The 115343-nt window shown below is 63.6% G+C and carries 105 protein-coding genes (1 of these 105 running past the window's edge); 29 read left to right on the forward strand and 76 right to left on the reverse strand.

The features are described 5' to 3' along the window. Positions 1-972: tyrosine-protein phosphatase (locus ACFSNN_RS02070; RefSeq protein ID WP_377779159.1), on the forward strand; the 972-nt coding region annotated here is incomplete at its 5' end. Positions 973-1027: 55 nt separating this feature from the next. On the opposite strand, the gene ACFSNN_RS02075 is transcribed toward ACFSNN_RS02070, so the two are convergent. The 26 genes from ACFSNN_RS02075 to ACFSNN_RS02200 form a co-directional block, all read right to left on the reverse strand. Next, positions 1028-2104: a Rieske 2Fe-2S domain-containing protein gene (locus ACFSNN_RS02075; protein ID WP_134463397.1), complete on the reverse strand. Its 1077-nt coding sequence runs from the start codon at positions 2102-2104 to the stop codon at positions 1028-1030. Between the two features lie 163 nt (positions 2105-2267). After that, positions 2268-4760: an efflux RND transporter permease subunit gene (locus tag ACFSNN_RS02080; protein WP_134463395.1), complete on the reverse strand. Its 2493-nt coding sequence runs from the start codon at positions 4758-4760 to the stop codon at positions 2268-2270. A gap of 111 nt (positions 4761-4871) precedes the next feature. Further along, positions 4872-5870, reverse strand: a complete 999-nt coding sequence (locus tag ACFSNN_RS02085; RefSeq protein WP_134463393.1) for a WD40/YVTN/BNR-like repeat-containing protein — start codon at positions 5868-5870, stop codon at positions 4872-4874. A gap of 73 nt (positions 5871-5943) precedes the next feature. After that, complete coding sequence (locus ACFSNN_RS02090) at positions 5944-7149, reverse strand: acetyl-CoA C-acyltransferase (protein WP_134463391.1); 1206 nt, start codon at positions 7147-7149, stop codon at positions 5944-5946. Positions 7150-7180: 31 nt separating this feature from the next. Further along, the gene (locus tag ACFSNN_RS02095; RefSeq protein ID WP_377689459.1) at positions 7181-7645 is read right to left on the reverse strand and encodes a MaoC family dehydratase; all 465 of its coding nucleotides are present in this window, start codon (positions 7643-7645) and stop codon (positions 7181-7183) included. Positions 7646-7674: 29 nt separating this feature from the next. Beyond that, positions 7675-8478, reverse strand: a complete 804-nt coding sequence (locus ACFSNN_RS02100; protein WP_134463389.1) for an SDR family oxidoreductase — start codon at positions 8476-8478, stop codon at positions 7675-7677. Continuing rightward, positions 8475-9668, reverse strand: coding sequence for an acyl-CoA dehydrogenase family protein (locus ACFSNN_RS02105; protein WP_134463387.1), 1194 nt, complete (start codon positions 9666-9668; stop codon positions 8475-8477). Before ACFSNN_RS02105 ends, ACFSNN_RS02100 begins: the two co-directional genes overlap by 4 nt. Further along, positions 9668-10918 carry an acyl-CoA dehydrogenase family protein gene (locus ACFSNN_RS02110; protein ID WP_134463385.1) on the reverse strand — a complete coding sequence of 417 codons (1251 nt, stop codon included), beginning with the start codon at positions 10916-10918 and terminating at the stop codon, positions 9668-9670. The genes ACFSNN_RS02105 and ACFSNN_RS02110 overlap by 1 nt, the downstream gene beginning before the upstream one ends. 4 nt (positions 10919-10922) lie before the next feature. After that, complete coding sequence (locus tag ACFSNN_RS02115; protein WP_134463383.1) at positions 10923-11798, reverse strand: SDR family oxidoreductase; 876 nt, start codon at positions 11796-11798, stop codon at positions 10923-10925. 27 nt (positions 11799-11825) lie between these two features. Next, complete coding sequence (locus tag ACFSNN_RS02120; protein ID WP_134463381.1) at positions 11826-12977, reverse strand: acetyl-CoA C-acetyltransferase; 1152 nt, start codon at positions 12975-12977, stop codon at positions 11826-11828. Beyond that, positions 12974-14038, reverse strand: a complete 1065-nt coding sequence (locus ACFSNN_RS02125; protein ID WP_134463379.1) for an acyl-CoA dehydrogenase family protein — start codon at positions 14036-14038, stop codon at positions 12974-12976. Before ACFSNN_RS02125 ends, ACFSNN_RS02120 begins: the two co-directional genes overlap by 4 nt. An 87-nt stretch (positions 14039-14125) precedes the next feature. Continuing rightward, a complete protein-coding gene (locus ACFSNN_RS02130) occupies positions 14126-15307 on the reverse strand; it encodes an acyl-CoA dehydrogenase family protein (protein WP_134463377.1) in 1182 nt (393 codons plus the stop codon). After that, on the reverse strand, positions 15304-16113 hold the full coding sequence (locus ACFSNN_RS02135; RefSeq protein WP_134463375.1) for an enoyl-CoA hydratase family protein: 810 nt from the start codon (positions 16111-16113) through the stop codon (positions 15304-15306). Before ACFSNN_RS02135 ends, ACFSNN_RS02130 begins: the two co-directional genes overlap by 4 nt. 43 nt (positions 16114-16156) lie before the next feature. Continuing rightward, the gene (locus tag ACFSNN_RS02140) at positions 16157-17239 is read right to left on the reverse strand and encodes an NAD(P)H-dependent flavin oxidoreductase (protein WP_134463373.1); all 1083 of its coding nucleotides are present in this window, start codon (positions 17237-17239) and stop codon (positions 16157-16159) included. After that, the gene (locus ACFSNN_RS02145; protein WP_134463371.1) at positions 17236-18153 is read right to left on the reverse strand and encodes an enoyl-CoA hydratase; all 918 of its coding nucleotides are present in this window, start codon (positions 18151-18153) and stop codon (positions 17236-17238) included. The genes ACFSNN_RS02140 and ACFSNN_RS02145 overlap by 4 nt, the downstream gene beginning before the upstream one ends. A gap of 8 nt (positions 18154-18161) precedes the next feature. Beyond that, positions 18162-18959, reverse strand: coding sequence for a CoA-transferase subunit beta (locus tag ACFSNN_RS02150; RefSeq protein WP_134463369.1), 798 nt, complete (start codon positions 18957-18959; stop codon positions 18162-18164). 10 nt (positions 18960-18969) lie between these two features. Beyond that, positions 18970-19854 carry a CoA transferase subunit A gene (locus ACFSNN_RS02155; protein WP_134463367.1) on the reverse strand — a complete coding sequence of 295 codons (885 nt, stop codon included), beginning with the start codon at positions 19852-19854 and terminating at the stop codon, positions 18970-18972. Positions 19855-19860: 6 nt separating this feature from the next. Further along, on the reverse strand, positions 19861-20757 hold the full coding sequence (locus tag ACFSNN_RS02160; RefSeq protein WP_134463365.1) for a VOC family protein: 897 nt from the start codon (positions 20755-20757) through the stop codon (positions 19861-19863). A 76-nt stretch (positions 20758-20833) separates the two neighbouring features. After that, positions 20834-22471: a FadD3 family acyl-CoA ligase gene (locus ACFSNN_RS02165; protein WP_134463363.1), complete on the reverse strand. Its 1638-nt coding sequence runs from the start codon at positions 22469-22471 to the stop codon at positions 20834-20836. Between the two features lie 67 nt (positions 22472-22538). Next, positions 22539-23669, reverse strand: a complete 1131-nt coding sequence (locus tag ACFSNN_RS02170) for a ferredoxin--NADP reductase (RefSeq protein WP_134463361.1) — start codon at positions 23667-23669, stop codon at positions 22539-22541. A gap of 11 nt (positions 23670-23680) precedes the next feature. Then, entirely contained in the window at positions 23681-24445 is a 765-nt protein-coding gene (locus ACFSNN_RS02175) for a glucose 1-dehydrogenase (RefSeq protein ID WP_208949621.1), read from the reverse strand. A 21-nt stretch (positions 24446-24466) separates the two neighbouring features. After that, on the reverse strand, positions 24467-26164 hold the full coding sequence (locus ACFSNN_RS02180) for an FAD-binding protein (RefSeq protein WP_134463357.1): 1698 nt from the start codon (positions 26162-26164) through the stop codon (positions 24467-24469). A gap of 17 nt (positions 26165-26181) precedes the next feature. Beyond that, positions 26182-26700 carry a flavin reductase family protein gene (locus ACFSNN_RS02185; protein WP_134463355.1) on the reverse strand — a complete coding sequence of 173 codons (519 nt, stop codon included), beginning with the start codon at positions 26698-26700 and terminating at the stop codon, positions 26182-26184. Continuing rightward, entirely contained in the window at positions 26697-28475 is a 1779-nt protein-coding gene (locus tag ACFSNN_RS02190; protein WP_134463353.1) for an FAD-dependent oxidoreductase, read from the reverse strand. Before ACFSNN_RS02190 ends, ACFSNN_RS02185 begins: the two co-directional genes overlap by 4 nt. Positions 28476-28486: 11 nt before the next feature. Next, positions 28487-29680, reverse strand: coding sequence for a flavin-dependent monooxygenase (locus tag ACFSNN_RS02195; RefSeq protein WP_134463347.1), 1194 nt, complete (start codon positions 29678-29680; stop codon positions 28487-28489). A gap of 124 nt (positions 29681-29804) precedes the next feature. Next, a complete protein-coding gene (locus ACFSNN_RS02200) occupies positions 29805-30959 on the reverse strand; it encodes an LLM class flavin-dependent oxidoreductase (protein WP_134463345.1) in 1155 nt (384 codons plus the stop codon). Positions 30960-31266: 307 nt separating this feature from the next. Between ACFSNN_RS02200 and ACFSNN_RS02205 the strand changes: the two genes are divergently transcribed. Next, complete coding sequence (locus tag ACFSNN_RS02205) at positions 31267-31617, forward strand: VOC family protein (protein WP_134463343.1); 351 nt, start codon at positions 31267-31269, stop codon at positions 31615-31617. Positions 31618-31687: 70 nt separating this feature from the next. Here the strand turns inward: ACFSNN_RS02205 and ACFSNN_RS02210 are convergent, their stop codons facing one another. Continuing rightward, entirely contained in the window at positions 31688-32869 is a 1182-nt protein-coding gene (locus ACFSNN_RS02210) for a helix-turn-helix transcriptional regulator (protein WP_134463341.1), read from the reverse strand. 270 nt (positions 32870-33139) lie between these two features. Here ACFSNN_RS02210 and ACFSNN_RS02215 point away from each other — a divergent pair, with 270 nt between their 5' ends. The 4 genes from ACFSNN_RS02215 to ACFSNN_RS02230 are packed head-to-tail and all read left to right on the forward strand — an operon-like array spanning position 33140 to position 37037. After that, entirely contained in the window at positions 33140-34111 is a 972-nt protein-coding gene (locus tag ACFSNN_RS02215; RefSeq protein WP_134463339.1) for an alpha/beta hydrolase, read from the forward strand. Between the two features lie 11 nt (positions 34112-34122). Further along, positions 34123-34926: an enoyl-CoA hydratase/isomerase family protein gene (locus ACFSNN_RS02220; RefSeq protein ID WP_134463337.1), complete on the forward strand. Its 804-nt coding sequence runs from the start codon at positions 34123-34125 to the stop codon at positions 34924-34926. Positions 34927-34963: 37 nt separating this feature from the next. Further along, positions 34964-36163 (forward strand): bifunctional 3,4-dihydroxy-2-butanone-4-phosphate synthase/GTP cyclohydrolase II, encoded by a 1200-nt coding sequence (gene ribBA, locus ACFSNN_RS02225; RefSeq protein ID WP_134463335.1) that lies wholly within the window; start codon positions 34964-34966, stop codon positions 36161-36163. A gap of 7 nt (positions 36164-36170) precedes the next feature. Next, complete coding sequence (locus tag ACFSNN_RS02230) at positions 36171-37037, forward strand: SDR family NAD(P)-dependent oxidoreductase (protein ID WP_134463333.1); 867 nt, start codon at positions 36171-36173, stop codon at positions 37035-37037. 75 nt (positions 37038-37112) lie between these two features. On the opposite strand, the gene ACFSNN_RS02235 is transcribed toward ACFSNN_RS02230, so the two are convergent. From ACFSNN_RS02235 to ACFSNN_RS02250, 4 genes are all read right to left on the reverse strand, one after another. Beyond that, complete coding sequence (locus ACFSNN_RS02235) at positions 37113-37403, reverse strand: hypothetical protein (RefSeq protein ID WP_134463331.1); 291 nt, start codon at positions 37401-37403, stop codon at positions 37113-37115. Positions 37404-37675: 272 nt separating this feature from the next. Next, positions 37676-39091 carry an amidase gene (locus tag ACFSNN_RS02240; RefSeq protein ID WP_134463329.1) on the reverse strand — a complete coding sequence of 472 codons (1416 nt, stop codon included), beginning with the start codon at positions 39089-39091 and terminating at the stop codon, positions 37676-37678. A gap of 57 nt (positions 39092-39148) precedes the next feature. After that, positions 39149-39910 carry an ABC transporter permease gene (locus ACFSNN_RS02245; RefSeq protein ID WP_012427884.1) on the reverse strand — a complete coding sequence of 254 codons (762 nt, stop codon included), beginning with the start codon at positions 39908-39910 and terminating at the stop codon, positions 39149-39151. Then, positions 39907-40833 (reverse strand): ABC transporter ATP-binding protein, encoded by a 927-nt coding sequence (locus tag ACFSNN_RS02250; RefSeq protein WP_134465581.1) that lies wholly within the window; start codon positions 40831-40833, stop codon positions 39907-39909. Before ACFSNN_RS02250 ends, ACFSNN_RS02245 begins: the two co-directional genes overlap by 4 nt. A 390-nt stretch (positions 40834-41223) precedes the next feature. On the opposite strand from ACFSNN_RS02250, the gene ACFSNN_RS02255 reads away from it, so the two are divergent. Next, positions 41224-41640 (forward strand): hypothetical protein, encoded by a 417-nt coding sequence (locus ACFSNN_RS02255; RefSeq protein ID WP_166799358.1) that lies wholly within the window; start codon positions 41224-41226, stop codon positions 41638-41640. Between the two features lie 137 nt (positions 41641-41777). On the opposite strand, the gene ACFSNN_RS02260 is transcribed toward ACFSNN_RS02255, so the two are convergent. From ACFSNN_RS02260 to ACFSNN_RS02270, 3 genes are all read right to left on the reverse strand, one after another. After that, the gene (locus ACFSNN_RS02260; protein WP_134463325.1) at positions 41778-43448 is read right to left on the reverse strand and encodes a tannase/feruloyl esterase family alpha/beta hydrolase; all 1671 of its coding nucleotides are present in this window, start codon (positions 43446-43448) and stop codon (positions 41778-41780) included. Beyond that, on the reverse strand, positions 43445-44578 hold the full coding sequence (locus ACFSNN_RS02265) for an OpgC domain-containing protein (RefSeq protein WP_134463323.1): 1134 nt from the start codon (positions 44576-44578) through the stop codon (positions 43445-43447). Before ACFSNN_RS02265 ends, ACFSNN_RS02260 begins: the two co-directional genes overlap by 4 nt. 191 nt (positions 44579-44769) lie before the next feature. Then, the gene (locus ACFSNN_RS02270) at positions 44770-44898 is read right to left on the reverse strand and encodes a hypothetical protein (protein ID WP_279631173.1); all 129 of its coding nucleotides are present in this window, start codon (positions 44896-44898) and stop codon (positions 44770-44772) included. Between the two features lie 232 nt (positions 44899-45130). Between ACFSNN_RS02270 and ACFSNN_RS02275 the strand changes: the two genes are divergently transcribed. From ACFSNN_RS02275 to ACFSNN_RS02285, 3 genes are all read left to right on the forward strand, one after another. Beyond that, complete coding sequence (locus ACFSNN_RS02275; RefSeq protein ID WP_134463321.1) at positions 45131-46324, forward strand: acyltransferase family protein; 1194 nt, start codon at positions 45131-45133, stop codon at positions 46322-46324. 205 nt (positions 46325-46529) lie between these two features. Next, the gene (locus tag ACFSNN_RS02280; protein WP_012427890.1) at positions 46530-47324 is read left to right on the forward strand and encodes a sulfite exporter TauE/SafE family protein; all 795 of its coding nucleotides are present in this window, start codon (positions 46530-46532) and stop codon (positions 47322-47324) included. Between the two features lie 88 nt (positions 47325-47412). Continuing rightward, entirely contained in the window at positions 47413-47673 is a 261-nt protein-coding gene (locus tag ACFSNN_RS02285) for a hypothetical protein (protein WP_134463319.1), read from the forward strand. A gap of 78 nt (positions 47674-47751) precedes the next feature. Here ACFSNN_RS02285 and ACFSNN_RS02290 read toward each other — a convergent pair whose 3' ends face one another. Further along, positions 47752-49656 (reverse strand): AAA family ATPase, encoded by a 1905-nt coding sequence (locus ACFSNN_RS02290; RefSeq protein ID WP_134463317.1) that lies wholly within the window; start codon positions 49654-49656, stop codon positions 47752-47754. A 531-nt stretch (positions 49657-50187) separates the two neighbouring features. Between ACFSNN_RS02290 and ACFSNN_RS02295 the strand changes: the two genes are divergently transcribed. Next, positions 50188-51213, forward strand: a complete 1026-nt coding sequence (locus ACFSNN_RS02295) for an NAD(P)H-dependent flavin oxidoreductase (protein WP_134463315.1) — start codon at positions 50188-50190, stop codon at positions 51211-51213. Positions 51214-51394: 181 nt separating this feature from the next. Here the strand turns inward: ACFSNN_RS02295 and ACFSNN_RS02300 are convergent, their stop codons facing one another. Further along, positions 51395-51697: a hypothetical protein gene (locus ACFSNN_RS02300; protein ID WP_208949576.1), complete on the reverse strand. Its 303-nt coding sequence runs from the start codon at positions 51695-51697 to the stop codon at positions 51395-51397. Positions 51698-51987: 290 nt separating this feature from the next. Between ACFSNN_RS02300 and ACFSNN_RS02305 the strand changes: the two genes are divergently transcribed. Beyond that, positions 51988-53028, forward strand: coding sequence for a helix-turn-helix transcriptional regulator (locus ACFSNN_RS02305; protein WP_134463313.1), 1041 nt, complete (start codon positions 51988-51990; stop codon positions 53026-53028). 4 nt (positions 53029-53032) lie between these two features. On the opposite strand, the gene ACFSNN_RS02310 is transcribed toward ACFSNN_RS02305, so the two are convergent. The 9 genes from ACFSNN_RS02310 to ACFSNN_RS02350 all read right to left on the reverse strand — a co-directional run bounded on the left by ACFSNN_RS02310 (position 53033) and on the right by ACFSNN_RS02350 (position 63098). After that, complete coding sequence (locus tag ACFSNN_RS02310; RefSeq protein WP_134463311.1) at positions 53033-54346, reverse strand: MFS transporter; 1314 nt, start codon at positions 54344-54346, stop codon at positions 53033-53035. A 105-nt stretch (positions 54347-54451) separates the two neighbouring features. Next, on the reverse strand, positions 54452-54616 hold the full coding sequence (locus ACFSNN_RS02315) for a hypothetical protein (protein WP_166799307.1): 165 nt from the start codon (positions 54614-54616) through the stop codon (positions 54452-54454). A gap of 201 nt (positions 54617-54817) precedes the next feature. Then, the gene (locus tag ACFSNN_RS02320; RefSeq protein WP_134463309.1) at positions 54818-56089 is read right to left on the reverse strand and encodes an arsenic transporter; all 1272 of its coding nucleotides are present in this window, start codon (positions 56087-56089) and stop codon (positions 54818-54820) included. Between the two features lie 6 nt (positions 56090-56095). After that, on the reverse strand, positions 56096-57406 hold the full coding sequence (locus tag ACFSNN_RS02325) for an MFS transporter (protein ID WP_134463307.1): 1311 nt from the start codon (positions 57404-57406) through the stop codon (positions 56096-56098). Then, positions 57403-58503 (reverse strand): metallophosphoesterase, encoded by a 1101-nt coding sequence (locus ACFSNN_RS02330; RefSeq protein ID WP_208949575.1) that lies wholly within the window; start codon positions 58501-58503, stop codon positions 57403-57405. Before ACFSNN_RS02330 ends, ACFSNN_RS02325 begins: the two co-directional genes overlap by 4 nt. Before the next feature lie 116 nt (positions 58504-58619). Next, complete coding sequence (locus tag ACFSNN_RS02335) at positions 58620-59186, reverse strand: hypothetical protein (protein ID WP_134463303.1); 567 nt, start codon at positions 59184-59186, stop codon at positions 58620-58622. 27 nt (positions 59187-59213) lie between these two features. After that, positions 59214-59777, reverse strand: coding sequence for a hypothetical protein (locus ACFSNN_RS02340; RefSeq protein ID WP_134463301.1), 564 nt, complete (start codon positions 59775-59777; stop codon positions 59214-59216). A gap of 382 nt (positions 59778-60159) precedes the next feature. Further along, positions 60160-61536, reverse strand: a complete 1377-nt coding sequence (locus ACFSNN_RS02345) for a sigma-54-dependent transcriptional regulator (RefSeq protein WP_134463299.1) — start codon at positions 61534-61536, stop codon at positions 60160-60162. Further along, positions 61518-63098, reverse strand: coding sequence for a sensor histidine kinase (locus tag ACFSNN_RS02350; protein ID WP_134463297.1), 1581 nt, complete (start codon positions 63096-63098; stop codon positions 61518-61520). Before ACFSNN_RS02350 ends, ACFSNN_RS02345 begins: the two co-directional genes overlap by 19 nt. Before the next feature lie 740 nt (positions 63099-63838). Between ACFSNN_RS02350 and ACFSNN_RS02355 the strand changes: the two genes are divergently transcribed. The 3 genes from ACFSNN_RS02355 to ACFSNN_RS02365 all read left to right on the forward strand — a co-directional run bounded on the left by ACFSNN_RS02355 (position 63839) and on the right by ACFSNN_RS02365 (position 66314). Beyond that, entirely contained in the window at positions 63839-64531 is a 693-nt protein-coding gene (locus ACFSNN_RS02355; RefSeq protein ID WP_134465580.1) for a phosphatase PAP2 family protein, read from the forward strand. Positions 64532-64714: 183 nt separating this feature from the next. After that, positions 64715-65557 (forward strand): shikimate dehydrogenase family protein, encoded by an 843-nt coding sequence (locus tag ACFSNN_RS02360; RefSeq protein WP_134463295.1) that lies wholly within the window; start codon positions 64715-64717, stop codon positions 65555-65557. Between the two features lie 133 nt (positions 65558-65690). After that, complete coding sequence (locus ACFSNN_RS02365) at positions 65691-66314, forward strand: ABC transporter ATP-binding protein (protein WP_134463293.1); 624 nt, start codon at positions 65691-65693, stop codon at positions 66312-66314. Between the two features lie 40 nt (positions 66315-66354). Here the strand turns inward: ACFSNN_RS02365 and ACFSNN_RS02370 are convergent, their stop codons facing one another. From ACFSNN_RS02370 to ACFSNN_RS02410, 9 genes are all read right to left on the reverse strand, one after another. After that, positions 66355-67362: a zinc-dependent alcohol dehydrogenase family protein gene (locus tag ACFSNN_RS02370; protein WP_134463291.1), complete on the reverse strand. Its 1008-nt coding sequence runs from the start codon at positions 67360-67362 to the stop codon at positions 66355-66357. 203 nt (positions 67363-67565) lie between these two features. Beyond that, positions 67566-67880: an antibiotic biosynthesis monooxygenase family protein gene (gene hmuQ / locus ACFSNN_RS02375; RefSeq protein WP_134463289.1), complete on the reverse strand. Its 315-nt coding sequence runs from the start codon at positions 67878-67880 to the stop codon at positions 67566-67568. A 159-nt stretch (positions 67881-68039) separates the two neighbouring features. Beyond that, positions 68040-68999 carry an O-fucosyltransferase family protein gene (locus tag ACFSNN_RS02380; protein ID WP_134463287.1) on the reverse strand — a complete coding sequence of 320 codons (960 nt, stop codon included), beginning with the start codon at positions 68997-68999 and terminating at the stop codon, positions 68040-68042. Positions 69000-69124: 125 nt separating this feature from the next. Continuing rightward, positions 69125-70708, reverse strand: a complete 1584-nt coding sequence (locus ACFSNN_RS02385) for a tetratricopeptide repeat protein (protein ID WP_134463285.1) — start codon at positions 70706-70708, stop codon at positions 69125-69127. A 135-nt stretch (positions 70709-70843) separates the two neighbouring features. Beyond that, a complete protein-coding gene (locus tag ACFSNN_RS02390; RefSeq protein ID WP_134463283.1) occupies positions 70844-71179 on the reverse strand; it encodes a copper-binding protein in 336 nt (111 codons plus the stop codon). A gap of 55 nt (positions 71180-71234) precedes the next feature. After that, positions 71235-72530, reverse strand: a complete 1296-nt coding sequence (locus ACFSNN_RS02395) for a multicopper oxidase family protein (protein WP_134463281.1) — start codon at positions 72528-72530, stop codon at positions 71235-71237. A gap of 1 nt (position 72531) precedes the next feature. After that, complete coding sequence (locus ACFSNN_RS02400) at positions 72532-73974, reverse strand: TolC family protein (protein ID WP_134463279.1); 1443 nt, start codon at positions 73972-73974, stop codon at positions 72532-72534. Further along, entirely contained in the window at positions 73971-74276 is a 306-nt protein-coding gene (locus tag ACFSNN_RS02405; protein WP_134463277.1) for a hypothetical protein, read from the reverse strand. The genes ACFSNN_RS02400 and ACFSNN_RS02405 overlap by 4 nt, the downstream gene beginning before the upstream one ends. A gap of 97 nt (positions 74277-74373) precedes the next feature. Beyond that, positions 74374-74814: a hypothetical protein gene (locus ACFSNN_RS02410; protein WP_134463275.1), complete on the reverse strand. Its 441-nt coding sequence runs from the start codon at positions 74812-74814 to the stop codon at positions 74374-74376. A 151-nt stretch (positions 74815-74965) separates the two neighbouring features. Here ACFSNN_RS02410 and ACFSNN_RS02415 point away from each other — a divergent pair, with 151 nt between their 5' ends. Beyond that, entirely contained in the window at positions 74966-75163 is a 198-nt protein-coding gene (locus tag ACFSNN_RS02415; RefSeq protein WP_134463273.1) for a heavy-metal-associated domain-containing protein, read from the forward strand. Positions 75164-75192: 29 nt separating this feature from the next. Beyond that, positions 75193-75597 carry a CopM family metallochaperone gene (gene copM / locus ACFSNN_RS02420; protein ID WP_134463271.1) on the forward strand — a complete coding sequence of 135 codons (405 nt, stop codon included), beginning with the start codon at positions 75193-75195 and terminating at the stop codon, positions 75595-75597. Positions 75598-75628: 31 nt separating this feature from the next. On the opposite strand, the gene ACFSNN_RS02425 is transcribed toward copM, so the two are convergent. Further along, positions 75629-76678, reverse strand: a complete 1050-nt coding sequence (locus tag ACFSNN_RS02425) for an AraC family transcriptional regulator (RefSeq protein ID WP_134463269.1) — start codon at positions 76676-76678, stop codon at positions 75629-75631. A 230-nt stretch (positions 76679-76908) separates the two neighbouring features. On the opposite strand from ACFSNN_RS02425, the gene ACFSNN_RS02430 reads away from it, so the two are divergent. Beyond that, positions 76909-77742: a class I SAM-dependent methyltransferase gene (locus tag ACFSNN_RS02430; protein WP_134463267.1), complete on the forward strand. Its 834-nt coding sequence runs from the start codon at positions 76909-76911 to the stop codon at positions 77740-77742. A 257-nt stretch (positions 77743-77999) separates the two neighbouring features. Here ACFSNN_RS02430 and prpF read toward each other — a convergent pair whose 3' ends face one another. The 3 genes from prpF to prpC form a co-directional block, all read right to left on the reverse strand. Then, positions 78000-79187 carry a 2-methylaconitate cis-trans isomerase PrpF gene (prpF, locus tag ACFSNN_RS02435; protein WP_134463265.1) on the reverse strand — a complete coding sequence of 396 codons (1188 nt, stop codon included), beginning with the start codon at positions 79185-79187 and terminating at the stop codon, positions 78000-78002. Between the two features lie 78 nt (positions 79188-79265). Further along, positions 79266-81863, reverse strand: coding sequence for a Fe/S-dependent 2-methylisocitrate dehydratase AcnD (gene acnD / locus ACFSNN_RS02440; RefSeq protein WP_134463263.1), 2598 nt, complete (start codon positions 81861-81863; stop codon positions 79266-79268). A 328-nt stretch (positions 81864-82191) separates the two neighbouring features. Beyond that, positions 82192-83361 (reverse strand): bifunctional 2-methylcitrate synthase/citrate synthase, encoded by a 1170-nt coding sequence (gene prpC, locus ACFSNN_RS02445; protein ID WP_134463261.1) that lies wholly within the window; start codon positions 83359-83361, stop codon positions 82192-82194. 220 nt (positions 83362-83581) lie between these two features. Between prpC and prpR the strand changes: the two genes are divergently transcribed. Beyond that, the gene (gene prpR, locus ACFSNN_RS02450; RefSeq protein ID WP_134463259.1) at positions 83582-85573 is read left to right on the forward strand and encodes a propionate catabolism operon regulatory protein PrpR; all 1992 of its coding nucleotides are present in this window, start codon (positions 83582-83584) and stop codon (positions 85571-85573) included. Here prpR and ACFSNN_RS02455 read toward each other — a convergent pair. The 11 genes from ACFSNN_RS02455 to ACFSNN_RS02505 all read right to left on the reverse strand — a co-directional run bounded on the left by ACFSNN_RS02455 (position 85530) and on the right by ACFSNN_RS02505 (position 96662). Further along, complete coding sequence (locus ACFSNN_RS02455; protein ID WP_134463257.1) at positions 85530-85958, reverse strand: helix-turn-helix domain-containing protein; 429 nt, start codon at positions 85956-85958, stop codon at positions 85530-85532. The two genes, prpR and ACFSNN_RS02455, sit on opposite strands and share 44 nt — an antisense overlap. Then, on the reverse strand, positions 85955-87124 hold the full coding sequence (locus tag ACFSNN_RS02460; RefSeq protein ID WP_134463255.1) for an NAD(P)/FAD-dependent oxidoreductase: 1170 nt from the start codon (positions 87122-87124) through the stop codon (positions 85955-85957). The genes ACFSNN_RS02455 and ACFSNN_RS02460 overlap by 4 nt, the downstream gene beginning before the upstream one ends. Beyond that, a complete protein-coding gene (locus ACFSNN_RS02465; RefSeq protein WP_134463253.1) occupies positions 87121-88515 on the reverse strand; it encodes an FAD/NAD(P)-dependent oxidoreductase in 1395 nt (464 codons plus the stop codon). Before ACFSNN_RS02465 ends, ACFSNN_RS02460 begins: the two co-directional genes overlap by 4 nt. After that, entirely contained in the window at positions 88500-88814 is a 315-nt protein-coding gene (locus ACFSNN_RS02470; protein WP_134463251.1) for a (2Fe-2S)-binding protein, read from the reverse strand. Before ACFSNN_RS02470 ends, ACFSNN_RS02465 begins: the two co-directional genes overlap by 16 nt. Beyond that, on the reverse strand, positions 88811-90655 hold the full coding sequence (locus ACFSNN_RS02475) for an ABC transporter ATP-binding protein (protein WP_134463249.1): 1845 nt from the start codon (positions 90653-90655) through the stop codon (positions 88811-88813). Before ACFSNN_RS02475 ends, ACFSNN_RS02470 begins: the two co-directional genes overlap by 4 nt. Further along, complete coding sequence (locus ACFSNN_RS02480) at positions 90655-91605, reverse strand: ABC transporter permease (protein ID WP_134463247.1); 951 nt, start codon at positions 91603-91605, stop codon at positions 90655-90657. The genes ACFSNN_RS02475 and ACFSNN_RS02480 overlap by 1 nt, the downstream gene beginning before the upstream one ends. Beyond that, entirely contained in the window at positions 91602-92555 is a 954-nt protein-coding gene (locus tag ACFSNN_RS02485; RefSeq protein ID WP_012427929.1) for an ABC transporter permease, read from the reverse strand. Before ACFSNN_RS02485 ends, ACFSNN_RS02480 begins: the two co-directional genes overlap by 4 nt. Before the next feature lie 82 nt (positions 92556-92637). Then, positions 92638-94254, reverse strand: a complete 1617-nt coding sequence (locus ACFSNN_RS02490; protein ID WP_134463245.1) for an ABC transporter substrate-binding protein — start codon at positions 94252-94254, stop codon at positions 92638-92640. A gap of 79 nt (positions 94255-94333) precedes the next feature. Further along, positions 94334-95608 carry an NAD(P)/FAD-dependent oxidoreductase gene (locus ACFSNN_RS02495; protein WP_134463243.1) on the reverse strand — a complete coding sequence of 425 codons (1275 nt, stop codon included), beginning with the start codon at positions 95606-95608 and terminating at the stop codon, positions 94334-94336. A 43-nt stretch (positions 95609-95651) separates the two neighbouring features. Then, positions 95652-96320, reverse strand: coding sequence for a haloacid dehalogenase type II (locus tag ACFSNN_RS02500; RefSeq protein WP_134463241.1), 669 nt, complete (start codon positions 96318-96320; stop codon positions 95652-95654). A 39-nt stretch (positions 96321-96359) separates the two neighbouring features. Then, entirely contained in the window at positions 96360-96662 is a 303-nt protein-coding gene (locus tag ACFSNN_RS02505) for a hypothetical protein (RefSeq protein ID WP_134463239.1), read from the reverse strand. A gap of 290 nt (positions 96663-96952) precedes the next feature. On the opposite strand from ACFSNN_RS02505, the gene ACFSNN_RS02510 reads away from it, so the two are divergent. The 4 genes from ACFSNN_RS02510 to ACFSNN_RS02525 all read left to right on the forward strand — a co-directional run bounded on the left by ACFSNN_RS02510 (position 96953) and on the right by ACFSNN_RS02525 (position 100890). Next, positions 96953-97825, forward strand: a complete 873-nt coding sequence (locus ACFSNN_RS02510; protein ID WP_134465579.1) for a GNAT family N-acetyltransferase — start codon at positions 96953-96955, stop codon at positions 97823-97825. A gap of 6 nt (positions 97826-97831) precedes the next feature. After that, the gene (locus ACFSNN_RS02515; protein ID WP_134463237.1) at positions 97832-98758 is read left to right on the forward strand and encodes a 2-hydroxyacid dehydrogenase; all 927 of its coding nucleotides are present in this window, start codon (positions 97832-97834) and stop codon (positions 98756-98758) included. A 183-nt stretch (positions 98759-98941) separates the two neighbouring features. Next, positions 98942-100339, forward strand: a complete 1398-nt coding sequence (locus ACFSNN_RS02520) for an aspartate aminotransferase family protein (RefSeq protein WP_134463235.1) — start codon at positions 98942-98944, stop codon at positions 100337-100339. A 53-nt stretch (positions 100340-100392) separates the two neighbouring features. Beyond that, entirely contained in the window at positions 100393-100890 is a 498-nt protein-coding gene (locus tag ACFSNN_RS02525; protein WP_012427936.1) for an Lrp/AsnC family transcriptional regulator, read from the forward strand. Positions 100891-100998: 108 nt separating this feature from the next. Here ACFSNN_RS02525 and ACFSNN_RS02530 read toward each other — a convergent pair whose 3' ends face one another. Beyond that, positions 100999-101907 carry a LysR substrate-binding domain-containing protein gene (locus ACFSNN_RS02530; RefSeq protein ID WP_134463233.1) on the reverse strand — a complete coding sequence of 303 codons (909 nt, stop codon included), beginning with the start codon at positions 101905-101907 and terminating at the stop codon, positions 100999-101001. 146 nt (positions 101908-102053) lie between these two features. Here ACFSNN_RS02530 and ACFSNN_RS02535 point away from each other — a divergent pair, with 146 nt between their 5' ends. From ACFSNN_RS02535 to ACFSNN_RS02550, 4 genes are all read left to right on the forward strand, one after another. Beyond that, positions 102054-103136, forward strand: a complete 1083-nt coding sequence (locus tag ACFSNN_RS02535) for a tartrate dehydrogenase (protein ID WP_134463231.1) — start codon at positions 102054-102056, stop codon at positions 103134-103136. Between the two features lie 85 nt (positions 103137-103221). After that, positions 103222-103566, forward strand: a complete 345-nt coding sequence (locus ACFSNN_RS02540) for a cupin domain-containing protein (RefSeq protein WP_106282531.1) — start codon at positions 103222-103224, stop codon at positions 103564-103566. 349 nt (positions 103567-103915) lie between these two features. Then, complete coding sequence (locus ACFSNN_RS02545) at positions 103916-105136, forward strand: porin (RefSeq protein WP_134463229.1); 1221 nt, start codon at positions 103916-103918, stop codon at positions 105134-105136. Positions 105137-105211: 75 nt separating this feature from the next. Beyond that, positions 105212-106570: an MFS transporter gene (locus ACFSNN_RS02550; protein WP_134463227.1), complete on the forward strand. Its 1359-nt coding sequence runs from the start codon at positions 105212-105214 to the stop codon at positions 106568-106570. 79 nt (positions 106571-106649) lie between these two features. Here ACFSNN_RS02550 and ACFSNN_RS02555 read toward each other — a convergent pair whose 3' ends face one another. Next, the gene (locus ACFSNN_RS02555) at positions 106650-107867 is read right to left on the reverse strand and encodes a Fic family protein (RefSeq protein ID WP_134463225.1); all 1218 of its coding nucleotides are present in this window, start codon (positions 107865-107867) and stop codon (positions 106650-106652) included. Positions 107868-108091: 224 nt separating this feature from the next. Here ACFSNN_RS02555 and ACFSNN_RS02560 point away from each other — a divergent pair, with 224 nt between their 5' ends. After that, complete coding sequence (locus ACFSNN_RS02560) at positions 108092-108418, forward strand: hypothetical protein (protein ID WP_134463223.1); 327 nt, start codon at positions 108092-108094, stop codon at positions 108416-108418. Between the two features lie 124 nt (positions 108419-108542). On the opposite strand, the gene ACFSNN_RS02565 is transcribed toward ACFSNN_RS02560, so the two are convergent. From ACFSNN_RS02565 to ACFSNN_RS02585, 5 genes are all read right to left on the reverse strand, one after another. Continuing rightward, on the reverse strand, positions 108543-110507 hold the full coding sequence (locus tag ACFSNN_RS02565; RefSeq protein WP_134463221.1) for a beta-galactosidase: 1965 nt from the start codon (positions 110505-110507) through the stop codon (positions 108543-108545). Positions 110508-110544: 37 nt separating this feature from the next. Further along, the gene (locus tag ACFSNN_RS02570; RefSeq protein ID WP_134463219.1) at positions 110545-111396 is read right to left on the reverse strand and encodes a carbohydrate ABC transporter permease; all 852 of its coding nucleotides are present in this window, start codon (positions 111394-111396) and stop codon (positions 110545-110547) included. A 19-nt stretch (positions 111397-111415) separates the two neighbouring features. Continuing rightward, positions 111416-112321 (reverse strand): carbohydrate ABC transporter permease, encoded by a 906-nt coding sequence (locus ACFSNN_RS02575; RefSeq protein ID WP_134463217.1) that lies wholly within the window; start codon positions 112319-112321, stop codon positions 111416-111418. 85 nt (positions 112322-112406) lie between these two features. Next, a complete protein-coding gene (locus tag ACFSNN_RS02580; protein WP_134463215.1) occupies positions 112407-113660 on the reverse strand; it encodes an ABC transporter substrate-binding protein in 1254 nt (417 codons plus the stop codon). Positions 113661-113780: 120 nt separating this feature from the next. After that, positions 113781-114920 (reverse strand): ABC transporter ATP-binding protein, encoded by a 1140-nt coding sequence (locus ACFSNN_RS02585; protein ID WP_134463213.1) that lies wholly within the window; start codon positions 114918-114920, stop codon positions 113781-113783. A 203-nt stretch (positions 114921-115123) separates the two neighbouring features. Between ACFSNN_RS02585 and ACFSNN_RS02590 the strand changes: the two genes are divergently transcribed. Further along, a protein-coding gene (locus ACFSNN_RS02590; protein ID WP_134463211.1) for a LacI family DNA-binding transcriptional regulator crosses the window boundary here: on the forward strand, positions 115124-115343 show its start. The gene runs 797 nt beyond the window's last position; only the first 220 of its 1017 coding nucleotides appear in the window; its start codon is at positions 115124-115126; its stop codon lies beyond the right edge, outside the window.

A 115343-nucleotide genomic window follows, 5' to 3' on the forward strand; every position in this document is an offset into this window, starting at 1 on the left:
AGGATCGCTTCACCAGGCATCATTTGTAGAATGCAATTGACGACCTGTCAGACGGCAGGTTTTTATCTGCCTTGCACACAAAAATTCAGACACTCCCCGGAAAGGCCCTCACAATTAGCCAGACAATCAATTGTGAAAAAAATGCTCAAATCAATTACCGTAGCCGCGCTCCTAATGACCTCAACGCTCCCCGCGCAAGCGCAGACAATCTGGACAACAGACCACTACATCCCACTGGAAAGAATACAAAACACCCGGGACCTATCAGGAATAGAAACCCGCGATCACCGCCGTATCACCCCACATCGCCTCTACCGCAGCGGCAACCCCACCTCAGCCAGTCCAGCCGACATTGAAAAACTAAAATCAATGCATCTGGACGCAATAGTAGACTTTCGCGCCGCGAGCGAGAAGAAACCCACAGAACAAAGCTTCACAGAACAATTCCCCTACCAGCCCGACCCGGTACTAGCCGGCAACCTGGCACCGGATGCCATCATCCCAATGCTAAAGCGCTCGACCCCCGAGGATACGCATGACTTCATGATCTCTCTATACAAACAATTCCCAGAAAAATACCAACCCCAATTCACCCGCTTCCTGAAGCTGGCCGAAGACAACCGCACCATTCTCTACCACTGCACCGCAGGCAAAGACCGCACCGGCTTCGCCACTGTCCTGCTGTTGTCCGCGCTCGGCGTCGACCGCGCCACCACCATCGCGAATTATCTGGAATCGAATCGCTACAACGCCGCCGCCAACGCACAGGCCACCGTGCAATTGCAGAAGATCGGCGTGGCCCCCGACGTGTTGGCGCCGCTGCTCGCAGTCGATCCCGATTACATCGGCGCGGCCATGCAAGTCATCGACCAGCAATATGGCGGCATGCAGCGTTACCTCGTCGATGTCCTGCACATAAACGTCGACAAGATCCGCGCGAACTATCTCAGTGCGCCCGATCAGCCATCGTAATCAATCAGACCGCACCATAGAAAAAGCGGTGCATGCACCGCCCTCAAAACATCGATCAGCCTTCAAACACGTGCCGTAACGGCGGCGGCGTCCCGCCCTCGCGCACCTTGATCTCCACCACCTTTTTCGCAGTACTCGACGGACGCACGTCCGCTGCATCCAGATAGAACTGCGAGTACCAGTCGCGCATCTGATACAGCGGTCCGTCGCCTTCACACAGTAGCGGATTGTCGATCCGCGTCTTGGTGTCCCAGATCGCTACGTCCTCGTAGAACGCGGCCTGCGCCTGCTTCGAATAAGCGCGCGCAATCTCCATGTTCTGTTCGTCCGTCAAACCTGGCACCTTCTTCACCATCACGCCGTAACGCAACTCGAAGCTGTGCATGTCGATCGGCACGTGACAGTTCAGCAGAATCGAATGAATCGGATGCCCGCCGCTCTTTCCCGTCATTTCTGTAATGTGATACGCGGGGCCGAAATACGTGGACAGCGCGATCAGTTCATCGTCACCGAGGCGCTCGCTTCGACCAACCAGCAACTGAGTCGCCTTATGTCCTTCGAACAGATTCGCAAAGTAATCGACCGGCGCACCGTGCACGGTCGCGAAGTGCGCCATGTCGGAGATGTTGTCGACCAACTCGCGGCAATTGGTGCCGATCACCATGCGGTCGATCACCCAGTCCGACCACTCTTCGGAGAAGCAGGCTTCGATTCGCGGAATCGCCACTTCGTCGCCCGGCGGGTTGCCTTCAGGGTCGTGCCAGATAAACAGCAACTGGTTCTGCTCGCAGGTTTGCCAGGTGCCGATTCTGGCCTTCGGCGGGATCCTCTTGCAATAGGGAATCGACTGGCAACTGCCGTCGCCGCCCCACTGCCAGCCGTGAAACGGGCAGACCAGTGTATCGCCGTCGACGCGTCCGGTGCTCAGATCGGCGCCCATATGCGGACAATAGCCGTCGACCACATTGACGCGGCCATGCGAGTCCACGAATGCGGCAAGACGCTGGCCGAAAATATTCAGCGTGTGCGGCTGGCCGTCCTTGTATTCGCTTGCGAGACCGAGGCAATGCCAGCCGCGCGCATAGCGCTGCACGAGCGGTTGCGCCTCGATTTTGTAGGGACGTGCGGACATCTGTTATCTCCTCCGATGGAAAACGCGGCGCGGCCAGCCCGCCGCCGTCATAGGTATGGTGTTTGGAAAGCGCGCGGATTCGCGCGCTCACGCCTGACGATAGACGCGGCTCGAAGTTCGTTCATCGTCCCGACGGACTAGGCAGCCCGTAACTCAACTAGCCCTAGCGCGCCGAATTGCCATGCTCCAGCGTGGCCGGCTGCGCGGTTTTCGCGGACATGGCAGCGCCAGGGGCGGGTGCGGACGCGACAGTGGGCGGCGCAACCATGGCGCCACCCGCGCGCCGTTCCACGCGTTCGACACCGAGCCACGCCGCGAGCGCCGGCAGCAGAAACACCGCGCCGAACAGATTCACGAGGAACATGAAGGCGAGCAACACGCCCATATCCACCTGGAACTTCAGCGCGGAAAACGCCCATGTCCCCACGCCGATAAACATCGTCACCGCCGTGAACAATGCGGCAGTGCCGCGCTGACACATGGCGGCCGCGAACGCGTGGGGCAAGCTCGCCCCGCCGCGCAGTTCGTGCTGCAAGCGTTCGTACAGATAGATGCCGTAATCGACCCCGACACCGACGCCGAGCGTAATCACCGGCAAAGTCGCGACCTTCAGGCCGATGCCGAGCCACGCCATCACCGCATTGCACAGAATCGACACCACCGTGAGCGGCACGACGATGCATAACACCGCGCGCCATGAACGGAACGTCACCACGCACAACAATGCAATCGCACCAAAAATCGACAGCAGCATGGCGACTTCGGCATCGCCGACCGCCTCGTTGGTCGCCGCCATCACACCGACATTGCCGCCCGCGAGCCGGAACGCCACATTCGGCGTGTGATCCTGCGCGGCAACGCGTTTGATTTCATCGACGATGTGCGCGATGGTCCTGCCCTCGTGATTCGCCGTATAGATCAACACCTGAATCACCTGACAGTTTGCGGTGTTCATGCCGTTATCAGGATCGAAGGCATTGGCGCCTTGCGTGAGACCATCGCTGGACCGCGGCAGCGCGCCCCAGCGCGGATTGCCTTCGTTGAACGCGGCAATCGAAATCTTCGCGAGCGACGGCACGCTCACCACCGATTGCACGCCCGCCACACCACGCATTTCCATTTCGAAGCGCTCGATCGCGCTCATCACCGGATAGTGCAGACAGGCGTCGTCGAAACCGGTGGTCTCGACGATCACCGAGAGCGCATCGACGCCGATGTTGTATTCGCTCGTGATGCGCGCGTTGTCGAGGTTGTAGCGCGAGGTGGCGCGCAACTCGGGCGCACCGGAACCGATATCGCCGATCTGCAGATCGCGCGACGCCTTCGCGCCGAACGCGAGCAACACCAGCGCGGCCGCAAACACGCCGAGCGCAGGCGCGGGCCGCGCGAACACGGCAAAGCGCGTCCACAGCCGGCTGCCGCCCGCCGCCGCGCGGCGCTGCGCGCGCGCCAGCGTGGCCGTTTCGAGCCGCGTATACGACAGCAGAATCGGCAGAAATACCTTGTTGGTGACGATCATCAGCAGCACACCGAGACACGCCGTGACGCCCAGCTCGCGCACGATCTCGATCTGGATGCGCATGATCACCATGAAGCCCAGCGCGTTCGTCAGCAAGGCCACGGTGCCCGGCACAAACAGCTTTCGAAACGCGTCGCGCGCGGCGTCGACGGAAGACATGCCGGCTACCAGCGCCTGTTTCCACGCGTTCGTCATTTGCACCGCGTGCGAGACGCCGATCGAGAAGATCAGGAATGGCACGAGTATCGACATTGGATCGATGCCGAGCCCAAGAATCGGCAGCGCGCCGAGCAGCCACACCACCGGCAGCAACGCAACAAAGAGCGCGAGTGCCGTGGTTTTCGCGGAACGCGTGTAGAGCAGCAGCAACGCCGCAGTGATCAGAAACGCCAGCGCGAAAAACCCGATCACGCCGCTAATGCCCGCCTCCACATCGCCGACGAGTTTCGCGAAGCCGATGATGTCGACCTCGACATCCTGCTTCGAATACCGCGCGCGAATCTCTTCGAGTTGCCGCGCTACTGCGCTGTAGTCAAGATGCTTGCCGGTCGCTGGATCGGTCTCGCGCAACTCCGCGCGTATCAGCGCGGAATGCAGATCGTTGCCGACCAGCCGGCCGATCTGGCCGGAACGCGCGACGTTGCGGCGCACCGTGGCGAGATCGGCGGGATTCGCGCTGCTGAACTGACCGGGCACGACCACATCGCCACGAAAACCGGCTTCGGTCACCTCCGTGTAGCGCACGTTCGGCGTGAATAGCGAAAACACGCGCGAGCGGTTCACGCCGGGGATGAAGAACACGTCGTCGGTAGCGTGACGCAGATCGTCCATGAACGCCTGGTTGTAGATGTCGCCATGACCTTTCCAGCGCAGACTCACGAGAATCGTGTTCGCGCCGGGAAAGGCGCTCGCGTAGCGACTGAACACCTGCATGTACGGATGCTGCATCGGGATCATCTTGTTGAACCCGGGGTCGAGCCGCAAACGCGTCGCGGAGCAACCCAGCGCTACCGTCAGCGCGAGACAAAGCGTGAGAAGGATACGCCGGTGGCGCATGATGGCGTCGGCACAGCGCTCGACAAAGCGTGACAAACGCGACGGAGAGCGGGACACGGAAGAATGGGACGAAGCGTTCATGGTGCGTCTCACGGCAAGACTACGGAAAGCCCGCGCACGCGGCTGGATAACGACCGGCGAGCGCGCGGCAAAAGATCGGCAAACGATGAGCAGGTAGTTCGAGCCGCAGCGTCAGGAAGACGGCGCGCCGTTTGCGGCCCGACCGGCTCGCGGCGGCGCCGTGACCGGCAATAGCGCGACGCCCGCTTCACCGCCGAGCGCCAGTTCGCCATGTCCGGCATCGACCACCGCCGCAAGACTCTGCACGCCGCCGACCTTGCGCACCGTATAAGTCGAGCCGCCGTCCCGCGAGGTGACGATCGCGCCGCCCTGGCCGACCAGCACCAGTTCGCCGTCGGCGAGTTGCACCGCGCCGAAGTACGAGGTGCCGACGCCGCTGTCCACATGCGTCCACGTCTCGCCCTGATCGGTGCTGCGCAGCACGTTGCCGCGCATGCCGTACGCGAGCCAGTCGCCGTCGGCCAGATTCAGCACGCCGAATAGCGAGCCTTGATAGGGCACAGGACGCTTCTCCCAGGTCGCGCCGTAGTCTGTGGAACGCAGCAGCGTGCCGGTCTCGCCGGCGATCATCAGTCGCCCGCTGTTGTCGCCGGCAATCGCGTTCAGATGACGGTCGTCGGCGGGCGTCTTCTGCTGGGTCCAGGTCGCGCCTGCGTCGTGAGAGACGAACAACTGGCCGAAGCTGCCGGTCACGACTACGAGCCCGTCCGCATTGCCCCACACCGACAGCAGCGGATCCGAGTGTTTGTGATCGAAGCGCACTTCCCTCCAGTGCGCGCCGCCATCGACGGTGCGCACGATCCAGCCGTCGTGGCCGACCGCGATGCCGACGCGCGGTGAGATGAAGAACACCTGCGTGAGCGCCGAGGCTTCATTGGGCGTCACCGCCGCTTGCCGCCACGATGCGCCCTTGTCGCCGCTCAGCAGGATCACACCGCGCTCGCCCACCGCGACGAGTCCCGTACCCGCGTTGGCGAGCCCATTGATCTGCAGATGATTAGCTTCGATGGCCGTGGCCGCGAACGCGGGGACCGGCCGTGGCGAGAACGCGAATAGCGCTGCGCCCAGCACGGCTGCTGAGAGCAGCAACCCAGGTAGTGCCGATTTCATACTTTGTCTCCTGTCGACCAGAGTTGGCGCTTTAGCGCCTTACTCTGGTCCCATGCACAGCTCCGACCGCGATCTATGCCGCTGTATCAAAGAGCGCCGCCGCACCCATGCCGCCGCCGATGCACATGGTCACGACCACATAGCGCACGCCACGCCGCCGCGCTTCGAGCAGACCGTGCAGCGTCATGCGCGTACCCGACATGCCGAACGGATGGCCCACCGAGATCGCACCACCGTTCACGTTCAGCCGCTCAGCGGGAATGCGCAATTGATCGCGGCAGTAGATCACCTGGCACGCGAACGCCTCGTTCATCTCCCACAGGCCGATGTCGCTCACCGCCAGCCGATGCCGCGCCAACAGCTTCGGCACCGCGAGCGCCGGGCCGATGCCCATTTCGTCGGCGTCGCAACCGGCTACCGCCATGCCGCGATAGATGCCGAGCGGTGCGAGGCCGCGTCGCTTCGCTTCCGCCGCGCTCATCATGACCACGGCCGCCGCGCCGTCGGACAATTGCGACGCGTTGCCCGCCGTGATGAACTCGCCCTGTGCGACCGCTTCGCCGCCGCTCCAAACTGGCCTCAGCGCAGCGAGGCTCTCCGCTGTCGTGTCGGCGCGATTGCATTCGTCGCGTGTGGCGCGCACGGTCTCGCTGCCCGTTTGCTTGCCTTCCTTGTCGAACAGCGCGCGCTGCACTTCCAGTGGCACAATCTCTTCATCGAAGCGACCCGCCGCCTGCGCAGCCGCCGTGCGCTGCTGGCTCGTCAACGCGTACTCATCCTGAGCCTCGCGGGAAATCCGGTAGCGGCGCGAAACGACCTCCGCCGTTTCGATCATCGCCATATACGCCGAAGGCTGATTCGCCAACACCGCGTTCGAGCGAGCCCGGTACGCGTTCTTGTGTTTGTTCTGCGTGAGCGTGATCGATTCGACGCCGCCCGCGATCACGATCCGCGCGTCGCCACATACGATGTTCTGCGCTGCGGTCGCGATCGTCATCAGACCGGACGAGCACATGCGGTCCATCGCCATGCCCGGCACCGAAAGAGGCAAACCGGCCGCGGCAGCCGAAAGGCGGCCTATGTTGTAGCCCTGCGTGCCCTGCTGCGCGGCGCAGCCCATCAGCACATCGTCGATCTCGGCGCCTTCCAGTTGCGCGCGCTCCAGCGCCGCCCGCACTACGTGGCCGCCTAGCGTGGGCGCTTCGGTATCGTTGAACACGCCGCGATACGCTTTGCCGACCGGTGTGCGTGCAACCGACACGATGACCGCTTCGTTCATGAGCTCTTTCCTTTACGGGTTCTACAGGTTTCTACAGGTAGTAACGGCTGATGGTGTCGGCCACGCAACCGGGCTTGGGCTCGCCCTCGATCTCGACGCTCACGCGTATCCACGCCTGCACACCGCCCTCGAACGCTTCGGCGCGCAATACCTGGCCGACGCCGCGAACGCGCGCGCCCACTCGCACCGGCGCGGGAAAGCGGATCCGGTCGCAGCCGTAGTTGACGCCAAGCCGCGCGCCCTCGATGCAAACGATCTGCGGCAAAAAGAAATTGACCAGCGAGAGCGTGAGGAAACCGTGCGCGATACACGCGCCGAACGGACCGTCCTTTGCGCGTTCGGCATCGACGTGGACCCATTGATGATCCAGCGTCGCGTCGGCGAAACGGTCGATGCGCGTTTGATCGACCTCGAGCCACGCGCTCGTGCCGAGCTGTTCACCCGCTGCCGCGATCAACTCGCGCGGATGCGCGAATACGCGCGCGCTGCGTTGCAACGCATTTATTTCAGCCACGGCGCACTCCATCACGCATGCTGACTGCTGACCGACAACACTTCGCCGGTCATATACGACGCGTAGTCGCTTGCCAGAAAGACCATCACGTTCGCCACCTCCCACACTTCGGCGGCGCGTCCAAATGCTTCGCGCGACGCCAGTTGATCGAGCAGGTCGGCCGAAGCCGACTTCTTCAGAAAATCGTGCAGCGCGATACTCGGCGCCACGGCGTTGATGCGCACGCCGTAAGGCGCGGCTTCCAGCGCGGCACACCGTGTGAGCGCCATCACGCCGGCTTTCGCCGCGGCGTAGTGCGCCTGTTCCGCCTGCGCCCGCCAGCCGAGCACCGATGCGTTGTTGACGATCACGCCATGCCCACGTTGCTGCATGTGCGGCAACATCGCCCGCGTCATGCGGAAGGTGCCGGTGAGGCTAATGTCGATCACGCGCGACCATTGCGCATCGTCCATTTCGACGATGCGGCGCGCGCCGCCCAGTCCGGCGTTATTGATCAGCACGTCCACGCCTTGCAGTTTTTCCTCCGCGTCGGCCACCAGCGCGCGCACGTCGTCTTCCACCGAAACGTTGCACAGACGCCCGTGGATCGCGTGCAAGCCGGTTTCAGCGCGCAACGTTTCGACCGCTTGCGAAAGCCGCCTCTCGTGGATGTCGGAGATAAAGAGCGCGCGGCAGCCTTCTTCCGCGCATCGCTTCGCTGCGGCGAAACCGATCCCCACGCCGGCCGCGGCGGTGATCAGCACGGACTTGCCCGCCAGCAGTCCATGGCCGGGTACATACGCGGGCGCGCTGCGCACCGTTTGAGACTCGTTCATAGCGTTCCTCTGGGTTCTTTCGGCATGCCGAGCCCGCGCTCGGCCATGATGTTGAGCTGGATTTCGTTGGTGCCCGCGTAGATCGTGTCGGCGCGTGAGAACAGGAAGACGCCTTGCAGACGGGTGCGTTTGTCATCGTCGCCGGCGATCAGGTTGGCATCGAGTCCAAGTACGTCCATCGCGAGTTGGCCCAGCTCGCGATGCCAGTTCGACCAGTAATACTTGTAGATCAGCGCTTCGCGGCCCAATGCGCCGCCGGACGATTCATCGGCGCCGGCCAGCATGCGCAGCGCGTTGTAGCGCATCACACGCAAGCCGGCCCACGCGCGTGCAATGCGCTGCCGGATCACCGCGTCGCGCGCGACGCCCGCTTCGTGAGCCGCGTCGATCACCCATTCGAGTTCGCGGATGAACTGCATCTGCTGGCCGAGCGTGGACATGCCCCGTTCGAAGCCGAGCAAGGTCATCGCAATGCGCCAGCCGTCGCCCTGCGCACCGACCAGATCATCAGCGGCGGCGAGCGCGCCGTCGAAGAACACCTCGTTGAATTCGGCGCCGCCGTTCATCTGTCTGATCGGACGAATCTCGATGCCAGGTTGATCGAGCGGCAGGAGCAGGAACGAGAGTCCGCGATTGCCGCGCGACTCCGGATCGGTTCGCGCGACGACGAAGATCCAGTCGGAGTCGTGCGCGAGTGACGTCCACACTTTCTGTCCATGCACGCGCCAGTTGCCCTCGTCGTCGCGGACAGCGCGCGTGCGGATATTGGCAAGGTCGGAGCCCGCGCCTGGTTCCGAATAGCCCTGGCACCAGAACTGTTTGCCGTCGAGGATGCCGGGCAGGAAGCGCTTGCGCTGAGCTTCGGTGCCGCAGGCGATCAGGGTCGGTCCCAGCAAGCCTTCGCCGATATGACCCATTCGGCCCGGACCGCCGGCGCGTGCATATTCCTCGTGGAAGATCACCTGCTCGGCCACCGTGAAGCCGCGGCCACCTTCGCCGGCGGGCCAGCCGAGGCCGGTCCAGCCTGCCGCCGCGAGTTCGCGTTCCCATTGCTTGCGTAGCGCGGGATAAGCTTCTTCGTCGCCGGGACCGCCACGGTACTTGAGACAGGCGAACTCGCCGCTCAAATGCGTGCGCATCCAGTCCGCGACTTCGACGCGCAAGCGCCGATACTGCGTTTCGCTGTTCATCACAGGACTCCCGCGAGCACGTTTTGCGCGTGACCGGCATGCACAAGCGCCGCCGTGTTCGACGCCCGCTCGTCGCGAGCCATCACGTGTTGCGCGATGAACGACAGCATCTGCGATGTCGTGCCGAACATCGCGCCCGCTGCCTGCGCTCGCTTGAAATACAGTTGCGGGTCGTATTCCCATGTGAAGCCCACGCCGCCATGCAGTTGAATTGCTTCCTGCGCGCAGAAACGGAAGGCGTCGTTGGCGGCGGCTTTTGCGGCGGCAAGGTCGGCGAGCGTCTCATCTTCATCGGCACCGGCATCGGCCGCAACGGCAGCGGCACTGGCGCGATCCCACGCCTGCGCCGCGCCGAGCACCATCGAGCGGCTCGCCTCGATCTCGACCATCATCTGCGCGCAGCGGTGTTTGACGGCTTGGAACGAAGCGATCGCGCGGCCGAATTGCACGCGATCAGCCGTATAGGCAAGCGTGAGGTCGAGGCATTGCTGCGCGCCGCCGACCTGCTCGGCGGCAAGCGCCAGCGCGGCAAACCAGGCGGTATGCGAAAGCGCGCGCTCAGCCCGAAGGCCACGCGCAAGCAACGCCGAACGCGGCACCTCGACGGCACGCAGATCAAGCCTGGCCAACGGACGCGTTGCATCGAGCGTAACGAGCGGCGTGCGCGTGAGGCCTGCGATATCAACGCCCTGCAACTCGAATAGCGCAAGCGCCTGCGCTTCATTCGCGATGCGCGCGGGCACCAGCAGAAGCTCCGCGCTCACGCCGTCCACTACCTGAGCCAACGTGCCCGACAACCGATAGCCACTGGCGGTTTCTTCGGCGAACAGCGGCACGCTCCGTGCGCCCGTGAAATCGAAACTCGCGGAAAGCGGCAGCGCCAGCGTCGCACTCGATTCGCCACTCGCGATTCGCGCGAGCCGCTCGCGGGCCGCTTCGGTGTCGCAGTGCGCGAGCGCCGTCGCCGCGAGGCAGACCGTGCCGAAGTAAGGCACGCAGGCGAGCCGCCGCCCCATCTGCTCCATCATCAGCACCAGCTCGGTCGCGCCTAGACCCGCGCCACCCGACGCTTCCGGCACCGTCAGCGCGCACCAGCCAAGTTCTCCCGCGAGCGTGCGCCACAACGCATCGTCGCGACCGGCGCAGTGTTCGACCGCGTGCCGCACGGCCGCCGATGCGCTGCGCTCGGCCAGCACCTCGGCCGCCGCGTCGCGGATCATGACCTGTTCTTCGGAGAGAGCGAGGTTCATCGCATCAGCTTCCGTAGACACGTTGCGCCGGCTCGCGCCGCGCGACCAGCGCGGTGACCGCGCCGCCGATCTCGGTGACGTTCCAGCGCGCGCCATGATCGATTCGCGGTCCCGTGCGCCAGCCTTCGGCAACCGCGATCATGCCGCCGGCGGCCTCGAACACCTGGCCGGTGACTTCGCTTGACTGCTCGCTGCCGAGCCATACCACGAGCGGCGCGACGTTGGCGGGATCGAAGTAGTCGAAGCCGTCGGCGGGCTTTTTCATCATGTCGGCGAACACGCCTTCGGTCATCGAGGTGCGCGCGGCGGGCGCCAGCGCATTCACCCGGATGCCGTAACGCTGCAGCTCGACGGCCTGCATCAACGTGAGCGCCGCGATGGCCGCCTTCGCCGCGCCATAGTTCGCCTGGCCGATCGAGCCTTGCAGACCGGCGCCGGAACTGGTGTTGATAATGCGGGCATCCACGGCGGCGCCCGCCTTCGACGCCTCACGCCATTCACGCGCGAGCAATTGCGAAAGACAGAAGTGGCCACGCAGATGCACGCGCATCACGTCGTCCCAATCGTCTTCGGTCATGCTGGCGAACATCCGGTCGCGGCAGATGCCCGCGTTGTTCACCAGCGCGTGAATCTCACCGAACGCCTCATGCGCGGCATCGACGATGCGTTGCGCGGTGTCGATTCGCGTGATGTCGTCCGCGTTGGCGAGCGCCCGCCCGCCGGCCCGCGCGATCTCGTCGCACACGGCTTGCGCGGCGTCGCGGCGAATGTCGTTGACCACCACCGCCGCGCCTTCGGCGGCGTACGCTAGTGCATATTCGCGGCCCAGCCCGCCTCCCGCGCCGGTGATGATCACCGTGCGGCCATTGCAGATTCCCATGCTTGATCCTCGTGGACAGTGATGCGCTTACAGGCGCTCGATGATCGTGACGTTGGCGAGCCCGCCGCCCTCGCACATCGTCTGCAAGCCATAGCGGCCTCGCGTGCGCTCGAGTTCGTGCAGCAGGCTGGTCATCAGCCGCGCGCCAGTAGCGCCGAGCGGATGGCCGAGCGCGATCGCGCCGCCGTTCGGGTTGGTGCGTGCGTGCGGATAGCGCGTTTCGGCGAGCCACGCCAATGCGACCGAGGCGAACGCCTCGTTGAGTTCGACGACGTCGACGTCATCGAGCGTCAGGCCGGCTTTGCGCAACGCGTGACGCGTCGCGGGAATCGGCGCGGTGAGCATCCACAGTGGATCGTCGCCGAGCACGCTCAGATGATGGATGCGCGCACGCGGCGTGAGCCCGTAGCGTTTGAGCGCGTCTTCGGAGACGATCAGCAAGGCTGCTGCCGCATCGCAGGTCTGACTGGAGACGGCGGCTGTCAGCGCGCCGCCCGGCATCAACGGTTCGAGCGACGCCATTTTCGCGAGCGTGGTGTCTTTGCGCGGCGTTTCATCGTCGACGACGCCGGCGAACGGCACGATCTCACGCGCGAAGTAGCCGCTCTCGATCGCGGCCAGCGCGCGCCGGTGACTTTCGAGCGCGTACTGTTCCATCGTTTCGCGCGACAAATTCCAGTGATCCGCGATCCGTTGCGCCGCGTGAAACTGCGAGACCGGCGCATCGCCGAAACGCGCCCGCCACCCGATGCTGCCGGAAAACGGATCGGCAAAACCGAGCGGCACGGCCGCCGTCATCGCCGATGAAATCGGAATCTGCGTCATGGTCTGCACGCCACCCGCGACCACCACGTCCTGAGTGCCGCTCATCACCGCCTGAGCGGCGAAATGCACCGCCTGTTGCGATGAGCCGCACTGACGGTCCACGGTCACGCCGGGCACCGTCAGCGGCAAGCCCGCGGCAAGCCAGCAGGTGCGAGCGATATTGCCCGCCAGCGGGCCGATCGTATCGACGCAGCCGAACACCACGTCGTCGTACTCTTCTGCGGGAATCGCGTTGCGCGAGACCAGTTCCTTCAACACGAAGCCGCCCAGGTCAGCGGCGTGCACCTGCGCGAGTCCGCCTTTGCGGCGGCCGGTCGGCGTACGCAGCGCGTCGACGATATAAGCCTGTTTCATCGGGACTCCAGTTCAAAAGTATGGGCCGGTCCAATCGGCACGCGCGCATCGATCAGCGCTGCCGCGACGCGGGCCTTGTGAAACGTCGTATCGCCCCAACTGCTGGTGAGCGCCCAGATGCGTTTCATGAAAATCTGCAGATCCAGCTCCCACGTGTAGCCGATTGCGCCATGCACCTGCATCGCGTGGCGCGCGGCGAGTTGCGCCGCGGCGGTGGCGGCGAGCCTGGCGTGCGAGACGTACAGCGCGCGTTGCGGATCGTTGTCGGCGATTGCGCACGCGGCGCGATGCACCACCGGCCGCGCGAATTCATAGCGGATCGCGACATCGGCAAGCAGGTGTTTGAGCGCCTGATACGAGCCGATCGGTTTGCCGAACTGCTTGCGCTGCGCGCTGTAGTCGATCGCCATGTCCAGCACGCGCTGGGTCAGGCCGAGCAATTGTGCGGCGACAGCAAATGCGCCGCGATCCAGCGCGCCGGCAAGAATCGGCGCCGCTTCGTCGCGCGATGCCACGCGCGTGTCCGACGAAGATCGCCAATCGACTTCGAACAGACGCCGCGACGGATCGACGCTTTCCACCGCAGTCAGCCGGCACGCGTGCGGCGTGAGCCAGTGCAACTCGCCATCGCGCTCGGCCAGCAAAACCTGGGCAACATGCGCGTCGCTGACATATGGGTTCACCGGATGCGCGATCGACACGCGCGCCGAGCCCGCCGCGATGTCGCGCAATAGCGCGTCGCGCCGCTCGCTCGCGGGCAGCGCTTCGAGCATGCCCACGGACACCAGCGCGGTATCGAGCAACGGCTCGGGAGCGGCGAAGTAACCATAGGTCTGCGCAAGCAACGCCCACTCCACTTCGCCGAGACCCATGCCGTCGTGACTTTCCGGCACCGATAGCGCCGTCAGCCCTTGCGCGGCGAACAGGTTCCAGATGCTGTCCGAGCGCCCTGTCGGCGTGTTCCACAACTCGCGGATCAGCTCGGGCGTCATCTCCGTCATGAGAAAACGCCTGACGCTGCTGACCAGCGCTTCCTGATCCTCGTTGAATACGAAATCCATAGTTCCTCGCTCAATCCTTTAAGCGTCTGAATGCAGGCTCGATGCGGTGTGCCGCATCCGCAACGCACGCGGCAACAAGTGCGGCTTTCACGTGCGCGGCATTCCCAGCATCCGTTCCGCGACGATGTTGCGCTGGATCTCGTTGGTGCCCGCATAGATCGGCCCGGCCTGGGCGAACAGAAAACCGTCGAGCCAGTTGCCGAGCGCGGCGTGTTGCTCGTGCGTACGCGGCACCACCTCGCCGCGCGCGCCGAGAATGTCGAGTGCGGTCTGATGCATACGCAGATCGAGTTCGGACCAGAACACCTTGTTGGTGCTCGACTCCGCGCCGATATGGCCGCCCTTCTGCAAGCGGCTGGCGGTTGCATAGGTCGAGAGCGCGTAGGCTTGCGCATCCATCCATGCGTCGATCACGCGCTCGCGCAAGGCCGGATCGCGATCGGCTTCGGCGCGATGCGCCAGATAGAGCTCGCGCAACGCTTCGGCGGTGCGTTGAAAGCGTGCCGGCGAACGCAGCATCAGGCCGCGCTCGAAGCCGGCCGTCGCCATCGCGACCTGCCAGCCCATGCCTTCGCCGGCGAGACGATGATCGAGCGGCACGCGCACGTCGTCGAAGAAAATCTCCGCAAAGCCGGTGTGGCCGTTCAACTGGCGGATCGGCCGCACGGTGATGCCGGGTGCGTCGAGCGGCACCATCAGGAAAGTCAGCCCGTGATGGCGAGTGGATTGCGGATCGCTGCGAAACAGGCCGAACAGCCAGTCGGCCCAGACCGCGCGTGTCGACCAGATTTTCTGGCCGTTGAGGATGTACTCGCCGCCCATGCCGCCTTCGCTGCGAGTCGCGCTGGCGCGGATCGCGGCCATGTCCGAGCCCGCATTCGGCTCGGACCAGCCTTGCGCCCACACGTGTTCACCGGCCGCCATCGCGGGCAGAAAGCGGGCCTTCTGCTCCTCGGTGCCGAAGTCCATCAAGGTCGGCCCGAGCAGGAAGATGCCGTTCTGGTTCACCCGCATCGGCGCGTCGGCGTGCCAGTACTCTTCTTCGAAGATCAGCCACTCGATCAGATCGCAGCCGCGTCCGCCCAACTCGCGCGGCCACGTCACCATGCTCCAGCGGCCCGAATGCAGCGTGCGCTCCCAGGCGCGATGCGCGGCGAAGCCCGCTTCAGTATCGAAACTCGGCAGCGGTTCGCGCGGCACATGCTCGGCGAGCCAGCCGCGAATCTCGGCGCGAAAGACGCGCTGTTCCGGCGTGTAGTCGAGCTTCATACGCGCGCTCCGGCCTGGCGTTGGGCGGCGTCGAACTGCGCATCGCGTTTTTCGACGAACGCCGAGCGTGCTTCGGCCGAATCGTTCGTCATGTAGGCCTGCAACGTGAAGCCCTGTTCCCAGCGGTATTTGTCTTCGAGGTCGCCGTCTTCGACGCCGTTCAGCGATTCCTTGGCGAGTTGCAGCATCGCGGGACTTTTCGCCGCGATCTTGCGGGCCAGGTCCAACGCCGCGTCACGCAACTGTTCGAGCGGCACGACGCGTTCGACTGCGCCGAGACGATAGGCTTCGGCGGCGTCGACCATCTCGCCGGTGAAATACATCGCGCGCACTTTTTGCACGCCGAACATGCGCTGCAAATGCGCGCCGCCGCCCATCGCACCGCGGTCGATCTCGGGCACGCCGAAGCGCGCGCATTCCGACGCGACGATCACGTCCGCCGCGCCGCAGATGCCGATGCCGCCACCCAGCACGAAGCCGTGCACCGCGACGATCACCGGTTTCGGATTGCGGTGCACCGCGCGAAAAGTCGCATAGTTGCCGGCGTTGACCGCGACGATCCGCTCCGGATGCGCGGCCAGTTCCTTGATATCGACGCCCGCGCAAAAGCCGCGCCCCGCGCCGCGCAGCACGATTACGTGCACGCTGTCGTCACGGCCGAGCGCGTCGATCGCATCGGCGAGCGCCTGCCAGCCTTGCGAGTCGAGCGCATTGACCGGCGGCTGATCGATCACCAGCTCGCCGATGCCGCCTTCGCGTTCGATCCTGAACGGCAGCGAGCGGACGCTGTCGAGGGCTTGTGTCATGGTCTGTCGTCCCTGATGAATGGTGTGGATTTGCCGCGGCGCTTCAGGCGTGAACCGGGATGCCGCGCATCGCGGCAAGTGCGTCGAGTCGCGCTACTGCTTCGCCCACGATGCGGGCGATCAGGCTTTCGCACGATTCGAGCGCGCCGATTACCGCGGCCACCTGGCCGCTGGGCAACACGCCTTCGTCGGGCGCGCCGTCGACGATCGCGCGCTGGATCAGAAACGGCGCGTTGGCAGCCATCAGCGTCTGGCTCGCGGTGTAGTTGTGATCGCGTAACGCCTTGAGTCCGAGCGACGCCATTTGCGCCAAACTCATGCCGCTCTGGCGGCGCCATGCTTCGGCCGTCTTCAAGGCGAACAGCGTGCGGCGCAATGGACCGAAGGCTTCGAGCCGCAATAGATACGGGTTGTCGATCATGCGTTGCGGCAGGCCGTCGAGCGCGGCCGACACGCGAATGTGCGACGGGTCGTTCACCGCGACGTAACGTTCGAGCGTCGCGCGCGGCACCGGCGACTCTTCGGTCATCAGAAAGCGTGTGCCCATGGCGATACCGGATGCGCCGTAGCCGAGCGCGGCAGCGAGGCCGCGTCCGTCGAAGAAACCGCCTGCGGCGATCACCGGTACGTTCACCGCATCGAGCACGCGCGGCAGCACTAGCGTGGTCGGCATCGAGCCTGTGTGGCCGCCGCCTTCCGCGCCCTGCACCGTGACCGCGTCGGCGCCGAGTTCGACGGCCTTCTGCGCATGCTTCGGCGCGCCGACGGTGGGAATGCACATTACGCCCGCATCCTTGAAACGGCGGATCGTTTTCGCGTCGGGGCCGCGTCCGTAACTTACCGCGCGCAGCTTGTGACGAATCGCCAGATCGACGACCTGCGCCGCGTTCGGCTGGAACATATGGAAATTGATGCCGAAGGGCTGGCCGGTCAGTTCCTTCACGCGCAGAATCTCCGCTTCCACGCGGTCGGCTTCGAGCGTCGCGCCGGCGAGAAAACCGAAGCCGCCCGCATTGCAGGTGGCGGCCACGAGCCGCGCGTCGGCGACCCAACCCATCGCCGTTTGCACGATCGGATAGCGGCAGCCAAGCAGATCGCAGAGCGGCGTATGCAGGGCCGCGCTCATGCGGCTTCTCCATTTGCAGTGATATCCGCAGCGTTGGCGGGCGTTGAACGTTGCGAGTCCGCCATCTTGCGGGCGTCGTAGCCACCGAGCCGGTCGCCGCTGATCAGTTCGTTGTGTGCATGGGCAAAGTGATGCCATGCGAACGCGGCATCCATTGCGGCGCGCTTGCCTTGCAGCTCTTCGACGTGATTCACCGCCTGTTTGGTGAGCGCCAAGCCGAGCCTCGGCATGCGTGCGATCTTCGCGGCGATCTCCGTGACGGTGTCCTGCAAGCGCTCGCGCGGCACGACGCGGTTCACCATGCCCATCTGATAGGCGCGCGCCGCGTCCATCCGCTCGCCGAGAAACAGGAATTCCTTGGCGATGCGCGGATTCAGTTCATACGCATGCGCAAAATATTCGACGCCGGGAATACCCATGCGCACGACCGGATCGGAGAAGAAGGCGTCGTCGGACGCGACGATCAGATCGCAAACCCACGCCAGCATCAGCCCGCCGGCCACGCACGCGCCCTGCACCATCGCAATGGTCGGCTTGGGCAGATCGCGCCAGCGGCGGCACATGCCGAGATAGACCTCCTGCTCGCGGGCGTAGAGAAACTCGCCGCCGTCTTTGCCGACATGGTCGTACCAGAGCGATTGCCGCTCGAACGATCGATCGATGTCGCGGCCCGGCGTGCCAATGTCGTGGCCCGCCGAAAAATGCTTGCCGGCGCCGGCGAGCACGATGACTTTTACCGCGTCGTCGTTCGCTGCGCGTTTGAACGCCGCATCGAGCGCATACGTCATCTTCGAGTTCTGCGCGTTGTGGTACTCAGGGCGATTCATCATGATCGTCGCGATACCGTCGCTCACGCGATACTCGACGACCCGCTCTTCGGCTTTCGCTTCCGCCGTGGATACCTGGTTCGACATGACGTCCCTCACGCGCCGCGCGGCGCCGGATTGTTACGCACGACGCTCGCGCGCAGATTGTGCGGATCGAGCGCGCGTACGATGCGCAGATCGTTCTGGGCCGGCGGCGGCGTTACGTGCATGTCGGGATGCGCGAGCAGCGGAAAACCGGTCACGTCCTGCACTTCGTCGAAGCTCACGCCAGGATGCAGCGAGCGCACCCGCACCGCATGATCCGGGCCGCCAAAGTCCATCACGCACAGATCGGTGATGATGCTGCGCAGATCCGTGAACGCGCGCATGCCTGGAATTTCGCGCGCCGAGTTGTAGCCCACGCTGCATACCATGTCGACTTCACCAGCCACGAACGTCCGCTTGCCATGCCCGCTCACGAAAAACGAATTCGCGTGATTGATGCTGTTGCCCGGAAAACCACGCGCGCCGAGCAGTTGTGTTTTCGGCTTCGAATAGTCGTCACCGAGCCACGATATGTTGGCCTGGCCGAAGCGGTCGATCTGCGTGGGCATCACGAGTGCATGCCGTTTGCCATGCCACACGCAATCGAACACGCGCTCATAGGTCATCAGGCCCGATGCTTCGACGCGATAGCCCGCCTCGCGCTGCCCGAGCGGCACGGGGCTTTCGACCAGATAGGCTTCACCATCGGTGAGCATCAACCCGGCGTTGTACGCAAGGCGTGCAAGACCCGCTGCGAGGCGCGGACCGGTGCCGATGCCGGTCGCCAGCACTTCGCCGTCGTCGCGCCAGACGCGCGCCGCGGCCGTGATCATGAGTTCGGCGAGGGAATATTTCAGAGAGTCGCTCATCTGCGCTCCATTACAGAATCGGCAACGGCAGCGCCGCCACATGGGACCGGCCGCCCGCGCGTTGCAGATAGCCGGCTTCGTCGGTGCCTACCGTATCGTGCAGATAAGCCGTGGTTTGCGCTTCGCCTTCGGCGCTCGCGCAATACGTCTTCAGATACGGCAGATCCCAGCCATAAGCCGGCGCGCACGAGGTCGGGTGCGCGCCGCACGGCGCATGCACCACGCCAGTGACGAGCGAACGCTCGAAGGTGTTGCGGCGCGCAAGGTCGAGGTCGCTGCTCGCGAGCGAGTCCACGACCGTCTCACTGCTGACGAAACACTTCGCCGCAGCGCGAGCAAACCAGGCATCGAAAAACGGATCGGGGCCGTCGATGCGCGTATTGCCCATCCGGTCGGCCGCGTTCACGTGGAGCAGCGCGGCGTCGAGTTCAATGGCGGGCATCGCGAGCAGCGTCTCGCCGCCGTATGGCGATTCGACCGTGCGCAGATGCGGCGCATGCTTGAGCAGATCGGTACCGAGCCCGACGCGCGTGGGCAGAAACGGCAAGCGAGCGGCAGCGGCGCGCAGGCCGAGCTGCAACAGGCCTTCGTCGAGTTCCCATACATCGATTGCGCCGGTTTCGCGCGCCCGGCGGAAATGCGGCTCGAGCGGAATCACATCGAGCGACACGAAGCCGAACACTACCTTGCGCACTTTGCCCGCCGCGCAGAGCAGACCGACATCCGGGCCGCCATACGCGACCACCGTGAGGTCCTTCAGATCGGAGCGGACGATTTCGCGCACCAGCGCCATCGGTTTGCGCCGTGGACCCCAGCCGCCGATGCCGATCGTCATGCCGTCGGCGAGTTGCGCGACCACGTCGCGCGCGCTGAGTTGTTTATCGAGTGTTTTCATATCGGCCTAGCGAAACCCCACGCTAAAGTCATGTCCCCACAGGCTCACGCGCGTCGCTTCATAGACGCTGTGCTGCGCCCAGTCGACCGTCAGTCCGCCATAGCCGTATTCCATATCGAAGCCGCCCGGCGTCTTCATGTAAAACGACACCATGTGGTCGTTGCAATGGCGGCCGAGCGTCGCGGAGAGCTTCACGCCTTGTGCCGCGACACGGTCAAGCGCGCGGCCCACTTCGTCCATCGAGTCGACTTCGGCCATCACGTGAATGCAGCCGGACGGCACCGCCAGATCCATGATCGCGAGGCTGTGGTGACGCGCATTCTTGCAATGCAGAAAGTGAATGCGCTTTTCCGGCTCGGCGGGGTCGTCTGTAAAGCGGACGCGGAAGATGTCGGAAAGCTCGAAGCCCAGCACGTTGCGCAGGAACGCGTCGGTGGCGTCGAAGTGCGGCGCGGGCAGCACCGCGTGCCCGAGGCCCATTGCACCGGTCACGAAACCGGGCACGCCGAGCGGCGAAGCGAAGCGGCGGAAATCGGCGCGCACGCCCCAGAAAAACTCGTGACGGTTACCGGACGGATCGACGCACCACGCCATCGCCTGCACGCGGCGCAGTGCCGCTTCGTCGGCGCACGCGCGGACCGCTTCGACACCGTTCGCTTCGAGCGTGCGAATCGCGTGGTTGAACGCGTCAGCGTCGGCCAGTTCCCAGCCCGACGCGAAGTAGCGGTCGGTGTCGCCGGGCACGATCAGGTAGCGGAAATCGCGCTCATCCATCTTCAGATACAGCGCGCCGTTCGCTGCTTCCTGCGCCTGCATGCCCAGCACGTTTTCGGCGTAATCGCGCCATGTGTCGACCCTGGCCGACTGCACGACGACGTAGCCTAAAGCCCGCACCTCGATCATCTCCGACTCCTCCAGAAGCTGTTGTTGTCAGGCTTATTCTGGCGGTGCGCGACGCGCGCAACATCGTCTGTTGGGACTAGCTTGCAGCGGTGTTTTCGGCAGTTTTTTCGCTACCGTCGCCAGTGCTTGCGGCACCCTCGCGCAGGCGGTACTTGAGCACCTTGCCCGCCGCGCTGACAGGCAACTGATCGACCACCGTCAGATAGCGCGGCACCTTGTAGTTCGCCATGTTCTGGCGAGCCCACTCGGTCAATTCCCCGACGCTCGCGTGCGCGCCCGAGCGCAACACGATATAGGCGTGCCCCACTTCGCCGAGCCGCGCGTCCGGCACGCCGACCAGCGCCACCTGCGCGATCGACGGGTGCCCGCTGAAAAGCCGCTCGATCTCCGCCGGATAGCAATTGAATCCGCCGACGATGAACATGTCCTTGATACGATCGGTGATGCGCAGATAGCCGCGTTCGTCGAGCGTGCCGAGATCGCCGGTGTGCAGCCAGCCGTCGGCGTCGATCGTGTCGAGCGATGTTTCCGGCTGACCGAAGTAGCCCTGCATCACGTTGTAGCCGCGAACCAGCACTTCGCCGGTTTGGCCCGGCGCGAGCGCGCTGCCGTCGCTGTCCGCAATACGAATCTCGACACCCGGCATCGCGCGGCCCGAGGTGTGCGCGACAGTTTCGGCATCGTCGCCACGCCGGCACAGCGCGGCGAAGCCGCACGATTCCGTCAGACCGTAGCCGGTCAGCACCGTCTCGAAGCCGAGCTGCGCGCGCATGCGTTCGATGAGACTCGGCGCGATCGCCGCGGCCCCCGTCACCGCCACGCGCAGCGAGGACAGATCGCGCTCGGCGAGGCCCGGCATGTCGAGCAACGCGTGATACAGCGTCGGCGGCCCTGGCAACACGGAGACGCGGTCGCGTACGATGCGTTCGAGCACGCGTTCCGGGTTGAACACCAGATGCGGCAGCACGGTCGCGCCGCTCGCCAGCGCCGCGAGCCAGCCAGCCTTGTAGCCGAACGCATGGAAGAACGGATTGACGATCAGGTAGCGGTCGGCATCGCGCAGCGTCGCGATCTGCGCCCAGTCGTGGACCGCGCGCAGATTCTGGCCGTGCGTGGTCATGACGCCTTTCGGACGGCCCGTCGTGCCGGACGTGAACATGATGTCCATCAACGTGTCGGGACGCACTTGCGCTTCACGGCTGCGAAACGTCTCCATCGACGTGCCCGCTGCCCGCAGCAGGAACGCGTCCCACGTTTCGTCGCCACCCTGGGTCGTGCTTGCCGCCGGCAACGCCGCACCGTCGAACACGACAATGCGCGTGAGCGACGCCGGGCGATGCGCGGCCAGCATCGCCGGATACGATTCGCCAAGAAACGTGCCGCAGCAGAACAGCAGCCGCGCGCCGCTGTCCTCGAGAATCGCGCCGGCCTCCAGGCCTTTCATGCGCGTGTTGATCGGCACCAGTGCCGCGCCCGCGCTGTGAATCGCCAGCGCCGCGACGATCCACAGCGCGACATTCGGCGCCCAGATCGCGACGCGCTCGCCCGGCTCGATGCCGCACCCGATCAACGCGCGCGCCGCCGTGATCCGCGCGGCGTCAAGTTGCGCGTAGCTGAGATTGCCCTGTACCGTTTCGATCGCGATGCGCGTGCCGTAGCGCGCGGCGCCTCGCGCGATCAACGCGGGCGTCGTCAGAATGTGGTTCAGCGTCATGATGTATTCGATGAAGAGGGTTCGCGGCACGCGCAAGACGCGAAGGCCGCGCGTGCGCGCCGCGAACCTAGTCGGGGAAAGCCACGCGCAGCGTCGCGCTGGCGGCTGTGGCACTGCAGGCGAGCGTCCACCCCTCGGCGAGGTCGGCCTCGTCGAGCACGTGATTGGCGTTCAGCTTCACGCTGCCGTCGACGACCCGGCACATGCAGGCGCCGCATAAACCGTTGCGGCAGGAATTGGGCGCGGGGATATCGGCGCGCAGCATGGCGTCGAGCAGGGTTTCGCCGGGTTCGCTCACAACGTGGAAAGTCACGCCGTCGAGTACGGTTTCGATAGATGCGGAGGGGTCGGCTGGCGTGTCGGTTTCCGTACTGCTCTGCGCGCCGTGTCTGCTCCTGCCTTCAGGCTTTGTTTGGATATCGGCTTCACCAGTTTGCGTTGCCGCCGCGTTTTCTTGCGCGGCGGACTTCACCACGGCCGCCGGTAAATCAGGCAAGGAAGCAAACCTCTCCACATGTACTTTCGCGCGCGGCAAGCCCAACGCCAGCATCGCCGCCAACGCGTTCTCCATGAACAGCGCCGGTCCGCAGATAAAGCACTCCTGCATGCTCCAAGGCCGCGCCAGTTCTTCCAGATGACGCTGCTGCGGAATACCCTGCACGCTGTCGAGCCAGTGAATCACCCGCAAACGGCCCGCATGCCGCTGACCGAGTTGCCGCAATTCATCGGCGAAAATCACCGACTGTGCGTCGCGGTTCGCATAGATCAGCGTTAGCGTGCCGCGCCCGTTCACCAGCGCCGACTTCAGAATGGACAGCACCGGCGTGATGCCGCTGCCGCCCGCGAACAGGAGCAGATCGCCGTCGAGCGAGCGCGGCGTGAAAACGCCTGCCGGCGCCATCACGTCCAGTTCATCGCCAGGCTGGACGCTGTCGCACATCCAGTTCGACGCGCGTCCGTCGCGCACGCGCTTGATGGTGATCTTCGGCGCACGGTCGATACCCGGTGCGCTCGAAAGCGAATAGCAACGCTGCACGGTCGCGTCGGCGCACGGCACCTTGAGCGTGAGAAACTGCCCCGGGCGATAGCTGAACGCATCGCGCAATGTCTGCGGCAGATCGAACACGAACGAGCGCGCGTCGGCGCTCTCCGCGATCACGTCCGTCACTTTGAGCCGGTGAAAACGCGAATCGGCCATGGCGCGCGAACTCAGGCCACGCCCATGATCAACTGCGCGTTATCGATCCGGTACTCGCTGCCGTTGATAAAGCGCGATTCATCGGATGCAAGGAACAGCACCAGATTCGCAATGTCTTCCGGCAAGCACATGCGCGCATGCGGATCGACGGATTGCGTGAGCGCCTCGCGCGTTTCTTCGGCTGCGCCGAAGAACGGCGCGGTCATCGGCGTGAGAATGCCGTCGGGGTGGATCGTGTTGCATCGGACCTTGTACCCCTGCTGCTTGCAATGCGCGGCAATCGCGCGAGTGAGCGCCGTCACCGCGCCCTTGCTGGCCGAATACGCGCAGAACGCGCCGAGCCCGCCCAACGCCGCGACCGACGACATATTCACGATCGAGCCGCCTTTCTCCTTCATCGCCTTCACCGCCGCGCGGCAGCCGAGAAAATAGCCTTCGGCGTTGATGCGCAGTACGCGCTGCCATTGTTCGAGCGTGGTGTCCTCGATATTGCCGAGCAACAGCACGGCGGCATTGTTGACCAGCACGTCCGGGGTGCCGAAGCTGCTCTGCGCGGCGCCGAACACATCGTTCCAGCCCGCTTCAGATGTGATGTCATGACGCACGAAAAGCGCCGCATCGCCGATTTGCGCCGCTACTTCGCGGCCCGCTTCTTCGTTGACGTCGGTCAGCACGACACGTGCGCCTTCGCGAGCGAACAGCAGCGCATCCTGTTTGCCGACGCCGCTCGCGGCGCCCGTCACGATCACGATCTTGCCTTTGAGTCTGTCTCCCATCTTCATTCTCTCTCGTCAGTGTCAGTCAGTTTCAGTCAGGGAATGGGCGGCGTTCGCGAGAACCCCGCCCGCTGCGGCCCGGCCCGCCTGGCGGCCGGACCAGATACAGTCCGCAAGCGAAAGACCGCTCACGTAATGATTCGATGCGAGTCCGCACGCGGCGCGGCCGGCAGCGAACAAACCCTCGACCGGCTCGCCATCGGCGGACAGCACGGCGTTGCTTGTTTCCTCGACCCGCAAACCGCCGAGCGTGATGGACGGACACGGGAACACGCGGCTGTTGGCCGAGATATCGATTGCGTAATACGGGCCGTATGTGAGCGGCTGCAGCATCGCGGCGGATTTGCCGAACTCGCTGTCGCTGCCGTTCAGCGCGGCGGTGTTGTATCGGACGACGGTTCGCGCGAGCACTGCCGGATCGCAGCCGATGCGCGTAGCCAACTCCGCCAGCGAGTTGCCGCGCTTGCGGCCCGCCAGCATCAGCAGCAGCGCGGGCACGCTTTGAAATGCCCAGAGCCTGCCGCGCACGCACTCGTTGAGCGCCTGCTTGATGAGGCGCGCGTCCAGGATCAGCCAGGCGCGTCCTTCGCGGGTTTCGCACATCGCGTGGCCGAGTGCCGCGCCGTACACTTCCTCGTTGCAAAAGCGCTCGCCGTGGCGGTCCACGACGCAGCCTTGCGCCCATGCATAGGGCGGATTGATGAAGCGCCACGCGGACACGCGTTCGAGCCGCGTGGCCACACCGCCCGCCGACAGGCCGAGCCGGATGCCGCTGCCATCGCAGCCAGTGGTGCCGAGCCGCCAGTTCGGCAGATAACGCGGCGCGTGCTGCGCCAGCATCGGACGGTTGAAGATGAAGCCGCCTGTGCTCAGCACGACCGCATCGGCCTTGATCGTGATGAGGCGGCTCTCGCGCATTTCGATGCGATGCAGCGCGGCGCGCAAGCGGTCCGCCCACGCGGGCATGCCGTTGTGCAGACGTTCGGCCCAACGCGCGAGCCGCCGATGCGCACGTTGCGCGCGACCCGGCGCCACCTGCCAGACCTGCGCGCCGATCACGCGCCCTCCGCGATCGGTGACGAGCCGCCGGATGCTTGCGTGGCACAAGGTGTCGATGAACGGCTGCGCTTCAACGGCACGGCGCAGCGTGTCGTACAGCACACGTCCCGACATGCCGTCGCCGACTACACGGTGTCCGCGCGGCGCGGGCGTGTGTTCGCGCACGGCGTCGCCCACGGCCTCGTTGCCGGAGTAGTAGAGGTAGTAGCGATTCTGCGGATACGAGGTCTTGCGCGGTGGCACTGACGCGGCGAAGCGCACGCCGAACCGTTCGAGCCAGCGCAGCATATCGACGCTACCTTCGCAAAAGCGCGCGAGCGTCGCGGCGGATACCGCGTCGCCGATCTCCTGCTGCAGGTACGCGAACATCGCCTCCGGTGTGTCGTCGTAGCCTGCTTCGGTCTGATAGCGCGTGCCGCCGCCCGCATAAACCACGCCGCCGCTTTTGGCGCTCGCGCCGCCGCCCTCGAAGCGCTCGACGATACGCACCTTCGCGCCCGCAGCCGCTGCTTCCAGCGCGGCGCACGCACCCGCCGCGCCGAAGCCCGCGACCAGCACGCCGCAGACATCATCCCAGCGCATGCGCGCGGGATCGTCGACGACGAGCGGCGCATCCACCGGCGTCGCGAAGTCCTGTTGTGCGGACGATGAGTCGTGCATGTCGCGGCGCGCCTCGCTCAAGCCGTCACGCAGCGCGCGGGCGCCGTGGCGGTCGTGTAAACACCATCCACGTACACGAGCGGATCGACCTCGCCGCTGATCAGCACCTGTTCGACGCGGCCGATAAAGATCGCGTGCGTGCCATAGTCGAAGCGGCCATCCTGCGTGCAGATCAGACTGGCCTGCGCATCGAGCAGAAACGGCACGCCCTGCGCCGAGCTTTGCCAGTTGCCGGTGGTGAAGCGCTCCTCACCCTTCAGGCGGCCGCTGCAATCGATCGCGATATGCTGATGCTGCGCCGACAGCACGTTCACGCAGAATGGCATGCCCTGATCGAGCGGCGGAAAGATCGACGAGTTGCGGTTGATGCAGATCAGCAGCGAAGGCGGCTCGGTCGACAGCGAATCGACCGCGGTGGCCGACATCGAATAGCGCCGCTCGCCGTCGCTGCAACTGATGATGGCGACCGAGCGCGCGAGACGGCGCATCGCCAGCAACATGTCCGCGCGCAGCGGGTGAGAGTTGAGATCGGTCATGGTGTGACTCCGCGAAATTCGCTGGTTGAAGCACGGGCGCTGTCCGATGCAACGGGCTTGGCGTCGGCGAGATGATTGGCGTCGGCGAGATGATTGGCGGCGATGTAGCCGAAGGTCATCGCCGGGCCGAGTGTCGAGCCCGCGCCCGGATAGCTCACGCCCATCATCGAGGCGCTGGTGTTGCCGATCGCGTAGAGGCCGGCAATCGGCGAGCCGTCCTCGCGCAGCACGCGGGCCGACGCGTCAGTCAACAGCCCGCCCTTCGTTCCGATGTCGCCCGCGTCGATCCGCACCGCGTAGAACGGGCCGGTTTCGAGTGGCGCGAGACACGGGTTCGGTTTGACGCCCGGGTCGCCGTAGTAGATGTCGAACGCGTTGCCGCCTTTGCCGAATTCTTCGTCCACGCCACTCGCGGCATAGCGGTTCATCTTCGCCACTGTGTCGCGCAGGCCTTGCGCATCCACGCCGATTTGCGCGGCCAATGCATCTAGCGACTCTGCCTTGTAAAGCAGCGGACGAAACGGCGCGGGAATGCGCGAGTCGGGCATCATCGCGCCGGGCATAATCGGTCCGCACGGATACTGATGACGGAACCGCGCGTCGAACACCATCCACGCCGGCACGCTGGCGCCCGTCTGCGCATGGTCGCGGTACATCGCCGGGACGAACTCCGAATATGGCGCCGCTTCGTTGACGAAGCGCTTGCCGAGTCCGTTGACGACCACGCATCCGGGCAGATTGCGCTCCACGAACAGCGCGCGCTGCTTTTCCTCATGATCGACGTGCACGGTCGGCGCGCCCCAGACGTGCTCCATCAACGCGACACGGGCGCCAAGTTGCATGCCGGCGGCGATCGCGTCGCCCGTATTGTGCGGCGGCGTCGCGCTCCATTGCGCTTGCGTTGGACGCGGCAGAAAGCGCTCGCGCATCGCCTGATTCCGTTCGAAGCCGCCGGCCGCGAGGATCACGCCGCGCTTGGCTAGCACGCGCACGCGCTGGCCGCCGTATTCAACCTGCACGCCCGTCACGCGGCCGTCGGTTTCAAGCAGTTCACGCATGGGCGAGTTCAGCCACAACGGCACGTCGCGATCGAGCAAGGCGCGGCGCAAACCGCCCGCGAGCGCATTGCCGAGCGTAAGCCGCCGATCGCGCCGCGAGTGAAAACGCGCACGCCAATCGAACCAGTAGCGGCCGAATTGCCTCAACGCGAGGCCCATATAACCGGGCGCTTTCGACAACAGCACATGCGCTTCTTTCGACGTCACCGCCACGCGGCCGCCGATCAGCGTGCCCGGTGAAGGCAAGCGCAGCCGCGCGAATTCCGCGCCGAGCGACGCGCCATCCACCGGCAATGGATCGAGCGCGCGATAGCCCGGCATCGAGCCCGGCAGATGCTGAAAGTAGTCTGCGTATTTCGGCAACGACTCATAACGCACCGGCGTATTCGCTTCGACATAGCGCAGCATTTCCGGCGCGACGTCGAGGTACGCGTCCAGTCTGTCCGTTGCGGTCACGCCTTTCGTGCAGGCATCGAGATAGGTGCGCGCCGCTTCACGCGTGTCGGTTGCGCCGAGTTCGTCGATATGGTGATTGCACGGAATCCAGATACCCCCGCCCGACACCGCCGATGTACCGCCGTACACCTCGCTCTTTTCGATCACCACCGCGCTGAGGCCACGGTCAGCCGCGCGGCATGCGGCCAGCATGCCACCCGCGCCGGAGCCGACCACCACCACGTCGAACACCCGCGTCTGCTGCGATTGCTGTTCGCTCATGAGCGCATCCGTCAGATGAAGAAATCGGTGTTCGGACGTCCCAGCATCACGGCGCCGAGATTCTGACCAAAGCGGTCGACGTTGTTCGCGTAGTGCGCGCGCGCCGCATGCAGATCGAGAAAACGCCGCACCAGCGGATTGCGGTTGTAGATGCCGTTGCCGCCCGCGTAGCGCAACAGCGCGTTGGCCGCCTGCGCGCAACGCTCCGCGACCTGCGCCGATTGATAGCGAAACAGCACGCGTCGTTCGATCGACACTTCAGGGCCGCCGTTAGCGGCTGTCATCAGTTCGGCGAAATTACGCTTGAGCAATAGCTTCATTTCGTCGAGCGCAACCGACGCGTTGGCGCAGGCCGTTTGCGCGCCTGTATCGTCGGCCGTCTTCGCGCCGCTGTTGGCGCTCACGCGCGTGGCGGCGTACGCGGTGAAATCGTCGAGCGCGCCTTGCAATGCGCCGATGCAAGCCGTGCACACCGCGCGCACGAATATCTGTGCAAACGGCAGATGAAACAGCGGTGCGTCGTTGAGCGCGAGGCCGGGGCTCGTGCCCATCATCCCGTCGATGGCTTTATGCGTGCGGTAGTCCGGCACGAATGCGTCGTTCACCACGATGTCGTGGCTGCCGGTCGCGCGCAAGCCGAGCACGTCCCAATCCTGCTGGATCGTGTAGCTGCTCTTCGGCAGCAGAAAGGTGCGATATTCCGGCGGCTCGCCGTCTTTGGCCGGTGGCACCAGCGCGCCGAGAAAAACCCAGTCGCACAGTTCGCTGCCGCTCGAAAACTTCCAATGGCCCGACAGGCGGAAGCCGCCTGAAACCGGCGTCACACGTCCCACTGGCATATAGGTGGATGCAATCAGCGTGCTTTGATCCTTGCCCCACACATCTTCTTGCGCGCGTTCGTCGAACAACGCGAGCTGCCAGTTGTGCACACCGACCACGCCGTACACCCAGGCGCTCGACATGCAACCGCGCGCCACCGCCATCTGAATCTCGAAGAAAGTTTGCGGGTCGAGTTCGTAGCCGCCATAGCGTTTCGGCTGCAATACCTTGAACAGTCCGGCTGCCTGAAAATCGGCCACTGTTTCGGCGGGAATGCGCCCGTTAGCCTCGGCTTGCGCGGCGCGGCCGGCCAACACCGGCGCGAGCGCTTCGGCGCGGGCGATCAGTTCGGCGGCAAGGGCGTTCGAGTCGTTGTCGCGATGCACGGCTGTCTCCTAGGTCGACGCGAGAGGTTTCGCGCTTGTTCTGTTGGGTTCATCTTCGAGGCGCAGCGGCCGCGTCGCATCGTCTGAAGGGACTAGCGACGCGCCGGTTCAGACGTCAGCGCCGTTACGCCACGGCTTGCGCCTTCTGCTTGCCCGCCTTCACGCGGTTGAAATATGGAATCACGTGCTCGCCGATATTGCGGATCGTTTCGAGCTGCGCTTCCTGCGGCACAGTGCCCATCTGGCAAAGGAACAACACTTCGTCCACGCCCGCTTCCATCAAGCGGCCCACGTAGCCGATGCAGTCGTCCACCGTGCCGTACGCGTGGTTGGGGTTCATCATCGAAAGGGCCGGGTCGCTGAAATCCACCATCACCTCTTCCGAAGCGAAGCGCGAACGGATCACCATTTCGCCGGTATTGCCCTTCACGAGATCGTCGCCCCAACTCGACGGATCAGGACGCTCGCCGCCCGTGTACCAATACGCGAGCGACTCCATGAAATAGCGCTGCCCACGAATGCCGATCTTGCGCGCCTGCTGGCCATCGCTCATCACCACGGTCGGGCACAGCGCGGCCAGATGTTGGGTCGGACGAAAGCCGACCTGGTCCTCGGGCTTGCGCGTTGCCCAGGCTTCGCGATAGATCGCGTTCTTCTTCGCCACTTCATCCGGGCCGCCGAAACCGAGCACCAGTGCGCCGAGGCCGCGTTGTCCGGCGCGCAGCAGGCCGTCGTTGTTGGTGCACGCCATGTACATCGGCGGATGCGGGTCCTGGAACGGCTTTGGGTGAATCGGTCGCTTAGGAATCTTGATGTATTTGCCGTCGTGCTCGATCTCGTCCTGCACGAACATCTTCGGCACCAGGTACATGGATTCGTCGATCATCGGCTGCAGCTCGGCGAGGTCGTAGCCAAACGCGCCGGCTTCCTGCTGGCTGCCGCCCTTGCCGACGCCGAAATGCACGCGGCCGCCGGACAGGATGTCGAGCAGCGCGACGCGCTCCGCCACCTTGATCGGATGGTTCATCGCGGGCGGCAGGCAGATCACGCCGTGGCCGAGACCGATGCGGGTCGTGCGTCCCGCCAGATACGCGAGAAAGGTTTCCGGCGCGCTCATGTGCGCGTAGTTGGTCAGCGACGTGTGTTCGACGCACCATACGGTATCGAAACCCATCTGCTCGGCGAGGAGCGCCTGCTCGACGGTCTCCTTGAATACCCGGTGATCGCCTTCCCGCGAAGCGTCCGTGGTCTGGGCTTCGTAGATCAGAGAAAACTTCATTGCGTGCGTCTCCATGAATTTTGGACTGTGCTGAAACGGGCGGTCCGCCCGCGATCCGGCGATGAACCTCGCCAGGATCGTGACGGTCCACGCAATGGAGTTTCAGATCGCGCGTGCTTGCCGGCATCGTCTATTTGGATTAACGGCGTGTGCTTTGACGTAGACGCTTTGGTCGAAAGCGTTTCGCGCCGGTTTTTCGCATCCGGGCTAGTCCAATTGGACCTCGTGCGGCGCGCGTGCGTAGCGCACGATCGAATCGCTATGCAACGACGATGCAACGATGCTCAACCGATGGGAGTGCAATGCAATGAAGGCTTCGATGATGCTGTACCCGGTCGATACGATCGACGCGGCGCTGCCGCTCTTTGTCGACGGGTTGGGACTGGCGGTGCGATTCCGCGACGGCGAGCGCTATTGCGCGCTCGATGGCGGCGCACTGACGGTGGCGCTGGTGGCGGGCGAGGAAAGGATCGTCGAACGCGCGGCGCTGGTGTTTCGCGTGGACGAAAACGACGACCTGTATGCGGCAATGGCGCGCGTCGTGGCGGCCGGCGCTTCAGTGCGGGTGCCGGTGCAGCAAGGTCCGCACGAATGGCGCGCGGTGCTGGAGGACAGACACGGCGCGTTGCTGGTGTTGTCGCAGAAGCGCGTGGATTGATACGCGCTTGAGACATTGGAGCGCCCGTCGCGCGTGAGAGAAGCGCAGCGGGCTTCCAATCGCTAAAGCACTAACCGAGCGGCACCACGCTGCCCAGCAGAATCCGCACCAGCGTCGCCTGACGCGTCACACCTGTCTTCGAAAAAATCGCCCGCAAATGCGCGCGCGCGGTGTTCTTGCTGATGCCCAGTTCGTCGGCGGCTTCTTCCAGCGTCAAGCCGTTGGTCAGGAGCAACGCAAGCGACGTCTCCGCCGGCGTGAGATCGAACAGCTTGCGCACGATCTCCTGCGAACCCTGCGACTTGCGATCCGGATCGCGCAGAAACAGCACGGTCGCCGGGCGGCGCTTGTTGTCCTCCGACCAGTCCGAGAGCGGAATCGTGCGCACCAGCACGCCGAGTCTCGGCTTGTCGCAACCGCGTGTGATCGGCATGGCTTCGACGATCGGCGCGGCGGTGCCGAAATGGCCCATCAAGGCATGACGCACGAGGCGCTGCAGATTGCGGTTCTCCTGAGCGTCGGTGGCCTCGACATGGCCATGCACGATACGCAACCCGTTGGCCTGCGCGAGAATTTCATCGGCCACGCTGTTGGTGCGCATGATGGCCCCACTCTCGTCGAGCGTGACCGTGCCCACCAGCATCCGGTCGATTGCGCTCGCATACAGCGTGCGTTCCGATTCGACGATATCCAGCCGCGAGTGCAGCTCGACCGCGCGCCGCAAATGCGGCAGCAGGAGCGCGCAAAAAGCCTTGTCGCGTGCGGAAAAATGCGTCGCGTCATGACTGCGGCACACGCGAAAACGGCATTCCACGCCGGACTCCGTGCGCAGATCCGCGCCCATGATGTAGCGGATATCGGCTGGTTTCAGGAACTGCTTGTACAGCTCGCTGGTGAGCCAGCCGGTGTCGCCGAAAACTTCGTCGACCGTGACCACGCGATCGGCGGGCAAGCCGACGAACGGGTCGAGCGAATAGTAGTAGTTGTTGTACGACGCTTCGCCCGGCACGCCCGGCCCGGTTTCCGAAGCATGCACCATCAGGCCGCGCCGGTCGCTCGAAGGCGAACGCAGAATCAGCGTCGCGTAGCTCGCGCCGAGCGAGGTGCGGATCAGCTCGAGCGCACTGGCCCACGGCGTGGCTTCGAGCGGGCCCTGATAAATACGCGCGGCAAGTTCACTGAACTGCGCCACGCTCATGTCCGCGAGTTCGCCCGCGGACTGGCCCTCTTCAGGGGCCCATTTTGTCTCCATCAACACGCTCCGTCCTCCATGCGACTTTGCATCGCGACGCCAAGCTTACGGGGCGCTCCGGCTGTCGGCATCGGTGGAACTACTTAGCTGAGGGAAGTTTCGCTGAGCGTGCAAATGAACTCTCGTCCAATCGGACGATGTCCTTGTCACGGCGCCGCGCTTCAATGCAACCAGTGCTTACAGGCGTGGCCGTTCGCTCGCCGCGTGGCCCGCGCTCGCTGTGCAGTACCCGGTATTGCCGCTTTCATAACAGCCCTCTCAGGAGACCCGATGGCGCTCGATCCCCAGGCGCAGGCCGTGCTTGCCGCCTTCGCCGACATGCCCGCGCTCGACTTCACACAACTCAGCGCGCCCGCTTACCGCGCGATGATCGCTGCGGGCGGCGCTTTTGCACCTGGCGATAAGGTCGCGGTGGAAGAAGACTTGCTGATTCCCACGGCGAACGGTTCGATTGCCGCGCGTCTTTATCGGCCTCTACAGGCGGCCGCAAATGGCGGCGTCGATCGCGACGTATTGTTGCCGCTCACCGTGTTTTTTCACGGCGGCGGCTTCGTAGCCTGCGGGCTCGATACGCACGCGAACCTGTGCCGATGCCTCGCGCAACGGGCGCAAACCGTGGTGCTCTCGGTCGATTACCGGCTCGCGCCCGAAGCGCGCTTCCCGGCAGCCGCGCACGATGCGCTCGACGCCGTGCGCTGGGCCGCCGCCAATGCAGCCGATCTGCGCGTGCGCGCTGGTACGCTGGCTGTCGCCGGCGACAGCGCGGGCGGTAATCTCGCCGCGGTGGCAGCGCAACAGTTGCGTCATAGCGGAGTGAATATCGCGCACCAGTTGCTGCTTTATCCGGTGGTGGACTGCGCAACGGAACATCCGTCATATGAATCGATGGGTATTGGCTACTTCCTGGGCGCGGATCAGATGCGCTGGTTCAAGGACCAGTATTTCGACAACGGCGCCGATCGCGCGAATTCGCTCGCCAGTCCGCTCGCCGCAGCCGATCTGAGCGGCGTGGCGAGCGCCACCATTATCAGCGCCGAGTACGACCCGCTACGCGACGAAGCCGAACACTACGCGCAACGGCTCGCACAAGCCGGCGTGCTGACCACTCACATGCGCTGGCCTGGCCAGATGCATGGGTTTGCCAGCCTGCTCGGCGTGCTCGACGCCGCCGATCACGCAATCACTGCAGCCGCGCGCGCGTTGTATTACGCGCTGCATGTCGAGCCTTTCGTACTTCGTTGATCCGACCTGACATGACAGCATTGATTCGCCTCGCGGCCGAAGACGGCATCGCGACGCTCACGTTCGACCGCCCCGACGCCTTGAACGCTCTGAATGAAGCAATGGCGGCCGAACTGAACGCCAAGCTCACGCGCCTCGCCCATCACGACGAAATCCGCGCCATCGTCCTCACCGGCACCGGCAACGCCTTCATGGCGGGCGGCGATCTACAGGCCATGCGCGCCGCCCTCGATGCCCAACCGGCGGCCCGCGACCGCGCGATCGGCAAACTGGTGCGGCTCGCGCAAACCGTGGTCGAGACCATCACGAGTTCGCGCAAGCCCGTGATTGCCAGCATCAACGGCGCGGTCGCGGGCTTTGGTTTGAGCCTCGTGGCGGCCTGCGATCTGGCAATCGCGGCGCAACGCGCTACGTTCAAGTCGGCTTATGGCCGCATCGGCACCTCCCCGGACGGCGGCGCCACGTATATGCTGCCTCGCGCGCTCGGCGCGAGGCAAGCCGCACAGTGGCTGTATCTCGACGAACCTCACACAGCCGATGAAGCGCTGCGTGCCGGGCTCGTCAACTGGGTCGTAGCGGACGACGAACTCGTCACGGCCACACGCTCGCTGCTCAAACGCATGGGCGCGCTCGCGCCGGATGCCTTCGCACACACCAAAGATCTGTTGCTGCACGCGCCGCAGCGTAGCCTCGGCGAGCACCTGTACGCGGAACAGCGCAGCTTCCTGCACTGCACGGCCGGCGACGACTTCCGCGAAGGCATCGACGCGTTTTTCGGCAGACGCCCCCCCGTTTTCGGCTCCGGCGCACGCTGATGCCGTTTGTGTTCTTCACCCCGCACGGATCACCACGATGAAACTCGCCACCACCGACGAAATCGTCGCCGAACTGAAAGCCGGCCGCATGATCATTCTGGTCGACGAGGAAGATCGCGAGAACGAAGGCGATCTGCTGATCGCCGCCGATCACGTCACGCCCGAGGCGATCAATTTCATGGCGCGCTTCGGACGCGGCCTCGTGTGCCTGACGTTGAGCGCCGAACATTGCGAGCGGCTCAAGCTCACGCCGATGGCGCAACGGAACGGCACGCAATACGGCACCGCGTTCACCGTCAGCATCGAGGCCGCGCAAGGTGTGACCACCGGCATCTCCGCCGCCGACCGCGCGCACACGATTCGCACCGCGATTCACGCCGACGTGCGCGCCGAGCATCTGGTGCAGCCCGGTCATGTGTTCCCGATTGCCGCGCGCGCGGGCGGCGTGCTCGTGCGAGCCGGACACACCGAGGCGGGGTGCGATCTCACCGCGCTCGCCGGCCTCACGCCCGCCGCCGTGATCTGCGAGATCATGAACGACGACGGCACCATGGCGCGCCTGCCGCAACTGATCGAATTCGCCGAACTCCACAAACTGAAGATCGGCACCATCGCCGATCTGATCCACTATCGCAGCATCAACGAATCGCTCGTGGAGCGTGTTGGCGAGCGGCCGCTGCACACGCCGTGGGGACCGTTCCGCGCGATCCAGTATCGCGACACCGTGCGCGCTTCCACGCATCTCGCGCTGGTGCGCGGCAACCCGCTGCCCGAAGTGCCTGTGTTGACCCGCGTGCATGAATGTTTCTCGTTGCTCGATCTGCTCGATGCCGAGCCGTCCGCGCATTCGTGGCCGCTGCACGCGGCATTGCAAAAAATCGACGCGGCCGGATGCGGCGTGGCGGTGCTGCTCGATTGCGACATGCTTACCGACGCGAGCCGCAGTGCGCCGGGCGCAACCACTCGCAAAGATGGCCGCCTGTCGGGCATCGGCTCGCAGATTCTGCGCGACCTCGGCGTGCGCAGACTGAACGTGCTGTCGAGTCCATTCAGACTGCCGGCGCTTTCGGGCCACGACCTGGAAATCATGGCGTTCATTCCGCTGGGCGAAGCAGATCTCGACAATCCGCATGCGTTCGAATCCACGCCACGAAAGGTCGGCGTTCGTCACTCTTTCGCGCCGACAGAGGCAGGCACTCGCAACGCTTCGTCCGAACTCCACCCTACTTCCTGCTGACTCCACCATGACTGCACGGATACAACCCTACGTCGCCCTCGTCACCGGCGCGTCGCGCGGCGCGGGCAAAGGCATCGCCCTCGCGCTCGCGGCAACCGGCGCAACCGTCTACGTGACCGGGCGCACCCAACGCGAAGGCGACGCGCCGTTGCCCGGCACGGTGCACGCGACGGCAATCGAAATCGACAAACTGGGCGGCAAAGGCATCGCCCTGACCTGTGATCATGCCGACGACCAGCAAGTCGCCGAAGTCTTCGAACACATTCGCCATGCCAGCGGGCAGTTGGATGTTCTCGTCAACAACGCCACCACGTTGCACGATGAGCTGATCCGCCCCGCGCCGTTCTGGGAGAAGCCGCTCGAACTCGTCGACATTCTCGACGTCGGCTTGCGATCCGCTTATGTGGCGAGCTGGCATGCCGCGCAAATGATGGCCGCGCAGGGCAGCGGCTTGATCGCATTCACGTCGTCGTTCGGCGCGAGTTGCTATATGCACGGCGCGGCCTATGGCGCTCAGAAAGCGGGCGTCGATAAATTCGCCAAGGATATGGCCGTCGATCTGAAACCGTATGGCGTAGCCGCGGTATCGATCTGGATGGGCATGTTGCAAACGGAGCGCACCGCACGCGTGATCGCCGCGCATCCCGAGCAATATGCCGGGTTCAGCGAACTGGCGGAGACGCCGCAATTCACCGGGCGTCTGATCGACGCACTGTATCGCGATCCGCAACGGATGCAGAGGTCGGGCATGGTGCTGGTCGGCGCTGAGCTGGCTCACGAGTACGCCATCACCGAACTCGATGGACGGCAGCCGCCGTCGCATCGTGAAGCATTGGGCGGCCCGGTGCAGGCGCATCCGGCTATCGTTGCGTGATACATTGCCTTGGGCATATGCAGCGAGGTTCGATAGTGTCCATGCAAGCGCGGCATCGAACCAGGCCTCGTTGCGCTAGACACCGCTCACCACCATCGCGAACACGACCGCCGCGCCGCCTACCGCGCCGAGGAAGGTGAAGCATTGCTCGTCCGCGCCTGAATGGCGCGCCCACACCCGGCCTGCCAGCGCGGCCAGTCCGGTGATGCCGAGAAACAACGACAACGACGAGCCCGCCGTGCAAACCATGCCGGGAAATTCGTCGCTCCATGCGCACGCGTATAACTGCCGCACCGACACGCCAATCACGCCGATCGCCACCAGCAAACCGGCTACCAATCCATCGCGCTGAATTCTCGCTTTCATTTTGCCGCCCTCCTGCCTCATGCCTGTCTCCGTGCCTGTCCATGCTCGCGGCCTGAACGCCTGCCGCACGGCGCTTTTTCCGCAATACGGCGCGCCACGTTCGAGGCTGCGCCGCTTGCCGGCTCATACGGACATTGACGGTGATTCGGCGCGCGCGGGCATCGTCCGGACGGACTAAGGGGGATTGCGGAGGAAGTAAAACGAGGTTGCGCACGTGACGGCGCGCGCCGTCACGTCGGATCAACGCAGTAAGATCGACGTGGTGACGACTTTCACAAGACTTGTGGCTTACCCGTGGCCCAGGTGCCGATGATCTCTTCGATTGCGCGGGCCGCGCAAAGCAACGCCGCCTCGCCACGCGGCTTGCCGACGATCTGAATACCGACAGGCAGCCCGCTCGCGCTCATGCCGCACGGAATCGCGATGACCGGCATGCCGGTGAGCGTCAGCGCATAGGTGATGGCGAGCCAGTCGATGTAGGTCTCGAAGTGCTGGCCGACCGCGTCGCGGATATCGCGGGCTTCGACCGGGAATGGCAGCACGATCGAGGCCGGACAGATCAGCACGTCGTGGCGTTGCAACAGCGCATTCAGCTTGTAGAAGAGTTCCGCGCGCGTGCGCTGCGCCGAGCGCATCGCGCGGTTCTCCAACTGCAGACCGAACTCGATATTCCAGATCACGTTGGGATTCAGCACGTCGCGGTGCTGCGCCAGCACGTCTTCGTAGTTCGTCGCGTAGGCAATGCCGCGCAGTGTGTGGAACGCCTGCGTCGCCGCGCTCAGGTCGAGATCGCTTTCCTCGACGCTGACGCCATCCGTCGACAGCCGTTCCATTGTCTTGCGGCAGATCGCCAGAATTTCCGGCTCGACGGTGGCGATGCCGAGCCCTTTGCTGAACGCGACGCGCGCTGGGCGCTGTGGCCGGCGCGCATGGTCGAGGAACGAGGTCGCCGGCTCACGCAGCGACAACGGCGCGCCGTCGACTTCGCCGCACATCGCGTCGAGCAGCAGCGCCGCGTCGGTGACGTTGCGCGCCATCGGGCCGTGAATGCCGAGCGTGTCGTAGGGATTGGCGAGCGGTCCGTACGAGACGCGGCCCGGCGACGGGCGCATGCCGACCACGCCGCAGAACGCGGAAGGCGTACGCAGCGAACCCGCCAGATCGGAGCCCTGCGCGACCCACGCGGTGCCCGACGCGAGCGCGGCCGCCGCGCCGCCGGACGAACCGCCCGCTGAAAGCGCCGGGTTCCACGGATTGCGCGTCACGCCGAACACGCTGTTATACGTATGTCCGCCGGAGCCGAACTCCGGCGTGTTGGATTTTGCGTAGACCACGCCGCCGCGTGCTTCGAGCAAGGTCACGCCGGCGTCCGACGTTGCCGGCACGCGGTCGCGATAGACCAGCGAACCGCGCGTGGTGCGCACGCCCGCCACGTCGGTCAGATCCTTGATCGGCACGGGCAAGCCGCACAACAGGCCGCGCTCGGCCACGGGCTTTTTCAGCAGCGCATCGGCATGAGCGTGGGCGCGCTCGAAACACAGCGTGGGCAGCGCGTTGACCTGCGGCTCGACGCGCGCCACCTGCGCGGCGAGCGTGTCGAGCAGGTCGTGCGGACTCACCGCTTCCTCGCGCAACAGATCGACGACTTCGCACGCGCTACGCTCAATCAGACTGAGATCGACGGACATAATGGCTATCGGCTCCATGTTAGTGGTGTCCGAGAGTTTCGCATGACGAGCAGGCTATCAGGACTTGAGCCGATAACCCGTCTTGAAGATCCATGCAACGATCAACAGAAACACCGCCAGAAAAAGCGCGGTCATACCGAGGCTCACCTCGACATTCACGTCGGCGAGACCATAGAAGCTCCAGCGAAAGCCGCTAACCAGATAGACGATCGGATTGAACAGCGTCACGACCTTCCAGAACGGCGGCAACATATTGACCGCATAGAAACTGCCGCCCAGAAAAGTCAGCGGCGTGATGATCAGGAGCGGCACGAGCTGCAACTTCTCGAAGCTATCCGCCCAGATGCCGATAATGAAACCGAGCAGACTGAATGTGACCGCCGTGAGCACGAGAAACAGGATCATCCAGAACGGATGCTGCACTTGCAGCGGCACGAACAGGCCCGCGGTCGCGAGAATGATCAGCCCGAGCAGAATCGATTTGGTGGCCGCCGCGCCCACATAACTCACGACGATTTCCAGATACGACACCGGCGCCGAGAGCAACTCGTAAATCGTGCCGGTAAAGCGCGGAAAGTAAATCCCGAACGACGCATTCGAAATGCTTTGCGACAACAGCGACAGCATGATCAAACCCGGCACGATGAACGCGCCGTAACTGATGCCGTCGACTTCCTTGATGCGCGAACCGATCGCCGCGCCGAACACGACGAAGTAAAGCGAAGTCGAAATCACCGGCGCGATGATACTTTGCATCAGCGTGCGCCAGGTGCGCGCCATCTCGAACTTGTAGATCGCGCGAATCGCGTAGATGTTCATTGGTTACCTCGGAGCAGACTGACGAAGATGTCTTCGAGCGAACTTTGCGTGGTGTGCAGGTCCTTGAAGCGGATGCCGGCGTCATCGAGCGCCTTGAGCAGCGCGATGATGTCGGTGCGTCCGCCCTCGCCTTCGTAGGTGTAGATCAGCTCGTTGCCGCCCTTCGCGACGTCGAGCCCGTAGCCCGCGAGCGAGGCCGGCACTTGCGCGAGCGGGCTTTCCAGTTGCAGCGTCAACTGCTTCTTGCCGAGCTTGCGCATCAACTCCGTTTTCTCTTCGACCAGCATGATTTCACCGCCGCTGATCACGCCGATGCGGTCGGCCATTTCCTCCGCCTCGTCGATATAGTGCGTGGTGAGGATGATCGTCACACCGCTTGCGGCGAGCGAGCGCACCAGCTTCCACATATCGCGGCGCAATTCCACGTCCACACCGGCGGTCGGTTCGTCGAGGAACAGCACACGCGGTTCGTGCGAGAGCGCCTTGGCGATCAGCACGCGCCGTTTCATGCCGCCCGAGAGCGTGATGATCTTGCTGTCGCGCTTTTCCCACAGCGACAGGTCGCGCAACACCTTTTCGACGTAGGCCGGGTTTTTCGGCTTGCCGAACAGGCCACGGCTGAACGAGACGGTCGCCCAAACGGTTTCGAAGGAGTCGGTGGTCAACTCCTGCGGCACGAGGCCGATCAGCGAACGCGCGCCGCGATAGTCGGTCGCGATGTCGCGCCCGTCCACCGTCACGCTGCCGGCGCTAGCGTTGACAATGCCGCAGATGATGCTGATGAGCGTGGTTTTGCCCGCGCCGTTCGGCCCGAGCAAAGCGAAGATTTCCCCGCGGTTGATCGCCAGATTGATGTTTTTAAGGGCATGAAAACCAGTGGCATAGGTTTTCGACAAGTTCGTGACCGAGACGATTGGCTGCATGGAATCGACGATGGCAGACACCGTTGTTTGATTAGAGGGAGCGATGTTAAAGCGCAATCGCACCCGCAATGTAAAGGAAAGTGGGAAAGCGTGCAGCGTATCGCGGCAGTGCGCCGGGAAAGCGTAGGGCCGGGTCTGGGCACGAGGCGCGCCGTGGCGGCGTGGCGAAGCGCGCAAGCCGCCAGCTTTCGCTGCAGTGCAAAATAGTTCGGCTTCCAAATCGGTTTGGTCACGCGACGCCGGGAACGCCTCATGCTCGATGCCCAGCATGCTGCCGCGTCCGTCCCGGTCGAGCGAAAGGCTTACGCGAGGCACACCGCTTGCGCGGTCCATTACATGTGAGCGACAAGCGCTTGCGTAACATCAAACCGGCTCTATGGAGGTTGAACCATGAAACGCATTACCAGGACTATTTTTGCTTCGGCGCTCGTGATGGCTTTGTCGGGCGGCGCGTATGCGCAAGCCGGCGGTGGCGCCGGCGGTGCGGGTGGTGGCGCCGGCGGTGGCGGCACCGGTGTCGGTGCGGGCGGCGGCACGACCGGCGGCGCGGGTGGGACTGCCACACCGGGCGTGGGCGGCGGGTCGATGAAGAACCCGGGCGAGTCGGGCTACGGCTCGCCGGGTGTGACCGGCACCGGCGGCGGTATGGGCACCGGCACTGGGGCAACACCCAATAGCCCGTCGATGAACCGCTCGAACAGCGGCATGAGCAATGGCCTGAATAAAGGCACGAACAAAGGCATGAGCAACGGGACCGGCAATGGCATGAACAACGGTGCCGGCGGTACGATGCAGAACGGCCAGTAAAACAGGCTTTATTGGATTGACTGGTTCAGTTTCGACCGGGGCGGCGGCTTATGCAAGGCATCGCCGCCCTCTTTTTGAAGCGCAGATCACGCACGCGAGTCATTCCCCTCGCGAGGCATTTTTTCAAGAAGTGCCGCTCACGGCTCCGCGCAAACAAAACTACTGGCCTGATTCACATTGCCCTTGCCGATGTAGCGCGGAAACAGCGGATAGCGGCACAGCGGACGTGAGCGCCCGTTGGTCGCCGCCGCAATATCGGTTGCCGTCAAGGTCTCGGGCGATGTCCCCCGCGTCACCCAGTTATCGAGCGCACCCAGCAGATCGACCGACGGAATGAACACGCCGCTGCCGTGCTGAAATCCCGGCACCATGTACAAGCGCATGAAACTATTGACCTGGTCGATGCCGAACCGGTCGACCAGTTTGTCGTAATAGGCGATGGTCTGGTTCGGGCTGATGACTTCGTCGGCGAGGCCTTGCAGCGTGATGAGCTTGCCGCCGCGCGCGATATAGCGTGTGAGGTCGGGGTTCATCGCACCGATCGTCTGCGACAGCGCGATGAGTTGCGCGCGATATTTGCCGGGGTGTTGCGGGTCGAACCTGAGCGAGTCGAAGCCGGCGTCCCGTGCGACGAAGTAGCGGATATAGCCGTCGCCTTGCGCGAACAGGTAGCCATTGGCGAAGAAAGTCGGCACCTGCAGGCGCTCCGGCTGATGCGCAAGGCCGAGCAACCCGGTCAGATGCGTGCCCTGAAAAACGTTGTAGCCGCGGTAGCCGTCGACATCCCATGCCAGACGGTAGGGCAACGAGAGCCCGTCGCGCATTACGAGCAAGGTGGAAAGCTGCGCGTTCGTCAGGCATTCATCGTGCGACGGCGTGCGTCCGCCGCAGCGCAGCGAATCGATGATCTCGGCCTCGCGCTCACGGCACGCGGCGACATCGCTGACAATGCCGTCCGCCGCGCCGTCGAGCCGGTCGCACGCGGCGAGCGTGCGTTGATAGACGTGTTCGAGCAGCATCGGTGGAATGTAGCCGCCGGGCGTGCCGTATTCCGCTTGCCCGAGTTTCACGCCCAGCAGGCGCACGCCCGTAAAATTGAGCGCGGGCGAATTGGCGATCACACCGTCGTAGTCGTCGGGATAGCGCTGCATCACCGTGTAGCCTTCGCGGCCGCCGGTCGAGCCGCCTGCAAAATACATGCGCTGCGGCGGCCGGCCGTACGCACGGACAATCAGCGCAAGCGCGGCATCGTGCGTTTTCTTCAAATGCGCAAAGCCGAAGTTGGTGACCGCCTCGTCGACGAGGCCGAACACCGCGACCGATGAATCGCCGACATGCCCCGAGTCGTCGCCGAACGTCGCGTAGCCTTGCGCGAGCGGCGCGCGGTTCGGCGAGAACGGCATCACGCCTGTGCCGCTCACCACCACGCCGTTATATCCGCCGCCGCCGATCTGCAGCGCGCGGCCGTTCCAGCGGCGCGGCAGATTCAGATCGAAACGGATATCGGGCGTGGTGGCGTTGAACCCTTTGATGCGGCCGGTGATGCGGCAATACTCGCCGCCTTGCTGATTGCCGGGCGCGGTGGCGCTCACCATCGCCGCGCTCTCGATCTGCACGCCGGCGGTCGGCAACGCGATGAGTTCCGGCTGCAGAACGGCGCCCGCCAATTCCGCGCAGCGCATGGCGAGGGGCGCTTCCTTGAGCGCGGCGAGCGCCGGGTGAGCGGCAAGCCACAATATCGCGCCAACAACGTGGATGACCGCGCGCGAATCTCGCGCGAGACGCGCACGGCGCCGGCGCGACCTCATCCGTAACCCGCGCCATTGGCGACCGCCGCCGACTTCTGCACTTTCCAGCCGTTCCAGCCGCGCGCGATCATCAGCACGGCGCCGATCGCGACGAGATCGCCGCCCAGTCCGATCAGCACGCCGCGAAAGCCATGAAACATATGCGGCGTCGCCGTATCGACGATCAGCGAAACCAGTGTGCCCGCAACAAAACACACGAGTCCCGTGCGACCGACGGTGACCACGGCAGGCAGCCGCCGCGCGAGCCACGCGATGCTGCCCATGCGCACGAACTGCGCGGCGAGCCAGGCGATGACGATGAAGTTGATCACGCGGTCAGGAGACAGATTCTGTTTAAACGCGCCGGGCAAAGGTTGCGTCAGCACGAAAAGTTTGACGACAGCGAACGCCAGCACGGCGACCACGGCGACTCGCGTGAACCAGCGCGCGGTACGGGTTGCGTGAAAGCGCTCGCTGATGGGCTGCACCCGGCAAACAATTCCGAGTACGAACATCAGTTGCCATGCAAACGGATTAAAAGCCCAGTCGGCCACGTCGTCAATGCTGAATAATTCGGCCAACGGCCGGGCCAGCGCCCAGATCAGCAAGCTCAGGCTTACCGCCGTGAGCGACGAACGCCGCGCCAGCGGCACCGCGAACGGCACGCTGAGCGCGAAGATCACGTACATGGGCAACACGCTCGACAGATAAGGCTGGCGCCGCAGCAGCATGATATCGAACGCTTCGCGTAGCGGTTGAACCGCGAAAGGCTGCCAGCCGGTCAGGTCGACCATGGGACGGTTCAGATTCAGCGTGGCGAGAATGGCGCCGGACAGCAGCGTCAATACCGCCGTCAACAGATAGGCACGGTAGATTTCCCAGCAGCGCCGCACGAAGCGCATCTTCGCCGCGGTCTCGCCGCGGCCCGCGAGCACCGCCGTGTACGCCGCCGCCGACGCATAGCCGCCGAGAAACACGAACACTTCCGCTGAATCGCACAACGCGTAGGCATGCAGCATCAGATGCGACAGCGCGCTGCCCGGAATGTGATCCAGCACGATGACGATCAGCACGACGCCGCGGAAGAAGTCCACTTCGATCGAACGCCCTCCAGGGGGACTTCCACCGGGGCGGCCGCGAAGGGTTTCCATTCAGGTTCTCGCAGGAGAGACGCACGCATGCAGCGCGTCGTGTTTCGTAGGAACACCGTGACAATAAAACGTTCCCAGCGAGCCTGCGCGGTCCGGCCGCGCGCGCTGACAACCCGCCTCTAATTTCAAATCGCGTGGCGGCGATTTGAAATTCCGTTGTCGGCATGCGGTAATACTGAGTCATCACGTCTTCAGTTCGCGGCAAGATTTGCGGCATTAATTCGCCCTCTGGGCATGCGCTCGGTAATCCGCGCGGAAAATAAATCGCTGGATGCGCTACGAGATTTTTTTTGCTTTTTTTCATCGTAGGATGGTTTCATGCACGCCCGCCGGAGCGCACGCGTTTCGCGCGATGCCACCTTTCGACGGCGGCCACTCATGTGGACCGGACACGCGGCCGGCCGATCCGCGATCGGCCGGCACGCCAAGCGTCATTGCGACGCCTTCTACTCGCCACGGCCGACCCGAGCGTCACCGATGCGCGCCGGTCCTTCCACTACCGCCCAGAACGGCTGCGCCGCGCGCGCCGCCTTCGCACTGGAAGACGACCACATGAACCACAGAATTGCCGGCTTCGACGGATTGCGCGCGATCGCAGTCCTGATGGTATTTTTTCAGCACCGCCTGTTCGGCGACATCGGCGAGATCGGTCATCTCGGCGTGTGGATCTTTTTCGCGCTGAGCGGTTTTCTGATCATCGGCATTCTTGCCGCGCAACGCACGCGCATTGAAAGCGGCGCCAGTCGATTCGGCGCTGAATTGAAGCGCTTTCTGTTTCGCCGCACCCTGCGCATTTTTCCGATTTACTACCTGATGCTGGTCGTGATGTGCGTGCTGATGCCATTCGGCATCGCGAGTCCCGAACTGGCGAGCGGCATGCCGTTTCATTTCGCCTATCTGTCGAATATCTGGATCGGCTCCGTGCTGCACTATTGGCCAGGGCGCTACTCGCATTTGTGGAGCCTTGCGATCGAAGAGCAGTTTTATCTCCTGTTCGCGCCGCTCCTGCTGCTGCTTGCCACACGCCGGCATCGCGCGGTGTGTCTCGCGATCGTCGCGGCCGGGCTCGGTTCGCTGCTCGCCATGCGCGCGGCGCACTGGCAGGAAATCACCATCTACACGCACCCGCTGACGAACTTCTGGTTGCTGGCGTTGGGCGGCATTGGCGGCTTGATGATCGCGGGGCAAACGAGCTGCTTGCGAGGCTGGCTCGGGCACGGAGTAACGCTCTTCGCGCTGAGTCTCGCGCTGGTGGGCTTCTGCGCGACCGAACCGATGTGGAGCGAGGTGGACAGCTCGCTGCTGTTCACCCTGGTCAGTGCTTCGTACGGCGTGTGCATCGCGGCGTTGGTGTGCTCGATTGCCTGCTGCCGCAACGCCGTCGTGATCGGCCTGCTGGAAACGGGCTGGCTGGTGAGCTTCGGGCGAATCAGCTATGGCTTTTACCTCTATCACAACCTGATCCCCGACCTGACTCGCAACCATCACGCCGCGGCGCTCTTCGGCGGCACGATGCCTGTGTGGGCGCACGTCGTTGGCATCGCCGGGTCGTTCGTCATTTCGCTCGGCATGGCGATGCTGTCGTGGCGCTTGATCGAAGAGCCGATCCTTCGTTTGAAGACGCGGCCTGCGCCGGCGGCGGCCACGACGCCCGCTTCCGCGTACACGCCGGCGCCAGCGCCCTCGCGGCGTGAGCGGGCGGAGCATTCGTCGAGGAACGAGAGCGCCGCATCGGACGCGGTCTGACGCCACCCGCGCATTACGTTTTGCCTGCATACGGCTCAAGCGAGAGCACGGTATCATGCGGCCTCACTGAGCCGGCTGCTTCGATCTTGCGTGACCCGCGGACACCGAACTGGCCGAACGATAACAACAAGCCACCGCCCGTGCGCTGTCCGGTCGATCCGACCCGCGCGGCCGGCTCGCGGTTTCCAACACGCGCTGTCCAACCATGTCTCATTTCACTTTTGCCGGCGGCGTGCTTGGCGCGGGCCTGCAGGCGCTCAACCTCTACGCGTTGCTCGGCATCGTTGCCGCGCTCCTGCTGGGCGGCATGGTCAAGGGCGTGGTCAGCATCGGCGTGCCGCTCGTGGCCATGCCGATCCTGAGCCACTTCCTGCCGATCAAGGAAGCCGTTCTTCTGCTGTCGATGCCGATCATCCTCGGCAATATCCCGCAGGCGCTGGAAGGCGGCGAACTCCTGCCGACCGTCAGGCGCATCGCCGCGCCGCTGATCGGCACGGTGATCGGCAACATCGTCGGCGTGACCGTATTGATTTCGCTGGCGCCGCATCGCGCGCAAGCGGCCGCCGGCGCCTTGCTGATGATCGCGGCCTTGCTGTTGCTCGCCTCGCCGCGGCTGACGCTCTCGCCGACCTGGGCCAAGCCGGCTGGGTTCGTACTGGGATTCGGCGCGGCGCTGATGGAAAGCATTGCTTCGGTGCCGGGCCCCTTGCTCGCGATGTATCTGATCGCCACGGGCGCGACGGGCAAAGCATTCACGAAGCAGATTGCCATCATTCTGGTGGTGTCGATCATCACGCTCGTCGCGACGTTCAGCGGCGGAGCGCATGCCAGTTGGACGGACCTGGCCATCTCCGCCTGCGCGAGCGTGCCGGTGATCGCGGGCATGCTGCTGGTGCGCCCCTTGCGCGATCGCTTGCCGCCCTCCGCATTCCGGATTCTGGTGCTGGTGTTCGTGGTGGCCGCCGCCGCGCAGATGATCTGGAAATCCGGCGTCCTATAAGGATTGGGCCGTTAGCGCGCGTTCGAAATGGGCCGTGGTACGCGCATTGCTGCGCAACGGTGTACCCCAATCAACCGGAGAGCCCGTCGTGGCAACCATGGCCAATTCCCCGAACGAGCAAGAGCACGAGCCCGCGCGCCAGCCCGAGGAAGACCCCGGCAGGCCGCCCACCGAGGTTTCCAAACCGATCGGCGATGCAATCCCCACGCCGGTCGAACCGGGTCTCGATCAACCGCTGCCGAAAAAAGGCGAAACGCCGCCGCCCAGTGACGAAGACGACGGCGAGGCACTGGGCGACACCGACACGCCTCCGGGTGTGCCAGAGCCCGGCCCATCGGATTTCGCGTAGCTAGTGCGGCCAAAAAAAGCGGCGCCATGACTGGCGCCGCCCATTGTTCGCGATCGACGCAATCCGTCGATCATCCGTTCAGGCCGCTTCCGGCTCGTGAACGATCTTCAGCGCGCTCTTGTGCTCCTTGATCAACCGGTACACGGTTTCGCCGGGCACGGTTTCCTGCTCGAGCAATTCGTCCGCAATTGCGCGCAGCACCGGCTCGTACGCATGCAGCAAGCCGTAACACAGTTCGTTCAATTCCTTGAGCAGCACATTCGCGTGCTCGATGGCGCTCTTCATTTGCAGACCCGCGTACTGCGACGGCAGCGCCGCAAGGCTGAACAGATCGCCGTCGCTGTTGAAACCGAATTTCGACACCATGTCGAGGCTGATACGCGACGCTTCCTGCAGATCAGAAGCGGCGCCGCTCGATGCTTCGGAGAACGTCAGAATTTCCGCGTTGCGGCCGCCGAGCAAAACCTGGATTTCGTTGCGGATCTCGGTCTCGCGATACAGGTGCTTGTCCTGCGCTTTCGTGATCAGCGCCACACCGAGTGCGCCGCCGCGCGGCAAAATCGTGACCTCTTCCAGCACGCCCGTGCCGAGTAGCGCGGCGACGAGACCATGCCCCGCTTCATGCACCGCGATACGCGTGCGTTCGTCTTCGCTCAATGCACGCTCGGCGCCGCTCACGTCGCCGATCCGCGCAATCTTGATCGCCTCCATGAAATGCTTCGAGGTGATTTCGGTGTCGCCCGCCTTACGCGCGACGAGCCCCGCCTGATTCACCACCATCGCGACCGTTGCCGGCGACAAACCCGTGGTCAGCCGCGCCAGTTGATCGTAGTCGATGTCGGCGGCTTTCGACTTCAGTTTCTCCGCGTAGAAACGGAAAATCTTCGCGCGGTCTTCGCGATCGGGCAAACGGACCTGCACGGTGCGATCGAAGCGGCCCGGCCGGCGCAATGCCTCGTCCAGATTGTCGGGGTGATTGGTCGCCGCGACAATGATCACGCCTTCGTTCGAAGCGAAGCCATCCATTTCCGCCAGCAGTTGATTGATGATGCGATTGCTCTCGGCTTCGACCGGACCGCTGCCCGTATCCGTGCGCTTGGCGAGCCCGTCGGCTTCGTCGATGAAGATCACGGTGGGCGCATTCTTGCGCGCCAGTTCGAACAGATGCTTGACCTTCTGGATGCCAACGCCGTAATACTTCGCGCTGAAATAGCTGCCCGTGATCGAGATGAAGTTCGCGCCGCACTCGCCGGCCAGCGCCTGCGCAAGCCGCGTCTTGCCGACGCCCGGACCGCCCACCATCAGAATGCCGCACGGCGCGCGCACGCCCATCGAGGTGAATTGTTTCGGGTCGGACAGATAGCCGCGAATGTCCGCGAGCGCCGCCTTCGCTTCGCCCGCGCCGATCACGTCGTCGAAACGCAGTACGGGCGCCCTCGCGAGCAGCGTGGCGCCACCGCGCATTTCGCGGCGCATGAACCACACCATGCCGCCAACCAGCAGCAGCGGCAGCAGCACGCTGACGGCGTCGCGCACCTGGTCGAACACCTGCACCCAGCGCGAGCCACCGGTTGGAATGTCCGCATCGGGAAGCCAGACGAGTTGGTAGGCGGCGGCTTCGTCGGCCTTCGGCTCGCCGAGCAGCAGCGCATGCGAGAACGTCGCGTTGTGGTCGGTGACGAAGTACTTCGTGCCGTCGCGCTTCGAGATCAGTATCGCGTTGGGACTGACGCCGATCGCGGCAACCTTCGCGTCGTGAATATCGCGCAGCATTTGCGAGGCGTCTTTTTCTTCGTGCGTCCATGCCGAGGAATCGTGGCGCATCTGGCTCGCGACACCGGTCAGCGCAGGCGCGACCTGCGCCGCGCGCTGCTGGTAATGCCACACGCCGAACGCGAGCAGCACTGCGATTAGCGCGGCCGCCACCGAGATGGCGATCTTGCGCGTGCGTCTTTTACCAAGCGAATTGTTTCCCGGCTTCATGAGTCACTTCCAAAAACGGGCTCAAAGCGAGCCCCGATACTTATCAAAGTTCAGATGGGCAGAGGTTGGCGGAGGGGAATCGACTGATGCGACACCAATGCATAACCGGAAGACAGGACAGCCAACCATACGTCCCTTTTAGCAACGTGCACACGGCCAGTATGCCGTGCCGCCGCTTCTTCCAAATCGCAGAAAAGGCCTAGTTCTACCGTCTATCCGGCGTTTTCGAGCCGCCGGATTTTGGGGAGCGAGCGCTGAGTGCAGCGCGCTACAACAGTGCTCCGGCGCACAGTTTATCAGCGCTAAATTCATTGCGTATTCAACATATCTACTATTAACCGCTCCCTATTTAAAAGCGGTCAGAATTACTGAATATCAGCTTGTCGCGCGAGACTATCCTCCGACAAAAAATAGCCGCTGCGACAACGCTCATCTCCATCTACTCTGAAAAGACCGCTGCGGATGTAGGTTCGATGCGGCGGGTCGCACAATCTTGTGCACACCGCCGCGCGACACGATGGGAGGACCGCCATGCACGACAACACGCCGGTATTCGATACAGCGCTGACCCGTTTGCTCGGTTGTCGGCATCCCGTCATTTCAGCCGGCATGGGCGGCCCGGCGCGCGCCGAGTTGGCGGTCGCCGTTTCTGAAGCCGGCGGCTTCGGCCTGCTCGGCATGGTTGGAGAAGCGCCGGAGGTGATCGAGTGCGAAATCGCCGCCGTGCGCGCGACAACGAGCCGGCCGTTCGGCGTCAACCTCATTCCTTTCCGGACGGACCCCGCGCTGCTCGATGCGCAACTCGACGTGTGCCGCGCGGCGCAGGTGCCGGCCATGTGCTTCTTCTGGAACGTCATGCCGGACGTGGTGAAACGCGCTAAAGACGCCGGCGCGCTCGTCCTCTGGCAGGTCGGCTCGCTCGACGAGGCGCTCGCCGCGCAGCAGGCCGGCGTGGACGCAATCATCGCGCAAGGCGTGGAAGCCGGCGGCCATGTGCGCGGGCGCATCGGCATCATGGCGCTGCTGCCGGAACTCACGCAGCGTTTGCATGTGCCGGTGGTGGCCTCCGGCGGCTTCGCAACCGGTGGCGGACTGATTGCCGCGCTCGCGCTCGGCGCGGCGGGCATTCACTGCGGCACGCTATTCGTCGCGACGCATGAGTCTTTCGCGCACGACTATCACAAGCAACGGATCGTCGATGCCCGCGCGGGCGACACCGTGCATACCGACATCTACGCGATCAACTGGCCGCCGGGCTCGCCGGTGCGCGTGCTGGCGAACAGCGTGACGCGCGAGGCCGGCGACCATCTGTTCGGCAATCATCCGCACATGTTGCCGCGCGAAGAAATCGCGCACGACGACCAGGGGCCAATCTACAAATTCAGCACGATCTCCCCACTACGCGATACGGTGGGCGATATGGAAAAAATGGCGTTGTTCGCGGGGGAATCGTCGGCGCTGGTCGAGCGGTGCGCGCCGGTGGCGGAAGTTATCGCCCGGCTCATGAACGAGGCGGCGGACGCGGCGGCGCGGGTCCGCGCCGCAAGTGCGCACTGACAGTCAAGCATTGGGGAGGTGCGACGGGCCTCTTCGGGCCCGTTCGCATCGTCACCGCCTGCTCTCTCAGGTTCTGCTGCTTTTAATAGCTTTTAATAGCTTTTATTAGCGATGCCGGCCCGCATCGCTCTGGTTCTCCCCGCCTAAAATCCGGTTCTCGTATTTCTGTCCTCCGACAAACTCAAGCGGCCGTGCGCGGCTTCAGCGCCAACCGCGCCATCTGCGCCATCCGCGCTTCGCTTGCGAGTCTTTCGGAGAGTCTCGTCAGACGGTGGCGCTGGCTGGCAATCAGTTCGTAAGTCTCTTCCAGCGCCCTGATACGGTTTTCCCAATATTCGTGGTCGAGCGGATAAAGTCCGCCTGACGCGTCCCCACGCGTCAGGTACTCCACCACGTTCTCAAGATGTTGCAACTGGCTGTCCGCCAGACTTGCCGGACGCCGAGCGCCGCGTTGCGCGGTCGGTTGCATGTTCGTGCCGCTCATCGTCGATACCCCGTGAATTGCCTGCCGCAAAGCGTCAACCTCGCATCCTTGCAGCGCGCGTAACGGCTCGGCGCTGTTTCTGCGCGCAGTAGCGATTTCCCTCGACCGATGGCGGTTGACTGCCTGCCACGTCGTCGGCGAAAACGATCTGCATCTAATCACGCAACATTAATGCAGCTTTTTTGTTAGGCTTGACCGTCCGTCTCAATATTCGGAAGGCGGCGCGTGAGATAGCCGTATGCACGCCGCAGCCACGCCGAAACACATTTCTCGCTTGCAGCAACCGATTAATGAACCAGCGTACCTTGCCGCCCCATCAGCCCGCGGTCGCCGCGACCCCGTCGCGCTCCGCCATGTCGACGAGCCGTTTCAGCACGCACGGACTGGCGCCTGACGAACAATTTCTTGCCTGGCGCCGGCGCGTGGGGCATGTGGTCGACGCGCCGCCGTCGAAAGCGCAGATTGCCGGGGGTTTTCGCGGCGAAATCGATTTATACGCGGTCGACGGCATGATTTTTACCGACTGCCGCACCGATTCGATGCTGCTGGAGCGCTCGGTAGCCCGCGTATCCACCGACTCGCGCCGCGATTACGTGTTTCAACTGTTCGTGGAAGGGGAAGTCGGCCACGTCACCGGCATGCACAAAAAACGCAGCGCGCCGGGCTCGGTGCAAGGCATTGTCGCGTTCGATCTAAACCAGCCGTTTCGCGCCGAGCGCCCCGAATGCCGCCTTCTGAGCCTGTTCGTGCCGGCCGCGGTGGTCGACGAAGAGTTGCGCGACGGCGCGGCGATCCACGGCCGCATCGTCCCGCAAGGCTCGCCGTTGACCGGCGTCGTGCTGGATCACATGACGGCGCTCGCCCGCGACATTGCGCGGCTCGATCCGGCCAGCGCCATCCATGCCCTGCAGACAGGCACGCAGTTGCTGGTGGCCGCGTTTCGCAAGGAAGCGCGCCTGAGCGGCGCCGGCCGCGCCGCCCTGCAGGCCGCCGTCATGGGCCGGGTGCGCCGCTATATCGAGGCCAACCTGCACCAGGGCGAACTCACGCCGACCAGCGTGGTTCAGGCGCTGCAGTTGAAGCGCGCGACGATCTATCGATGGTTCGAGCACGAAGGCGGTCTAGGCGCCTATATCCGCAACCGCCGTTTGCGCGAGGCAGCGGACGAACTAGTCCGTTATCGGCATCTGCAGGTCGCGGAAATCGCATTTGGCCTCGGCTTTCAGAGCGCGTCCGATTTCACCCGTGCGTTTCGCCGCGCCTTCGACATGAGCCCGCAGGACATGCGCGCTCGCGCCTTCGATCTGCAGCAGTCGCGCAACGCGGCCTAGCGCTTCAGGCAGGCGATTGCAACGCGCTTGCAGCGCGCGCTTCCGCCTCTGGCTCCGCTTCCGGGAACACCTTCAGCGCGACCAGCGTAAGCGCGGTGGCGCCCATCAGATACCACGCCGGAATCATCGGATCGCCTGTCCGGTTGATGAGCCACGTCACGAGAAACGGCGAAAAGCCGCCGAACAGGACCACGCCGAAGCTGTAGATCACCGACAGTCCGGCCGCGCGCCGGTGAATTGGGAACGCTTCCATCATCAGCACGGAAGCGGCGCCGGCATTGTTCACCGCGAGCGCCACATAAGCCGTGATGATGACGAGCGCCGCGAGATCGCCGGCACCGTGAGTCAGCGCCCAGAAAGCGGGCCATGCCGCGGCCAGCGAGGCGAGAAGCGACGCGTACTGCAGCGTCTTGCGGCTCGCGAGCTGGTCGGCGGCGCGCGCGATCAGCGGCGTCACGAGCAGAATCACGACGCCCGAGAGGCACGCCGTCAACAGACTGATGGTCGGCGGCCGGTGCAAGGTACGCACCAGATAGGCCGGCATGTAGAACACGGTGACGTAGATGCTCACCGAAGGCGCCGCCATCATCAGAATGCCGCAGACGAGCGGGCGCGTATGCTCCGCGAACAACCGCCGCGGGCTGAGCCGGGCGCGCTCCCGCGGCGCGGCCGCCGGCATGCGGCGGCGCAGATACCAGCCGACCGGGCCGATCAATCCGCCGAGCACGAACGGAATCCGCCAGCCCCAGTCATGCATGGCGCCGGGCGATAGCAGCGCCGTGGTGGCTGCCCCGACCAGCGCGGCGGCGAAAGCGGCCGCGCCCTGACTGGCGCCGCGCCAGCTCACCATGAAACAGCGGTGCCGGTAGCCGGCCGATTCCATCAGCGAAGCCGACGCCGGGCCGATCTCGCCGCCCGCCGCCAGCCCTTGCATCAAGCGCGCGAGCACCATCAGCACGGTCGCCGCCGGACCGATCGACGCATAGCCCGGCAAGCAGGCGATCAGCCACGTGCCGAGCGTCATCAACGCAAGCGATACGGTGAGGCCGGCTTTACGGCCACGGCTGTCGGCAATGTGGCCGATCATGATCGCGCCGAGCGGGCGCATCACGAACCCCGCGCCGAAGGTGGCGAGCGACAGCAACAGCGACGACGCGGGGTTGTGCGACGGAAAGAAGAGATTGCCGATCACGACGGCCGAGAAGCTGTAGACAGTGAAGTCGTAAGCGACAAAACCATTGCCGATCACGATGGCGGCGACGATACGCCTGAGTTCGGCGCGGGACAGCGGGGCCGCATTGCCGGCAGCAGTGTGCATGAGTGGTTATCGACGAATTCGTCGAGGCATTCAGGAAGGTGATGGAAGAAACGCGGGCCTTTGCGCAGACTCACGCGCGCCAGCAAGCAGCAAGCATCTCGAAGCTCAAGCAGCCCGCAGCCGATGCGCGGCAATATTCAGCATGTCGGCGATAGCGGTCAGTTGCATGCCGACGCCCTGCTTCGCCGGCAATTCGATGATGGCCAACGCCCGCTGGAGATTCCCGCCATGATGCACGCTCAATTCGATTTCGACGCCGAATGAGAACACGATTCCATATTGGAATTCAAGAGCGCCCTCGTTTGGCGCCAATGAAAATCCGCTGACCTCGATATTGTGAAACGACGAGGGAAGGCCCGCGCGCGCCGAGCCTTTGTCGATGCCTCTGAATGCTCCGCTTCACGCATTCGCCCGGCGGAATACGTCTTTCGCGTTCCTGGCGCCGCGTCAGGCTGCCTGGGGACAACACGGCTACCAGGTCGCTCCCAGGGCAACAGCGCCTAATGCAGTCACCAAGGCAGGCAGCGTCACGACGACACCCAGCTTGAGAAAAGACCACGCAGTCACCTCGATACCGTCCCGGCGCAAGGCCGTCAGCCAGAGAATGGTGGCGAGTGAACCCGTGACCGAGAAGTTGGGACCAAGGTCCACGCCTATCAGCACCGCACTCGCGACAGGCGTGGGTGCATGAGCGGCCGTGAGCGCCGAGCCGGCTATCAGGCCGGCCGGCAGGTTATTGATGAGATTGCAGGCGACAGCCATGACGGCACCGGAAATCCAGCCCGCGTGAGTGGGCATGGTTGTCGAAGCGGTCCTGACGACAGCGGCCAGATTTGCTATCACGCCTGTGCGCTGAAGACCCTCGACCAGCACGAAAAGTCCGGCGACCAGCGGAAGGACCGCCCAGGAAATCTCGCCGAGATGCGCACCGAGAAATTTCCCCTTAAGGATGCAGATGGCGAAAAAGAGAACCAGGCCCGCGCAGAAAGTCGGCAGGCCAAGGGATACATCAAGCGCCGACGCGCCCAGCATCACGATGGCCATCACAGCGATGCCGAGGCCCGTCGCTTTGCCGGCGGCCGACAGCCTGGGAACCTCGACCTCGGACTCGATCTGCTGCGTGAGTTCCTGCCGCTGCATGAACCGCAGCGCCAGATAGGTGGCGACAATACTCAACACGGACGGTACGGCGAAACGACCGAGCCAGTTCAGCAGTGTTGGCATACGGTCCTGAAAGATGACCAGATTCGCAGGGTTTGAGATGGGCAAGACGAAACTCGCGGCGTTCGCAATGAAGGCGCAAATGTAGAGATACGGCAGAGGCTTCTCTGCCTTGACGAAGTGGGCAACCGCGAGCACCGCGGGTGTCAGCACGACTGCGGTCGCGTCGTTGGACATGAAGACGGTCACGATCGTACCGACGCAGTACATCAGAAAGAACAGCTTCTTCGCCGAGCCTGCAGCGCGTTTCGCAGCAAGTGCAGCCAGGTAGTCGAACAGCCCCTCCTTGCGGGCCAGCTCGGAGGCCACCATCATGCCGGTCAGAAACAGGTAGACGTCGAGGCCCTTGCCGACCGCCGCAAGTGCGTCGGACCATGACAACATCCCGAGCGCGCATAGGGCAAGCGCCCCGAGCACCGCCCACACTGCTTCAGGAAACCTGAATGGCCGGGTGATGACGCCGAGCGTCGAGAGCGCGGCGATAGCCCAGACAGACACAGGGGAACTCAGCAATGCATTCATTTTTAGTCAGTTCGATGTTGGAATGAAATCTCGGCGCTGCCCGCCAGGCACCGCCTTACCCTCTTCGTCCGGTCGCGTTTCCGGCATGAACACCACGAAGAATATGAGCGCCAGCGCGCTGATGGCAGCCAGGGTCAGAAATCCTGCCGTAAAACCAAATTTCTCGACGACATATCCCCCGGTGACGTTACTGAGCGCAGCGCCGATTCCCACCGCAAGCGCCATGAGGCCCTGCGCGAGATTGAACCTTCCGGTGCCGCGCATCAGGTCAGACGCCATGACGACCCCGATAACACCAAAAATGCCGGCAGCGACCCCGTCGAGCAACTGAATCGCGACCACGGCATAGGGACTGCTCGTCATCGAGAACAGCACACCCCGGACCGGCAGCACAGCCAGTGCGACCAGGAAAATCTTCTTGCGCCCAACCCCTTTGTGCAGGGCATGGCCCACGGTGGCGGCAACCGCGACCATCACGAGTTGTGCAGCGATAACGCAGGCGCTTAGCGCGATGACGTCCATTCCTGGATGGACCTTTGCAATGACCTGGCCTGCGAGCGGCAGCATCGCGGCATTGCCAAAGTGAAACAGGACGACCGAGATGATGAATACCTTGAGGTCGCGCTTTTTCCAGAGCGCCGAAAATGTCATGGGGCTAGTGCGCCCCTTCGTCTCCGACGGCTTCTCAGCGCCACGGGCTAGCTCGTGATCGATTTCCTTCGGCTTGATCAGCAGAACCACGAGCGCGCTTGCCACTGCAAATCCGCAGATAAGATAGAACAGCCAGATAACCCCGACGTACTGTCCCAGAGCGCCCGCCAGAACAGCTGCCGTGAAATTTCCTGCGTGATTGAACCCTTCGTTGCGGCTTATCCGGGCGGGCAGCAACCGGTGTCCCACCACGCCGAGGCTCAACGCCGCGAGACAAGGTGGAATGATGGCCGAGGCTGCGCCGAGCGTAATTTGCGCGGCGAGCACGGTCGGCAGTTTCGGGAAGAAGGCAATCAGAAGACATCCCGCGCCGACCAGCAGACCTGAAATTGCAATAAGCAGGCGCTTGACTCGAACCGCATCCACCAGCAATCCCGCCGGAATCTGGCAGATAGCCGCTGCAACACCGCTGGCCGCCATGACCAGACCGATGTTGCCCGAGCCCCAGTGTTGGGTGCCTTTCAGATAGACGGACAGGAACGGGCCGAGGCCGTCCCGCACGTCGGCCATCAGGAAATTCAACCCGTCGAGCCCGCGCAGGCTCCGTGAAGATGGGGACTTCGGCGCTTCGTCGTCAGCCGGCGGCTGCTCTGACCGCGGGCTCACCACTTTCTCCCGTTACGGTTCGGTCCGAGTTGCGTGCCCATGAGGTGTTTCTCTTCCCACGCGCCGATCGTGTCGCGATCGCTTCCATCCGCGTGCCGCTCCCGGCCTTCGTCGAATGTCGAGGTGGCTTCGATGCTGTCGAAGCCGGTTGACCCGGCATGGTCCGTCGCACGTACAACAATCGGACATGCTCCGTCGGGGATTGCACAATTGAGCGTCCAGAGCCGCTCGGATGCGGCGAACACCATGGACTGCCATTCGCCGTCGCCGATCCGGCAGTCCACGCGTGTTATGCCTTTCGCGCTCCACGCTTTCACTCTGATGGAGGCTTGACCGGAGGGCACCTGATTGAGCAGATACGGTCGCGTAACCAGTCGCCTGTCCGCCGGCGAGGTAATCATCGCTACCGGCCATGCTTCATCGAGAGGTTTGAAACGCCAGCTCACCACACCACTATCCACCGCCAGAAGAGAGAAGCCCGCCGCCCCCTCCTCTATCTGACCGGTTGAGCGTGTCGATGCATAGATGGTCCTGCCGTCGTTCGCGAGTTCGTTGTAGTGGGTATGCCCCATGTCGACGGCCGCGACGCGGAACCCCCGGAGCAAACGATGGAACGCAACGGCTTCTTCAGCGTCCGCAAGGTCTGCCGGATAACCATGGGCGAAAACCACCGTTTCTTTACCTGCTGCAGCGGCATTTTGAAGCTCTGCCTTTAGCCAATCCATTTGAGCCTGCCCTAGTCTGAAATCCGTACCACCCGTTCCGGCAGAGACGTAGTCCAGAAAGAAGCAGCGATAGTCTCTAACCGAGATGGCTTTCGGAAGATGTTCAGCGCGAAGCACAGTGTGAAATGCGTCCAGATCTCGAGACTTGAAGTCGTGGTCACCGGGGATGATGTGAACCGGGAGTTCGAGATCGTCAAGCTCGGCGCGAAGAATCTGGTACTGCGCAGGCGTACCGTCGTCGGCATTGTCGCCGGGTAGCACGGCAAAGTCGATTTGCCCCGCGAGATGCGCATTCGCCTGCCCGATGATGTCGCGTAGCGCGAGATGGTTGGGCAGTTCGGCCTCAGTCAGATGGAGGTCGCCGATATGCATCCATACAAGCGGCTCGCCGCAGTGCGAAAGCCTCGATGGCGGAAACGTGTTTTGCCTTTGTACCATTTCGCATTCTTCTTCAATGAAAGTGGCTGGATAAGGTTCGGCTCGTGTAACTACTCCGCCTTCGCCGGGAGATCCTGCGCATCGACCAGTTCGGCGATGTCGTCGACGTCGATGGTTTTGCCGTGCCGGTTTTTCACGCCATGGCCCCAGACCTGGATGTGGGCACCGGGTTCGAGGTAACTGGACAGACTCTCCGCGGCATGAGGAGGCATGCGAATCGAGGTTCCATCGGTGAACACGGCGCCGCGCAGTTCGCCCTTGGGCCCATACAGTGAGAGCTCCACTTCGCCCGTGGCCTCCATTGCGCGCTTGTCGGCATGAGGCTTCTCATGCCTCTCACCATGGTGATGCGGACCTTCGTCGAGAATCACGACACCGGTTGCCGATGTCAGCTGCACGGCTGCGACGATATCGGCAGCACGTGGTTTGACGCCTCTCACGCGAACCTTGTCGCCAACGCTGACATGTTTCGCGACCTGTCTGGAAAGATGCGGCGGGAAATGCACCTGTTTGTCGTTGTCGAGAATCAAACCGTCCAGTTCTCCGTGGGGATTCAGAAGGAAGCGGGTAACGGTGCCGCGCGTTTCCTGCAAGCACGCCGGGTCGATCCAATGCATGGTGTCACTCCAGTAAGAAAGAAAAAGTTAGTTGGGCATATCGTTGTACAACTGCGTGACATTGCCTGGCGTGCCGAATGCTGTTGCCTGCAGTGCCTCGCCGAATTGATTGCGCGTTCCGTATCCGCTGGCGGCCACCACTGCATCCGGCCGCATCAGGTTGGCAAACTGCTGTGCTTGCGGCGGCGGCATCTTGATGACCGTTCCATTGCTGAGCATCACGCCATCGGGCTCTCCGCCCGGTGCCGTCGTGACACGCGCCACCGTGCCCTTGACACTGAGTTTGACGAGACCGGCTCCGCGCAAGGCCGGCGGAAGACGCATTGTGTTGACTGGCGGGGGTTGGTCGACGACCTGCTGGGACGTTCGTTGATTGGTGATTTGCTGCGCGGTGACGTTGCCCGCGCCGCCACGAAACCCTGCGATTTGCACCGGGTCGCCAGCATGGACAACGCTGACCAGTTGGGCGCTCATATGCGGCGGAAAGTGGACCAGCGAACCGTCACCCAGAAGGAAGCCGTCGACATCGCCTTCCGGGTTGATGACGAAGCGGCTCACCGTCCCGGTTGCGACAACCGGCTGCTGCTGCATCGCCAACGGGGCGGGCGGCGGCGGAGGCGGCGGGGCCACGGCCTGCATCGCGCCAGCGGGTGCACCGGCGAGCGGTGGAGGAACAGGCGTGCCGGGGCCCTGAAGAGGCGGGGTTTGCGCGGCGCACGCGAGTGTGACAAGGCACAGTGCCAGGGCTGCAGCGCGGGCAACCTTTGTGGTTGGAGCGGTACGGCTCGCCAGCGAGTGCTGGCCGCCCGTCGGGTTGAAATGATCTGAGGCCATGATGCTCTCCGTTAAACGACACGGAGCTAATTGCAAGGCCTATGCCATAACGAATGTCCCTTCTCCGCAGGGCTTTGCGGGCGATTGAGCCAGACCAGTGTCAGGCAACCCGACAGAGCGCGTCGGATTGCTTTACACCTTATTCGAGCTTGAGCGCCGCCAGCTTCGCGTAAAGCGTCTGGCGGCTAATGCCCAACCGGCGCGCCGCGTCGGCGCGGTTGTTGTCAGCGAGTCTCAGCGCGTGGCTAATCATCGCCCGCTCGACTGCTTCCACGGCGCCCGGCAATGACATGTCGAAGAAGCTTGCGTTCAGGAGCGGCTGGCCGCCGTTCGGTTTCGCGTTCAGAAACCCGAGGTCCTCTGCCGTAATGGAAGGTCCCGGAGCCAGTGCGCTCGCGCGCTCGATTGCGTTTCTGAGTTCACGGACATTTCCCGGCCATGCGTAACCGAGCAGCAGGCGTTGCGCCGGCGAGGACAGCCGCATGCCGCGAGACCGGCGAATGGCGGCTTCGGCGAGAAAGTGTTCGGCGAGCGGAAGAACGTCGGCCAGTCGCTCGCGCAGAGGCGGTAATTCGATGGGGATAATGTTGAGCCGGTAAAGCAGGTCCTCACGGAACTCGCCTGCTTCGACCATCGCCTTCAGGTCGCGATGGGTTGCCGCGACGAGCCTGATATCGACAGGAATCACGCGACTCGCGCCTAGCGGAGTAATTTGCCGTTCCTGGATGACCCTCAACAACTTGGCCTGCATCGGCAGCGGCATGTCGCCGACCTCGTCGAGCAGCAGCGTGCCGCCGTCGGCAGCGGCGAAACATCCGGCGCGGTCTGCCGAGGCCCCTGTGAAGGCGCCTTTAACATGCCCGAACAGTTCGCTCTCGAGCAGCTCAGATGGAATGGCAGCGCAGTTCACCGCGACGAACGGCTTATCCCGGCGCTTCGACGCATCGTGAAGCACGTGTGCCGCCACCTCTTTTCCTGTACCCGTTTCGCCGCTCAAGAGGACCGTTGCATCGGATGATGCCGCGCGCCCGATCTGCTTCTGCACCTCACGCAACGTTTCGCTGACACCCAGCAACCGGGGCTTGGTACTCGCCGGCTCGACGGTGAACCGAGGCAGCGGCTCGTCGGACGTCGCGCCTGCCGCTGTCGAGGAGACGATACGCTCGAGCAACGACTGTATCGCCTGTCTTCCGACCGGCTTCGTCAGATGGTCGAAGGCCCCTAACGTCATCGCGCCTATCGTGTTGTCGCTCGATGCAAAGCCGGTCAGCATGACAACCGGCAGCATCGGCCCGTGGACGGTTGTCTGCAATGCTTCGAGTACAGCGAGCCCGTCCATGCCGGGCAAGCGGAAGTCGAGAAACATGCAGGTGAATGGAACGGCGGCATTCGTCAGGATTCCCAGCGCCTGTTCGCCGGAGCTCGCCTCATCGACCGAGTGCCCAAGGTCGACCAGCGTTTCGACGAGCCCCTCACGAAAGCCATCGTCATCGTCGACTACGAGTATGTGTGCCATGGAATCTCAATGACAAAACAAGCGCCGCTGTCAGTGTCGGCCACGTGCGCGCGGCCACCATGCGCCGCCGCGACTTCGCGGACAACGGCTAGGCCCAGCCCCGAGCCATCTGGCCGTCCGGTGACGAACGGCTCGAAAATACGTTCGCGGTCGGCGACCGGTATCCCGGGTCCATTATCCACGACAGCAATACGCAACATGTCGCCGGTGCCGGTGCTGCTGCCGACGTGCTGTGCGCGCACCGCGACTGCGCCCCCGGGCGGGGCATGCCTGATTGCATTGAGTATGAGATTGTCGAGCGCCCTTGCCATCTGTATCGGGTCGAACCTCGCCGCTTGGCCGTCGACCGCCGGTTGCGCCGGCTTCAGATGGTCGACATCGACTGTCAGATTGACAGCCTTCTGCGCCGCCCGTTCCTGATGCGTACCCGCGCTCGCCGCGACCCATTGCGCCACATCAACTGTATTCATGACGAGTGTCACGGGCTGCGTCAACGCGAGCAGACTCGTTACCTGCGTCTCGATACGTTCCACCTGGCCGAGAGCCGACTTGAGCGATTGATTCGGCGCGTCGCCGTCATGCGCGAGAACATTCTCCAGTTTCAACCTGACGGCCCCCAATGGATTTCGGATTTCATGTGCTACCTGTGCAGCGAGCTTGCCAAGCGAGGCGAAGCGCTCGGCTTGCAGTAATTTCTCGCTTAAAGCGGCGGCCCGTGCTTGCGAAGCCTTGGACCGCGCGGCAAAGGCGTTCACGGCGTTGATGATTTTGTCGAGGTCGGCTTCCCCGACCAGTGGAAGCTCGGTCAGGGAGTCCGCCGTTTCTGGCGATAGGCCCCGCTCGAGTGCCGACAGGTTTTTCCTCCACCGTCGCAGCGCCATGCCAAGAATCAGGGCGATGACCAGAATACCCGTCAGGATGACGGCGAGAGACAGCACGAGGAGATGGCCATATTGCCCAAGGGGAGCTTGGGCCCTGGTGAGCGTCCATGCATAAAGCGTTGTACTTCCGGCGACAGGGCAGGCAGCGGCAACCGTAGCGCCGTCTCCGCCGGGCACCGAGTCATAAACCGAAGCGCGTCCGGACACTGCGAGGCGCAGCGTGCGGAGTATCAGGGGCGTCTCTGCCTGAGGAATGTCCCGTTTGACACCGCTACCTTCATACGTCGGGAATGAATACGCGAGAAATCCATCAGGCGCCCTCGGCGGGGCGGCGCTGCCGGCCGGACCGGGCATAGGACGAGGCGCTGGAGCGCGGTTGCTCGGCGTGTCGTCACTGCTTCCCCAGAAGCCACCTTCGATTTTCGGTGTCTGGATCAGGACCGTATCGAGGACCGCATGCATCAGGTCGGTGGCAGGCGGGTCGGTGGCAAGCTGCCTGGAAAGCGCATAGCGTGCAGCCACGTGTTGGCACGCGGCGATGGACTGTTGGCTGGCGGTGGAAATCTGCCGGCTCTGGTCTGTCTGGAATAGCAGCCAGATAATTCCAGCGAGCAGCATGCAGACGACTGCAACAAGCGCCCACAGCAAAGCCAGCTGCGTTGCGAAGGAGATTCGCTTCATTGTCGTGACAGTCCGCAGCGTAAAGTCGAAGTGGTCCAGAAAGTTGCGCGAGGTGGTTTCGGCGATCGAAACACATTATCCGGATGGGCGATGAGTGTAATGCAGCACTCCGAGAACGCATGCGGCCAGCACGATAGTTTTTGAATTCATCCGGAGTTCTCCTCGCGACCCAACGCGCGACCCAACAAAAAGCACGTTTTGTTCCACTCGTAGTTCACCGCCGGCTAGCGATCAGGTCGTGGTGAACCTCGCTGTTTGGCCGTACCCGCCGATATGAACACCGAGCCACCTTGCAGTCGGGCACGACGCTTGCTGCAGCAGCTTTTTTAGCGGCCGGATTACGCCGGCCCTCCACAGACTCGGCTCGGGGCACATAACAATGAACCATCGATACATCGAAGGCGAACTTTTACATCTCGAACAGGTGTTCCCTTACATTGCGAAAGGCCCCCTTCCCGTTTCCTACTGGTTCGCCCGACTTGAGGTGCTTAAGTTACTCCCCGCGATGCGCGATCAGCGTCGAAGATTGGCGGTGCTGCAAGCCCGGTTGGACACCATTGCAAGATTTCCTACAGCTGCATAAGCACTCGAGTCGCACGGCATTCTCTCGCGATGGGATCGCCGGAAGATTCCCGGCCGAAGTGCGAGTGGCTCACCCAACAAAGTAAGCACCAAAAAATGCGGCGCATTCGGTCGGCTATGCTAACCTCCGGCGACTAGCTCAACTTCATTTCAAAATGATGAATAGCTTCGATCTGGTTATCGAAACATACCTGTCCAACGTACACCTAGGCTTTTTCGCGACCCGATCCATTGAACGTATCACCGACCTCTACACGTTCAAAGGTCTTGTACTCGTTCCCGTGCTTTGGTGGATGTGGTTTCAGCAGGACGAGCGCAGCGAATGGCGGCGAGAAATGGTTCTCGCGACTCTTCTCAGTGGCCTCGTGGCGCTCCTGGTCGGAAGACTGCTGACTCACTTGCTGCCGTTCAGGGTGCGCCCCGTCTATAGCGCCGAACTGCATCTGCACTTTGCGGGTAACGATATCAAGGACGCACTGCTGACAAATTGGAGCTCCTTCCCAAGCGATCACGCGATGCTATGGATGGCGGTCGCCACCGGCATCTTTCTCGTGTGGCGTAGCATCGGCGTGCTGGCGATTCTCTATACCGTACTGGTTATTTGCATACCGCGCGCCTATCTCGGCTTTCACTACCCAACCGATTTGCTGGTGGGCGCCGCCGTGGGAATCGGAATTACCTATGTCATGACTCGAGATGCCATCCGCGTACGTTACGCAACGCCGGCGCTGCGATGGATCGATCGCTACCCGGGGCCGTCAGCGATGCTGGCCTTTCTTCTGTGCCTCGAACTCGTTACGCAGTTCGACGAACTGCGCACGCTGGCGAGCAGTGTGCTCAAAAATTTATGAGCCACGCGTGGCGGCGCAAAGCGTGTCGGTGATGGCGCAGCCCGAGCGAGTGATTTTGTCGAAGCCAGGTTGCTCGCAGTGGGCGGTGCCATTTCGCGCAGATGCTCCGGCGCCGCGCACATTCAAGCAAGATGGCCCGGCATCGCACAAGATGAAAGGCAGGCAAGATTGGAGACACTCGACGTGACGCAACCCGACGCCTCTTCTTTTTCCACCTCGCTGGATGACGGCCTCAGCGGCGCTACGCGAGTGGTTTTCATCGTCGGCGATCCAATTGCGCAGGTCCGCTCGCCGTCCGGCGTGACCGCGGCTTTGCGCGCAGCCGGACGCGATGCGCTGGTGGTCCCCGCGCACGTGGCGCCCGCCGATCTGCCCGCGTTCTTTGCAGGCGTGACGCCCATGCGCAATGTCGACGGCGTAATCATCACCGTGCCCCACAAGTTCAGCGCCATCAAGTATTGCAGCTCGCTCACCGAGCAGGCGAGCTTTCTCGGCGCGGTCAACACCTTGCGTCGCATGGCGGACGGCAGCTGGCACGGTGGCATGTTCGACGGCACCGGTTTCGTCGCGGCGCTCGTCGATGCAGGTTGCGATCTGCGCGGCAAACGTGCGCTGCTGGTCGGCGCGGGCGGCGCCGGTTCCGCGATCGGACATGCGCTGGTGCAAGGCGGCGTGGCGTCGCTCGACGTGCGCGATAACGATGCCGAACGCACGGCGTCGCTGATCGGCAGCCTGAATGCGCTCGGACAAGGTGAAGTGCGCGGCGCGGCTGCTTCCGTGGACGCCAGTGCTTACGACGTCGTCGTCAATGCATCACCGCTCGGCATGCGTGCGGGCGACCCGCTGCCTATCGACGTATCGCGTTTACCGGCCACGACGTTCGTCGGCGATGTGGTGACGAAACCGCCGCTCACGCCGTTGATCGAAGCCGCCCGCGTACGCGGATGCCCGACGGTGACGGGCACGCAAATGTTCGGCCGCGTGTGCGACCGAATGGTGGCGTTCCTGCTGGACGCCGAGCGGTAAGTGAAGCGTGGGACGCGAGAGCGTCCACGGCTCGCGCTGCTACACTTGCGCGACGCCAACCGACGCCAGCCCGTAGAAGACACGTGCCCCGCAATTCGACGCGGCGGGTCTTCTCCCGACTCACACTCCAACCATGCTTCGATTCGAAAACCTCAGCAAGCGCTACGGCGAACGCCTCATCTTTCAGGCACTGCATTACGACACGGCATCAGGATGCGTCGCGCTGAACGACGAATCCGGCAGCGGCAAGTCGACGTTGCTCGGCATCCTCGCGGGCACGATCGAGCCCGATACCGGCGAGGTGTGGCTCGGCGGCCATTCGCTGCGCACTGCGCCGCTGGTCGCGCAATCCTTGCTCACGTACGTCCCCGAAGACTGCATGCCTTATTCCGATCAGACCGGTCGCGAGTATCTGAACACGGTGGCATCGGCGAGAAACACCGCAGTCACCGCCGACACGCTGGCGCTCGCGGACCGCTTCGGCCTCACGCCGCATCTCGACAAACGTTTCGAGCAGATGTCGTTCGGTACGCGCAAGAAGTTTTTTCTGACGTCGGCCGTGCTCGGTGACACTCAGGTGCTGATCGCGGATGAACCCGTTGGCGGCCTCGACGCCGCCGCACGCGCCGTGCTGGTCGATCTGTTCAAGACGCTGGCGCAAACACGCACGGTGTTTTTCTCGAGCTACGACGAGGTCTTTACGAATGCGTGCGAGGCGCGCAGCGTCAACTTCGCCGACTTGGGAAAGCGCGAGTGAAACCGGCAAGCCGCCGTTCACTCGCGCACGCGAGCGGCGCTTAAACCGCCACGCAAATCTTCCCGAAGTGAGCGCCGGATTCCTCGTGCGCGAACGCGTCGGCGAGTTTCGCCAGTTCGAACGTGCTGTCGATCACCGGCTTGATACCGGTCACTTCAAGTGCACGGATCATCTCACGCTGATCCTGACGGCTGCCGACGATCAAGCCTTGCAAGCGCTGCTGCCTCGCCATTAGCGCCGCGGTCGGCACGGGCCCTGCCCGTCCGGTCAACACGCCGATCAGCGCGATATGACCGCCGATCCGGCCTGCGATGATCGACTGCGGCAAAGTCCCCGGCCCGCCCACTTCGATCACATGATCGACACCGCGCCCGCCGGTCAACGAGCGGACCTGCTTGCCCCATTCCGGATTCTCGCGATAGTTGATCGTATGGTCGGCTCCGAGTTCGCGAAGCCTGGCGAGCTTCGCGTCCGATGAAGATGTCGCGATCACCGAAGCACCCATCGCTTTAGCGATCTGCAAGGCGAAAATAGACACGCCGCCGGTGCCGAGCACGAGCACCGTATTGCCGGCCTTCAGCTGGCCGTCCACGACGAGCGCGCGCCATGCGGTCAGCCCGGCTGTAGTCAGCGTTGCGGACTCGGCATGGCTATAGCCGCGCGGCGCATGCGTGAAGTAGTGGCTCGGCAGCACGACCGCTTCGCGTGCGTAGCCGTCGACACCGTCGCCGGGCGTGGTCGTGAAATCGGCGATGACGGGCGGCCCGTTTTCCCAGAACGGGAAGAAGCACGACACCACGTGATCGCCCACTTTGAATTCCGACACGCCCGCGCCGACCGCCTCCACGACACCCGCCCCGTCCGCCATCGGAATCCGCCCGGGTTCGGCAGGCAGATTGCCGCTCACGACGCCATAGTCGTGAAAGTTCAAGGAGTTCGCGTGAATGCGCACGCGAATCTGGCCCGCCGCGGGCTGACCGGGATCGGCAATGTCGACGACCTGGAGATTGGCGACGGTGGCGGGCGAACCGATTTTGACGGCTTTCATTTTTTCGTTCCTCTGTGAGTTGCGCCGGCGCGTGACGCGCCGCGGCGAAATGCTCGCAAGAGAATACCGCAAGCCTGCTCAGCGCGTGGTCGTCGCGCGCGCGGGCCGATGTAGGCGAAATGCTCGCTGAAAGCGCCTTGTCACTTGGGGAAGTCCCTTGGCGACGCCCGGGAATGACGCGGGCCGTCGCGAGGGTCATGCATTCACTTGACGGTCTGAATGACTTCGAAGCCTTCGAATTCCGGATGCCCGAGATAGAGCACGCGATTGTCACCGCCTGCGTTGCGATGTGCGGCGCGAAAGGCGTCGGACTTCGTCCACGCCTCGAAGGACGCGTAGTCCTTCCAGATCGTATGGCTGGAATAGAGAACGTGATCGTCCTTCTGCGGACCCTTCAGCAGATGAAATTCCACGAAGCCCGGCACCTCTTTCAAATGCGTATCGCGCGTGCTCCACAGATGTTCGAAAGCAGCTTCGGATCCGGGCGTCACTTTGAAACGGTTCATGGCAATGTACATGCTGAAGGTCTCTTCGCAGTCACGATGTATCTGGCGGATTGCCGGACTCGAACGACTCGTTCCGGCCAACCGGTCAGGCGGCCTTTCATTATAGGCGTGCCACTCTTCCTGCTGATGCCGTGACCGCGATACACCCTGGCGACACGAACGCGCTTGCGTTCAGGCCGCTTTGTCCTGCGCCTCCTGTTCGAGCCATAGCCGGCTGTCGGGAAACCAGAATGCGTCCGGCCGCGGCGGCGACACGAGTTTCACCGGCAGCGACGGATTGAATATTCTCGACCATGCCGACAGGTATGACGGCGTCTTCACCAGATAGCCGCAACGGGACAACAGCAGACTGGACACCAGCGCTTCACGGCCGATTTCGAGTCCCGGATAACCGCTGAAATGGATGGGCGTATTGCCGTACGCGAGGAGTTTCGCGGGCGCCACGTTGACCGGCCTGGAAAACGGCCACGCGACGAAGAAGTCGAGAAATGCCTGTTCGTCGCTTGAAACGAAAACGTTGCTCAGGTGCGGGTTTTCCGCAAGTGTCGTTTCTATGCGTCGACAGAAATCGCCCCATGAAACCGGGATGGCTTCCAGCGATTTGTCCGTGCCTCTGAAATGCGCACCGAGCGTGGACGCGCCGATCTCGAGCTTGCCACATATCGTATCGACTTCATCGACGATATGGCCGGCTGGCCGGTAATGTGCGAAGAATAGTTTGCTGGCGCTCTTGAGTTGAAGCTGCGCCTCGTAGCGTTGACGAAACCCTAGCTGGACCAGGTCGCGAACCGTCGACTTTCTCACCTTGTGCGTGAGTGGTGCCGTGGCCTTGCCATTCACGTGCTCGAAGAAGGACGAGAACCAGTCGATCGTTCCCGCAGAGTCTCCGTAGAGTCCGCCGCGCGCGCTGATGGACGGCGTCAGGCACTTCTCGTCGCAATACATCAGAATAAACAGGACCATTTGCATCACGGAGAAGAAACCCGAGTTCTCCTGAATTTCAATGGCGAAGATTCCCCTGTTTAATCGCTGTGTGGCATGAAGCGAGATGCGACGTGGCGTGGCAACGGAATGCTTGAACCCCTCACTGCGTCGGAACTGTTTTGCCCGATCGACTACTTTTCTCAGCATGCCCGGCTCCTAATGGAATCTAGGTATTTTTAAATTCGCACGCGTCTATGCATGAAGAAGTTCACGACGACCGAGCATAACATCGAAAAAGCGCGGGGCGAGTAAGATCCTCTGGTCTTCGTGAGCTAACGCACAAAAGATCGGTAAGACTTCCTATAGGTTGCACCGGTCGCGTGGAGCAAAGCCTCGGCGACTCGCTCGAGCACGCCGTCCCAGTCACCGCGTTGCGATTGCGTGAAGAGCCGCACGCTGGGATACCAGGGGCTGTCGTCGCGATCGCGCAGCCAGCGCCAGCAACCGGCGAAGCGGTTGAGCAGCCACACCGGCTTGCCCATTGCCGCGGCTAGATGTGCAACCGACGTGTCGACGGAAACCACGAGATCGAGGTTGTCGATCAGCGCGGCGGTATCCGCGAAGTCCGTCGCGTCGTCCATCCAGTCCGTCAAACGCGCGTTCGATGCAGCATCGGCGCGCTTCGCCGGGTCATCCGTCTTTTGCAGACTGATCCAGCGCACATTGGGTAACGCGAGCAACGGCGCGATTTGCGCGGGGATCAAGCTGCGTGCCCGGTCTTCGGTCAGACCTGAATGGCCACCGGCCCACACCAGACCGACACGCGGCTCGCCGGCATCGGGCAACATGACAAGCCGCGCGCGCCATGAGGCGGAGCGGGCGGCATCCGCATGCAGGTAGGTGGCGGCGGGAATGTTGTCGAGCCGCGTGCCGAACGCCATCGGCAGTGACATCAAAGGGCAGTGCCAGTCCCAGTCGCTCAGGTCGGATAAGCCGTCGTCGAGCATCACGAGGCCCGGCAAATGCGCGAAAGATTCTTCGTACAAGCGCCGCAGCGATGGCGGGCATATATAGCCGACGCGCGCAAAACGTTCGAGCGCCATCGGCAGATAGCGCACGAACTGCAGGCTGTCGCCATGACCCTGCTCTGGAATGACAAGCAGACGCGCGCCGTATTCGGGCATTCCCTGGCCGGCGCTCGCAATGTCGGGACGCTCGCCTTTCCATTGAGGCAGCGGCAATGTTGGGCGCACTGATGCGGGCCGCCCGTCGGCATCCACGAAATTGGCCCAACGGTCTTCGAAATACGGCCAGGCTTCTTCATAACGGCCGGCGGCCAACAGGACCTGACTGAGGCTTGCGCGCGCGCCGAGGTAAGTCGGCGCGAGCGCGACTGCTTGCCTGAGATGCCGCTCGGCCTCGCTCAGCGAGCCGAGGTCCTTCACAACCACGCCCAGATTAACAAGCGCTTGTGGATGGTCCGGCCGGAGTTCGAGCAAGCGACGGTAGACGACGGCGGCATCCTCGGAACGTCCCTGCACTTGCAGGATGACGGCCATGAAGAAGTTAAGCGGCAGTGACGCCGGTTCGAGCGCAAGCCCCCATTCGGCCGTTTGCAAAGCGCTTGCGTACGCACGCAGTTTGATCTGGATAATACATAACGTGCCGTAATACGCCGGATCCGCGCGCACTCCGAGCGCGCGCTCGACCCAGCTTCGTGCCGACTCGAGTTGATTCGATGCGAGCGCAACGAGCCCATGCGTGTACAACGCGTCCGCATGTCCGGGGTCTTGCCCAATGACTCGGTCGAGGAGCGTTCGGGCTATGTCGAACTCGCCTGCGAGGCGCGCCTCCTCGGCTTGATTGAACCAGGCATTAAGGGTTTCTTCGAATGGCAAAGCAGAATCGGTCGGCATAGTCGGCGCAATGAGGGGACGCGGTGACGTGTCGCGGGCGATACTGCCTGCCCGCGAACGGTGTGCGCGGATTATCCTTGCCGCTCATCGGCCAGTCTGTAGGACCGCTCCGAATCGCCCCTCTCGCCAAACGCGCTAGCGCTTCTCCAGTTTGACCACTGTCAGCGCTCCGGCCACCTCGTCGGCGATGAAGTCGATCGTGTCGCCGGGCTTGACCTGCGCGAGCATCGCCGGGTCCTTGACCTTGAACACCATCGTCATGGCATCCATGCCGAGATTGTCCAGCGGACCATGTTTGATGGTCAGCTTGCCGGCAGCCACATCCACTTTTCTGACTTCGCCATGCGACATCGCCGCTTGCGCATTGACGCTCGCATTCGCCTGCACTTCACTCGCCTCACCCGCCGCGTACGCCGGCGCGGAAATCATCGCCATGCAACCCATCGCCATTGAAATTAATCCGTTCTTCATCTCATACGCTCCCACGTTAAATACGATCCACACGGCCAACCCGCGACCGCCGACGTCAACCATCCGGCAACTCGCCGGTATATTCATAAGCCACCGTTCCCTTCGGATGCCTGAACCAGCCCGGGTCGCGGTAGTCGTTGCGACCCAGCCCTTCGCGCACTTTGACCACCGAAAACATGCCGCCCATTTCGAGCGCGCCGAATGGGCCGGTGCCGGTCATCATCGGCAGCGTGTTGTCGGGCAGCGGCATCTCCATCGCCCCCATCGAGCCACCCGCGCTGCCCATCGCCATATAGTCGGGCACCAGCCGGTTGATGCGTTTGGCGAGGTCTTTTTGCGGCACGCCGATCATGTTCGGAACCTGATGCCCCATCGCGTTCATCGTGTGATGAGACTTGTGGCAATGGAATGCCCAGTCGCCGGGACGATTCGCGGTGAACTCGATGGCGCGCATCTGCCCGACCGAGATATCGGCGGTCACCTCGGGCCAGCGCGCGGACGGCGGAATCCAGCCGCCGTCTGTGCCCGCCACTTCGAAGTGGTAGCCGTGCAGGTGAATCGGATGATTGGTCATGGTCAGATTGCCGACGCGGATCCGCACGCGATCGCCCGCGCGCGCCGGCAATGAATCGATGCCCGGAAACACGCGCGCATTCCACGTCCACATATTGAAGTCGGTCATCTCGTTGACACGCGGTGTGAAGCTGCCCGGGTCGATGTCGTACGCGGACATGATGAACACGTAGTCGCGGTCCACCTGCATCACGCCCGGATCTTTTGGATGGACGATGAACGTGCCCATCATGCCCATCGCCATCTGCACCATCTCGTCGGCGTGCGGGTGATACATAAAGGTGCCGTGCTTTTCGAGCTGGAATTCGTAGACGAAGGTCTTGCCCGGCGGAATGTGCGGCTGCGTGAGACCGCCCACGCCGTCCATGCCGCACGGCAGCAGCATGCCGTGCCAGTGGACCGTGGTGTGCTCCGGCAACCGGTTGGTCACGAAGATGCGCACCTTGTCGCCTTCAACGGCCTCGATGGTCGGCCCCGGCGCCTGGCCGTTGTAGCCCCACAGATTCGCGCGCATGCCCGGCGCGAGTTCACGCACCACCGGTTCGGCGATCAGATGAAATTCCTTCCACCCGTTCTTCATGCGCCACGGCAACGACCATCCGTTGAGCGTGGCGACCGGCGTGTACGGCCGGCCGTTCGACGGCGCGCGTGGCGGCTGCATCGAGGCCGCGGTCATCGTGGGCGCTTCGGGCAGCGACGCGGCGCCGGCCTTGCTCACCAGTGCGGCTCCCAGCAAAGCGGCGCCCGAACCGCTCATAAAATGTCGACGTGACACCATGTCATTGACCTTCGGTTTCTTTGGATTCAGTGGACGACAGCGCTTGCGTGGTCGTGGATGTGAGCGGTGTCGCGTCGGCGCCGGCAGGCAGACGGCCGCCGAGCGCCTGTTGCAAATCGGTCTGCGCGAGCCAGTAGTCCTTCAGCGCGTCGATGGCGCTATTCACCGCGCCGATCTGGTCGCGTGAATCCGCGAGCAGTTCGAACACGCTCGCGAGCATGCCGTTATAGCGAAGCAGCAGTTCATCGGAGATGGTTTTGCGCAGCGGCACGACTTCGTCGCGATAGTGCTTCGCGAGGTCGTAGCCGGACAGGTAGGTCGAATACGCTTCGCGCACTTCAGAGCGTGCGTTGACCGCGGTCCCGGCGACGCGATTCGCCGACTGCATGTAGATCGCTTCGGCGCGCGAGACTTTGCCGCTGCCCCAGTCGAAAAGCGGAATCTCCACGCTGATTTCATAGCCCTGCTCGCGTCCATCGGAATTCGTGAAATTGTTCTGATAGCCGACGTCCAGCACGTTGATGAAACGCGTTGCTTTGCTCAAGCCCAGCGAATCGGCGACGCTTTGCGTTTGCAATTTCGCGGCCTGGATATCGAGCCTGTTTTGCATCGCGAAGGTTTCCAGATCGTGCAGCTCGGGACGTGTGGCAGGCAGATCCGGCAGACGCTCGGGCAATGCGTATTGCGTCTGCGAACCCCAGAGACCCATCGCGCGAGTGAGCTTTTCCCGCGCGGACACCAACTGTTGACGCGCTCTTGCCAGTTGCGCCATCGCATCCGCGTAGAAGGCCTGCTCTCGTGCGTAATCGAGCTTGCTGAAATTGCCGGCCTGCTGCATGCGCCATGCGAGTTCGGCGCCGGCCTCGGCCGAGTCCTTCACCTGCTCCGCGTAGGCGGCCGATTGCTTTGCAGCGACTGCGCGGATGTAGGCGCGCCGCGCATCGGCGGCGATTTCGAGCATGGTGTTGGCGGCCAGCAAGCGGGTCTGCTCGAAGCGACGGCTTTCGATGCGCGTCGTCAACGGCATCGTCAATACGCGCAACATGCCGAGCGTGAACGTGCGGCTGATGCTCAGGTCATCGCCGCCGTGCGCGCGGCTAAACGAGAAGCCGGGATTCGGCAAACGCCCCGCCTGAACGAGGTCCGCTTCGGCAATGCCCAGCTCGTTGTAAGAGGCCTGCAGACCGCGATTGTTCAGGAGCGCGATCTGGACGGCGCCGTCCATACCGAGTGGCGCGGAAAGCAGTTCCTGCGTGCGTTTGGCGATGTCGCTCCGGTCGTCGTCGGTCCCGATCAGCACGGCGTCTTTACCGAGTCGTTCGGATGCGGCGCTCGACACGGTGCCGAACCCGCCGTCCTTCGAAAACGTCGTGCAGCCGGCGAGTAGAGTCACCGCGGTGGCAATTGCCATGATGCGGCTGGCAGGAAACACGCACGGCCTCATTTCGCCGCCCCTTCGCGATGGGAATTGTGGGCGTCTTCTTTGACGTCGTCAGTGCTGCTCGAATGCAGCGAGCCGTGGCTCGCTCCAGCGCGGCCCGCTGGATGCGTCACCGCGCGATTGAGCGACGGCCAGCTCGGCGCTTGCTGATCACGGTATGGCCGATAGTCGGCCAGGACGGACGGCGTATCGAGCACCGGCACGGATGCCGCCGGATCGGCCGGGTCAGGAAGTTGGGATGTGGCGTGCGCGAGCGCCGGCAGACATGCCGTCGCGCCGAGCAGCGCCGCAATGAACGTTCGCATGAATCTTCTCGTCATGTGCGGCCACGACGGAGGGCGCGCGGCCGTCCATCGAGGCGGAATGGAAACAGGAACAACGCAGCGCGAGGCTGCGAAAGAACTAGACGAGAGTGATGCGGGGAGGCCGTTCGACGCCGCCGGTCAGAAACGACGCTACGCGGACAGCGGGAGGCAGGGGAACAGCGAAATGAGCCGCGTTGGCGGACAGGGACGCGAGCGGCGAGACCGGCAGCGCGCCGCCGAAACAGCAGGACGCGCAAGTGGAGCACGCGTGCGCATGGTGCTCGCCGCCTGCCGGGCTGTCATGCCGAAGATGGGCACTGGTGTCATTGCCGGCTGAGTTGGCCATCATCGCGGCATGGTCGTGATGATGGGCCATTGCACGAGCAGCCTCCTCATGCGCGGCCGGCGCAGCGCCCACGGAATGCGAGGACCCGCATTTCATGGAGACGGCCGCGAACGACTGAACCGGAAGGCTCAGCACGAGCAGCACGACGATGAAGAGTTTGCGCCAGTAAGACATGGGTACGAAGTCTAGCATGCAGGTTTGCAAAATCGTGTTACTGGGATGATGCCGCGCTTGATGGCTTGGACTGCGCCGACACGATTTCAGCCACCGACGAAAACCTGCTTGACCTTACCGCCGTGGGAAGGTCCATGCTTGAACCATGATTTCTCACTGGAGGTAGGAAATGGAATTCGACGTCCCGGATATGTCCTGCGGCGGCTGCGCTAACGCCATCACCCGTGCGGTCACGAGTCTCGACCCTGCGGCGAAGCTCGAAGTCGATGTCCCCGTTAAAATCGTCAAGGTTACGTCGACGCTAGCGGCCGGACAACTCATCGAGGCCATCGAGACGGCGGGCTTTCATCCGTCGCTGAGAGCCTGACGGACACATCTTCACAACGGACATTCACTATGAAAAAAATTCGCGCCTTTCGTGTCTTTCGTGACCTTTGCCTGTTCAGCGGCTTTGCGTTTGCTGTTGCGACCGTGCCCGTCCACGCCCAGCAACCGGCCGCCATGCCTGGCATGGACATGTCGAAGTCGGCGGATACCGGCGCCGGCGATGCGACGCAAGCCTTCAAGGCCGCCGACGACAAAATGATGCAAGACATGAGCGCCGACTATACCGGCAACGCCGACAAGGACTTCGTCGCGCACATGATTCCGCATCATCAAGGGGCGATCGAAATGGCGCAGGTCGAGCTGAAGTACGGCAAAGATCCGGAGTTGAAGCGGCTGGCCAGAAACATCATCAAGGCGCAGCACGACGAAATCGCTTTCATGAAGAACTGGCAGGCGAAGCACGGGGTGAAGTGACGGCGTCGCACGGGTTCCCCCGGCCAGCGGTCTAGGCGCCTCGATCGTCGAACGATCCATCTATGGCGGCGGCCGCCGCGCCGGCAGAGCCCGCGGCAATACCCGTCATCTCGCCGCGGCTCCGCCGCCACCCCGCCGGCGGCATGCCGAACTCGCGCTTGAAAGCCCGATTGAATGCCGCCTCCGACTCATATCCCACCTGATCCGCCACCGCCGCCAGCGACTTCGTGCCGCCACGCAACTCCTGCGCGGCGATCTGCAAACGCCAATGCGCGAGATACTGCATAGGCGGCTGACCGAGCAACTGCGTAAATCGCTGCGCCAGCGCCGAGCGGGACAAGCCGGCTTTGCGCGCCAGTTCGTCGACCGTCCAGCCGTGCGCAGGCTGCGCATGCATCAACGCAAGCGCTCGACCGACGAAGCGATCGCCCACGCCCGCGAGCCAGCCCTTCCGGTCGGACGGCAGCGCATCGATACAACGCCGCACCGCCTCCACGAAAAGCAGCTCCGATAGCCGCGCAAGAACGATCGCGCTGCCCACGCGCCATTCCGCCGCCTCCGCCGCCGCGAACCGCAGCGACGATTCAAGCCACGCGGACTGCGGATCGTTGCGCATGTCGACCTTGAAGATGCGAGGCAGCGCGGACAGCACCGGGTTGCTCAACGTGTCGTCGCACGCGAGAAAGCCACACACCAGACGCGTACGGTCTCCACCGCCGCCGTAGCAAAGCGCCATCACCTGACCCGGCGCATTGCGCAACTGACTCTCGAGCAGTTCGCCAGTGGGTCCGGGTGTGACGTCGAGCGAACTGCCAAGCAGATGCGCCTCGCCTTGCGGCACGACGAGCAGCTCGCCGGCAGCGACGTAAATAGCGGACTGGGGGTCGCCCGGGAGCGAAGCCCAGCAGCCGCCCTCGGTGATCAGATGGTAGGAGACGATGCGTTCGGCCGGAGGAAGAAAGCTGCCGCACAACCCCGCGTCGGCCTGGCCGTACAAACACCAGGGTGCGGTGAAGTCGCCATTTAAATACACCGCGCCACCAAGGCGAACCAGGCGAAGCACGTCGGAGAGAGCGTCCATCGTTGTCCAGGAACTTCGGCGTCCTGCGCAAAAGATCTGGACGCCTGGTCATTCATCGATTTAACAGTCGCACTGATACTAGCATCCATGCGAATCCCTTACAACAATGTTAAGGATTCTTGAATGAATCGAATACTTAACCGTAATTAAGGAGGCACCACATGAATTCATAAAGCCCTGGCGCACTAACACTGGCGTGCATCGCACAACTTTTTCTCTGGAGCATCTCCATGTCTGAAGTCCATTTTTCTTCACAAACCTCCGAATTCGCTGACGTCAAAGCGCGCCAGCACGCCGCGTGGGAGACGGGCAATTACGCCGTCGTCGGCACAACGCTACAGATCGTCGGAGAAAACCTGTGCGAAGCACTCGACCTGCGCGCCGGCAGCTGCGTGCTCGATGTCGCGGCGGGAAACGGCAACGGCACGCTCGCCGCCGCGCGCCGCTGGTGCGACGTCACCTCGACCGACTATGTGGCCTCGCTGCTCGACGCGGGGAAGGCTCGCGCGCAAGCGGAAGGTCTGACAGCGGTACAGTTCCGCGAAGCCGACGCCGAAGCGCTGCCCTACGCAGACGCCTCCTTCGATGTCGTCATGTCGACCTTCGGCGTCATGTTCACGCCGAATCAGCAGAAAGCAGCAAGCGAGTTGGCCCGCGTATGCAAACCCGGCGGCAAGATCGGCCTCGCGAACTGGACGCCCGATAGCTTTATCGGCCAGGTATTCAAGACGATCGGCAAGTATCTGCCTCCGCCGCCAGGCCTTAAGTCTCCGGCGCTGTGGGGCACCCGGGCGCGGCTCGACGAGCTGTTTCACGGCAGTGTGCGCAGCGTCGCCGTGACGAGCCGTGAATTCATGTTCCGTTACCACTCGGCGGCGCATTGGCTCAATGTGTTCCGGACTTACTACGGCCCGATCAACAAGGCATTCGCCGCAATGGACGGCGAACGGCAAGCGGCCTTCCAGCACGATCTGATGACGCTGATGGAAAGCCGCAACCGGTCAGGCGACGGGACACTCGTGCTGCCCAGCGAGTATCTCGAGATCGTGATGGTGCGGCAATGAACGGGGTCGGCCGCGTACTGGCCGGCGCGGCTGTCTATTTTTTCGATCGATGGCCACAGGCCAGTGCCGTCGGCTTGCGATGTATGTCGCTAGCTTTCGGCCTGCCGCTGTTTTCGTCTGTTTGTTTCTTCGGTCTTCGGTTCGTTCTCGCCAGCATTGGGCTGATGTCTTAGGCTTCGCCGTTGCATCAAAGCCCCGCCGTTGCATCAAAACGCGTTACCCGGCTTCGTCCGTTGCGGACGAAGCCGGTCGTACGCTCACCGCTCCTGCGGCACCCGCACCCAGCCTTCCATCAGCACCCGCGCGCTGCGGCTCATGATGGCCTTGGTCACCGTCCACTCGCCGCCGCTTTCGCTCGCCTCGGCGCCGACCCGCAGCGTTCCCGAAGGATGCCCGAAGCGCACCGATTCTTTTGCGCCGCCGCCCGCCGCGAGATTCACCAGCGTGCCGGAAATCGCCGCCGCCGTGCCGATCGCGACCGCGGCCGTGCCCATCATGGCGTGATGCAGCTTGCCCATCGACATCGCGCGCACCAGCAGATCGACTTCGCCCGCGCCGATCTGCTTGCCGCTCGACGCCACATACGCAGCCGGCTTCGCGACGAACGCCACCTTCGGCGTATGCTGGCGCGTTGCGATCTCGTCGAGGTTCTTGATGAGCCCCATGCGCAACGCCCCATGCGCGCGGATCGTCTCGAACATCGCGAGCGCCTTGTCGTCGCTATTGATGGCGTCCTGCAATTCCGTGCCCTTGTAGCCAATCGAGTCGGCATCGACGAAGATGGTCGGAATGCCCGCGTTGATCATGGTCGCCTTCAACGTGCCTACACCCGGCACTTCCAGATCGTCCACCAGGTTGCCGGTGGGGAACATCGAGCCGCCCGCGCCCTCTTCTTCCGCAGCCGGATCCATGAATTCGAGCTGCACTTCCGCCGCCGGAAACGTCACGCCGTCGAGTTCGAAATCGCCGGTTTCCTGCACGACGCCGTCGGTCATCGGCACGTGTCCGATGATCGTCTTGCCGATATTCGCCTGCCAGATGCGCACGATAGCCACGCCGTCGCGCGGAATGCGGCCCGGGTCGACGAGACCCGCGCTGATCGCGAACGGCCCCACGGCGGCCGAGAGATTGCCGCAGTTGCCGGTCCAGTCGATGAACGCCTTATCGATCGATACCTGCCCGAACAGGTAATCCACATCGTGATCCGGCCGGCTGCTTTTGGCGATGATCACCGTCTTGCTGGTGCTGGACGTCGCGCCGCCCATGCCGTCGATCTGCTTGCCATACGGATCGGGGCTGCCGATCACGCGCATCAGCAGCGCGTCGCGCGCGGCACCGGGCACCTGCGCCGCTGCGGGCAAATCTTGCAGGCGGAAGAACACGCCTTTGCTGGTGCCGCCACGCATGTAGGTGGCCGGAATCTTGATCTGGGGTTGGTGGGCCATGAAAATCGTATCCTGATGTGGGCGGGTGATAGGGCAAAGCGCCACGCCACCCGTTGCCGCGTTAAAACATTCGCCGTTTCAAGCCGCCTTCTTCGACGACTCGAGAAAGTCCTGCGCAAAGCGTTGCAACACGCCGCCGGCTTCGTAGATGGAAACCTCTTCGGCGGTATCGAGCCGGCATGTCACCGGCACCTCGACCCGCTCGCCGTTCTTGCGATGAATCACTAGCGTAAGGTCCGCGCGCGGTTCGCGTGCGCCGACCACGTCGAAGGTTTCCGTGCCGTCGATTGCCAGCGTGAGCCGGTTCACACCCGGCTTGAACTCCAGCGGCAGCACACCCATGCCCACCAGATTCGTGCGGTGAATGCGCTCGAATCCTTCGGCGACGATCGCTTCCGCGCCGGCCAGTCGCACGCCCTTCGCCGCCCAGTCACGCGACGACCCCTGGCCATAGTCCGCGCCGGCAATCACGATCAGCGGCTGCTTGCGTTCCATGTAGGTTTCGATCGCCTCCCACATGCGCGTGACCTTGCCCTCGGGCTCGATGCGCGCCAGCGATCCCGCTTTCACCTTGCCGTCTTCGAGCACCATCTCGTTCTTCAGCGTCGGGTTGGCAAAGGTCGCGCGCTGCGCCGTGAGGTGATCGCCACGGTGCGTCGCATACGAATTGAAGTCTTCTTCCGGCAAGCCCATCTTCGCCAGATATTCGCCCGAGGCGCTGTCCGCCAGAATCGCGTTGGACGGCGACAGGTGATCGGTCGTGATGTTGTCGCCTAGCACGGCGAGCGGACGCATGCCTTTCAAAGTGCGCTCGCCGGCAAGCGCGCCTTCCCAATACGGCGGACGGCGAATGTAGGTGCTCATCGGGCGCCAGTCGTAGAGCGGATCGGCTTTCTCGCCGGTGTCGACGGATACCGCGAACATCGGCTCATACACCTTGCGGAATTGCTCCGGCTTCACGCTCGACGCGACGATCGCGTCGATCTCCGCATCCGTCGGCCAGATGTCTTTCAGCGTGACGGCGTGGCCGTCGGCATCGATACCGAGCACGTCTTTCTCGATGTCGAAACGGATCGTGCCTGCAATTGCATACGCCACCACAAGCGGCGGCGACGCCAGGAAAGCCTGCTTCGCGTACGGATGAATGCGGCCATCGAAGTTGCGATTGCCCGACAGCACGGCGGTCGCATACAGATCGCGCTCGACGATCTCCTTCTGGATCACCGGATCCAGCGCACCGGACATGCCGTTGCACGACGTGCACGCATACGCGACCACGCCGAAACCCAGTTGCTCCAACTCCGGCAACAGCCCGGCCTCTTCCAGATACAGCGTGACCGCCTTCGATCCCGGCGCGAGCGAGGTCTTCGCCCAAGGCTTGCGAGTCAGTCCGCGTTGGTTCGCGTTACGCGCCAGCAACCCCGCAGCGATCATGTTGCGCGGATTGTTGGTGTTCGTGCAGCTCGTGATCGCGGCGATGATCACCGCGCCGTCCGGCATCAGGCCAGGCTCGTTCTCCACCTTGCCGCTGATGCCGCGGGCCGCCAGTTCCGACACCGGCAAACGGCGATGCGGATTCGACGGACCTGCAAGCGTGCGCACCACCGTCGACAGATCGAACTTCAGCACGCGTTCGTACTCGGCGTTCACGAGGCTGTCGGCCCACAGGCCGGTTTCCTTCGCGTAAGTTTCCACCAGCTTGACGAGTTCGTCGTCGCGGCCGGTGAGCTTCAGATACTTGATTGTCTGTTCGTCGATTGAGAACATCGCGGCCGTGGCGCCGAATTCGGGTGCCATGTTGGCGATGGTCGCGCGGTCGCCCAGCGTCAGCCTGGCCGTGCCCGCGCCGTAGAATTCGAGGTACGCGCCGACCACTTTTTCCTTGCGCAGGAATTCGGTCAACGAGAGCACCACGTCGGTCGCCGTGATGCCTTCGGCCGGCTTGCCCGTCAGTTCCACGCCGACGATATCCGGCAGGCGCATATACGACGCGCGGCCCAGCATCACGCTTTCCGCTTCGAGCCCGCCCACACCAATCGCGATCACGCCGAGCGCGTCCACCATCGGCGTATGCGAGTCGGTGCCGACCAGCGTATCGGGGAAGGCCACGCCGTCTTTCACCTGCACCACCGGGCTCATGCGCTCCAGGTTGATCTGATGCAGGATGCCGTTGCCCGGCGGAATCACGTCGACATTCCTGAACGCACGCTTGGTCCAGTTGATGAAGTCGAAGCGATCTTCGTTACGCCGATCTTCGATTGCGCGGTTCTTCGCGAACGCATCCGGATCGAAGCCGCCGCACTCGACAGCAAGCGAATGGTCGACCACGAGTTGCGTCGGCACCACCGGATTGACCAGCGCCGGATCGCCACCTTGCGCGGCGATCGCGTCGCGCAGGCCGGCGAGGTCGACGAGCGCCGTCTGGCCGAGAATGTCATGACACACCACGCGCGCCGGGAACCACGGAAAATCCAGCTCGCGCTTGCGTTCGATGATCTGCTTAAGTGACGCGGTCAACGTGACCGGATCGCAACGGCGCACGAGGTTTTCGGCGAGCACGCGCGACGTGTACGGCAGTTTGTCGTAAGCGCCGGGATGGATCGCGTCGACTGCGGCGCGCGTGTCGAAGAAATCGAGCTGGGTGCCGGGAAGGCGTTTGCGGTTTGCAGTATTCATGGCGTAGGGGACAAAACAGTAATGATCCGGGGACGACGGCGGCGGCCGATCACGATCGGCGGCCCCTTTCTTATAGCGCTTCCCTGGCGGGCCAGTCAGGCAGTACGTGTAGTTTAGCGCGCGGCGCCGTGCCGGTCGGGTTTGCGGGCGGCCGCGCGAATGCACCGCAAAAAACGGCCTTGGCCCGGGGTTTCAGCGAGCCAAGGCCCAACTTCATTGCGCCGCGCTCTTTGGACGCAATGGAGGAGAAACGCTTGCCTGCGCGTAGCTACGCGCTCATGCGATCGACGGCGAAGAAGCCGCCGTTGAAGGCGTCTTCAAAGCACTCTCAAACACGCTTGGCGAGCGGCACGAACGGCAGATCGTCGGGTCCGGTGTAATTCGCGCTCGGGCGGATGATCTTGTTGTCGATGCGCTGCTCGATGATGTGCGCGCTCCAACCGGCCGTGCGCGCGATCACGAAGAGCGGCGTGAACATCGCCGTGGGCACGCCCATCATGTGATACGAGACCGCGCTGAACCAGTCCAGATTCGGGAACATCTTCTTCGCGTCCCACATCACCGACTCCAGCCGCTCGGCGATATTGAACAGCTTGCTGTTGCCCGCTTCCTTCGAGAGCTTCTTCGCGATTTCCTTGATGACCTTATTGCGCGGGTCCGAAATCGTGTACACCGGGTGGCCGAAACCGATCACCACTTCCTTGTTCTCGACGCGTTTTCTGATATCCGCTTCGGCTTCGTCCGGCGTCTGGTAGCGCGACTGGATCTCGAACGCGACTTCGTTGGCGCCGCCGTGCTTCGGTCCGCGCAATGCACCGATCGCGCCGGTGATCGCCGAATAGATGTCCGAGCCCGTGCCCGCGATCACGCGGCCGGTGAAGGTCGACGCATTGAATTCGTGTTCGGCGTACAGGTTGAGCGACACATGCATCGCGTCGACCCACGCCTTGGACGGCTCCACGCCGTGCAGCAGATGCAGGAAGTGGCCGCCGATCGAATCGTCGTCGGTTTCCACCTCGATGCGCTTGCCGTTGTGCGAGTAGTGGTACCAGTAGAGCAGCATCGAGCCGAGCGAGGCCATCAGCTTGTCGGCGATATCGCGCGCGCCCGGCAGGTTGTGATCGTCTTTCTCCGGCAGCACGGTGCCGAGCACCGACACGCCGGTGCGCATCACGTCCATCGGATGCGCGGCGGCCGGGATCCATTCGAGCGCGGCTTTCACGTTGGCGGGCAGACCACGCAGCGCCTTGAGCTTGGTTTTGTACGCGGTCAGTTCAGCCTGGGTCGGCAGCTTTTCGTGCACGAGCAGATACGCGATTTCTTCGAACTCGCAGGCGCTCGCGATATCGAGAATGTCGTAGCCGCGGTAGTGCAGGTCGTTGCCGGTCTTGCCGACCGTGCAGAGGGCCGTGTTGCCCGCCGTCACGCCCGACAGGGCGACGGATTTCTTCGGTTTGAATGCGCCCGCGTTCGGCATGCTGTTGTCTGCTTCGCTCATGAGTTCGTCTCCTGATGCATGGGGGATGCTTTTAAACGCAGCCTGAAATGCAAAGAACGGGCCAGCAGGTCCGACGCACGCTAAGTGCCTGATTTCACAAACAACCGTTGCTCATGCCGATCCGCATTACATTTCACAACTGAAATGTTGATTTCAAATCAGAAATGGATGCGCGCATAATAGACGGACTTTCACCTGCCTCGCCGCGAGCCGCCCAGCCTTGAGCACACCTCTTTTCGAACCCGCCCAGCGCCCTCGCATCTGGGCCGTGAGTATCAGCCGCCTGCGCGATCTGTTTTTCGACATTGCGGGCGAATACGTGGAACGCGCGGACTTGCGCATCGTCGCGCACGGTTTCGAAGATGCCGTGCGCGAGATCGACGCCGCGGGCGCGGGTCGTCCGGACGTCGTGATCGCCGGCGGCTCGAACGGCGCGTATCTGAAGACGCGCGTGTCGGTACCGGTCGTGTTGATCAGCCCGACCGGCTTCGACGTGATGCACGCGCTCGCGCGGGCGCGACGCGACGGCGCAAAGGTCGCGCTCGTCACGCACGGCAACACGCCTGACGAAGTGCGCCGCTTCGCCGCCGCCTACGCGCTCGACGTCACCTTCGCCTCGTATCAATCGGCGCAGGACGCGGAGAGCGTCGTGCTCGATCTGCGCGATCGCGGCATCGACGTGGTGGTCGGTCCTGGACTGGTCACCGATCTCGCGGCGAATGCCGGCATGGGCGCGGTCTTTCTGTATTCGCGCGCTTCGGTGCGCGCGGCCTTCGACACCGCGCTCGAAGTCGCGCAAGCCACACGGCGCGAAACGATCCGGCGTCAACGGCTCGACAATCTGCTGCAGCATCTGCGCGACGGCGTCGTCGCGCTCGACGCGCAAGGCCGCGTCGAAGCGATGAACCAGCGCCTCGCCGGCGTGCTCGGCCTCGACGCGGCGAAGGCCGCAGGCCGCGTGCTGCTCGAACTCGCGCCCGATCTCGCGGGCAGTCTGCCCGACGCCGACGGCGACGCGTTGTGTACGGTGCGTGGCGTGAGCTATGTCGTGCATCGCGGGCCGCTGGCGAGCAGCGGCGCCGCGGCGGGCACGGTGCTGACGTTTCAGGAATCGCGCGCGGTCGAGCGGCTCGACCGGACCTTGCGTTCACGCCAGCGCGTGCAGCAATTCAGCGCGCGTTACCGGCTCGACGATATCGTCGGCGCGTCCGATTCGATCGAACGCGTGCGCGCGCTGGTGCGGCGCTATGCCCGTTCGGACGCCACCGTGCTGATTCTCGGCGAGAGCGGCACGGGTAAGGAAATGGTCGCGCAGAGCATGCATCAGTTGAGCCCACGGCGCGACTTCGCATTCGTCGCGATCAATTGCGGCGCGTTTCCCGAGGCGCTGCTGGAGAGCGAACTGTTCGGCTACGAGGAAGGCGCGTTCACCGGCGCGCGCAAGGGCGGCAAAGCGGGATTGATTGAAGTCGCGCACCGCGGCACGCTGTTTCTCGATGAAATCGGCGAAATGCCGTTGTCGTTGCAAAGCCGGCTTCTGCGCGTGCTGCAGGAACGTGAAGTCGTGCGGCTCGGTTCGACGGAGCCGACGCGGGTGGATATTCGCGTAGTCGCGGCGACGCATCGCGCGTTGACCGAGGGCATCGAAGCGGGCAGCTTTCGCGCGGACCTCTACTACCGGCTCAACATTCTGAGCATCGCGCTGCCGCCGCTGCGCGAGCGGCCAACCGATCTGCTGCCGCTCGCCGTCGAACTGCTGTTGCAAGCCGCCGCGCGCGAACCGAGGCTCGCGGCGCGCATGCCGGATGCGGCCGCCGCCGAGCGCCTGCTCGCCACGCTCGCCGAACCGCTCAAGCGCTACGCGTGGCCCGGCAACGTGCGTGAATTGCAGAACGTGATCGAACGGATCGCGGTCGAACTCGCCGATATGGATGCGGATGCAGACGCAAATACAGACGTGGGCGCAATGTCAGCAGGCGCAGCCGCACCCGTTCTCACCCGCGACATGTTGCGCACGGTTGCGCCTGAAATCGTCGAGCCGCACGCGCGCACGAAAAAAGCCGCGCTAACCCTGCGCGAACGCAGCCGTCACGTGGAAGCCGACGAAATCCGCGCCGCGCTCGCCGCGCACGATGGCGACCGCGACGCGGTCTGCGAGGCGCTCGGCATCAGCAAGACGACGTTATGGCGGAAGCTGAGCGCGACGCAGTAGGCGCACTACTCAAGCCGTTCAAGCCGTTCAAGCCGCTCGCGCCGCCATGCCGCGCCGCGTTGGCCCCGGCGCGCGCGATGAACATGCTGGGTGTCATACCGCAGCATCGCTTGAAATGGCGGCCGAAGTGGCTTTGGTCGAAGAAACCGACCTCCGTCGCCACCACCGATCCCGGTACGCCTTCGAGCAGCAGCGTCTGCGCACGCTGAATCCGCAGCCCGCACAGATACCGGTAGGGCGACGATCCGTATTGCTGCCGGAACACCGTGGCGAAGCGCGACACGCTGAGCGCGGACAGCGCGGCAAGTTGGGCGAGCGTCACGGGTTCGTCGAAATGGTCTTCGATGAAAGCGCGGGCCGCGTTAAGGCTGACGGACTGTTTCATGACGTCACGATGGTCGAGCGGGCCGCCGGCTGTTTCGCGAAACGCCGGATGGAAAACGCGTCGAGAGGAATCTCCGTATTGCCCGTATCGACGAGTTCCGCCAGCGTTTCGCCGACGCCCGGGCCGATCTGAAACCCCGAGCCGCTGAAGCCGAACGCGTAGAACAGACCGTCGACCTGACTGCTCGGACCGATCACCGGTTCGCTGTCGGGCAGATAACTTTCCACGCCGCTCCATACGCGAATCACATGCAGCGGCGCCAACGCGGGCACGAGCCGGCGCATCTGCGCGAGTTGCCGCACGGTGTTGATCGGCAACACCGAAGCGCGGCTCGTCACAGCGTCGGCGGGACCGGGCGGGCCTCCGCCGACGATGATATTGCCGCGCGGGATCTGCCGGAAATAAATGCTCTCCTCCTTGATCGACGTGAACACGCCCATCGACGACTTGAACACGTAAGGCACCGGCTCCGTCACGCACATTTGCGGCCCGCGCGTGGTGAGCGGCGCGGATTCGCCGAACTGCTCCGCCAGCCGGCTCGCCCACGCACCGGCGCAGATCACGAGTTGCGCCGCCCAATACACGTCGCCGCGCGCGCTTTCCACGCGAAACCGTCCGCCGTCTTTTTCGACGCGCACGATCTCCGTGTCCTCGACCACCTGCGCGCCCAGCCGGGCCGCCGCGCGGCCGAACGCGGGCGCGGCGAGACGCGGATTGGCGTGGCCGTCGAGCGGCGAGATCGAGGCCGCCAGCACCTCGCGGCCGAGAAACGGAAAACGCCTGAACAGCGCTTCGCCGTGCAGCACTTCGAGTTCGAGACCGTAGGCGCGCGCGTCGATTGCGTACTGGTCGAAGTTCTCGACGTCCTTCTGGTGGTAGCACACGCGCGTATGACCCGACGGCAGAAACTCGACGTCCTCGCCGAGCAGTTCAGTCGAGCGTTGCCATGTGCGCAGCGCGCGGTTCGCCATCGCCAGTTGCGATAAAGCACGGCCCTGACGGCGAACGCCGCCGAAGTTCACGCCGCTTGCCTGCTGGCCGGTGAGTCCGCGTTCGAGCAGAATCACCGAACGGTTGCGCCGGCGCAGGAAGAACGCTGTCGTCGTTCCCATGATGCCGCCGCCGATCACGATCACATCGGCTTCGTTGCGGGTCGTCGCGTTCATTTGCTCACCTCGGCGCTCATCGCTTCGCTTACCGCTTCGGTCAGCGCCACCGGCAACGGTTTGACCGGCGCCTGGCCGCGCAGCCGTCCCACTGAAGACAACGGCACACATGCCGCCGCCGCGATGATTTCCGCGCCTGCGTGGCCGCAATAGCGCCCCTGGCAGCGACCCATGCCGACGCGCGAAAACGCCTTCGCGCGATTGGCTTCTTTAGCGCCGGTCGCCCGCACCACGCGACGCAACTCTCCCGCCGTGATCGCTTCGCAACGGCAGACGATCGTTTCGTCCGGCAGCGACGCGGCGAATTTCGCCGGCCATGGGAAGGCTTCACGCAAACCCTGGGCAAATCGCGAGAAGCGTGCGAGTTCGGCACGCAAATGCTCCACGCCGTCGACCGCTATGCCGTGGTCCTGCAAAGCGGCCAGCGCCGCGAGACGGCCCGAGCGTTCCGCTGCATCCGCACCGCGCACTCGCGCGCCGTCGCCCGCAAGATAGACGCCCTTGATGCTGCTGCGGCCGTCGGCATCGATCTGCGGCAGCCACTGCCGGGCGTTTTCGTCGAACACGAAGCGGCAGCCCGCGAGGTCCGCGAGTTGCGTCTCGGGCCGCAGGTGATAACCGAGCGCGACGGCATCGCACTTGAATTCGAGGCGCTTGCCGCCGGGCAAGGCGACTTCGACCGCGCTCACGCCGTCTTGCGCCGAGCCTTTGATTTCGAGCGGCTCTACGCCACGATGAACCGGCACGCGCGCGTGGGCCAGCACGCGCGTCAACGCAATGCCCTTTCCGAGCGCGGCGGGAATCGCCAGCAGGTGCGGCAACGCGGCCACGCGCTGCATGAACGTCGAAGTGTCGAGCACCGCGGCAACCTGCGCGCCCGCCTTCACATACTGCGCGGCCACGAGATACAGCAGCGGGCCGCTGCCCATCATCACGATGCGCGAGCCGATCGCGCAGCCTTGCGACTTCAGCGCGACCTGCGCGCCGCCGAGGCTATAAGCGCCGGCCTGGTGCCAGCCCTTGACCGGCATCAGCCGATCCGTCGCGCCGCTGCAAACGATCAACGCGTCGAAGGCGAGCGAGTGATACCGCGTGCCGCTCACCAGATGCACGGCGTTCGGCGAGATGTTCCAGACCAGCGTTTCCGGCAAATAATCGATCCGGCTCTTCAACGCATCGAAGCTCCGGTGCAGCGACGCGGCACGCTCAGCCTCGGTGCCATAGAGCGTCTCATAGCTGCGCGAAAAACCTTCCGGTTGCCGTCGATAAATCTGCCCGCCGTCGCGCCGGCCTTCGTCGATCACGACAGGCCGCAGTCCCGCTTCGGCGAGCGCCTGCGCGGCGCGCACCCCCGCCGGCCCGGTGCCGATGACGACTACGCGCGGGGCCATACACCCTCCCCGGCCTGCGCCAGCTTCGTGACGATCGACATGCCGGGCAGCGCGGGCGTGCTGCACGCGCGCACGCGCTCGCCTTGCGCGGTCCACACCCAGCAATCCTGGCAGGCGCCCATCAGACAGAAACCGGCGCGCCGGCCATCGCCGAATTCGGAGTCGCGCAGCGTGGCCGTGCTGGTGAGCAGCGCGACCATCAGCGTGTCGCCTTCGGCGGCCTCGCGCACGACGCCGTCCACGGTGATCGAAAACGTCTTGCGGCCCGTTTCCGCGACGCGTACAAACCGTCCGTTCATGCCGGAGTCGCCTCCGCGGTCTGCAAACGGTTCAGTTCGGCGGCCGGATGGTGGCACAGAATCTCCGCGCCCGAAGGCAGCGTCTTCAACGAAGGCGGCGTCAGGTTGCACTTGCCGTCGATACGCACCGGACAGCGCGCGCGGAACGAGCACAACTCGGCGATGTCGGCGCTCTCGCCCATCGCCGGCAAGGCAGTGGCGACAATGTCGCGGCGCGCGTCGAGCCAACCGGGTTTCAACGCCGGCACCGAATCGACCAGCAAGCCCGTGTACGGGTGATACGGCGGCGCCGCCAGCACCTCGCGCTGCCCTGCTTCCACGCGATGCCCCGCGTACAGCACGATCACTTCGTCGCAGATCGCGCGCACCGTCGAAATATCGTGGCTGATGAACATGTACGACACGCCCAGTTCGCGCCGCAATTCGGCGAGCAGATCGAGAATCGCGGCGCCGACCACCGTGTCGAGAGCGGATGTCACTTCGTCGCACAGAATCAAGGCTGGCTCTGCGGCGAGCGCGCGCGCCAGATTCACGCGCTGCTTCTGGCCGCCGGAGAGTCCGGCCGGCGTACGCGTGGCGATCGAAGCGGGCAGCTTCACCAGATCGAGCAGCTCCAGCATGCGTTTCTTCGCGGCCGAGCCGCGCAGGTGGTGATAGAACGCGAGCGGCCGCCCCAGAATATCGGCGATCGAATGGCTCGGATTGAGCGCCGTATCGGCGTTCTGAAACACGATCTGGATCTGCCGATACTGCTCCGGCGTGCGGCGTGAGATTTGCGCGTTCAACGGTTCACCGTTGAACAGCACCTCGCCGCGCGTCCGGTCGACCAGCCCCGCCACCACGCGCGCGAGCGTCGTCTTGCCGGAGCCGGATTCACCGATCACGCCGAGCGTGCTGCCGCGCGGAATCGACAGACTGACGTCGTCGAGCACACGCACGGCAGGCGCGCCTTGCCGGTCGATGCGTCCATAGCCTGCCGACAGTCCGCGAATCTCCAGCAGCGGCGGCACGTGCTTGCCGGGGTTTTGCGGCAACGTCAGCACGGCTTCAGGCCGCCGCGTCGCGGCCAGCAACTGGCGCGTGTACGCATCCACGGGCGCGTCGAGCACCTGCGCGACCGCGCCGTTCTCCTTCACCGCGCCGCCGTTCAACACGACGATGCGGTCCGCCATCTGCGCGACCACCGCCAGATCGTGCGACACGTACACGGCCGTGGTGCCGAGTTCGCGAATCACCTTCTTGAAGGCCGCGAGCACTTCGATCTGCGTGGTGACGTCGAGCGCGGTGGTCGGCTCGTCGAACACGACGACGGCCGGGTCGGTGATCAAGGCCATCGCCGCCATCAAACGCTGCAACTGGCCGCCGGATACCTGATGCGGATAGCGCTCGCCGATCGTTTCCGGCGCGGGCAGCGCGAGCGAGCGGAACAGCTCAACCGCCTTGGCGGACGCCGCCTCTTTCGACATCAGGTGATGCAGCAGCGCCGGCTCGATGACCTGATCCATGATCGTGCGCGCCGGATTGAAGCCCGCCGACGCGCTCTGCGCGACGTACGCGACGGTGCGCGCGCGCAACGCGCGGCGCCCCTTCGCATCGAGCGACAACACCTCGACCTCGCCGACGCGCACCGACCCGCCGCTGATCGCGCAGCCCGCGCGCGCATAGCCGAGCAGCGAAAGCGCAATGGTGGTCTTGCCCGAACCGGACTCGCCGATCAGCGCGAGCACTTCGCCCTTCTTCACCGAGAAATCGACGCCCTTGACGATCTCCGTCACCGGCCCCGGCGCCGCACCCGCGACGACTCTCAGGCCCTTCACTTCAATCATGTCGCGCTCAGCCATCACGCACCTCCATGCTTGCGGCCGCGACGCCGCAAGTTGTCGATCAGCAGATTCATGCCGATGGTCAGCGTCGCGATCGCGACGGCCGGCATCAGCACGGCGGGCGCGCCTTCCGACAAGCCGCCGATGTTCTCGCGCACGAGCGAACCCCAATCGGCGTTCGGCGGCTGCACGCCCAGGCCGAGGAAGCTCAACCCGCTCAGCAGCAGCACGATGAACACGAAACGCAGACCGAAATCGGCGAGCATCGGATGGATCATGTTGGGCAGCACCTCGACCCGCGCGATATAGAAGATGCCTTCGCCGCGCGCCCGCGCCACCTGCACGTATTCGAGGCTCATCACGTTCACCGCGAGCGAGCGCGAAATACGGAACGCGCCGGGGATGTAGGCGGCCGCGGCGACCGTCGTCAGCATCGGAATCGACGACCCGAACGCGGCGATCACGACGAGCGCGAGCACCTTGCTCGGAATCGAAATCAGCGCGTCGAACAGACGGCTCAGAATTTCATCGATCACACGGCCCGACACCGCCGCGAGCAGGCCGAAGAACGTGCCGATCACACTCGCGAGCACTGCTGCAGCGAGCGCGAGGCCGACGGTGTAGCGCGCGCCGTAGAGAATCCGGCTCAGCATATCGCGGCCGAGATAGTCGGTGCCAAGCGGATACGCCGCGCTGTAACGGCCGAAAATTTCCGTCGAGGTCAGCGCACCGCCTTTGTACGGCGCGACCAGCGGTCCGATGAACGCGACCAGCAGCCAGAACGCCACCATCAGCAGACCGATCAGGCCGAGTACGGAAAAGCGGTGCACGAGGCGTTTGAACACGCCCTGCTTCGGCGGCGCCGCTTCGACAGGCACGGGCTCGACGACCAGTTCGTCGCGGCGCACGTCGTACAGCTCCGTGCCGGCATGAGGAACATGGTGAGGATTGGTAGGTTGGCTCATCATCGACGCAGCCTCGGGTTGGATACGATTTGACACAGGTCGGCGATCAGCACGAGCACGAGATACGCCGCGCAGAACACCATCACGCAGCCTTGCACGAGCGGCATGTCGCGGTTGGTCACGGCGTCCACCATCAGGCTCGCGAGACCGGGATAATTGAAGATCGACTCGACGATCACCACGCCGCCGAACAGATACGACAGGCTCAGCGCCACGGCGTTGGCAATCGGTCCGATGGTGTTCGGCAACACATGCCGCCACACCACGCGCACCGGCGAGGCGCCCTTGAGCAAGGCCATTTCCACGTACGACGAATTGAGCTGATCGAGTACCGCGGCGCGCGTCATGCGCGCCATCTGCGCGACCAGCACGCAGCACAGCGTCATCACCGGCATCGCGTAAATGCGCAGCAGCGCGCCGAACGAATGCACTTCCGACAGATACGACAGCGCCGGCAGCCAGCGCAGCTTGACGGCAAAAATCAGCACGGCGATCGTCGCGATCAGGAATTCCGGCACGGCGACCGTGGAGAGCGTCAGTACGTTGAGCGTGCGGTCGAGCAGCGAGCCGCGGAACATCGCCGACGAAATGCCGATCAACAGCGCTACCGGCACGGAGACCACCGCCGTGAGTCCGGCCAGCACCAGCGAGTTCGGCAGACGCGTCGCGATCAGTTGACTGACGGGCAGATTGTTCGACAGCGAGATGCCGAAGTTGCCGCTGACCACATGAAGCAGCCACACCAGGTAGCGCTGCAGCGCGGGCTGGTCGAGGCCGAACTGATGCCGCAGGGCAGCCACGGCTTCAGGGGTCGCCGCCTGGCCGAGCGCCTGTTGGGCCGCGTCGCCGGGCAGCAGCCCGGTGACGGCGAACACGACTGCCGACACCAGCAGCAGCGTAAGCAGCGCGAGGCCAAGGCGCGCGGCGATGAGACGTTGCGCATGTGCTTTCATCGAAAATCGCCTCCATTGCAGTTGAAGCTGCGCGCCGCCAATGAGGCGGCGCGTGTATTGCAGGGCGTGCCCCCGGTCGAGTTCAGGCTTCGAGCCAGACGTTTTCCGCGAACATGTAGCCCATCAATCCGGCGAGAGGAATGGAACCAAGGCCCTTGAGCTTGTTCGGGTACGCGTCGAGCGAACTCTGGAACATCGGAATGCCGACGCCGCCCGTGTCGTGCACCAGCACCTGCATGTCACCGTACAACTGCTTGCGCTTGGCGTCGTCCGGTTCGCCGCGTGCCTGCAGCAGCAACTGGTCGAATTTCGGACTCTTCCAGTTCGCCTCGTTCCACGGTGCGTCCGACTTGAAGAACTGCGTAAAGATCACGTCGGCGCTCGGCCGCGCGTTGATATTGCCGAAACCCAACGGATGCTTCATCCAGTGGTTCGACCAGTAACCGTCGGCCGGTACGCGCGACACCTGCAGATTCAGACCGGCTTGCGGCGCGACCTGCTGAAGGAACATGGCCATTTCAACCGAGCCTTCCGCCGCCGGCGACGCGAAAATCTGGATCGGCGCGCTGCCCACCTTGGCTTTCTGGAAATGGAACTTCGCTTTGTCCGGATCGAAGGCGCGCTGCGGCAAGCCGGCGAGGTAGTACTTGTTGGTCGGATCGATAGGCTGATCGTTGCCGATGGTGCCGTAACCCTGGAAGATCGCGCGGCGCATCTGCTCGCGGTCCTGCAGGTACATCATGCCGCGACGGAAATCGTCGTTGCCGGTAATGCCGCCTTCGTCGCGCACGATCAGGTCGGTGTACACGCCGCTCTTCGTCTCCAGCACCGAGAAGCCGCTCGCGGCCTTGATCTGCGTGGTCGAACGCGGGCTCACCGCGTTGATCAGTTGCACGTCGCCGGAAAGCAGCGCGTTTACGCGCGCCGATTCGTCGCCGATGCCGATCAGTTCGACTTCGTCGAGGTGCGGCAGGCCCGGCTTCCAGTACTTCTCGTTCCTCACGCCGACCGTGCGCACGCCCGGCGAGAATTCCTTGACCTTGAACGGGCCAGTGCCGATCGCCGTTTTGAAATCCTTGGTGCCGTCCTTGATGATCTGGAAATGCGAGGTGGCAAGGATCACCGGCAGATCGGCGTTCGGACCGACCAGCGTGATCGTCACTTCGTTCGGGCCCGTGGCCTTCACTTCCTTGATCTGATCGGCGAGCGTCTTCGCCTTCGAGGCCGTGGCCGGGTCCTTGTGGCGCATGATCGAATAGACCACGTCCGCCGGCGCGAGCGCTTTGCCGTCGTGGAACTGCACGCCATTGCGCAGCTTGACGACCCACACGGTGGCGTCTTTCGTATCGAGCGAGGTCGCCAGCGACATCTTCGCGCCGAGATGCGAGTCGAGTTCGGTCAGGCAGTTGTAGAACATGAAGCCACGAGCGTAGTCGGTGCCGAGCGCGCCCTTCGCGGGATCGAGCGTATCGGCCGCGGAGGCGGACTGCGTCGCCACGCGGATCTTGCCGCCCTGCCTGGGCGTAGCTTGCGCCAGCGCCTCACCACTCGCGGTCAGCAGGCCGGCGCCCGTCACCGACATCATCCCCGCTGCGGCCATCGCGCGCAGCACACCGCGCCGCGACGCACCTTTGGCGGTCAACCGCTCCAGCTCGCTGCCGAGATGAAGAGCGTCATGTTGCGAGTTTTCCTTATTCATCGAACTTCTCCGCGAGGGTAACAGTGAGGGTGAGCAGACCTGGCTGCGTGGTTTTAATTGCCAATCGAACAACAAACGATCAATAAAAAATGTCTTTGATACGGTAGTACGTACCCACCAGCGGCAGGAACCAGGGCTTGCCGGTATGGCCGGGAATCGCGGGCCACTCCGACTCGCGCCACGGGTTCTTGTCTTCGTGGCCGTCCATCACGTCGGCCATCACCTGGCCCATGTGCGTCGACATCTGCGTGCCGTGGCCGCTGTAACCCATCGAGAAATAGATGCCGTCGTGCTGCCCGGCATGCGGCAGACGGTCGGCGCTCATATCCACCAGACCGCCCCAGCAATAGTCGATGCGCGCGCTCGCGAGCGTCGGGAACATCGCGGCGAGGCCTTCCTGCAAAATGCGTCCGCTCTTCGCATCCGACGGGCGTTCGGACGCCGTGAAGCGCGCGCGGCCGCCGAACAGCAAGCGCGAATCGGGCGTCACGCGGAAGTAGTTGTGCATCAAACGCGTGGTCGTGTACGCGCGCCGGTTCGGAAACACTTGCGCCAGCAGCTCGGGCGACAGGGGCTCCGTCACCACGATGAACGAACCGACCGGCGCGAGGCGCCGCCGATACCAGCCGAACGGACCGTGCCGCGACGGACCGGTCGCGATCAGCACCTGCTTCGCCCGCACTTCGCCGCGCGCCGTGGTAATGCGAAAGCCGCTGCCGTCTTTGGCGATGGCGGTGACCGCCGCGTTTTCGTACAGCTTCGCGCCGCGACGCACCGCGGCCTCGGCGAGACCGACCGTGAACTTGCCCATGTGCATCTGGCCGCCATGCCGTTGCAGCAACCCGCCGTGAAAACTGTCGGACTGGATTTCGCTGCGGATACGGCTGCGGTCGATTAGTTCGATATCCGTATCGACTTCACGGCGAATCGCCTCCGCCGTCTTTTCCAGATGCGCAAGGTGATGCGGCTTGGAGGCCAGCTTCAGCTTGCCGGTCGCGATGTAATTGCAGTCGATGTTCTCCTCGCGAATCAGACGCTCGACCGTGTCGACCGCATCCGAAAACGCGCGGTAGCAGGCGCTCGCGCGCTCCACACCGAGTTGCGCGACCAGCGCGACGAAGTCCTGCGCCACGCCGGTATTGACCTGCCCGCCGTTACGCCCGGACGCGCCGCCGCCGATGCGGCCCGCGTCGAGCACGGTCACCGCGGCGCCGCGCTTGCCCAACGCTTGCGCCGCCGAGAGTCCGGTGAAGCCGCCGCCGATCACCACCACGTCGGTCTGGCCGTCGAGCGGACCCTCGCTCGCCGAAAGCAGGGGCGGCGCGGTGTCGAGCCAGTAGGAATCGAGCTTCATCCGGTCTGTCCTTGAGATGGGCAATGAGCGTGAAATCCGGCGCTTACAGGCCGAGTTCCGAAGCCAGATGCGGAATGTCGTTGACCTCGTAGTACTGGTAGTACGGCGTCGACGGTTCGTGGCCGCGCTTGACGAAGGCCTTGTGCTTGATGCCCATGTCGTGCGCGGTCATCAGGTCGTAGCGCAGGCTCGACGACACGTGCAGCACGTCTTCCGGATTGCAGTTCAGTTGATCGAACATGTACTCGAAGCCTTGCATGCGCGGCTTGTACGACTGCGCCTGCTCCGCCGTGAAGACTTTATAGAACGGCGCGCCGAGCTTGTCGACGTTGCTCTGGATCTGGTTGTTCGAAGCGTTCGAGAGAATCACCAGCTTGTACTTCTTCGCGAGGCGGGCGACACCTTCCGGCACGTCCGGATGCGGACCCCACGTCGGCACGGCGTCATAGATGCTCTGGGCGCCCGCTTCGTTGAATTCGACGTTCATGCGCTTGCACGCGCGGCGCAGCGCATTGACCACCACATCCCGGTACGGCTTCCATGCGCCGAGCACTTCGTCGCGACGATAGCCCGAGTAGAACGCAATGAGCTTTTCCAAGTCCTCACCGTTGAGCAGGTGGCCGTACAGTTCGCGCGTCATCTCGGCCATGCGGAATTTCGTCAGCGTGCCGTAGCAGTCGAAGGTGATGTATTTCGGTTCGAATTCGATCATGGTGCAGTCCTATCGTGTTGGTGAACCCGCTATGGGAGCTCATTGGCGAAAACAGTGATTGCTCATCCCTGTTAAAGATTTAATCAGCGCAAAAACATAGATGTCCCTGATTAACGCATTGCTGGTGACACAAATCATGCGTTTTGAGGCCGCTGACAGCACAGAATGCGGCGATCGGGCTGAAAGCCTTGCCCATACTGGGTTTGCGGCTGGGATACCGGGCGTGCGTCGGGCGCGCGTCGGGTGTTCAGCCGCGCTGCGGCGCTCGCCCCCCTCGACATATTCCCCGCCGATGCCAAGTCCGCTGCGAACCGCGACGTCGTCCAGATTGAAGCTCTCCATGAGCAAGGTTTCCTGTATGACCGGCTGGTGGTTCGTGCGGTGCGCTTCGTGAATGCTTCCGCCATGACAAAATCGTAGAGCCGCAGGCGTGGCATATGTCGCCGACAAAAATCGCCGCGCAGCAGAACCCACCTGTAATGCGCGCCCAGACCTGGCGTTTTGCATCGAATTTCGAGGCGGCCCTTTCCCCGGGTCGCGATAGAAAGATCGTCCTAGTCACACCGCGCACCGGATGACACAGTGACGGCGTAAGCCTTCAGTCAATCAGGGAGTACGGCGTGTCCGATTCGATAACCGATTCGATTACCTATAGACGCTTCACCCTCGACGACATCGCCGCCGCGCACGCGTTGACGGCCGAACTCAAATGGCCGCATCGCACGGACGACTGGAGATTCGTCGTACAGCTGGGCGTGGGTTTCGTCGCGCAAGACGCGAGCGGCGTGATCGGCACCGCCCTGTGCTGGAAATATGGCGCTGAGCGTGCCTCGCTCGGCATGGTGATCGTGTCGCCGGCGCAGCAAGGGCGCGGCATCGGCAGGAAGCTGATGGAGCTGGTGCTCGAAGAAGTGGGCGGCCGCGTGACCTTCCTGCACGCCACCCCCGCCGGCCAGCCGCTCTATGAAAAGCTCGGCTTTCGCGCGGCCGGCACGCTCGATCAGCACCAGGGCGCGGCGTTCCAGCCGCCGCTCGTATCGCTGCCGCCAGGCGAACGTTTGCGCCCGCTCGGTTCGAGCGACACGGCGCGGCTGGTCGAACTGGCTTCGCGGGCCAGCGGTCTGGATCGCGCCGAAGTCTTGCCCGCGCTGCTTGGCACCGCCGACGGCATCGCGCTCGACCGCGACGGCGAACTGATCGGCTTCGCGCTGTTTCGCCGCTTCGGACGCGGCTTTGCGATCGGTCCGGTCGTCGCGCCCGCCTCGGAAGATTCAGCCCGCGCCAAGGCGCTCATCAGCCACTGGCTGGCGCTGAACGAAGGCGTGTTCGTGCGTATCGACACGCCGGGCGAAAGCGGCCTCACGGATTGGCTGGAACAGTTGGGCTTGCCGCGCGTGGACACGGTGATCAAAATGGTCCGCCCCGCCACGCCGGGCGAGCCCGCGAACGGCGCCCAGGACGCGCACTACCTGCAATACGGCATCATCAACCAGGCGATCCTCTAACTCCTCATGGCCTTCCTCTATAAAGCCGACCCGGCGCGCGGCGCGCAGTGGGCGAAACTCTTTGCGCAGAAAGCGCCCGAGCTGCCGTTTCATATCTGGCCCGATCTCGGCGACCCGGCCGCGATCCGCTATCTCGCCGCCTGGCAGCCGCCGGAAGATCCGACTCGCACCTTTCCTAATCTGGAGGTCGTGTTCTCGGTGGGCGCCGGCATCGATCAGTTCGACCTGTCGGGCGTGCCGGAGCATGTGCCCGTCGTGCGGATGATCGAACCGGGGATCGTCGAGGGCATGGTCGAATACGTCACGCAGGCCGTGCTGACGATTCATCGCGATCTGTTCGACTACGGTCTTCAGCAACAGCAGCAGGTCTGGCGCGAGTTGCCGCTCAAGCCCGCCAGCCAGCGCCGCGTCGGCGTGCTTGGGCTCGGCGTGTTGGGCACGGCCGTGCTGGAAAAGCTGCGGCTGTTCGGCTTCGACTGTGCGGGATGGAGCCGGTCTCCGCGTGAGATCGAAGGCGTGGCGTGTTACGCGGGCGAAAGCGCGCTGGATGCGTTTCTTGCGCGCACCGATATCCTTATCTGCCTGCTGCCGCTCACGCCCGCCACGCGCGGGCTGCTCGACGCGCAATTGTTCGCGAAGCTGCCGCGCGGCGCGTCGCTGATTCAAACGGGACGCGGTCCGCATCTGAATCAGCAGGATCTGCTGGCCGCGCTCGAAAGCGGCCAGTTGCGCAACGCCATTCTCGACGTGACCGATCCCGAGCCGCTGCCCGCGGGTCATCCGTTGTGGACGCATCCACGCGTGCGCATCACGCCGCATATCGCCAGCGCGACGCGGCCCGAATCCGCCGTCGACGTGGTGCTGGAGAACCTGCGCCGTCATCGCGAAGGCTTGCCGATGCTCGGCCAGGTCGACCGCGCGCAAGGCTATTGAGGGCGGCACCGCTTGAAACGCCCGCTCGGCGCGGCTTTTCAGCGCCCGCAGCAGAAAATGCCAAGACCGTGCATCAAAACGCGTCGTGCGCGCTTTTCAGGCAATTGTTTAGGTGAGCAGGCGATCGTCGCTGGTCAGTAGTATGGAACCGTCAACAGCCCCTTTCCGCGACGAGAAACCATCATGCCGATTCAATCGCTCATCGAAGCCGACCGCAAGCATCTGATTCACCCGGTCATCAACTACCGCGCGCACGAAGCACGCGGCGTCACCGTTCTCGAATCCGCCAGCGGCGCGTTTCTGCGCGACGCGGCCGGCAACGAACTGCTCGACGCGTTTTCCGGACTCTGGTGCGTGAACGTCGGCTACGGCCAGCAGAGCATTGTCGACGCCGCCACCGCGCAGATGCAGAAGCTGCCCTACGCGACCGGCTATTTTCATTTCGGCTCGGAGCCGGCCATCGAACTCGCGCAGAAGCTCGTCGAGGTATCGCCCGCTTCGCTGCAACACGTGTACTTCACGCTCGGCGGCTCGGACGCGGTCGATTCGGCGCTGCGGTTCATCACGCACTACTTCAACGCCACGGGGCGGCCGTCGAAGAAGCACATCATCGCGCTGCAACGCGGCTACCATGGCTCGTCGGCGGTCGGCGCCGGCCTCACCGCGCTACCCGCGTTCCACCGCAACTTCGATCTGCCGCTGCCGAGCCAGCATCATCTGCCGTCGCCGTACGCGTACCGCAACGATTTCGCCGACGACGCCGCGCTGATCGCCGCCTCGGTGGCCGCGCTCGAAGCGAAGGTGGCCGAGCTCGGCGCCGACAACGTCGCCGCGTTTTTCTGCGAACCGATTCAGGGCTCGGGTGGCGTGATCGTGCCGCCGGCCGGCTGGCTCAAGGCCATGCGCGAAAGCTGCCGTAAGCTGGGCATTCTGTTCGTCGCCGACGAAGTGATCACCGGTTTCGGCCGCACGGGTCCGCTGTTTGCCTGCCAGGGCGAAGACGTCGAGCCGGATCTGATGACGGTGGCCAAAGGCCTGACCGCGGGCTATGCGCCGATGGGCGCCGTGCTGATGTCGGATGAAATCTATCAGGGCATTGCCGACGGCGACGCCGAAGCAGTGGTCGGCCATGGCCATACGTATTCGGCGCATCCGGTGAGCGCGGCGATCGGCCTCGAAGTGCTGCGCCTGTATCACGAAGGCGGCCTGCTCGCGAACGGCGTGGCGCGCGCGCCGCGCTTCGCGCGCGGCCTCGACGCGCTGCTCGCGCATCCGCTGGTGGGCGACTCGCGCCACCGTGGCCTGCTCGGCGCGCTCGAACTCGTCGCCGACAAAGACAGCAAGGCGGGCTTCGACCCGGCGTTGAAACTGTCCGAACGGATCGCCGCCGCCGCTTATGAAAACCGCCTGGTTTTCCGTGCTTTCGGCGACAACATCCTCGGCTTCGCACCGGCGCTCTCGTACACCGAGGCCGAGTTCGACCTGATGTTCGAACGGCTCGAAAAGACGCTCGACGACGTACTCGCACAAGCCGATGTGCGCGCCGCGTTGAAGGTCAAAACTCATGCCACCGCATGCTAGAGTAGAGGGCCATCCCAGTCCCACACACCGATCGCCGGAGCGACAACGTTACGATGAGCAGCGACTGCAAGCTAGACAGAATTGACCTGCGCATACTTTCCCAATTGCAGAAGAAAGGCCGCATAACCAACGTCGAGCTTGCCGACGCGGTCGGGCTGTCGCCCAGTCCTTGCCTGATCCGCGTCAAGCGTCTGGAGAAAGCCGGCTACATCATCGGCTACGGTGCGCAGATCCAGCTCGAAAAGCTCGGCGACGTGCAGATCGTTTTCACTGAAGTCACGCTCGCCGATCATCGGCGGGAAGACTTCATCAAGTTCGTGAATGCGATTCGCAACGTCGACGAGATTGTCGAGTGCCATCTGGCGAGCGGCGGCTATGACTACCTGCTGAAGTTCGTCACGCGCAGTGTGAGCCACTACCAGAGCATCGTGGAAGGACTGCTGGAACGCGATATCGGCATCGAGAAGTACTTCAGCTACGTGATCATCAAGTCGCCGTTCGTGAAGAGCCATTACCCGCTCGAAACGCTGTTCTCGCAGAATCATCATTAGGCGTCGGCTTGTTTCTGATCGGCCGGAACTTGGCGTCGTTCAACGTTCAGTATTCAACGCTTAACGTTCGGCAACACCGGCCATGTTCACGCCGGCCGCATCGTCGCCTCACGCATTCCCCTGCGCGAATTCCTCGCTCAGAAAGTCCACGCAGACCCGCACCTTCGCCGATTGCGCGAGCCGCGCCGGATACACCGCCCATAGATTCGCCGGTTGCGTGACCTCGGGCAGCACCTGCTGCAGTTGCCCGCTTTCAAGCAGCGGCCGCACGTCCCACATGGAACGCAGCACGATGCCGCGTCCAGCCAGCGCCCACTCCACCGCCACTTCGCCGTGATTGGTCGACAACGGTCCCGTGACCTTGATCGATACGGTCTCGCCGCGCATCGTCAGACGCCACAGACCGAACGGATGGTCGCGCTCCTTGATCGCGAGACACGCATGCGAGGACAGCTCGGCAAGCTGGCGCGGCGCGCCATGCCGCGCGATGTACTCGGGCGAAGCGCACAACACGCGATGATTCGACGCAAGCCGCCGCGCGATCAGATGCGGCGCGATCTCGTCGCCGATGCGCACGTCGAGGTCGAAGCCTTCGCCGCCGACATCGACGAGACGGTCGAACAGATCGAGCCGCACGCTCAGTTGCGGATAGCGCTCGGAAAAGCGTGCGAGCGCGGGCGCGACGAAGCGCCGCCCAAAGCCGAAGCTGCTGGAAATGCGCAGCTTGCCGCCGGGAATGCGGCGCGTGGTGGAGACGTCTTCCACGAGTTGATCGACGTCGTCGAGAATCTTTTCGGCCCATGTGTAGACGCGCTCACCCGCTTCGGTGATCGCCACCCGGCGCGTGGAACGGTGCAATAAACGCGTACCGAGCGTAGTCTCGAGCACGTTGATGCGTTTGCTGACGTAGGCCGCGGACACCGACAGGGCCTCCGCCGCCGCGCTGAAACTGGACTTGCGCGCCACTTCGCAGAACACGCGCAAATCGCCGAGATCGAGTGAGGGAATGACGTTCATGGGTCGATTGCTCGCACTTGAGTTTGTACACGAATCGTGCACAGTGGCTTAACTAAAGCGACCATTTTAGTCTCAAACGGCAGGAATAAAATAACCGTTGTCGAATCGTCCAGAAGCCCCAACAGACCCAAGCGGAGGAGCACAACATGTCGAAGAAATATCGGATCGCAGTCATTCCCGGCGACGGCATCGGCGTCGAAGTCATGCCGGAAGCCATTCGCGTGCTGGAGGCGGTGAAAACGCGCTTCGGCATCGAGCTGGAGTATCAGCACATTGAGTGGGCGAGCTGCGACTACTACGCGAAGCACGGCAAGATGATGCCGGACGACTGGAAAGCGCAGCTGCAATCGGCGGACGCGATCCTGTTCGGCGCGGTCGGCTGGCCCGACACGGTGCCCGACCATATTTCGCTGTGGGGCTCGCTGCTGAAGTTCCGCCGCGAATTCGACCAGTACATCAACCTGCGCCCGGCGCGCCTCTTTGCCGGCGTGCCTTCGCCGCTCGCGGGCCGCAAGGCGGGCGACATCGACTTCTGGATCGTGCGTGAGAACACCGAGGGCGAGTACTCGTCGGTGGGTGGCGTGATGTTCGAAGGCACGGAGCGCGAATTCGCGCTGCAGGAATCCGTCTTCACGCGGCACGGCAGCGAGCGCGTGCTGAAGTTCGCGTTCGATCTCGCGCAACGGCGCGAGCGCAAGAAGATCACCGTGGCGACCAAGAGCAATGGCATCGCGATCAGCATGCCGTGGTGGGACAAGGTCGCGGCCGGCATCGCGGCGCAGTATCCGGACGTGACGTGGGACAAGCAACACATCGACATTCTCTGCGCGCGCTTCGTGCTGAGCCCGGATCGCTTCGACGTGGTGGTGGCCACCAATCTGTTCGGCGACATTCTGTCCGACCTCGGCCCCGCCTGCACCGGCACGATCGGTCTTGCGCCGTCGGGCAATCTGAATCCGGACCGCAAGTTTCCTTCACTGTTCGAACCGGTGCACGGTTCGGCGCCGGATATCGCCGGCAAGAACATCGCCAATCCGATCGCGATGATCTGGTCGGCCGCGATGATGCTCGACTTCCTCGGCAATCACGAGGGCAAGGAGCGCGAGGCGCACGACGCGATTCTTGCCGCCATCGAAGCGACGCTGGTGGAAGGCCCGCACACCGGCGACCTCGGCGGCAAGGCGAACACCACCGAAGTCGGCCAGGCGATCGCGGCAAGACTCGCCTGAGTCTTTCGTTCACCGCGGGTCTCGAGATTTTCGCCGGGGCCGGCGCGGTGATCGGCTGGTCCAACACTCAAAAGGTAACGTGACAATGAAGGTACAGCAGCTCAAGCAAAGCGTGAATCTGCAGAATCTGGAAGACTGGGGCAAGGTTGGATTGCCCGGCACGACGCCGATTCAGGTGTCGGGCGTGCAACGCGTTATCAAGGGCAGCGAAGCCGTCGATACGGGCATCTTCGAATGCACCGCCGGCACGTATCGCCGCTCGATCAAGCAAGCCGAAGTGATGCACTTCATTGCGGGACGCGGACGCTTCACGCCCGATAACGAGGAAACCATTCACTTTCAAAGCGGCGACACCCTCTTCTTCGAAGCCAATACCGAAGGGCTTTGGGAAGTCGAGGAAACCATGCGCAAGGTCTACGTCATCTTCTGAGCGCCGCGTCGCGCATCATCACGAGCGCTGCGCCGCGCCGCACCATGCGGTGCCCGTCAGGCCGGCGCTCACCCCGCATACCAATCCCATCTCATCCCGGCGCACCGCGATGCGCCGCGGCCACTCTGATCGTTCGCGCTGTCCAGCGCCCTCTTCCAACCGATGTGCATCTGCAACAGAGTCGGGTAATCCCGCGTTGACCCGTCGTCATCGTATTACTTACAGTGCGGACCTGTTCGCATAAAGAATCACCGTTCTACATACGAACATCTCGCACAGAAGAATTAACGACGACCGCCTCGCTGGGACTGCCGACGCGGTTCCGGCAGGTCGAATTGGAAAACACCTCATGAATCGCAATATCACTATGACCCGGCTCGCCTGCGCGATCGCCGCTCTGGCCAGCGCACCGGTTTTCGCGCAAAGCAGCGTGACGCTGTACGGTATCGTGGACACGGGTATCGGCTATCAAAGCAGCCAGGCGCCCTCGCTCGGTTCGACCTCCGGCGGCAAGTCCAAAGTGAATATGATCAACGGCGTGTGGGCCGGCAGCCGCTTCGGCCTGAAGGGCGCGGAAGATCTGGGCGCCGGCACCAAGGCCATCTTCCAGTTGGAGTCGGGTTTCAACTCCGCCACCGGCGCACAGCAATACACGAACGCGATGTTCGGCCGCCAGGCATGGGTCGGCGTGACGAATCCGACTTACGGCACGTTGCAGGCCGGCCGCCAGTACACGGCGTACTACTCGATGTTGTCGCCGTATAGCCCGACCACGTGGCTCACCGGCTTCTACGGCGCGCACGCGGGCGACGTCGACGCGCTCGATACGATTTACCGCGCGAACAACTCGCTGGTCTATACGTCGCCGAAACTGTACGGCTTCACGTTCAGCGGTTCGTACTCGCTCGGCGGCGTGCCGGGCAGCCTGAACCGCGGCTCGACCTGGAGCGGCGCGGTGCAGTACATCCAGGGTCCGGTCGGACTCGCGGTCGGCTTCATGCGCATCAACAACTCGACGCTCGGCGGCGGCGCATACGGCGCGGATTCGACCGTGTCGAACAACGGCGCGCAACCGGGCGTGTCGGCCGTGACCAACGGCTATCAAACGGCGCAGGCGCAGCAGCGCTTTGCCGTGACCGGCGGCTACAACTTCGGCGGTGGCTGGGACGTGTCCGCGGCCTACTCGAACGTGCAGTACATTCCGGGTGTCGGCTCGAGCTTCCGCGATACGGCGATCTTCAATACGGGCGGTGTCGTGCTGCACTGGAAGCCGACCGTTTCGTGGGACTTCGCGACCGGCTACAGCTACACGCGCGCCACCAAGGCGAACGGCATCACGAGTTCGGCGCAGTACCAGCAGGTCAACCTGTCCGAGTACTATTCGTTGTCGAAGCGCACCGGACTCTATGCGTTGCAGGCGTTCCAGCGCACCAACGGCAACACGCTGGGCACTGCGGGCTCGGGCCACATCATCAGCGCGACGGCAACCATCGGCGACGGCTTCCAGAGCGCGCCGTCGTCGTCGCGCAGCCAGTTCGCCGCCGGCGTGGGCATCGTGCACCGCTTCTAAAACGGCGTTCGATCGTATAAAAAGAAAAGGCTCGTTCTCACGAGCCTTTCCGTATTCAGCAGTGAGGAGACCATCATGAACCGCAGCACCGCTGTGAACGTTCAGACCTTTATCAACGAGCACCCGTTTTCGCCGTTCCAGTGGCTCGTGTTCTTCATGTGTTTCATCATCGTCCTGCTGGACGGCTTCGACACGGCCGCGATCGGCTTCATCGCGCCTTCGCTGATCGCCGAATGGGGCATCACCCGGCCGGCGCTCGCGCCCGTGCTGAGCGCGGCGCTGTTCGGCCTTGCCTGCGGCGCGCTCGGTTCGGGACCGCTATCCGACCGGCTCGGGCGACGTTCGCTGCTGCTCGGCTCAGTGCTGCTGTTCGGCGTGGCGTGCCTCGGCTCCGCCTTCTCGACCAGCATCGAACAACTGACGACACTGCGCTTCATCACCGGCGTCGGTCTCGGCGCGGCCATGCCGAACGCCGTGACGATGATGGGCGAATACTGCCCGGACCGCCGTCGGGCGACGGTGATCAACCTGATGTTCTGCGGCTTCCCGCTCGGCGCCGCGTTCGGCGGTTTCCTCGCGGCGTGGATGATTCCGCATTTCGGCTGGCGCAGCGTGCTGCTGCTCGGCGGCATCACGCCGCTTCTGCTTCTGGTCGTGCTCGCGATCAAGATGCCGGAATCGGTGCGCTACATGGTGGCCAATAACAAGCCGGTCGAACGGATTCGCGCGGCGCTCGCGCGCATTTCGAGCGAAGCCGCGCAAGCGGGCAGCTTCGTCATGACCGAAACCGCGCCGCAAACCGGCGGCAAGGGCATGGCGGTGGTGCTGTCGCGCTCGTACATCATCGGTTCGGTGATGCTGTGGATCGCCTATTTCATGGGCCTCGTGATCTTCTACGCGTCGATCAACTGGATGCCGATTCTGCTGAAGGACGCCGGCCTCACGCCACAGCGCGCGACGCTGATTTCCGCGCTGTTCCCGCTCGGCGGGGTGGGCGCCGTGCTGTGCGGCGTGCTGATGGACCGCTTCAACGCGAACCGCATCATCGCGGCTTGCTACGCGTTGACGGCGGTGAGCGTGTACTTCATCGGCCAGGCGGTGGGCAACGTGGGCGCGCTGGTGTTCATCGTGTTCGTCGCGGGCGTGTTGATGAATACCGCGCAGTCGTCGATGCCGGCACTCGCCGCCGCGTTCTACCCGACCGAAGGCCGCGGCACCGGCGTGGCGTGGATGCTCGGCATTGGGCGCTTCGGCGGGATTGCCGGCTCGTTCCTCGTGGCCGAACTGACGCGGCGGCACTTTTCGTTCGCGGGCATCTTCGCGATGATCGCGGTGGCGGGTCTGCTTTCGTGCGTGGCGTTGCTGATCAAGCAGGCGGCGCGGCCGCATGTGGCGAATGTGGGCGCGCCGAAGACGGAGTCGTTCGGGCATTGAGCGGGTAAAGAGGCGGCGATGGTCGCCGCCTGCCGGGAGCGGCGGCGTTGGAGATCTGATGGGGCTTCGAACTGCCTCGTCAGCCGTCTTGAGAGAGGGCGTCGCTGGTGGCCTGGTCCGCCGGCCCCCACCCCGGAATGTTGAGGTAATAGCGCGTTGAGCGACCGCCGCCAACCTTGCACAGCAGCCCCATATCCTCGAGTTCGATGAGTTCGCGTGACGCCGTGGCTCGCGAGGTGCTGCCGACGCTCTCGTACTTTCGCGTATTCATGCCCCCTTCAAAACCATTCGGACCTGCATCGAGCAGAAGGTTGACGACTTTGCGCTGTCGCGGAGTAAGCACTTTGTCCTCATGGCTCACCCAGAAAATGGTTTTGGCGAGCGCTGAGTCCACGACGCTGGACGCTTCTTCGCAAGACACTCGCACCTGCTCCACGAACCACAGAACCCATTCGGTCACATCCAGGTCGCCGTGCTGGGCGCGCTCGAGTTGCTCGTAGTAGTCGCGCCGCCTGTCAAGCAAGCGCTGCGATGTACGAATCAAACGACTGACTTCACCGCTGTCGCGCGCCAGCACAAGATCGATCAGGACTCGACCGATGCGGCCATTCCCGTCCTCAAAGGGATGAATGGTCTCGAACCACAGGTGAGCGAGTGCCGCCTTGACCAGACTGTCATGTTCGGTCGATGCGTTGAACCACTCCAGGAACGTCTGCATTTGAGCCGGGACGTCAGCCGACGATGGAGCCTCATAGTGAACCCTTTCGCGGCCCTGGCGCCCGCTGACGATTTGCATCGGCTCGGCATGCTCGCGGTAGGCACCGACAAGAATTCTGGTCATGCCTGAGTAGCCGGTCGGAAAGAGCGCGGCCTGCCAGGCGCACAAGCGCTCGTGTGTGAGCGGCGCTGCGCGCTGCCGCACCGCGTCATCCATGATGTCCAGCAGGCCTTCGACGCTTCGGGGCGCGTCGGGGCCGTCCTGATTCCCGACGCCCAGTCGCCGCGCGACGGACGAACGCACTGCCGTGAGGGCGATGCGTTCGCCCTCGATAGCGGCTGTCGCGACGGCATCCTGGCTCCAGGCCTCGGCGGCGAGTTCAAGGCGCCGTTCAAAACCAAGACCTGCCAACTGGCCTTCAATGACTCCCTGACTCCTGTGTGCGCGGGCCAACTCGCCCCCGATGCGGACAACGTCATAGTGCATGCCGGGCCACGTGGGGACTTGCCAGATGAAGGATGGGCTTGGCGTCATGGTGCTGGATGGGTTTGAGGCGATTACGGGTTCCAATCGACTCATATTATGAGTCGATTTGAATTATAGCCAGAAGTGAGTCGAATGCGTACTTAATCGACTCAAAACATGAGTCGATTAACCTCCCACTACGCAGAACGGTCGGTTGCAGGTGATTCCGAGACTGAATCCGGCATGAAGCTGTTGCCCTTGACAGCAAGGCAGTCGCGGCTTTCCCGATAAACTACGCGCTTGTTGGCCCGTGCCCATCTAACCACAGGATTCAGGGAATGAAACGCGTAGTCGTATCCGCGCTGCTTGCGGCGTGCCTCGCGCAGCCGGCCGTTCAAGCCGTGGCGCAAACCGTCAGCGATCAATGTTTTGCCATCGGCGACATCGCCGGGCAGGTCGCTTCGTGGCGCGCGCACAAGAAGACCAAGGCTCAAGCGCTTGATCAGGCGGCCAAGTACTACAAGGATGCGGCCGACCGGCAAGCGGTCAGCGCCATCATCGAGAAGATCTACAGTCCGGACGCGCCGCGCATGACGCCGGATCAGGCCAGCATGGCCTTCACGTCGGATTGCGCGAACCGTAATGCGCAGACGTCCAGGCAATAGCGCCTGCGCTTGCAACTGCCTCTAGCGTTTGCGCGGCGCATCCTGCTACGTCAGCGCCTTGCCGTGACAATGCGCTGACAACTCTGCTCGTTGCCGGATCGGTGCGGTCGATCGACCAGCCGGTTCAGGCGCCCTTCCACGCGCAAACGTCGCCCGTTCTCAAAAGCGCATTGCCGAGCACGAACGTCGCGTCAGCTGGCAACGGTGCATGCACAGGCTCCGCGCCGAAATTGAACGCAAAGGTCAAATCGCCGCGTCGCCGGATGCGCAAGCCTTCCGCCAACAACTGCGTCTCGATCCCGGCCTCGTGCGCCGCCTGCCGCAATACCGAGCGATGCAACGCATGCGACAACCAGCCCGCCACATAGCGAACCCTGCCGTGCGAAAGAATGGCCGGCCAGGTGTCGTCGAATTGCGCGTCGATATGCGTGCCGCCATTGGCCCGCACGTGCTCGCGCCAATGCATCGCCACACCGTCCGTGCCGTCGATCGACACCGCGGGCGCCAGCGTGGGCCGCAGCGTTTCGACTTCGAGCACTTGTATCGGCAGAACGCGTTGCAAGGCGCCGGGCGGCAGCGTGGACGGAATGGCGAAGCTGTCGGTTTTCGAGCCGCTGCGCGGGCCGAAAACCCATTGCGCCTGACTTCGCTCGATCTGATGAACCAGCGCTTCGTCGATCACGGCGATGCTCGGCACGACCACTAACGCATAGCCCGTCAGATCCGCACGGCTCGACAAGATATCCACGTCGAGCCCGAGTTCGCGCAGCGATTCGTAGTAGTCGAACGCCAGCGTCTGATAATCGAAGGTCTTGCCATGACGCTGAATCTCGAACATCCATTGCGTCTCGTAGTCGAATACAAGCGCAACAGACGCACGCGAAGGCGCTTTGAGTTCCGATAGCGCGGCACAAGCGGCAATCTCGCGCGCCGCCTGCTGCACTTCGAGGCCGCCCGGCGACAGTTCGTTGTTCGGCAGATTGAGCCCCGAATGCATCTGCTCCTGCGCATACGGACACTGACGCCAGCGGAAATACGACACCAGTTCCGCGCCATGCGCGAACGCCTCGTAAGCCCACAGCCGGACCATACCTTTCGCCGGCACCGGATTCCACGGCGCCCAGTTGACCGGACCGGCTTGCTGCTCCATCACCCAGAAACGGCCGCCGCCGATCGCCCGATAGCGGTCGTGGTCGAACGCGGAAACGTCGGGATGCGCGGTGCGCGCGTAACGCGCCTTCTGCTCGTCGGGCAGCGCGATGGATTCGGTGCGTGCGATCGGATAGCTGTCCCACGCAGCGACATCGAGCGCATTGTCCCTGGCGAAGCGGTAGTGATCGAAGGTCGTGAAAAAGCCCATGAAGTTGTGGAGCAAATCCACCGACGGCGCATGCTCGCGCAACACATCGATCTGCTCGCGATGAAAACTCGCCACCTCGTCCGACATGAAGCGGCGGAAGTCGAGCAGATGAATCGGATTGGCGTCGGTGGGCGTGAGGGTCGGCAAGCCGATCGCCTCGAACAACGGATACTCCATGCTCCAGAACACGTTGCCCCACGCGTTATTGAGCGCCTCGACGGTTTCGTAGCGGCGCCGCAGCCATTCATGAAAGTGCGCGAGCGCGGCAGGCGAATAGCTGGGCACGGTATCGTGACAGCCGAGTTCGTTATCGGTCTGCCACGCGACGATGGAAGGATGACGTCCGTAGCGCTGCGCCATCGCCGTAACGAATCGCACGCACTCGCGGCGATAGGTTTCGCTGGATATATCGTAGTGACGGCGCGAACCGAAATTCCAGCGCGTTCCGTCGGCGCGTACCGGCAGTACTTCCGGGTATGCGTCGATCAGCCACTTCGGCGGCGATGCGGTCGGCGTGCCGAGCACGAGCTTCAGACCTGCATCCGCCAGCGTGGCGACTGCTTCGTCGAGCCATGCCCACTCGAATTCGCCGGCGCGCGGCTCCATCCGGCTCCACGCGAATTCGGCAATCCGCACATGCGTGATGCCGAGCTCGACCATACGTTTCGCGTCGTCCGCCCACATCGTGCGCGGCCATTGTTCCGGGTAATAACAGACACCAAGTTGCATGAGAAAGTCTCGTTGTTAGATGACGTCGAACAGGCGCTCAGCCCTTGCTTGCGCCGAAAGTCAGGCCAGCGACGAAATGCTTCTGCATCGCGAAGAACATCAGCACGGAAGGCAAGGCGGCCAGCACTGAACCCGCCGCGACCAGATTCCATGCGGTCGTCCACTGGCCTTTGAGCGCCGCGACGCCCACGGTGATAGGCGCGGCGTCGTCGCCTTGCGTGAGACACAGCGCCCAGAAGTAGTCGTTCCACACGAACGTGAACACCAGAATGCCGAGCGCGGCGAGCGCGGGACGAATCAGCGGCAGCACGATGCGCAGGTAGATGGTCCATTCGCTCGCGCCTTCCACACGCGCGGCTTCGATCATTTCGAACGGCAGCTGTTTGATGAAATTGCGCAGAAACAGCGTGCAAAAGCCGGTCTGAAACGACACGTGGAAAATCACCAGCGCCCATACGCTGTTAAAGAGTCCGACCTTCAATGCCATGTCGCGCACCGGGATCATCAGAATCTGGATCGGCACGAAATTACCCGCGACGAACGCGAACAACACGGCTGTATTGCCCGGAAACCGATAGGTCGCCAAAGCAAAACCCGCCATCGACGCCAGCACGATCGCGCCGATCACCGAAGGCACCGTGATCAGCACGCTGTTCGCGAAGTAATGCAGCATCGGCGTTTGCGTCAGCGCGGCGCCATAGTTTTCGATCAGCGCAAAGTGTTTCGGCCAACCCCAGTAATCGCCTTGCGAAAGCTCGTCCGAAGAGCGAATCGACGTGACGAGCACGGCCAGCATCGGCAGCAGCCATATCAGCAGCGCGATGGGCAGCGACGCTTTATAGAGCCTGCGATTAAGCGGTTTCCAGCGTTCGACGGGAAGCGGATACATGACGCGTAACTCCTGGAGATCAGCGTTCTTCGCGCAGCATGCGGCGCAAATGGAACACGATGTAGACGAGCATGATGGCGAACAGCACGACGGCAATCGCCGCGGAATAGCCTTCGCGGTAGTACTTGATGGCCTGGTCGTACATGTAATAGGCGAGCACGGTGGAGCTGTCGAACGGACCGCCGCCGCTCATCACCGCGATCAGGTCGAAGCTGCGCAGCGCGCCGATCACAGTCAGCACCACGGCCATGAAGGTGGCCGGCCGCAACTGCGGCAGAATCACGTGCCACAGCAGCTTTACGCCCTTGGCGCCTTCCATGCGCGCCGCCTCGACCACTTCTGGATTGATGCCGGTCAGGCCCGTGAGATACAGCACCATGCAGAACGGCGTTTGCGGCCACAGTGCGGCGAAGACGATGCCGAACGTCACCGTGTGCGGGTCGCCGAGCACCGGAATGCCGTGACCGACGATCAAACGCAGCAAGCCGAAGCCCGGGTCGTAAAACCAGCTGAACACGAGACCGACCACCACGCCGGAGAGCACGAACGGCGCGAAGAACAGCGACTTGACGACGCGCATGCCACGGATATGCTGGTTCAAATACAACGCGAACAGCAGACCGAGCGGCGGCGCGAGCAGGAACAGCGCGAGCCAGATAAGGTTGTTTTTCAGAGCCGTGTAAAACGTGTCGGCATGAAACAGCTCGACGTAGTTATCGAAACCCGCGAAGGTTTTCGGCGTCATACCGTCCCAGTGATAAAAACTGAGCGAAATGCTGCTGATGATCGGATACACGACACACAGGCAAAACAACGCGCAACCCGGCAACAGAAAGAAAAACGCGGCGCGGTGCTGATGACGGCGCGTCGTCGAGACGTGACGGTGCGAAGCCGCGGGCAAGCCGCGCGCTGCGGAATGAGACATGGATCGGGCCTCGTTGAAAAGCGAAGGCGAATCGAAGACGAGCGCCGGCCGTTGCTACGCCGCCGGCACTCCAGGGCTGACTTCTTTACTTCTGGTAGATGCGCTTGCGGGTCGCTTCGAGGCGCACGAGCACGGCGTCGAGTTGCGACGGATCGCTGTAGAACTGCTGCATCGCTTTCATGCCTTCGTCGGCCATTTCCTTCTGCATGTCGCGATCGTAGAACTGCGCGATACCGCCTTTAGTATTGGCGAGCGTCTGGAATCCGACCTTGGAAATCGCGTCTTCGGGTTCCGCCGACTGGCTGTTCGACGGCAGTTGGCCCCAGCCCTTCGCGAGATCGGCGTTGATCTGCGGCTGTTCCATGAAGGCGAGCAGCTTGCGCGCATCGGCCTTGTTTTTCGCCTTCGCGGGAATCAGCAGCACATTGACCGGACCGTCTTCGGCCATCGGCACACTGGCGTCGATTACCGGGAAACGAAAGAAGCCGGTTTGCGGTTTAAGGTTCGCCGGGATGCTCGCGGAGAAGAACGTGCCCATTAGCATCATCGACGCCTTGCCGTTCACGAGAAACGGCGCGATGGAATCGAGGTCGTAAGAGAGCGCGTTGTCGATGAAGTAGTGATCGTCGATCAGCGTTTTCCACGCGGCGTAGACCTTTTTCACGCGTGCGTCGGTGTACGGAATTTCGCCGGCCATCAGTTGCTGATGGAATGCGTTGCCGTTGATGCGCAGATCGAGGTAGTCGAACCAGGCGGCGAGCGTCCAGCTATCGCGCGCGGCCACGGCGATCGGCGCGACGCCACTGGCTTTCAGCTTCTTGCAGGCGTCGAGGAATTCATCCCACGTCTTCGGCTCGCTCTTGATCCCGGCTTTCTCGAACAGATCCTTGCGATAGAAGAAACCGTATGCGTCGTAGCCGAGCGGCGCCGCGTATTGCTTGCCCTTATACGTCGACGCTTCTTTCACCGACGCATACTGCTGCGACCAGCCGTTCTTGCTCCAGTCCGGCGACAGGTCTTCGAGCAGCCCGCGTTGCGCGTAATACGCCATCCGCTCGCCGTCGTGCCACGAGACGACGTCAGGCGGATCGGTGGCGAGCCAGCCGCTCATCTGCACCTTGTACGCTTCTTCGGTGATGTAGGTCACTTTGAGGTCGACATCGGGATTGGCTTTCTTGAACTTGTCGAACGCGTCCTGCCATGTCGAGCGTTGATTACCGCGCGCCGATACATTGACGTTGAGCGTGGCGGCGTCGACCGCGGCACAGCAGAGCGAGCCCGCAACCAGCGCGGCTGCGATTGACACATGTGCAAGACGGCGAAGGCGAAGAGCAATCATCTTGTGTCTCCTTGATACCTTGTTGGCCGACGGCGAACGGCTGCCGGCGATGTAACCCGCTCTGTGGCGGAATTGGGCTTTGATGAATCAGTGGGTACGATCTGCGCTCATGAACGGAACTCAGGCAGCGGCCCGTTCGGGCTCGAACGCGCTTCGCCGCAATGCAATCCCATCCGCGTCGAACAGATGACAGGCGAACGGCGGAACGTGAATGGCGATGCGTTCGCCGGACCCGATCGGCGTATCGCCCGCCGCCTTGGCGATCAGCGTGCCTGCTGCATGATCCGCGTGAACGTAGCTGTGCTCGCCGAGCCGTTCCGATAGCACTGTCGTGCATTGAACGGATTGCCCGTCGCCGTCTAGACGCAAATGTTCCGGCCGCACGCCGAGTGTGACCGGTTGGCCGCGCTGCAGGCGTTGACCGTCGACCTGCGCGATCAGACGCTCGCCGCTTTGTGCCAGCGTGACCGTTACGCTGCCAGGTTCGATCGAATCGACCATGGCGTCGATGAAATTCATGCGCGGCGAACCAATGAAGCCCGCCACGAAGCGCGATCTGGGATGGTGATACAACTCGAGCGGCGCGCCGCTCTGCGCGATGCTGCCAAAGCGCTCCGCATCCGCGCCGGCGTGCAGCAGCACGATCCGGTCGGCAAGCGTCATGGCTTCGACCTGATCGTGGGTCACGTAGACCACGCTGGCGTTGGCGAAGCGCTGATGCAGGCGCGCGATTTCGACTCGCGTCTGGCCACGCAGCGCAGCGTCGAGATTTGAGAGCGGCTCGTCGAACAGGAACACACCAGGCTCGCGCACAATCGCGCGGCCTATTGCGACGCGCTGCCGCTGCCCGCCCGAAAGCGCCTTCGGATACCGCTGCAAATAATCATCCAGTTGCAGGATGCGTGCGGCTTCGCGCACCTTGCCGTCGATCACGTCCTTAGGTTGCTTCGCGAGCTTCAGCCCGAACGCCATGTTGTCGAACACGGTCATGTGCGGAAACAGCGCGTAGCTTTGGAACACCATCGCTACGCCGCGCGCGGCAGCAGGCATGTCGTTCACCAGACGGCCGCCGATATGCAACTCGCCTTCGCTCAAATCTTCGAGACCGGCGATCATTCGCAGCAGGGTCGACTTGCCGCAACCCGACGGGCCGAGAAAGACACAGAATTCGTGCTGCCCAATTTCCAGATTCACGCGCCGGATCACCGGCGGATTGTCACCATACGACTTTTGTACGTCGGTCAAACGAATCGCAGCCATGCTGCCTCCTTTGGATTTAACCGCTTAAATTTCTGTGAAAAATAAGTGGCTAGCCCTTGCGCGGCAGGCATTTAATCGCTTAAATTCGTGTTCGTCGGGAAAAGTCATGATGGTGTCTCCGCTGTGTTTTCCAGCAAGTTATCAACCTCGACGGTGGCTTGCAACATTTGAATCACATTCCCTGAATATGGGATAGCGAGAATATGGTCACTCTGTCCGAAGTCGCGAAACGCGCTCACGTCACCGCCGCTACCGTCTCCAACGTGCTGCGCAATCGCGAGAAGGTGCGCCCCGAAACGGCTGAGCGTGTGCTCAAGGCGATCGCCGATCTCGGCTACCGGCCCAACCTGAACGCACGCGCGTTAGCCGAGGGCCGCTCGTCGACGCTCGCCTTGATGCTGTCGAATATCTCGAACCCCTTCT

Source organism: Paraburkholderia dipogonis (genome assembly GCF_042680985.1).
In the GTDB taxonomy this organism is placed as follows: domain Bacteria; phylum Pseudomonadota; class Gammaproteobacteria; order Burkholderiales; family Burkholderiaceae; genus Paraburkholderia; species Paraburkholderia phytofirmans.

Coding starts and splice junctions, on each gene's coding strand:
- ACFSNN_RS02075 (WP_134463397.1), bottom strand. CDS start 2,104: ATGTCCGCACGTCCCTACAAAATCGAGGCGCAACCGCTCGTGCAGCGC.
- ACFSNN_RS02080 (WP_134463395.1), bottom strand. CDS start 4,760: ATGAACGCTTCGTCCCATTCTTCCGTGTCCCGCTCTCCGTCGCGTTTG.
- ACFSNN_RS02085 (WP_134463393.1), bottom strand. CDS start 5,870: ATGAAATCGGCACTACCTGGGTTGCTGCTCTCAGCAGCCGTGCTGGGC.
- ACFSNN_RS02090 (WP_134463391.1), bottom strand. CDS start 7,149: ATGAACGAAGCGGTCATCGTGTCGGTTGCACGCACACCGGTCGGCAAA.
- ACFSNN_RS02100 (WP_134463389.1), bottom strand. CDS start 8,478: ATGAACGAGTCTCAAACGGTGCGCAGCGCGCCCGCGTATGTACCCGGC.
- ACFSNN_RS02105 (WP_134463387.1), bottom strand. CDS start 9,668: ATGAACAGCGAAACGCAGTATCGGCGCTTGCGCGTCGAAGTCGCGGAC.
- ACFSNN_RS02110 (WP_134463385.1), bottom strand. CDS start 10,918: ATGAACCTCGCTCTCTCCGAAGAACAGGTCATGATCCGCGACGCGGCG.
- ACFSNN_RS02115 (WP_134463383.1), bottom strand. CDS start 11,798: ATGGGAATCTGCAATGGCCGCACGGTGATCATCACCGGCGCGGGAGGC.
- ACFSNN_RS02120 (WP_134463381.1), bottom strand. CDS start 12,977: ATGAAACAGGCTTATATCGTCGACGCGCTGCGTACGCCGACCGGCCGC.
- ACFSNN_RS02125 (WP_134463379.1), bottom strand. CDS start 14,038: ATGGATTTCGTATTCAACGAGGATCAGGAAGCGCTGGTCAGCAGCGTC.
- ACFSNN_RS02130 (WP_134463377.1), bottom strand. CDS start 15,307: ATGAAGCTCGACTACACGCCGGAACAGCGCGTCTTTCGCGCCGAGATT.
- ACFSNN_RS02135 (WP_134463375.1), bottom strand. CDS start 16,113: ATGACACAAGCCCTCGACAGCGTCCGCTCGCTGCCGTTCAGGATCGAA.
- ACFSNN_RS02140 (WP_134463373.1), bottom strand. CDS start 17,239: ATGAGCGCGGCCCTGCATACGCCGCTCTGCGATCTGCTTGGCTGCCGC.
- ACFSNN_RS02145 (WP_134463371.1), bottom strand. CDS start 18,153: ATGTCGAACCAGGTATCCACGGCGGAAGCGAAAGCCGAAGAGCGGGTC.
- ACFSNN_RS02150 (WP_134463369.1), bottom strand. CDS start 18,959: ATGAGCGACTCTCTGAAATATTCCCTCGCCGAACTCATGATCACGGCC.
- ACFSNN_RS02155 (WP_134463367.1), bottom strand. CDS start 19,854: ATGAAAACACTCGATAAACAACTCAGCGCGCGCGACGTGGTCGCGCAA.
- ACFSNN_RS02160 (WP_134463365.1), bottom strand. CDS start 20,757: ATGATCGAGGTGCGGGCTTTAGGCTACGTCGTCGTGCAGTCGGCCAGG.
- ACFSNN_RS02165 (WP_134463363.1), bottom strand. CDS start 22,471: ATGACGCTGAACCACATTCTGACGACGCCCGCGTTGATCGCGCGAGGC.
- ACFSNN_RS02170 (WP_134463361.1), bottom strand. CDS start 23,669: ATGGCCGATTCGCGTTTTCACCGGCTCAAAGTGACGGACGTGATCGCG.
- ACFSNN_RS02175 (WP_208949621.1), bottom strand. CDS start 24,445: ATGGGAGACAGACTCAAAGGCAAGATCGTGATCGTGACGGGCGCCGCG.
- ACFSNN_RS02180 (WP_134463357.1), bottom strand. CDS start 26,164: ATGCACGACTCATCGTCCGCACAACAGGACTTCGCGACGCCGGTGGAT.
- ACFSNN_RS02185 (WP_134463355.1), bottom strand. CDS start 26,700: ATGACCGATCTCAACTCTCACCCGCTGCGCGCGGACATGTTGCTGGCG.
- ACFSNN_RS02190 (WP_134463353.1), bottom strand. CDS start 28,475: ATGAGCGAACAGCAATCGCAGCAGACGCGGGTGTTCGACGTGGTGGTG.
- ACFSNN_RS02200 (WP_134463345.1), bottom strand. CDS start 30,959: ATGAAGTTTTCTCTGATCTACGAAGCCCAGACCACGGACGCTTCGCGG.
- ACFSNN_RS02205 (WP_134463343.1), top strand. CDS start 31,267: ATGAAGGCTTCGATGATGCTGTACCCGGTCGATACGATCGACGCGGCG.
- ACFSNN_RS02210 (WP_134463341.1), bottom strand. CDS start 32,869: ATGGAGACAAAATGGGCCCCTGAAGAGGGCCAGTCCGCGGGCGAACTC.
- ACFSNN_RS02215 (WP_134463339.1), top strand. CDS start 33,140: ATGGCGCTCGATCCCCAGGCGCAGGCCGTGCTTGCCGCCTTCGCCGAC.
- ACFSNN_RS02220 (WP_134463337.1), top strand. CDS start 34,123: ATGACAGCATTGATTCGCCTCGCGGCCGAAGACGGCATCGCGACGCTC.
- ribBA (WP_134463335.1), top strand. CDS start 34,964: ATGAAACTCGCCACCACCGACGAAATCGTCGCCGAACTGAAAGCCGGC.
- ACFSNN_RS02230 (WP_134463333.1), top strand. CDS start 36,171: ATGACTGCACGGATACAACCCTACGTCGCCCTCGTCACCGGCGCGTCG.
- ACFSNN_RS02235 (WP_134463331.1), bottom strand. CDS start 37,403: ATGAAAGCGAGAATTCAGCGCGATGGATTGGTAGCCGGTTTGCTGGTG.
- ACFSNN_RS02240 (WP_134463329.1), bottom strand. CDS start 39,091: ATGTCCGTCGATCTCAGTCTGATTGAGCGTAGCGCGTGCGAAGTCGTC.
- ACFSNN_RS02245 (WP_012427884.1), bottom strand. CDS start 39,910: ATGAACATCTACGCGATTCGCGCGATCTACAAGTTCGAGATGGCGCGC.
- ACFSNN_RS02250 (WP_134465581.1), bottom strand. CDS start 40,833: ATGCAGCCAATCGTCTCGGTCACGAACTTGTCGAAAACCTATGCCACT.
- ACFSNN_RS02255 (WP_166799358.1), top strand. CDS start 41,224: ATGAAACGCATTACCAGGACTATTTTTGCTTCGGCGCTCGTGATGGCT.
- ACFSNN_RS02260 (WP_134463325.1), bottom strand. CDS start 43,448: ATGAGGTCGCGCCGGCGCCGTGCGCGTCTCGCGCGAGATTCGCGCGCG.
- ACFSNN_RS02265 (WP_134463323.1), bottom strand. CDS start 44,578: ATGGAAACCCTTCGCGGCCGCCCCGGTGGAAGTCCCCCTGGAGGGCGT.
- ACFSNN_RS02270 (WP_279631173.1), bottom strand. CDS start 44,898: ATGAAACCATCCTACGATGAAAAAAAGCAAAAAAAATCTCGTAGCGCA.
- ACFSNN_RS02275 (WP_134463321.1), top strand. CDS start 45,131: ATGAACCACAGAATTGCCGGCTTCGACGGATTGCGCGCGATCGCAGTC.
- ACFSNN_RS02280 (WP_012427890.1), top strand. CDS start 46,530: ATGTCTCATTTCACTTTTGCCGGCGGCGTGCTTGGCGCGGGCCTGCAG.
- ACFSNN_RS02290 (WP_134463317.1), bottom strand. CDS start 49,656: ATGAAGCCGGGAAACAATTCGCTTGGTAAAAGACGCACGCGCAAGATC.
- ACFSNN_RS02295 (WP_134463315.1), top strand. CDS start 50,188: ATGCACGACAACACGCCGGTATTCGATACAGCGCTGACCCGTTTGCTC.
- ACFSNN_RS02300 (WP_208949576.1), bottom strand. CDS start 51,697: ATGAGCGGCACGAACATGCAACCGACCGCGCAACGCGGCGCTCGGCGT.
- ACFSNN_RS02305 (WP_134463313.1), top strand. CDS start 51,988: ATGAACCAGCGTACCTTGCCGCCCCATCAGCCCGCGGTCGCCGCGACC.
- ACFSNN_RS02310 (WP_134463311.1), bottom strand. CDS start 54,346: ATGCACACTGCTGCCGGCAATGCGGCCCCGCTGTCCCGCGCCGAACTC.
- ACFSNN_RS02320 (WP_134463309.1), bottom strand. CDS start 56,089: ATGAATGCATTGCTGAGTTCCCCTGTGTCTGTCTGGGCTATCGCCGCG.
- ACFSNN_RS02330 (WP_208949575.1), bottom strand. CDS start 58,503: ATGCATATCGGCGACCTCCATCTGACTGAGGCCGAACTGCCCAACCAT.
- ACFSNN_RS02335 (WP_134463303.1), bottom strand. CDS start 59,186: ATGCATTGGATCGACCCGGCGTGCTTGCAGGAAACGCGCGGCACCGTT.
- ACFSNN_RS02340 (WP_134463301.1), bottom strand. CDS start 59,777: ATGCAGCAGCAGCCGGTTGTCGCAACCGGGACGGTGAGCCGCTTCGTC.
- ACFSNN_RS02345 (WP_134463299.1), bottom strand. CDS start 61,536: ATGGCACACATACTCGTAGTCGACGATGACGATGGCTTTCGTGAGGGG.
- ACFSNN_RS02350 (WP_134463297.1), bottom strand. CDS start 63,098: ATGAAGCGAATCTCCTTCGCAACGCAGCTGGCTTTGCTGTGGGCGCTT.
- ACFSNN_RS02355 (WP_134465580.1), top strand. CDS start 63,839: ATGAATAGCTTCGATCTGGTTATCGAAACATACCTGTCCAACGTACAC.
- ACFSNN_RS02365 (WP_134463293.1), top strand. CDS start 65,691: ATGCTTCGATTCGAAAACCTCAGCAAGCGCTACGGCGAACGCCTCATC.
- ACFSNN_RS02370 (WP_134463291.1), bottom strand. CDS start 67,362: ATGAAAGCCGTCAAAATCGGTTCGCCCGCCACCGTCGCCAATCTCCAG.
- hmuQ (WP_134463289.1), bottom strand. CDS start 67,880: ATGTACATTGCCATGAACCGTTTCAAAGTGACGCCCGGATCCGAAGCT.
- ACFSNN_RS02380 (WP_134463287.1), bottom strand. CDS start 68,999: ATGCTGAGAAAAGTAGTCGATCGGGCAAAACAGTTCCGACGCAGTGAG.
- ACFSNN_RS02385 (WP_134463285.1), bottom strand. CDS start 70,708: ATGCCGACCGATTCTGCTTTGCCATTCGAAGAAACCCTTAATGCCTGG.
- ACFSNN_RS02390 (WP_134463283.1), bottom strand. CDS start 71,179: ATGAAGAACGGATTAATTTCAATGGCGATGGGTTGCATGGCGATGATT.
- ACFSNN_RS02395 (WP_134463281.1), bottom strand. CDS start 72,530: ATGGTGTCACGTCGACATTTTATGAGCGGTTCGGGCGCCGCTTTGCTG.
- ACFSNN_RS02400 (WP_134463279.1), bottom strand. CDS start 73,974: ATGAGGCCGTGCGTGTTTCCTGCCAGCCGCATCATGGCAATTGCCACC.
- ACFSNN_RS02405 (WP_134463277.1), bottom strand. CDS start 74,276: ATGCGAACGTTCATTGCGGCGCTGCTCGGCGCGACGGCATGTCTGCCG.
- ACFSNN_RS02410 (WP_134463275.1), bottom strand. CDS start 74,814: ATGCTAGACTTCGTACCCATGTCTTACTGGCGCAAACTCTTCATCGTC.
- ACFSNN_RS02415 (WP_134463273.1), top strand. CDS start 74,966: ATGGAATTCGACGTCCCGGATATGTCCTGCGGCGGCTGCGCTAACGCC.
- copM (WP_134463271.1), top strand. CDS start 75,193: ATGAAAAAAATTCGCGCCTTTCGTGTCTTTCGTGACCTTTGCCTGTTC.
- ACFSNN_RS02425 (WP_134463269.1), bottom strand. CDS start 76,678: ATGGACGCTCTCTCCGACGTGCTTCGCCTGGTTCGCCTTGGTGGCGCG.
- ACFSNN_RS02430 (WP_134463267.1), top strand. CDS start 76,909: ATGTCTGAAGTCCATTTTTCTTCACAAACCTCCGAATTCGCTGACGTC.
- prpF (WP_134463265.1), bottom strand. CDS start 79,187: ATGGCCCACCAACCCCAGATCAAGATTCCGGCCACCTACATGCGTGGC.
- acnD (WP_134463263.1), bottom strand. CDS start 81,863: ATGAATACTGCAAACCGCAAACGCCTTCCCGGCACCCAGCTCGATTTC.
- prpC (WP_134463261.1), bottom strand. CDS start 83,361: ATGAGCGAAGCAGACAACAGCATGCCGAACGCGGGCGCATTCAAACCG.
- ACFSNN_RS02455 (WP_134463257.1), bottom strand. CDS start 85,958: ATGAAACAGTCCGTCAGCCTTAACGCGGCCCGCGCTTTCATCGAAGAC.
- ACFSNN_RS02460 (WP_134463255.1), bottom strand. CDS start 87,124: ATGAACGCGACGACCCGCAACGAAGCCGATGTGATCGTGATCGGCGGC.
- ACFSNN_RS02465 (WP_134463253.1), bottom strand. CDS start 88,515: ATGGCCCCGCGCGTAGTCGTCATCGGCACCGGGCCGGCGGGGGTGCGC.
- ACFSNN_RS02470 (WP_134463251.1), bottom strand. CDS start 88,814: ATGAACGGACGGTTTGTACGCGTCGCGGAAACGGGCCGCAAGACGTTT.
- ACFSNN_RS02475 (WP_134463249.1), bottom strand. CDS start 90,655: ATGGCTGAGCGCGACATGATTGAAGTGAAGGGCCTGAGAGTCGTCGCG.
- ACFSNN_RS02480 (WP_134463247.1), bottom strand. CDS start 91,605: ATGATGAGCCAACCTACCAATCCTCACCATGTTCCTCATGCCGGCACG.
- ACFSNN_RS02485 (WP_012427929.1), bottom strand. CDS start 92,555: ATGAAAGCACATGCGCAACGTCTCATCGCCGCGCGCCTTGGCCTCGCG.
- ACFSNN_RS02490 (WP_134463245.1), bottom strand. CDS start 94,254: ATGAATAAGGAAAACTCGCAACATGACGCTCTTCATCTCGGCAGCGAG.
- ACFSNN_RS02495 (WP_134463243.1), bottom strand. CDS start 95,608: ATGAAGCTCGATTCCTACTGGCTCGACACCGCGCCGCCCCTGCTTTCG.
- ACFSNN_RS02500 (WP_134463241.1), bottom strand. CDS start 96,320: ATGATCGAATTCGAACCGAAATACATCACCTTCGACTGCTACGGCACG.
- ACFSNN_RS02505 (WP_134463239.1), bottom strand. CDS start 96,662: ATGGAGAGCTTCAATCTGGACGACGTCGCGGTTCGCAGCGGACTTGGC.
- ACFSNN_RS02515 (WP_134463237.1), top strand. CDS start 97,832: ATGGCCTTCCTCTATAAAGCCGACCCGGCGCGCGGCGCGCAGTGGGCG.
- ACFSNN_RS02520 (WP_134463235.1), top strand. CDS start 98,942: ATGCCGATTCAATCGCTCATCGAAGCCGACCGCAAGCATCTGATTCAC.
- ACFSNN_RS02525 (WP_012427936.1), top strand. CDS start 100,393: ATGAGCAGCGACTGCAAGCTAGACAGAATTGACCTGCGCATACTTTCC.
- ACFSNN_RS02530 (WP_134463233.1), bottom strand. CDS start 101,907: ATGAACGTCATTCCCTCACTCGATCTCGGCGATTTGCGCGTGTTCTGC.
- ACFSNN_RS02535 (WP_134463231.1), top strand. CDS start 102,054: ATGTCGAAGAAATATCGGATCGCAGTCATTCCCGGCGACGGCATCGGC.
- ACFSNN_RS02540 (WP_106282531.1), top strand. CDS start 103,222: ATGAAGGTACAGCAGCTCAAGCAAAGCGTGAATCTGCAGAATCTGGAA.
- ACFSNN_RS02545 (WP_134463229.1), top strand. CDS start 103,916: ATGAATCGCAATATCACTATGACCCGGCTCGCCTGCGCGATCGCCGCT.
- ACFSNN_RS02550 (WP_134463227.1), top strand. CDS start 105,212: ATGAACCGCAGCACCGCTGTGAACGTTCAGACCTTTATCAACGAGCAC.
- ACFSNN_RS02555 (WP_134463225.1), bottom strand. CDS start 107,867: ATGAGTCGATTGGAACCCGTAATCGCCTCAAACCCATCCAGCACCATG.
- ACFSNN_RS02560 (WP_134463223.1), top strand. CDS start 108,092: ATGAAACGCGTAGTCGTATCCGCGCTGCTTGCGGCGTGCCTCGCGCAG.
- ACFSNN_RS02565 (WP_134463221.1), bottom strand. CDS start 110,507: ATGCAACTTGGTGTCTGTTATTACCCGGAACAATGGCCGCGCACGATG.
- ACFSNN_RS02570 (WP_134463219.1), bottom strand. CDS start 111,396: ATGTATCCGCTTCCCGTCGAACGCTGGAAACCGCTTAATCGCAGGCTC.
- ACFSNN_RS02575 (WP_134463217.1), bottom strand. CDS start 112,321: ATGTCTCATTCCGCAGCGCGCGGCTTGCCCGCGGCTTCGCACCGTCAC.
- ACFSNN_RS02580 (WP_134463215.1), bottom strand. CDS start 113,660: ATGATTGCTCTTCGCCTTCGCCGTCTTGCACATGTGTCAATCGCAGCC.
- ACFSNN_RS02585 (WP_134463213.1), bottom strand. CDS start 114,920: ATGGCTGCGATTCGTTTGACCGACGTACAAAAGTCGTATGGTGACAAT.